At 32.4% G+C, this 115,343-nt stretch carries 93 protein-coding genes and 5 tRNA genes (2 of these 98 running past the window's edge); 62 read left to right on the top strand and 36 right to left on the bottom strand.

The window, feature by feature from the left end; genetic code table 11:
• The 8 genes from AAON49_RS04245 to AAON49_RS04210 all read right to left on the bottom strand — a co-directional run.
• Window positions 1–305, bottom strand: partial view of a LytTR family transcriptional regulator DNA-binding domain-containing protein gene (locus AAON49_RS04245; protein WP_349552876.1) — the 5' portion only. It extends 328 nt beyond the left edge of the window; only the first 305 of its 633 coding nucleotides appear in the window; the start codon lies at window positions 303–305; the stop codon falls past the left edge of the window.
• 148 nt (window positions 306–453) lie between these two features.
• A complete protein-coding gene (locus AAON49_RS04240) occupies window positions 454–1,419 on the bottom strand; it encodes a M20/M25/M40 family metallo-hydrolase (protein ID WP_349552875.1) in 966 nt (321 codons plus the stop codon).
• Between the two features lie 132 nt (window positions 1,420–1,551).
• The gene (locus tag AAON49_RS04235; RefSeq protein ID WP_349552874.1) at window positions 1,552–3,354 is read right to left on the bottom strand and encodes an acyl-CoA dehydrogenase FadE; all 1,803 of its coding nucleotides are present in this window, start codon (window positions 3,352–3,354) and stop codon (window positions 1,552–1,554) included.
• A 39-nt stretch (window positions 3,355–3,393) separates the two neighbouring features.
• Window positions 3,394–3,744: a four helix bundle protein gene (locus AAON49_RS04230; protein WP_349552872.1), complete on the bottom strand. Its 351-nt coding sequence runs from the start codon at window positions 3,742–3,744 to the stop codon at window positions 3,394–3,396.
• Between the two features lie 34 nt (window positions 3,745–3,778).
• Window positions 3,779–4,969: an acetyl-CoA C-acyltransferase gene (locus AAON49_RS04225; RefSeq protein WP_349552871.1), complete on the bottom strand. Its 1,191-nt coding sequence runs from the start codon at window positions 4,967–4,969 to the stop codon at window positions 3,779–3,781.
• Between the two features lie 74 nt (window positions 4,970–5,043).
• Window positions 5,044–7,449 carry a 3-hydroxyacyl-CoA dehydrogenase/enoyl-CoA hydratase family protein gene (locus tag AAON49_RS04220; protein WP_349552869.1) on the bottom strand — a complete coding sequence of 802 codons (2,406 nt, stop codon included), beginning with the start codon at window positions 7,447–7,449 and terminating at the stop codon, window positions 5,044–5,046.
• Between the two features lie 16 nt (window positions 7,450–7,465).
• Window positions 7,466–7,930 carry a MarR family winged helix-turn-helix transcriptional regulator gene (locus AAON49_RS04215; RefSeq protein WP_349552867.1) on the bottom strand — a complete coding sequence of 155 codons (465 nt, stop codon included), beginning with the start codon at window positions 7,928–7,930 and terminating at the stop codon, window positions 7,466–7,468.
• Between the two features lie 107 nt (window positions 7,931–8,037).
• Window positions 8,038–8,934: a T9SS type A sorting domain-containing protein gene (locus AAON49_RS04210; RefSeq protein WP_349552866.1), complete on the bottom strand. Its 897-nt coding sequence runs from the start codon at window positions 8,932–8,934 to the stop codon at window positions 8,038–8,040.
• A gap of 127 nt (window positions 8,935–9,061) precedes the next feature.
• On the opposite strand from AAON49_RS04210, the gene AAON49_RS04205 reads away from it, so the two are divergent.
• The 6 genes from AAON49_RS04205 (at window position 9,062) to AAON49_RS04180 (ending at window position 13,937) form a co-directional block, all read left to right on the top strand.
• The gene (locus AAON49_RS04205) at window positions 9,062–9,991 is read left to right on the top strand and encodes an ABC transporter ATP-binding protein (protein WP_349552865.1); all 930 of its coding nucleotides are present in this window, start codon (window positions 9,062–9,064) and stop codon (window positions 9,989–9,991) included.
• Between the two features lie 4 nt (window positions 9,992–9,995).
• Window positions 9,996–11,318 (top strand): ABC transporter permease, encoded by a 1,323-nt coding sequence (locus AAON49_RS04200; protein WP_349552864.1) that lies wholly within the window; start codon window positions 9,996–9,998, stop codon window positions 11,316–11,318.
• A gap of 21 nt (window positions 11,319–11,339) precedes the next feature.
• A complete protein-coding gene (locus AAON49_RS04195; protein ID WP_349552862.1) occupies window positions 11,340–12,503 on the top strand; it encodes a sigma-54-dependent transcriptional regulator in 1,164 nt (387 codons plus the stop codon).
• A 154-nt stretch (window positions 12,504–12,657) separates the two neighbouring features.
• On the top strand, window positions 12,658–13,299 hold the full coding sequence (locus tag AAON49_RS04190; protein ID WP_349552861.1) for a peroxiredoxin: 642 nt from the start codon (window positions 12,658–12,660) through the stop codon (window positions 13,297–13,299).
• Between the two features lie 68 nt (window positions 13,300–13,367).
• Entirely contained in the window at window positions 13,368–13,673 is a 306-nt protein-coding gene (locus tag AAON49_RS04185; protein ID WP_349552860.1) for a thioredoxin family protein, read from the top strand.
• 6 nt (window positions 13,674–13,679) lie between these two features.
• Window positions 13,680–13,937 carry a DUF6952 family protein gene (locus AAON49_RS04180; RefSeq protein WP_349552859.1) on the top strand — a complete coding sequence of 86 codons (258 nt, stop codon included), beginning with the start codon at window positions 13,680–13,682 and terminating at the stop codon, window positions 13,935–13,937.
• A gap of 46 nt (window positions 13,938–13,983) precedes the next feature.
• Here AAON49_RS04180 and AAON49_RS04175 read toward each other — a convergent pair whose 3' ends face one another.
• Window positions 13,984–14,346, bottom strand: a complete 363-nt coding sequence (locus AAON49_RS04175) for a hypothetical protein (RefSeq protein WP_349552858.1) — start codon at window positions 14,344–14,346, stop codon at window positions 13,984–13,986.
• A 15-nt stretch (window positions 14,347–14,361) separates the two neighbouring features.
• Complete coding sequence (locus AAON49_RS04170; RefSeq protein ID WP_349552857.1) at window positions 14,362–14,859, bottom strand: cupin domain-containing protein; 498 nt, start codon at window positions 14,857–14,859, stop codon at window positions 14,362–14,364.
• Window positions 14,860–15,207: 348 nt separating this feature from the next.
• On the opposite strand from AAON49_RS04170, the gene AAON49_RS04165 reads away from it, so the two are divergent.
• From AAON49_RS04165 to AAON49_RS04110, 12 genes are all read left to right on the top strand, one after another.
• Window positions 15,208–15,447, top strand: coding sequence for a hypothetical protein (locus tag AAON49_RS04165; protein ID WP_349552856.1), 240 nt, complete (start codon window positions 15,208–15,210; stop codon window positions 15,445–15,447).
• 31 nt (window positions 15,448–15,478) lie between these two features.
• Window positions 15,479–16,720, top strand: coding sequence for an NHLP bacteriocin system secretion protein (locus tag AAON49_RS04160; RefSeq protein ID WP_349552855.1), 1,242 nt, complete (start codon window positions 15,479–15,481; stop codon window positions 16,718–16,720).
• 33 nt (window positions 16,721–16,753) lie between these two features.
• Complete coding sequence (locus AAON49_RS04155; protein ID WP_349552854.1) at window positions 16,754–18,901, top strand: ABC transporter transmembrane domain-containing protein; 2,148 nt, start codon at window positions 16,754–16,756, stop codon at window positions 18,899–18,901.
• Window positions 18,902–18,916: 15 nt separating this feature from the next.
• Window positions 18,917–21,163: an NHLP bacteriocin export ABC transporter permease/ATPase subunit gene (locus AAON49_RS04150; protein ID WP_349552853.1), complete on the top strand. Its 2,247-nt coding sequence runs from the start codon at window positions 18,917–18,919 to the stop codon at window positions 21,161–21,163.
• Window positions 21,164–21,173: 10 nt separating this feature from the next.
• A complete protein-coding gene (locus AAON49_RS04145; protein ID WP_349552851.1) occupies window positions 21,174–22,664 on the top strand; it encodes a TolC family protein in 1,491 nt (496 codons plus the stop codon).
• A 126-nt stretch (window positions 22,665–22,790) separates the two neighbouring features.
• On the top strand, window positions 22,791–27,779 hold the full coding sequence (locus AAON49_RS04140; protein WP_349552850.1) for a non-ribosomal peptide synthetase: 4,989 nt from the start codon (window positions 22,791–22,793) through the stop codon (window positions 27,777–27,779).
• Window positions 27,757–33,264, top strand: a complete 5,508-nt coding sequence (locus tag AAON49_RS04135) for an SDR family NAD(P)-dependent oxidoreductase (protein ID WP_349552849.1) — start codon at window positions 27,757–27,759, stop codon at window positions 33,262–33,264. Before AAON49_RS04140 ends, AAON49_RS04135 begins: the two co-directional genes overlap by 23 nt.
• Window positions 33,265–33,267: 3 nt before the next feature.
• Complete coding sequence (locus AAON49_RS04130) at window positions 33,268–34,383, top strand: zinc-binding dehydrogenase (protein ID WP_349552848.1); 1,116 nt, start codon at window positions 33,268–33,270, stop codon at window positions 34,381–34,383.
• A gap of 16 nt (window positions 34,384–34,399) precedes the next feature.
• Complete coding sequence (locus AAON49_RS04125) at window positions 34,400–38,395, top strand: non-ribosomal peptide synthetase (RefSeq protein WP_349552847.1); 3,996 nt, start codon at window positions 34,400–34,402, stop codon at window positions 38,393–38,395.
• Between the two features lie 3 nt (window positions 38,396–38,398).
• Entirely contained in the window at window positions 38,399–39,097 is a 699-nt protein-coding gene (locus tag AAON49_RS04120; protein WP_349552845.1) for a 4'-phosphopantetheinyl transferase family protein, read from the top strand.
• Between the two features lie 25 nt (window positions 39,098–39,122).
• Complete coding sequence (locus AAON49_RS04115; protein WP_349552844.1) at window positions 39,123–39,722, top strand: VC0807 family protein; 600 nt, start codon at window positions 39,123–39,125, stop codon at window positions 39,720–39,722.
• A 44-nt stretch (window positions 39,723–39,766) separates the two neighbouring features.
• On the top strand, window positions 39,767–40,759 hold the full coding sequence (locus tag AAON49_RS04110; RefSeq protein ID WP_349552843.1) for a methyltransferase: 993 nt from the start codon (window positions 39,767–39,769) through the stop codon (window positions 40,757–40,759).
• On the opposite strand, the gene AAON49_RS04105 is transcribed toward AAON49_RS04110, so the two are convergent.
• Entirely contained in the window at window positions 40,754–41,260 is a 507-nt protein-coding gene (locus AAON49_RS04105; protein WP_349552841.1) for a flavodoxin family protein, read from the bottom strand. The two genes, AAON49_RS04110 and AAON49_RS04105, sit on opposite strands and share 6 nt — an antisense overlap.
• Before the next feature lie 158 nt (window positions 41,261–41,418).
• Between AAON49_RS04105 and AAON49_RS04100 the strand changes: the two genes are divergently transcribed.
• From AAON49_RS04100 to AAON49_RS04085, 4 genes are read left to right on the top strand one after another with little or no spacing between them, the layout of a single operon-like run.
• Window positions 41,419–42,246 carry an exonuclease domain-containing protein gene (locus AAON49_RS04100; RefSeq protein WP_349552840.1) on the top strand — a complete coding sequence of 276 codons (828 nt, stop codon included), beginning with the start codon at window positions 41,419–41,421 and terminating at the stop codon, window positions 42,244–42,246.
• On the top strand, window positions 42,247–43,131 hold the full coding sequence (locus AAON49_RS04095) for a carboxypeptidase-like regulatory domain-containing protein (RefSeq protein ID WP_349552839.1): 885 nt from the start codon (window positions 42,247–42,249) through the stop codon (window positions 43,129–43,131).
• 15 nt (window positions 43,132–43,146) lie between these two features.
• On the top strand, window positions 43,147–43,632 hold the full coding sequence (locus AAON49_RS04090; RefSeq protein WP_349552838.1) for an ABC transporter ATPase: 486 nt from the start codon (window positions 43,147–43,149) through the stop codon (window positions 43,630–43,632).
• A 21-nt stretch (window positions 43,633–43,653) separates the two neighbouring features.
• Window positions 43,654–46,575, top strand: a complete 2,922-nt coding sequence (locus AAON49_RS04085) for a serine hydrolase domain-containing protein (RefSeq protein ID WP_349552837.1) — start codon at window positions 43,654–43,656, stop codon at window positions 46,573–46,575.
• Here AAON49_RS04085 and AAON49_RS04080 read toward each other — a convergent pair.
• Window positions 46,547–47,599, bottom strand: a complete 1,053-nt coding sequence (locus AAON49_RS04080; RefSeq protein WP_349552836.1) for a lysophospholipid acyltransferase family protein — start codon at window positions 47,597–47,599, stop codon at window positions 46,547–46,549. The two genes, AAON49_RS04085 and AAON49_RS04080, sit on opposite strands and share 29 nt — an antisense overlap.
• Window positions 47,600–47,613: 14 nt before the next feature.
• Window positions 47,614–48,303 (bottom strand): Crp/Fnr family transcriptional regulator, encoded by a 690-nt coding sequence (locus AAON49_RS04075; protein ID WP_349552835.1) that lies wholly within the window; start codon window positions 48,301–48,303, stop codon window positions 47,614–47,616.
• 106 nt (window positions 48,304–48,409) lie between these two features.
• Between AAON49_RS04075 and AAON49_RS04070 the strand changes: the two genes are divergently transcribed.
• The 10 genes from AAON49_RS04070 (at window position 48,410) to AAON49_RS04025 (ending at window position 58,994) form a co-directional block, all read left to right on the top strand.
• Window positions 48,410–50,785: a heavy metal translocating P-type ATPase gene (locus tag AAON49_RS04070; protein ID WP_349552834.1), complete on the top strand. Its 2,376-nt coding sequence runs from the start codon at window positions 48,410–48,412 to the stop codon at window positions 50,783–50,785.
• Entirely contained in the window at window positions 50,782–51,450 is a 669-nt protein-coding gene (gene deoC / locus AAON49_RS04065) for a deoxyribose-phosphate aldolase (RefSeq protein WP_349552832.1), read from the top strand. Before AAON49_RS04070 ends, deoC begins: the two co-directional genes overlap by 4 nt.
• A 6-nt stretch (window positions 51,451–51,456) precedes the next feature.
• Window positions 51,457–52,809 carry an oxygen-independent coproporphyrinogen III oxidase gene (gene hemN / locus AAON49_RS04060; RefSeq protein WP_349552830.1) on the top strand — a complete coding sequence of 451 codons (1,353 nt, stop codon included), beginning with the start codon at window positions 51,457–51,459 and terminating at the stop codon, window positions 52,807–52,809.
• Between the two features lie 80 nt (window positions 52,810–52,889).
• A complete protein-coding gene (gene ccoS, locus AAON49_RS04055; protein WP_349552829.1) occupies window positions 52,890–53,087 on the top strand; it encodes a cbb3-type cytochrome oxidase assembly protein CcoS in 198 nt (65 codons plus the stop codon).
• Window positions 53,088–53,118: 31 nt separating this feature from the next.
• Entirely contained in the window at window positions 53,119–55,326 is a 2,208-nt protein-coding gene (gene ccoN / locus AAON49_RS04050) for a cytochrome-c oxidase, cbb3-type subunit I (RefSeq protein ID WP_349552828.1), read from the top strand.
• Between the two features lie 4 nt (window positions 55,327–55,330).
• Window positions 55,331–55,510, top strand: a complete 180-nt coding sequence (locus tag AAON49_RS04045; protein WP_349552827.1) for a CcoQ/FixQ family Cbb3-type cytochrome c oxidase assembly chaperone — start codon at window positions 55,331–55,333, stop codon at window positions 55,508–55,510.
• Between the two features lie 3 nt (window positions 55,511–55,513).
• A complete protein-coding gene (locus AAON49_RS04040; protein WP_349552826.1) occupies window positions 55,514–56,377 on the top strand; it encodes a cbb3-type cytochrome c oxidase N-terminal domain-containing protein in 864 nt (287 codons plus the stop codon).
• A 38-nt stretch (window positions 56,378–56,415) separates the two neighbouring features.
• Entirely contained in the window at window positions 56,416–57,837 is a 1,422-nt protein-coding gene (gene ccoG, locus AAON49_RS04035; RefSeq protein ID WP_349552825.1) for a cytochrome c oxidase accessory protein CcoG, read from the top strand.
• Window positions 57,838–57,849: 12 nt separating this feature from the next.
• On the top strand, window positions 57,850–58,296 hold the full coding sequence (locus AAON49_RS04030) for a FixH family protein (protein ID WP_349552824.1): 447 nt from the start codon (window positions 57,850–57,852) through the stop codon (window positions 58,294–58,296).
• Window positions 58,296–58,994: a sulfite exporter TauE/SafE family protein gene (locus AAON49_RS04025; protein WP_349552823.1), complete on the top strand. Its 699-nt coding sequence runs from the start codon at window positions 58,296–58,298 to the stop codon at window positions 58,992–58,994. The genes AAON49_RS04030 and AAON49_RS04025 overlap by 1 nt, the downstream gene beginning before the upstream one ends.
• A gap of 22 nt (window positions 58,995–59,016) precedes the next feature.
• Here AAON49_RS04025 and AAON49_RS04020 read toward each other — a convergent pair whose 3' ends face one another.
• From AAON49_RS04020 to AAON49_RS03995, 6 genes are read right to left on the bottom strand one after another with little or no spacing between them, the layout of a single operon-like run.
• Window positions 59,017–59,397 carry a hypothetical protein gene (locus tag AAON49_RS04020; RefSeq protein WP_349552821.1) on the bottom strand — a complete coding sequence of 127 codons (381 nt, stop codon included), beginning with the start codon at window positions 59,395–59,397 and terminating at the stop codon, window positions 59,017–59,019.
• 7 nt (window positions 59,398–59,404) lie between these two features.
• Window positions 59,405–60,319: a bile acid:sodium symporter family protein gene (locus AAON49_RS04015; RefSeq protein WP_349552820.1), complete on the bottom strand. Its 915-nt coding sequence runs from the start codon at window positions 60,317–60,319 to the stop codon at window positions 59,405–59,407.
• Window positions 60,303–60,944: a DUF4159 domain-containing protein gene (locus tag AAON49_RS04010; protein ID WP_349552989.1), complete on the bottom strand. Its 642-nt coding sequence runs from the start codon at window positions 60,942–60,944 to the stop codon at window positions 60,303–60,305. Before AAON49_RS04010 ends, AAON49_RS04015 begins: the two co-directional genes overlap by 17 nt.
• 41 nt (window positions 60,945–60,985) lie before the next feature.
• The gene (locus tag AAON49_RS04005; protein WP_349552819.1) at window positions 60,986–61,693 is read right to left on the bottom strand and encodes a 16S rRNA (uracil(1498)-N(3))-methyltransferase; all 708 of its coding nucleotides are present in this window, start codon (window positions 61,691–61,693) and stop codon (window positions 60,986–60,988) included.
• On the bottom strand, window positions 61,693–62,811 hold the full coding sequence (locus AAON49_RS04000; protein ID WP_349552818.1) for a GTP cyclohydrolase: 1,119 nt from the start codon (window positions 62,809–62,811) through the stop codon (window positions 61,693–61,695). The genes AAON49_RS04005 and AAON49_RS04000 overlap by 1 nt, the downstream gene beginning before the upstream one ends.
• A 17-nt stretch (window positions 62,812–62,828) precedes the next feature.
• Window positions 62,829–64,175 carry a transporter gene (locus AAON49_RS03995; RefSeq protein ID WP_349552817.1) on the bottom strand — a complete coding sequence of 449 codons (1,347 nt, stop codon included), beginning with the start codon at window positions 64,173–64,175 and terminating at the stop codon, window positions 62,829–62,831.
• A gap of 190 nt (window positions 64,176–64,365) precedes the next feature.
• Here AAON49_RS03995 and AAON49_RS03990 point away from each other — a divergent pair, with 190 nt between their 5' ends.
• The 6 genes from AAON49_RS03990 to AAON49_RS03965 all read left to right on the top strand — a co-directional run bounded on the left by AAON49_RS03990 (window position 64,366) and on the right by AAON49_RS03965 (window position 72,199).
• Window positions 64,366–64,623 carry a DUF4834 family protein gene (locus AAON49_RS03990; protein WP_349552815.1) on the top strand — a complete coding sequence of 86 codons (258 nt, stop codon included), beginning with the start codon at window positions 64,366–64,368 and terminating at the stop codon, window positions 64,621–64,623.
• A gap of 1 nt (window position 64,624) precedes the next feature.
• Window positions 64,625–67,036, top strand: a complete 2,412-nt coding sequence (locus AAON49_RS03985; RefSeq protein WP_349552814.1) for a YfhO family protein — start codon at window positions 64,625–64,627, stop codon at window positions 67,034–67,036.
• Window positions 67,037–67,188: 152 nt separating this feature from the next.
• Entirely contained in the window at window positions 67,189–68,379 is a 1,191-nt protein-coding gene (locus AAON49_RS03980; protein WP_349552813.1) for a glycosyltransferase family 4 protein, read from the top strand.
• Window positions 68,376–69,653, top strand: a complete 1,278-nt coding sequence (locus tag AAON49_RS03975; protein WP_349552812.1) for a glycosyltransferase family protein — start codon at window positions 68,376–68,378, stop codon at window positions 69,651–69,653. The genes AAON49_RS03980 and AAON49_RS03975 overlap by 4 nt, the downstream gene beginning before the upstream one ends.
• Entirely contained in the window at window positions 69,650–70,732 is a 1,083-nt protein-coding gene (gene wecB / locus AAON49_RS03970) for a non-hydrolyzing UDP-N-acetylglucosamine 2-epimerase (RefSeq protein WP_349552811.1), read from the top strand. Before AAON49_RS03975 ends, wecB begins: the two co-directional genes overlap by 4 nt.
• Before the next feature lie 3 nt (window positions 70,733–70,735).
• Window positions 70,736–72,199, top strand: a complete 1,464-nt coding sequence (locus tag AAON49_RS03965; RefSeq protein ID WP_349552809.1) for a lipopolysaccharide biosynthesis protein — start codon at window positions 70,736–70,738, stop codon at window positions 72,197–72,199.
• Here the strand turns inward: AAON49_RS03965 and AAON49_RS03960 are convergent.
• The 11 genes from AAON49_RS03960 to AAON49_RS03910 all read right to left on the bottom strand — a co-directional run bounded on the left by AAON49_RS03960 (window position 72,196) and on the right by AAON49_RS03910 (window position 81,647).
• Window positions 72,196–72,507, bottom strand: a complete 312-nt coding sequence (locus tag AAON49_RS03960) for a DUF6122 family protein (protein WP_349552808.1) — start codon at window positions 72,505–72,507, stop codon at window positions 72,196–72,198. The genes AAON49_RS03965 and AAON49_RS03960 overlap by 4 nt on opposite strands.
• Before the next feature lie 131 nt (window positions 72,508–72,638).
• Window positions 72,639–73,223: a Crp/Fnr family transcriptional regulator gene (locus tag AAON49_RS03955; RefSeq protein WP_349552806.1), complete on the bottom strand. Its 585-nt coding sequence runs from the start codon at window positions 73,221–73,223 to the stop codon at window positions 72,639–72,641.
• Window positions 73,224–73,429: 206 nt separating this feature from the next.
• On the bottom strand, window positions 73,430–74,005 hold the full coding sequence (locus AAON49_RS03950) for a Crp/Fnr family transcriptional regulator (RefSeq protein ID WP_349552805.1): 576 nt from the start codon (window positions 74,003–74,005) through the stop codon (window positions 73,430–73,432).
• Window positions 74,006–74,036: 31 nt separating this feature from the next.
• Window positions 74,037–74,654, bottom strand: coding sequence for a WbqC family protein (locus AAON49_RS03945; protein WP_349552803.1), 618 nt, complete (start codon window positions 74,652–74,654; stop codon window positions 74,037–74,039).
• 4 nt (window positions 74,655–74,658) lie between these two features.
• Window positions 74,659–76,242 (bottom strand): signal peptidase I, encoded by a 1,584-nt coding sequence (gene lepB, locus AAON49_RS03940; protein ID WP_349552801.1) that lies wholly within the window; start codon window positions 76,240–76,242, stop codon window positions 74,659–74,661.
• A gap of 56 nt (window positions 76,243–76,298) precedes the next feature.
• On the bottom strand, window positions 76,299–77,009 hold the full coding sequence (gene dapB, locus AAON49_RS03935) for a 4-hydroxy-tetrahydrodipicolinate reductase (RefSeq protein WP_349552799.1): 711 nt from the start codon (window positions 77,007–77,009) through the stop codon (window positions 76,299–76,301).
• Window positions 77,010–77,081: 72 nt separating this feature from the next.
• Window positions 77,082–77,585, bottom strand: coding sequence for a DUF5683 domain-containing protein (locus AAON49_RS03930; protein ID WP_349552798.1), 504 nt, complete (start codon window positions 77,583–77,585; stop codon window positions 77,082–77,084).
• Between the two features lie 75 nt (window positions 77,586–77,660).
• Window positions 77,661–78,542, bottom strand: coding sequence for a ParB/RepB/Spo0J family partition protein (locus AAON49_RS03925; protein WP_349552796.1), 882 nt, complete (start codon window positions 78,540–78,542; stop codon window positions 77,661–77,663).
• Entirely contained in the window at window positions 78,526–79,308 is a 783-nt protein-coding gene (locus tag AAON49_RS03920) for a ParA family protein (protein ID WP_349552794.1), read from the bottom strand. The genes AAON49_RS03925 and AAON49_RS03920 overlap by 17 nt, the downstream gene beginning before the upstream one ends.
• Before the next feature lie 186 nt (window positions 79,309–79,494).
• Entirely contained in the window at window positions 79,495–80,961 is a 1,467-nt protein-coding gene (locus AAON49_RS03915) for an aminoacyl-histidine dipeptidase (protein ID WP_349552793.1), read from the bottom strand.
• A 53-nt stretch (window positions 80,962–81,014) separates the two neighbouring features.
• A complete protein-coding gene (locus tag AAON49_RS03910) occupies window positions 81,015–81,647 on the bottom strand; it encodes an NAD(P)H-dependent oxidoreductase (RefSeq protein ID WP_349552791.1) in 633 nt (210 codons plus the stop codon).
• A 130-nt stretch (window positions 81,648–81,777) separates the two neighbouring features.
• On the opposite strand from AAON49_RS03910, the gene AAON49_RS03905 reads away from it, so the two are divergent.
• Window positions 81,778–83,049, top strand: coding sequence for a DUF2851 family protein (locus tag AAON49_RS03905; RefSeq protein ID WP_349552789.1), 1,272 nt, complete (start codon window positions 81,778–81,780; stop codon window positions 83,047–83,049).
• 1 nt (window position 83,050) lies between these two features.
• On the opposite strand, the gene AAON49_RS03900 is transcribed toward AAON49_RS03905, so the two are convergent.
• The 6 genes from AAON49_RS03900 to uvrA all read right to left on the bottom strand — a co-directional run bounded on the left by AAON49_RS03900 (window position 83,051) and on the right by uvrA (window position 95,890).
• A complete protein-coding gene (locus AAON49_RS03900; protein ID WP_349552788.1) occupies window positions 83,051–85,516 on the bottom strand; it encodes a zinc-dependent metalloprotease in 2,466 nt (821 codons plus the stop codon).
• Between the two features lie 101 nt (window positions 85,517–85,617).
• The gene (locus AAON49_RS03895; RefSeq protein WP_349552787.1) at window positions 85,618–88,071 is read right to left on the bottom strand and encodes an alpha-ketoacid dehydrogenase subunit alpha/beta; all 2,454 of its coding nucleotides are present in this window, start codon (window positions 88,069–88,071) and stop codon (window positions 85,618–85,620) included.
• Between the two features lie 116 nt (window positions 88,072–88,187).
• Window positions 88,188–91,004 carry a gluzincin family metallopeptidase gene (locus tag AAON49_RS03890; protein ID WP_349552786.1) on the bottom strand — a complete coding sequence of 939 codons (2,817 nt, stop codon included), beginning with the start codon at window positions 91,002–91,004 and terminating at the stop codon, window positions 88,188–88,190.
• On the bottom strand, window positions 91,005–92,330 hold the full coding sequence (locus tag AAON49_RS03885; protein ID WP_349552784.1) for a T9SS type A sorting domain-containing protein: 1,326 nt from the start codon (window positions 92,328–92,330) through the stop codon (window positions 91,005–91,007). It abuts the gene before it with no gap.
• Between the two features lie 3 nt (window positions 92,331–92,333).
• Entirely contained in the window at window positions 92,334–93,041 is a 708-nt protein-coding gene (locus AAON49_RS03880; RefSeq protein WP_349552783.1) for an LOG family protein, read from the bottom strand.
• A 26-nt stretch (window positions 93,042–93,067) separates the two neighbouring features.
• Window positions 93,068–95,890, bottom strand: coding sequence for an excinuclease ABC subunit UvrA (gene uvrA / locus AAON49_RS03875; protein ID WP_349552782.1), 2,823 nt, complete (start codon window positions 95,888–95,890; stop codon window positions 93,068–93,070).
• Window positions 95,891–96,045: 155 nt separating this feature from the next.
• Here uvrA and AAON49_RS03870 point away from each other — a divergent pair, with 155 nt between their 5' ends.
• The 23 genes from AAON49_RS03870 to rpoC all read left to right on the top strand — a co-directional run.
• Window positions 96,046–96,273: a PspC domain-containing protein gene (locus AAON49_RS03870; RefSeq protein WP_349552780.1), complete on the top strand. Its 228-nt coding sequence runs from the start codon at window positions 96,046–96,048 to the stop codon at window positions 96,271–96,273.
• A complete protein-coding gene (locus AAON49_RS03865) occupies window positions 96,270–97,271 on the top strand; it encodes a potassium channel family protein (protein WP_349552778.1) in 1,002 nt (333 codons plus the stop codon). The genes AAON49_RS03870 and AAON49_RS03865 overlap by 4 nt, the downstream gene beginning before the upstream one ends.
• On the top strand, window positions 97,271–98,167 hold the full coding sequence (locus tag AAON49_RS03860) for an SDR family oxidoreductase (RefSeq protein ID WP_349552777.1): 897 nt from the start codon (window positions 97,271–97,273) through the stop codon (window positions 98,165–98,167). Before AAON49_RS03865 ends, AAON49_RS03860 begins: the two co-directional genes overlap by 1 nt.
• Window positions 98,168–98,252: 85 nt before the next feature.
• Complete coding sequence (locus AAON49_RS03855) at window positions 98,253–99,851, top strand: alanine/glycine:cation symporter family protein (RefSeq protein ID WP_349552775.1); 1,599 nt, start codon at window positions 98,253–98,255, stop codon at window positions 99,849–99,851.
• A 51-nt stretch (window positions 99,852–99,902) separates the two neighbouring features.
• On the top strand, window positions 99,903–100,787 hold the full coding sequence (locus tag AAON49_RS03850) for a ComEA family DNA-binding protein (protein WP_349552773.1): 885 nt from the start codon (window positions 99,903–99,905) through the stop codon (window positions 100,785–100,787).
• Window positions 100,788–100,808: 21 nt separating this feature from the next.
• Window positions 100,809–101,975 (top strand): acyl-CoA dehydrogenase family protein, encoded by a 1,167-nt coding sequence (locus AAON49_RS03845; protein ID WP_349552771.1) that lies wholly within the window; start codon window positions 100,809–100,811, stop codon window positions 101,973–101,975.
• 92 nt (window positions 101,976–102,067) lie between these two features.
• Window positions 102,068–102,265, top strand: a complete 198-nt coding sequence (gene rpsU, locus AAON49_RS03840) for a 30S ribosomal protein S21 (protein ID WP_349552769.1) — start codon at window positions 102,068–102,070, stop codon at window positions 102,263–102,265.
• A 92-nt stretch (window positions 102,266–102,357) separates the two neighbouring features.
• Window positions 102,358–103,248, top strand: coding sequence for a tyrosine-type recombinase/integrase (locus tag AAON49_RS03835; RefSeq protein ID WP_349552767.1), 891 nt, complete (start codon window positions 102,358–102,360; stop codon window positions 103,246–103,248).
• Window positions 103,249–103,253: 5 nt separating this feature from the next.
• A complete protein-coding gene (locus tag AAON49_RS03830; RefSeq protein ID WP_349552765.1) occupies window positions 103,254–103,562 on the top strand; it encodes an HPF/RaiA family ribosome-associated protein in 309 nt (102 codons plus the stop codon).
• A gap of 96 nt (window positions 103,563–103,658) precedes the next feature.
• Window positions 103,659–103,732, top strand: a tRNA-Thr gene (locus AAON49_RS03825).
• A gap of 27 nt (window positions 103,733–103,759) precedes the next feature.
• Window positions 103,760–103,842: transfer RNA gene (locus tag AAON49_RS03820), tRNA-Tyr, on the top strand.
• Between the two features lie 47 nt (window positions 103,843–103,889).
• A tRNA-Gly gene (locus AAON49_RS03815) sits at window positions 103,890–103,962 on the top strand.
• A 19-nt stretch (window positions 103,963–103,981) separates the two neighbouring features.
• Window positions 103,982–104,054, top strand: a tRNA-Thr gene (locus tag AAON49_RS03810).
• A gap of 66 nt (window positions 104,055–104,120) precedes the next feature.
• A complete protein-coding gene (tuf, locus tag AAON49_RS03805; RefSeq protein ID WP_349552763.1) occupies window positions 104,121–105,308 on the top strand; it encodes an elongation factor Tu in 1,188 nt (395 codons plus the stop codon).
• Between the two features lie 76 nt (window positions 105,309–105,384).
• Window positions 105,385–105,457 (top strand) — tRNA-Trp (locus AAON49_RS03800).
• 14 nt (window positions 105,458–105,471) lie between these two features.
• The gene (gene secE / locus AAON49_RS03795; protein ID WP_349552761.1) at window positions 105,472–105,660 is read left to right on the top strand and encodes a preprotein translocase subunit SecE; all 189 of its coding nucleotides are present in this window, start codon (window positions 105,472–105,474) and stop codon (window positions 105,658–105,660) included.
• Window positions 105,661–105,669: 9 nt separating this feature from the next.
• Window positions 105,670–106,218, top strand: coding sequence for a transcription termination/antitermination protein NusG (gene nusG, locus AAON49_RS03790; protein WP_349552759.1), 549 nt, complete (start codon window positions 105,670–105,672; stop codon window positions 106,216–106,218).
• Window positions 106,219–106,292: 74 nt separating this feature from the next.
• Complete coding sequence (gene rplK, locus AAON49_RS03785; protein ID WP_349552757.1) at window positions 106,293–106,730, top strand: 50S ribosomal protein L11; 438 nt, start codon at window positions 106,293–106,295, stop codon at window positions 106,728–106,730.
• A gap of 20 nt (window positions 106,731–106,750) precedes the next feature.
• Window positions 106,751–107,440, top strand: coding sequence for a 50S ribosomal protein L1 (gene rplA, locus AAON49_RS03780; RefSeq protein WP_349552756.1), 690 nt, complete (start codon window positions 106,751–106,753; stop codon window positions 107,438–107,440).
• A gap of 21 nt (window positions 107,441–107,461) precedes the next feature.
• Window positions 107,462–107,977, top strand: coding sequence for a 50S ribosomal protein L10 (rplJ, locus tag AAON49_RS03775; protein ID WP_349552755.1), 516 nt, complete (start codon window positions 107,462–107,464; stop codon window positions 107,975–107,977).
• 50 nt (window positions 107,978–108,027) lie between these two features.
• Window positions 108,028–108,405 (top strand): 50S ribosomal protein L7/L12, encoded by a 378-nt coding sequence (gene rplL / locus AAON49_RS03770; RefSeq protein WP_349552753.1) that lies wholly within the window; start codon window positions 108,028–108,030, stop codon window positions 108,403–108,405.
• A gap of 125 nt (window positions 108,406–108,530) precedes the next feature.
• Window positions 108,531–112,346 carry a DNA-directed RNA polymerase subunit beta gene (gene rpoB, locus AAON49_RS03765; RefSeq protein ID WP_349552752.1) on the top strand — a complete coding sequence of 1,272 codons (3,816 nt, stop codon included), beginning with the start codon at window positions 108,531–108,533 and terminating at the stop codon, window positions 112,344–112,346.
• A 98-nt stretch (window positions 112,347–112,444) separates the two neighbouring features.
• Window positions 112,445–115,343: the 5' portion of a DNA-directed RNA polymerase subunit beta' gene (gene rpoC, locus AAON49_RS03760; protein WP_349552751.1), read on the top strand. It continues 1,379 nt past the right edge of the window; only the first 2,899 of its 4,278 coding nucleotides appear in the window; its start codon is at window positions 112,445–112,447; its stop codon lies beyond the right edge, outside the window.

Genomic DNA, 115,343 nt, shown 5'->3' with positions numbered 1-115,343 from the left:
AGTTTAATTACATATCTTCTAGCTAGAAAAATGATAGGGCTAATAATAAGAGCGATGTTAAGAATTATTTTAGTCACAAACTCCGGAAGATCATAAAAACCACGAATAATAGAGCCTTTATAATAAGTATAAGTAATTGCTGTATATATGATGTAAAAGAGTAAATATGTACTTATTTCTAAAAGAATATTCCACTTCGCAATTTTTTGGTACAGAATTTTTTGATAAACACTAATTAGAGAATAGGAAATAAAAGTAGCCAAGCTAAATCCAATACTTACCCGAATCCAAACAAGCAAATCCATTGTGCCATGTTCAAAAGGGCGTATAAAAAAACCAAAGAGAAAACTCCATAAACATAAGAGTACTCCAATTATAATATGATGTTTTAAAGATGGATTAAGTTGCATTGTAAAAATAAGTTACCAGAACGACTTAAAAGCTAAAATAATGTTACAGTGAGTTGTCACAATTCTCAATCACTTGAATGATAAGTTTTACTGCTTCAACATAAAATTCTTGATTGATGTTTTCAAATGTATCTGTGTGTTTATGATAATCTTTATGATCTTCAACACCAAAATAAATAAAAGGAATTTTACGCTTATGAAAAACGCCGTGATCAGAAGAGAATGTCCAATCATCCTCATCTTTATTATTAGGGTCATCATGACCAAATAACAAATTGATGGGGGTTTTGATATTCTCTAGTTGAGGTTTTAATTGCGGATTGTGATACAAACCAGAGGCAAATAATCTCAGGGAATCGTTATGAGAGATCATATCCATATTAATATTCAAAACAATATTTTCTTGAGCATTTTCATAGTTTTTTACAAAATATTCTGCCCCAACCAAACCAATCTCTTCTGCATCTACGGCAGCAAAAATTAATGTGTGTTTCGGAGTTTTTTGTTTAAAATATTCTGCCATTGTAATTAATGCAGCAGTTCCAGAAGCATCATCATCAGCACCATTATATATTTTACCATCACGAATTCCTAAATGATCTAAATGTGCAGTTATCACAATCGTTTTATCAGTTTCTCCTTTAATCATTCCAATCACATTACCGCCCACCACTGTTGTATCAGGAACATTTGAAAAGTCTTTAGTAGCATTTTCTATAGGAAACATACGTTGTCTCCATTTACCTTTAAAAGTATGGTTGAACTTTTGAACATAATTATCTCCTTCATATACCTCTAAACCTATAGATTTAAACTTATCCGAAATAAACTGTTGCGCTTTATAATTACCTGGTTTTGAAAATCCTCGCCCTTCATAAGCATCGCTTGATATCTCTTTTAAGTTTGCTAATAAAGTATCTTTATTGATGGATATTTTTTCTTGTTTTTCACAAGACGTTAAACTGCAAAAAGTAAGTAGGGTAAAGGCTGCTAAAAATCTAAACTTCATAAAAAATGTGTTTGGGCAATAAAAATACAGTTTAAAATTGAACGATAAAAAAAACCGTCGCATTTGCGACGGTTTTAAACAAACAACTAAATTCTAAAACCTATTTTAAGTTGAAGAATGTTTTAAATATTTTTAAAAGCAATATCCGTTTTCGGTTTTTACTTTTTCTGCGATTAAGTTTCTTAAAGCAACAACATTAGGTTGGTTTACATATTTTGTAAAACGCTTAAGTCCCATTAACATCATACGTTGCTCATCACCTTCGGTAAAAGAAACAATTCCTTCTTTTCCATTTTTTATAATAATATCAATTGCATTGTATAAATATAATTTTGCCATTGCTATTTGACCAGCTTGGGCTTCTTCACCAAAACGTTTAGCATTTTTCTCTGCTCTTAAGATGGTAGACTCAGCCATATAAATTTCAATTAAGATATTTGAAGCTGCCATCAACAACTGTTGATGATCTTCTAGTTCGGCTCCTAATTTTTGTACTGCTGATCCAGCAACCATCAAGAAGACTTTTTTCAACTTCACAATCATGTCTTTTTCTTCAGAAAACAATTCTGAATAGTCAGGTTTGTCAAAAGAAGGAATCCCCATCAACTCATCTGCCACTTTCATGGCCGGGTTTAATAAATCTACATGTCCTTTCATGGCTTTTTTCAGCAACATTCCAACAGAAAGAATTCTATTGATTTCGTTGGTTCCTTCATAGATTCTTGCAATACGAGCATCTCTCCATGCAGATTCCATAGGTGTTTCTTCAGAAAATCCCATTCCACCAAAAATTTGAATTCCTTCATCAGCACAATTTTGAACATCTTCAGAAACAGCAACTTTTAAAATAGAACATTCTATTGCATACTCTTCAACACCTTTTAACTCAGCTTCTTGATGTGTGTTTCCGCTAGCCATTCTCAAGGCAATTCTATCTTCAATATTTTTTGCAGCTCTATAACTTGCAGATTCTCCCGCATAACAACTAGTTGCCATTTCTGCAATTTTATATTTGATAGCTCCAAAATCGGATAAAGGAGTTTTAAACTGCTTACGTTCATTAGCGTAATTTACAGCATAGTTTAATACACGTCTTTGAGAATCTAAACAAGCTCCAGCTAACTTGATTCTTCCAACATTTAAAGCATTCATTGCTATTTTAAAACCGCCTCCTCTTACAGAGAGCATGTTTTCTACAGGAACAACAGTGTCACTAAAGAATACCTGGCGAGTAGAAGAAGCACGAATACCCAATTTATGCTCTTCTTCTCCCATAGTAATTCCATTATTTGGATCATTTTCTACAATAAAACCAGTAATGTTTTTATCATCTTCAATTCTAGCGAAAACAATCATAATATTGCAGAACCCTGCATTAGAGATCCACATTTTTTGTCCATTAATCTTATATGCTTTTCCATCTTCGGTTAATGTAGCCGTTGTTTTTCCTGAATTTGCATCTGAACCAGCAGTAGGTTCTGTTAAACAATAAGCTCCCATCCATTCACCTGTAGCTAACTTTGGAACATATTTTTTCTTTTGTTCTTCAGTACCATATAAGGTAATTGGCATCGTACCAATTCCTGTATGAGCTCCAAAAGCAGTACTAAAAGAACCAGTACCACTAGAAATGTATTCGCAAACCAACATTGTTGAAACAAATCCCATTCCTAAACCTCCATATTCTTCAGGAACAGCTACACCTAAGAAACCTAGGTCACCAGCTTTTTTCATTAACTCTTCAGTAAGAGCGTAGTCTTTTTTTTCGAAGCGTTCTTTATGAGGAATAATCTCACGATCATTAAACTCTTTTACAGCTTCTTTCATCATTAGTTGTTCTTCAGAAAAATCCTCAGGTGTAAAGATGTCTTCACAATTGGTTTCCTTAACTAAGAATTGTCCCCCGCGTAAAATGTCTTTATTTAAAGTGTCCATATTTTTTAAATTTTTTAATTCTCAATTCTAAACTTTGAGTTATTTCTTTTCTTGAGTTGTTTTTACAATTTTGGTGAGAATTTTTACTAAGTTCTCAACTTCTATTAAATGGTTTTGTACATTAATTTTCGTTAATTCCGATTTATCTATCAATTGAAGCCAATATCTTGTTTCTCTAGCTTCTTTGGATGAGATCGACATCTTATGAACGAAATCTTTTCTTGAAAAAGCAGCTGTTGCTTCTTGCACATTTGCCCCAATACTTGTTCCGCTTCTTAATAACTGTTTAGAGATTACATGCTCACTTTCATTTTTTAGTTTTTTATATAAATCTATAATTGTGAGTGCAAAATCAAAACTCTTATCCAGAATTATATTCTCTCTTTTCATAGCAATTCATAATTTAAAATTTCAAGTTTATAATTTAATTCAGGAATTCAAAAATACCTGCAGCTCCTTGTCCTGTTCCTACACACATAGTTACCATACCATATTTGTTCTGCATATTTCTTTGGCGCATTTCATCAAAAAGTTGTACAGATAATTTGGCTCCAGTACAACCCAGAGGATGTCCTAATGCAATAGCCCCTCCATTTACATTAATAATCTCTTGATTTAGTCCTAGTTCTCTTATAACTGCTAAAGATTGAGAAGCAAAAGCTTCGTTTAACTCAATTAGGTCAATATTATTTTGCTGTAAACCAGCTTGTTTTAATGCTTTCGGAATTGCAGCTACAGGACCAATTCCCATAATACGAGGTTCTACTCCAGCAGCTGAGTAACTTACCAATCTAGCAATAGGTTCTAGGTTTAGTTCTTTCACCATATCTTCACTCATCACCATGACAAAAGCAGCACCATCACTCATTTGTGATGAATTTCCTGCAGTTACACTACCGCCAGCAGCAAATACTGGTCGTAACTTATTTAGAATAGCAGTGCTTGTTCCAGCTCTTGGTCCTTCGTCTTTGGTTACAGTATAACTTTTTGTTGCTTTTTTGCCGTTGGTATCCAAATATGTTTGGTTTACAGTAATTGGTGCAATCTGAGCTTTAAATCTATCTTCAGCTTGAGCTTTTAAGGCTTTCATATGAGAATTGTAGGCAAATTCATCTTGATCTTCTCTTGAAACTTTAAATTGATTTGCCACAGCTTCAGCTGTATTTCCCATTCCCCAATAGTAATCTTCATGACCTGAGTTTACCAAATCGTAATTTAATTCTGTCTTGTATCCAGTCATAGGCACTGAACTCATACTTTCTGCGCCTCCCGCAATGATACATTCTGCCATTCCTGCTTGAATTTTTGCTGCTGCCATTGCAATAGTTTCTAATCCAGAGGAGCAAAATCTATTTACAGTCACGCCAGGAACGTCAACACTATTTAACCCCATTAAAGAGATTAATCTAGCCATATTTAATCCTTGCGAACCCTCTGGCATAGCATTCCCAACAATAACATCATCAATACGTTTTACATCCAACTCAGGAAGTTCTTTCATCATATGCTGAATTGTTTCAGCTGCTAACTCATCTGTTCTTTTGAATCTAAACAATCCTTTAGGAGCTTTTCCTACGGCTGTTCTATATCCTTTTACTATATATGCTGTTTTCATTTTTTTAAGATTTTTAGAGTTAAGAATCAAGAGACCAGACTAGTAGTCTTTATTCTTTCATCTTGGTTCTTTTTCTAATTACGCAATGGTTTACCAGTTTTTAACATGTGTTGAATTCTTTCTAAAGTCTTACGTTCTGTTGATAAACTCAAGAATGCTTCACGTTCTATATCCAGTAGATACTGTTCGGTAACTCTGGTAGGTTCTGATAAATCTCCTCCTGCCATTACATAGGCAAGTTTATTGGCAATTTTTTTATCGTGCTCAGAAATATAATGTGCAGCTTCCATAGAGTCTGTTCCAACTAAGAACATTCCTAAAGCCTGCTTTCCAAGTACTTTAATATCTTTTCTTTTTGGAGGTTGTGTATAACCAGCTTCAGCTAATAATAAAGCATGTTTCTTAGCTTCAGCAATTTGACGATCTTTATTAACTACAACAACGTCTTTTCCTTTTTGGAAAATTCCTAAATCGAAAGCTTCATATGCAGAAGTTGCCACTTTAGCCATTCCAATTGTTAAGAAGTATTCTTGTAGTACATTTAATTCTACATCTCCTTTTTTGAAAGAATCAGCAGCGCGCATCGCAAACTCTTTTGATCCACCACCGCCTGGAATTACTCCAACTCCAAACTCAACTAATCCTATATATGTTTCTGCAGCTGCTACTGCTTTGTCTGCATGCATAGATAATTCGCAACCACCTCCTAAAGCCATTCCATGAGGAGCAGCAATAGTTGGGATAGAAGAATAGCGTAAACGCATCATGCTATCTTGGAAATATTTGATAGCCATATTTAGTTCGTCATACTCTTGTTCAACAGCCATCATAAATATCATACCGATGTTAGCTCCTACAGAAAAATTGGCAGCTTGATTACCAATGACAAGTCCTTGGTAATCTTTTTCTGCCATATCAATGGCTTTATTCAAGCCATCCAATACATCTCCCCCGATTGTATTCATTTTGGATTGGAATTCTACATTTAAAATCCCATCTCCTAAGTCTTCTACAACAACACCAGAATTTTTAAATACAGCTTTTGACTCTCTGATATTGTCTAATATGATAAAGGCATCTTGCCCTGGTTTTTTTGTTTGTTTTTTAGCAGGAATGTCATAGTAATAGGTGGCACCATCTTTTACTGTGTAAAATGAAGTCTCTCCTTTGCTAATCATTTCAGTTACCCAAGCAGCAGGTTCTTTACCTTCTGATTTCATCAATTCAATTCCTTTTTCAATTCCAATGGAATCCCAAATTTCGAAAGGCCCATTTTCCCAACCGAATCCTGCTTTCATTGCATCATCAATTCTGTATAACTCATCAGAGATTTCTGGGATACGATTTTGTACATAGGCAAACATAGCAGCGAAATTCTTTCTGTAAAACTCACCTGCTTTATCTTTACCTCCAATCAATACTTTAAACCTGTCAATAGGTTTGTCTATAGATTTTGTAAGTTCAAGTGTTGCAAATTTCGCTCGTTGTTTTGAGCGATATTCTAATGTATTCAAGTCTAAAGAAAGAATTTCTTTCTTTCCTTCTGCATTTACAGTTTTTTTGTAGAAACCTTGTTTGGTTTTACTTCCTAACCATTTATTCTCCATCATTGTTTGAATAAAGTCTGGAAGTTTAAACAACTCGTGAGCTTCGTCTTCAAGACAATTTTCATACAAGCCATTAGCCACATGAACCAGAGTGTCTAGACCAACAACATCTACTGTTCTAAAAGTAGCTGATTTGGGTCTACCTATGACTGGTCCAGTTAGTTTATCAACTTCTTCAATAGTTAAGCCTAACTCTTTTACTTGATGAAAAAGACTTTGGATTCCAAATATTCCTATTCTGTTTCCAATAAATGCAGGAGTATCTTTCGCTAATACTGATGTTTTACCCAAGAATTTTTCACCATACATCATTAAGAAATCGGTTACCTCTTGTTTACATTGAGGGCCAGGTACTACTTCAAAAAGCCTTAAATACCTTGGAGGGTTAAAGAAGTGAGTTACTGCAAAATGTTTTTGGAAATCTTCACTTCTACCTTCATTCATGAATTTGATAGGAATTCCAGAAGTGTTAGATGAAACTATTGTTCCTGGAGTTCTATACTTTTCTACTTGTTCAAAAACTTTTTGTTTGATATCTAGCCTTTCTACAACTACTTCCATTACCCAATCTACATCTTTGATTTTATGTAAATCGTCTTCAAGATTTCCAGTAGTTATTCTATCAGCAAACTTTGGGTTATATATAGGTGAAGGTTTTGATTTTAATGAAGCTGTTAAAGCATCGTTTACCAATCTGTTTCGAACTACTTTATCTTCTAAAGTTAATCCTTTTGCTTTTTCTTTGTCTGTAAGTTCTCTTGGAACGATATCCAATAAAAGAACTTCAACACCAATATTGGCAAAGTGACAAGCAATACCGCTTCCCATAATTCCGGAACCGATGACGGCAACTTTCTTGATTCTTCTAATCATTTGTTTTAAAATTGATTTAAACAGCTGGTTCTTTGATACTACCTTCTTGGTAAATCATTTTTTCAGCTATAAGTTTATTAATTGTAGATGTTACTTTAAAAAAAGCTTCAAGCTCTTCTTCAGAAACAAACTCTCTTATTTTATTATTGAAAATGATTACAGATTCTTTTGAGACTTCTCTCATTTTTTTTCCATAATCAGTTAATTTGATAATAACACTTCTTCCATCGTCAGGGTTCTTTTCACGGATGATAGCCCCTTTTTCTTCCATAGTTTTTAAAATTCTTGAAAGACTTGTTGGTTCCATACCCATCAAAGGTCCTAGTGCAGTAGAAGGAGTTCCTTTTTCATAGTCGATGTTAAGTAATACAAAGGCTGTTGCCATTGTGCTATCATGTTTAGCTGCACGCTCGTTATACAACTTTGCAACCGCTTGCCATGTGGCTCTTAACTGATGATCTATTGATTTGCTTTTATCCATTGTGTCAAAGATATAAAAATTTATTATGCATGCATAATAAATAGGTAAAAATTATGCGTGCATAGTATTTTTTATGTAACAAATGTTGAAAAAAGAGAGTTGAGAAATTAGTTTTTAATAACCTTAACCACTCGTTTTGAGTTTTGAGTTCCTCGAATTTCTAGGAAATAAATTCCTTGTTGTAAATGAGAAATATCCATTTCTTGATTTTCTTGTGAGAATTGAAAAGACATTTCCTTTCCTAAAACAGAATAGAGTTTAAAAGTATTGTTCTCTAGATTGGAGAATGATATTTTGCCAGCAGTTGGATTGGGATAAACTTTAATTTGAGAAAGTCGGTAGTCTTCTATACTCAAAACTGGAGTACAGCCATTTTGATTACTATTATTTCCCCAGCAAATTAATCTATGTGTAGGACCTCCTATAATATTATGATCGCTGTTAAACACCACTGTTTCCGTACCTATACCTTCTATGTATTCATAGACTGCACCGCCCACAATTACAACTTTCCGACCTTCTGAATTGACTTCAACATTGATTACATTCATAGATGCCCCCCATGCATGGTATGAGTTTTCTATTTCATCTCCTGTTTCTACATTAAAATCGTACAAGGTATACTCTTTAAAATCATTAGGATTTTCAAAGTCATGCGTCCATATATATACTTTTTTATTTGCAATGTCTTCACGTAAATAAAACTCCGCATAGGAAAAATCGTTGCTATATATTTCATAAGGAGGGATAATACAGTTATCAGGCCAATCAGGATTTGGGTCTCCATGAAATGGAAGAATCTTTACTTTCTTATATTGTATGTTATTGATTAAGGTGTCTGAATCAATTAAATATCTTCGTTCATTATAATGACAAAACCCTGCGGCATCGTCTGTATCCACATCCCAAAAAGAACCAGGTTTCAACATAGGTTCATAATCTTGACCATAGTTAGTCACGCTAAAAAATAACGATAAAATGAATATTAGGAAAAACTTTTTCATAGTAGCAAAATGTTGATAATTTGAAAGTTACAAAAAAATTGTAACACATTATGAATACTTTCTACTAATCACTATGAAATCAGTAGATTTGTACTACTCGATTTAAAATAAAAATCAACTAATCAAAATGAGTAATTTATTAGAAATAAATAATGTTGTAAAGACCTATGGAGATTATACAGCATTAAATGATGTGTCTATTCATGTTCCTAAAGGAAGTGTTTTTGGTCTTCTAGGACCAAATGGAGCTGGAAAAACATCCTTGATTCGAATTATCAATCAAATAACAATGCCCGATAGTGGATCTGTAATCTTAGACGGCGAGAAACTTCATCCTAAACATATTGAACATATTGGTTACTTGCCCGAAGAAAGAGGTTTGTATAAAAGTATGAAAGTAGGAGAGCAAGCAATGTACTTAGCTCAGTTGAAAGGATTGAGTAAAAAGGAAGCCAAAGAACGCTTGAAATATTGGTTTGAGAAGTTTGATGTGTATTCTTGGTGGAACAAAAAAATTGAAGAGCTTTCTAAAGGAATGGCACAGAAAGTACAGTTTATAGTTACGGTTATGCATCGTCCTAAATTGTTGATTTTTGATGAGCCTTTCTCTGGATTTGATCCTATCAATGCCCAATTAATTGCTAAAGAAATTTTACAGTTAAGAGATGAAGGAGCCACAATTATATTTTCTACGCATAGAATGGAATCAGTAGAGGAGATGTGTGACTATATCGCTTTGATTGATAAATCTAATAAAATTTTGGAAGGAAAATTAGATGATATCAAACGAGAATTTCGTTCTAATACTTTTCAAGTTGGTTTAGAGACAAAAAACGTTAGTGAAGTTGAAGCGAAGTTGAAGGAGAATTTTGAAGTTTCATCAGCGGATTTTAAATTGTTAAATGAGGGTTTACGATTGAATGTAAAACTAAAAAATGGTAGTAGTCCAAACGATTTACTATCATTTTTAACAAGTCAAGGGCAAGTACAACATTTTGTAGAATTGGTACCTGATGCCAATGATATTTTTATTCAAGCGGTAAACAAAAATAGTTAAGGAGATGAGCAAGTTAAAACTAATTATACAAAGAGAATTTAGAGCAAAGGTTAAAAACAAATCCTTTATAGTGATGACTTTTTTAAGCCCTCTATTGATGGTAGGAATAGGGTTTTTAATCTTCTTTTTAAGTAAAAAGAATAGTGAGAAAATAAAAACCATTGCCTATGTAAATCAATCTCAACTATTCGAGAAAACAGATTTTAAAGATAGAAAAACAGTTAAGTATGAAGATTATTCTAACTTAACATTAGAGGAAGCAAAAGATAAAGTAAAGAATGGAGATTTTTATGGGTTGATTTATATCCCTAAACAAGATAGCCTAGAACTGCTTGCTTCTTCTATAGAGTTTTATTCTAATTCATCACCAAGTGTAGGAACAATTGAATCTATTGAGAGAAAGGTAGAAAGAAAACTGAGAGATACGCGACTTAACAGTTTACATATAGATAGGGAAGCCTTAAAATCTTCTGAGTTCAATGCCAATATTAAACTCAATAATTTCTCTGGAGAGAAATCTTCTAAAATGGGAAGCTGGATTAAGATTGGAGCTGGAGCTATTTCTGGTTATTTCCTAATGATGTTTGTCATAATTTACGGAACATCAGTAATGCGAAGTGTTATCGAAGAAAAAACAAGTAGAATTATAGAGGTCATTGTTTCTTCAGTAAAACCTTTCCAATTGATGTTAGGAAAGATCATTGGAAATGCTTCAGCAGGATTATTGCAATTCTTTATTTGGGGAGTAATTATGATGATTTTAAGTATTGTGGCATCATCAATTTTTGGAGTAGATATGATGGAAGCACAGACTTCTGGTATGACACCTGAACAGTTGGAAGTAATTAAGCAAGAATCGGCGAGTGGAGGAGAACAATTGTTTAGAGAATTGCAAAAATTACCACTCCTTAAAATGTTCTTTTTATTTATTTTTTACTTCTTAGGAGGTTATTTCTTATATAGCTCTGTTTTTGCAGCAGTAGGAGCTGCAGTAGATAATGAGACAGACACTCAGCAATTTATGCTTCCTATTATGTTGCCATTAATCTTAGGAGTTTATATTGGGTTTGCAACTGTAATTGATGATCCAAACGGACCTATTTCTACCATATTCTCAATCATACCATTAACCTCTCCAATAGTTATGTTGATGAGAGTTCCTTTTGGTGTACCATGGTATGAAATTTTGATTTCTATGGCATTGTTATTGATTACTTTTGTATTCATGGTTTGGTTTGCGGCCAAAATTTACCGAGTAGGAATCTTGATGTATGGTAAAAAACCAACCTATAAAGACCTGTATAAGTGGTTGAAGTATAAAGGGTAACTAATCAAAATTAAACAAAGTATGAGTAAGATTCTCATCATAGAAGACGAAGCTGCAATTCGCAGAGTGTTAACAAAAATTATTTCTGAAGAAAATGATGCCTACAAAGTTGAAGAAGCTGAAGATGGGTTAACAGGAATAGAGATGATCAAAGACAAGGACTATGATTTGGTTTTGTGTGATATTAAAATGCCAAAAATGGATGGCGTTGAGGTATTAGAAAAAGCGAAAAAAATTAAACCAGAAATTCCTTTTGTGATGATTTCAGGTCATGGAGATCTTGATACTGCTGTGAATACAATGCGCTTAGGAGCTTTTGATTATATCTCAAAACCTCCAGATTTAAATAGATTGCTAAATACTGTACGAAATGCTTTGGATAGAAAAGTATTAGTGGTAGAGAATAAGCGACTTAAGAAAAAAGTGAGCAAAAATTATCAAATGATTGGAGAGAGTAAGGCCATCACCCATATTAAAGAGATAATTGAAAAAGTTGCAGCTACAGATGCTAGAGTTTTAATTACTGGACCTAATGGTACAGGAAAAGAATTGGTTGCGCACTGGTTGCATGAAAAGTCAGAACGATCTAAACTTCCAATGATTGAAGTAAACTGTGCGGCAATTCCTTCTGAATTGATAGAAAGTGAATTGTTTGGACATGTAAAAGGAAGTTTTACTGGAGCAAATAAAGATAGAGCTGGAAAGTTTGAGGCTGCCAATGGTGGAACAATTTTCTTAGATGAAATTGGAGACATGAGTTTATCTGCGCAAGCAAAAGTATTGCGTGCCTTACAAGAAAATAGAATACAACGAGTTGGTAGCGACAAAGACATTAAAGTAAATGTGAGAGTGGTTGCTGCTACTAATAAAGATTTAAAGAAAGAAATTGCCGAAGGACGTTTTAGAGAAGATCTGTATCATAGATTAGCAGTTATATTAATTAAGGTTCCTGCATTAAATGATAGAAGAGAAGATATTCCATTGTTGGTAGACTTTTTTACCAACAAGATTTCCCAAGAACAAGGAACGGCTAAAAAAGAGTTTTCTAAAGGAGCAATTAAGTTATTACAAAGTTATGATTGGACAGGTAACATACGTGAATTACGCAATGTTGTTGAGCGTTTGATAATTTTAGGAGAACAAGAAGTTTCTGAAGACGATGTAAAACTATTCGCTAGCAAATAAGATAAATCTATTTTAAAAGATTTAAACTATAAATAAAGTTGATGCAAAAATAAAAAATTTGCATCAACTTTTCTGTTTTTGAGACAATCAATAAATATCTTTGTAATCGTTAAAAAAATCAAGTAAGAATATTAATCAATAAAAATTTATAGAAATGGCTACAGCAGTAGGTAAAAAATTCCCAAACATTACAGTAGATGCAATGAATGAAATGGGAGATACATTTAAAATCAATGTATTAGAAGAAGCAAAAAATAACGGAAAGAAAGTATTGCTTTTTTGGTATCCAAAAGATTTCACATTTGTTTGTCCTACAGAATTGCATGCTTTTCAAGCTGCTTTAGGAGAATTTGAAAAAAGAAATACAATTGTTATTGGAGCATCTTGTGATACACCAGAAGTTCACTTTGCATGGTTAAGCACTTCTAAAGATAATGGAGGTATTGAAGGAGTAACATACCCAATCTTAGCTGATAGTAATAGAAACTTATCTAGCATCTTAGGAATTTTAGATATTACGGATGAAAGATATGACGAAGAAACAGATACCGTTCAAGTAGTAGGAGATAATGTAACTTACAGAGCTACTTACTTAATTGATGAAGAAGGAACAGTATTCCACGAAGGAATCAATCATATGCCAGTAGGAAGGAATGTAAACGAATTTTTACGTTTAATCGACGCGTATTCTCACGTACAATCTCATGGTGAAGTTTGTCCAGCTAACTGGGAAGAAGGAAAAGATGCAATGGCTCCTAATGCAAAAGGAACTGCTGAATATCTATCATCTCACTAAACAATTACAGATTATAAATTGCAAACTCGTAGGATTTGTAATTCATAATTTAAAATTCATAATTAATTATGGTACAGGAATTAAACCAAGATAATTTAGCACAAATAGTTGCAGATAACTCAAAAGTTGTTGTTCAATTTTCGGCAACTTGGTGTGGAAACTGCCGAATTATGAAGCCTAAATTTAAAAAATTAGCTTCCGAAAACGAAGATGCTGTTTTTGTGATTGCTGATGCTGAGAAATTTCCTGAAAGTAGAAAACTTGCTACGGTAAATAATTTGCCAACATTTGCAACCTTTACCAACGGAAGTTTTAAAAATCAGGTGCAAACAAACAAGTTTGAAGTATTAAAAGAATTAGTAGACGAAGTATAATAGATCATGAAATTACCAGTTATAAAACATCTTACAAACTTCATAGAAGAGAACGATCAGGATTATGTGTTAGAAGCCATTGAAACCTTGGAAGCCTTAACAGAAGTACCATCGTTAAAAGATGAAGAATTGGATGTAATCGGAGAATTGATATCCAATATGTATGGAGCAATTGAGGTAGACAAAATGGTAAAAGAAGGAACTCCTAAGAAAGAAGCATTAAATTCTTTTATGAAAAGAGTTTTGGGATCTATAGATTCGTAAATACAATTTATTGAATATATAAAACCGAGCTAGTAGCTCGGTTTTTTTATTTCCCAATATTATCAATACTGTCAAGGTCATTCTTATTTGTTTTCCCTTGTTCTTCACGAACTAATTTTCTTGTAAGTAAGAAAAAACCTACAAAAAAAGAAATGTAACCAACTGCACCCATAGTCATAGTTAAATACTGAAAGAAACTGTTTTCAAAAAGAAAGTATTTTCTAACTACCAAAGGCTCAAGTACAAAAAGCTCTAACCAAGTTAGTAGAATAAGTACAGAACCTAAAGTAATTAACTTACTAGATGTATTTTTATGAAGTCTCATGTAGCGAAAAGCACCTACAAAAGCCAAAGTAGTTGGGATAATAAGAATTAGTAATTGTAAGATTAAATCTTCAAATTGAATCATAGATATTTTTAGATTTTACCGAGTTAGTTTCGTAATTATTTCTTTATGAGTTGGGAAAAGGTTAATCATTTCTTCTCTTTTTGGCAACACAAAATCTGCAAAATCAAAACCAGGAGCTACAGTGCAACCTACCAAAGTGTAAGCATCCTTTTGCAAAACTTCGGCAGCAAACCAATCGCCACCTTTCACAACATACTGAGGAACTTCACCATTTTCCAAATCATTACCAATCATTATAAAAGAATAATTTCCTTCTTTAGAAATGATATGCAATTTTAAAGGAGCCCCTTTATAAAAATGCCATGCTTCATCTTGATTAATTTTATGAAAAGCAGAAAATTTTTCAGAAGTTAATAAAAAATATATGGCGGTAGATTCATTTCTGTCACCTTTAAAGTTAGTACTTAAAACATTGTTTGGAATTACTCCAGAGCTTCTATATGTTTCTTTAAAATAACCACCCTCAGGATGCTCTTGAAGCTCTAACTTGTTAATAATATTTTGTGCTGTCAAATTCTTTTTATTTTACTTTTTTAAAAGTATCAATAATTAAAATACGAACTGTATTTTTTTTCATCAACTATCTGCTAACTAGAATAAGAGGACTTTTTAAGAAAAATATATATAGGTAAAAGTACCTGTTTATGAGTAGCTTTTGCATTCATTTTATACTAAAAACTTGGAATGTGATTATTAATTTGAAATAAAATTAATTAAATTAAGTTGTTGAAAATCAAATAATTAAATGTTTATTATTACTCTGTGCAAGAAAAAAAATTGAATAACTTTAATAGGTAATTTAGATTCTCATATATAATTTATTATCTTTAAAACTTATTAAATCTTAAATTTTAAACTCAAATGGGAAATTCAAATTTAACACCGCCAAGCATTAGTGCTGAAGCTTTGCAAGCATTAAAAAACCACCCTGCTGCGCAAAATGTAATTGAAAACTTCGTAAAGAACGGGCTTTCAAATCCAGCTGTTCAGCAAGCGATTAAAAATCACGACATTAGCCAATATAAAAATGCTAATGGTCAGGTAACTTGCCCTGTGTCTCAAGCAGATCGTGATGCACTTAAGAGTAAATTATCTCTGTAAGATGCAATTATTTTTAATCATTACCATTTTTATGGAAAAAACTAACGGTGCTACAAATAATAGTGACAACTTGTTGTTTAAAGCACTAGTAATAACGCGACCATTATATTCATATGTATTGGTCGCGTTTGTTATAGCAGCATTTGTTACTATCGTGTGGGGCATATTTGGCTCTATTCCTCAAAAAATTGAAGGTATAGGAGAAATAAGCACTCAAAAAGGCTTGCATAGAGTTAATGTTCTTTATGGAGGTGAAATTGAGAAAATAAAAGCGAAAGTTAACGACTCTGTTAATGTTGGTGATATAATTTTTACGGTAAAACAACCAGAGATGGAAAGTAAGATTATAGAAACCAAGGCAACTATCAAACAGTTAAAAGTTAAAAGAGATTTACTTCTATCTGGAAACAACAAGAATACATCTATAAAAAATAAGATTGATGATCTTGGAGAAAAAAGACTTCAAGAAAGATTAAAAGACAATCAAAAAACAGTTGCTTTTTTAGAAAATAAAGTTTCTCAAGAAAAGGAAATGTATGATAAAGGTCTAATCACTTTTTCTCAATATTTTTCTACTCAAAAAGATCTAACAGCTGTCAAGTCAGAAAGAACTGCACTACAAGAACAATTATACCTTATTTCGCTAAATACAGAAGAATGGAGTTTAGGTAAAGATATTTCTGAAAAAGATATCGAGAATCAAATTTTAATCTTAGAACAATATTTAGAAGATATTACAAAAGAGTTCAAGTTAAGAACAGAAATAAAAGCAAAAACTAATGGTATAATCAGGCAAATAAATGCCAAAGAAGGTGATGTAGTTTCACCAGAGTTAACTCTGGCTGTAATTAATGAAGACGAAGAAGCGCATAAAGACTATGTACTTAACTTATACATACCATTTAGTTCAAATGAAGTAATTACTAAAGGGATGCATGTAGATATTCAGCCTTTCAATGTTGATCATAATTTGTATGGATGGTTAAAAGGAAATGTATTAGAAGTTAGTCAGCTTGTTTCTTCAACCAATAGCTTGGTTAATGATTTGCAAAACCCAGATTTGGTTAGCTTAATAGAATCAAAAGGAGCAGTTTATAAAGTAATTGTCCAATTAAACATCGATTCAAACACAATTAGTGGTTTTGAATGGTCAAATAAAAAAGGACCTCCTTATAAAATATTCCCTGGTCAAATGACACGAGCTTTTGTGAATGTTAAAGAAAAAGCTCCAATTGACTATTTATTACCAATCTTTAAAGATTACTTTAAATAAAGTAAATAGGAGTAAACGTTATTTCAAACTATCATGAAAACTCCCATATTTTTACAATCCAATCAAGGAGAGTCAGGTGCCATCTGTTTAGCAATGCTTTTGGGACACTATGGTTCATTTCCAAAGTTGAATACTGTAAAAAGTGCTTGTGATGTTGGAAATGATGAAATTCCAGTTAAAAACTTACATGAAACTGCTATAAGATTTGGATTCAATGCAGAGCATTCAAAATCTGAAATTGAGAAAATATCTAGTTCAGCTCCATTTATTATTAAAACATTTTCTGGGAAATTTCTGCTAGTTGTAAAAAAAACGAAAGAGTATTATTTGATTCATAACCCAGAAAAAGGAAAAGAAAAACTCACCAAAAAGCAGCTCAAAGAAGTTTACGGAGGAGAGGCGCTTATTGCTGTTCCAGGAAACAAATTTACACTGCTAAAAGAAAGTTCTTCTTTTTATGATGAACTTAAAAAACGAATACAACCCAACATAAAAGGAATCGGATATGTACTAATAGCCGGATTTATTCTGCTAATACCTGCCATAATTATACCCGCTTTAAATAAACTATTCTTTGATGACATTATTTTATTATCACAGAATCAATGGTTTCACCCTTTGCTAACTGTTCTTAGCATTTTTCTAATTTTTGGATGTTTATTGGTTTATATACAACAGTGGATTCTTTTAAGAGTAGAATTAAAATCAAGCTTGGTAGAATCTGCAAAATTTGTAATGCATATTTTGAAGGTTCCGTATACCTATTTTCAAAACCATCCCACAGGAGAAACTGTCAAAAGAATTGGGCTCAATGATGCAATTGCAACCTTATTAACAAGAGGTTTTACCCAAATGATTTTAAGCCTGCTTACTGTGCTTTTTTACGGAATTGTAATGTTAAAATACAATTGGATTTTATCTCTTGTAGGTGTATTGATAATGGTAATTAATATTTTTGCATTGCGTTATTTTTCTGCGAAGAGAACGGCTCTTAACCAAGCATTATTTCAAAAACAACAAGCAACATTTAGTATTGCAACTACTGGAATAGAACAGATAGAAACCTTGAAAGCTTCAGGTGCAGAAAATGATTTTTTCTCTTTGTGGTCAAGTCATTTAATCTCAGCGATTAACGACAATCAAAAGTTAGGAGTAACTTCAAGAATACTTACTGTTTTACCTGATTTTATCTCTCAATTAAACAATGTAGTAATATTGCTATTAGGTGGACTTCTAATTATAAAAGGAGAATTAACTGTTGGAGTATTTATTGCTTTACAAAGCTTTTTTGCTAGCTTTTCAGATCCAGTAAAAAGTTTGGTTGATTTTACAGGAGATGTACAACTCAATAAAGGGAATATAAATAACTTAATAGATTCGCTTGATGAACCAGTTGATGCTTTTTGTAATGATGGTACCAAAGAATCTATAAGTGCTATAACTCCTTCAAATGCCAAACTTACTGGGAAATTAGAAGTAAAAAACCTTTCTTTCAGCTACAATAAATTCGGAAAACCCTTAATCGAAAACTTTTCTCTGAAAGCACACCCAGGCAAAAGAATTGCTTTTGTTGGAGGTTCAGGTTCTGGAAAATCTACACTTCTGAAGGTTATTTCAGGTTTATATCCTGCATTATCAGGAGAAATTTTATATGATGAAAAACCTATAAATACGATTAATAAAGATGTTTTTAGAAACTCTTTATCAACAGTAGATCAAGAAACATTTTTCTTTACAGGATCAATTTCTGATAATATTACCATGTGGAATAGAGCAATTAGTAATTCTGAAATTATTACATCTGCTAAAGATGCAGAAATACATGAAGTTGTTTCTGAAAGAGATGGAGGTTATCAGGCAAAAGTTGCGCCAGATGGGAGAAATTTTAGTGGAGGGCAAAGACAACGTTTAGAGATTGCAAGAGCATTAATTACCAATCCTTCAATTTTATTTTTAGATGAAGCAACATCTGCACTAGATACTGAAACAGAAAAATTAGTGATGAACAATTTCCGCAAACGAAATTGTACTATAATAACTATTGCCCACAGGCTAACAACTATCAAGGATTTTGATGAAATTATTGTTTTAGAAAAAGGAAAAGTAATTCAAAGAGGTAATCACGAAGAGTTAATGAAAGATTCAGAAGGATTGTATTACAAATTAGTGAAAAACTCTTAGGATAGAAGTAGGTAAATGAAAAAAGATTCATCAGATAACAATTCTAAAGACCCTTTATATAAAGGATATATAAAGCAGGTGAAAACTTCCTATTTTTTTAGGAAGAAATCACACGATGGAGCTTATGAAAAATTAAACACAGTACTTTTTCCTAAAAAGAACAAAAAAGAGAACTTTACATATAACGCTAATGAATCATATGATTCATTACTTTTAAAAACCTGCAAACTTATTGGTAATGTTGAAAAAATAGAATTTGTTGCTGGATTTGATAATGCTCTTCAAGTTTGGAGTCCGTTGAAGAAAATTCTAAGAGCATCAAATATTAGATCAAGAAAAATTCTTTTACAAGACAATTGGTGGAAACATGATCATGGCCCATTATTAGCATTTTTAAAAGAAGATAAAACACCTGTAGCACTTGTTAGAAAAGGAAAGAAATATATTCTTAAGAATATTAAAATAGGAAAAGATAGAGTAGTTGACGAGGTTATTGCCGCAGATATCGAAAACACAGTACACTCATTTTTTACACCTTTACCAAAAGGAAAAATTAATCGATTAGATTTATTAAAATTCACTTTAGCTTTTACAAAGAAAGACGTTGTTTTCTTTTTTGTACTTGGAGTTATTGGAGCGTTGTTATCACTTTTCATACCAATAATGTCAGGATATATTTTTAATGTAATTATTCCAGGAGGCGAACAAGGAAGCCTATACGAAATAGGATATGTGCTGCTAACCTTAGTTGCTATTTTAGGAATTATAAACCTAGCAAAATCAATAGCTGTACTTAGATTTGAAGGAAAAGCGAGTTATAAGCTGCAATCTGCTGTATGGGATAGAATTTTGTCATTAAAAGTTCCTTTCTTTAGTAAATACGATGCTGGAAATTTAGCTGAAAGAAGCTTAGGTATAGAAAAAATAAGAACCATTTTGTCTGCTAATGTTATGAGTGCATTAGTGGCAGCAATTTTTTCTATTTTCTATCTAGCGTTAATGTTTTACTATGATGTTAAACTAACCATTTTAGCACTTCTTTTAGGAGTTGTTGTTGCTGCCTTCACATTAACAATAAGTAGGCTTGCCTACAAACATGTAGCAGGCACAATGAGAATGCAAGCAATCATTTCTGGTTTTATGATGATGATGATGGGAGGAATTAAGAAAGTAAGAATGACTGCATCTGAAGATAAAGTATTTGATATTTGGGCTGATAAATTTTCTAAACAAAAACAACATTATGCTAATAAGCAAAAGCTAATCATCATTGCTTCTGTATTTACATATGGTTTTCCAATTTTAGCCACTTTGTTAATCTATATTAGAATATTCGACTTATTAACCTTACCCAATGCTTCGTTTAGTATTGGAGATTTTATCGCTTTTAATTCGGCATACTTAAGTTTTCAAGGAGCACTCATAAGTGCATTTATGGTAACAGTTCCATTAATGAGTATAAAACCAACATTAGAATTGTTAAGGCCTCTGTTAGAAGCAGAAACTGAAGATTATGATGATAAAAAAGATGTAGGGAAATTAACAGGAGAGATAGAAATATCTAATCTAAACTTCAAATATCAAGGAACAGAGAATTTGATTCTTAAAAATGTAAGTCTTAAAATAAACCCTGGTCAGTTTGTAGCTATTGTTGGAGGATCAGGATCAGGTAAGTCAACTCTTTTTAGAGTATTGCTTGGGTTTGAAGATTATGAAGTTGGAACCATTTTGTTTAATGGAATGGATATGAGAGAAGTAGATATCAGAACTATAAGAGATCAAACAGGTGTAGTTTTACAAGACGGTAAAATAATGCAAGGAACTGTTCTTTACAATATAATAGGTACCTCAAATTATACGGAAGAAGAAGCTTGGCAAGCGGCAAGAATGGCTGGTTGTGATAAAGATATTGAGGCCTTAGAAGATAAAATGAACACATATCTTCCAGCTGGAGGAGGTACGCTTTCGGGTGGTCAACAACAAAGAATCGTCATAGCAAGAGCTATGATAAAAAGACCAAAGCTAGTGCTATTTGATGAAGCAACGAGCGCTTTAGATAATGATACTCAAAAAACGGTTACAGATAATTTAGATGAATTAAATGCTACAAAAATTGTAATAGCACATAGACTAAGTACCATCAAAGATGCTGATGTAATTGTTGTTTTAGAGAAAGGAGAAATTATGGAAAAAGGGAACTATGATGAATTAGTTAAAAAGAAAGGATTTTTCTATCAACTTGTAAAAAACCAAATGAGTTAAAATAGAAGTAATGAAAATTGGAGCTAGATTTTTTATCGTACTAATTTTAATACTTGTAACTGTTCAGTTAGAAGCACAAACTAAAACTATTTCTTTTGAAGAAATCCTTAAAGAAGGTTTTAAAAATAATTATGAGATAAAGTTAGAAAAGCTGAATGTAACTAAATCCAATTACTCACTATTAAGAGCAAATGGTTTTTTAAACCCTTATATAGATTCAGAAGTTGTTTACGGTTCTGGAATAGATCCAACCATTACAAACAATGGAACCCAGTATTTTCAAAGCAATTTAGTGATTCCTACTAAATTTGGAATTGATTTTTATTCAGGTGCTAGATTAGAAAGGACAGACTTAATACAAGAGAGTATTATATTAAACAGTTCTGGAGCTTGGGTGGGAGCCACAATTCCACTATTACGAGGTCTGGGAAAAAACAGTCAAGTAAATGCATTTATAGAGACTTCTAAAATAAATCAAAAAGCTTTAGACGAACAATTCTCAAATCAAGTTTTAACTTACTTTAATGATTTGCTTTTGTCATATTTAACGCTCAAGGAGAACAAAAAGCTGTATGCTATAGAACAGATGACTCTTCAAGAAGCAAAAAAGTATAAAAAGGATATTTATGAACTAGCTAAAAACGATGTAATTCCTTTGGTGGAAAAAAATAGAGCTGACGCTTTGGTAGAACAGAAACTACAACAGCTGACACTGGCTAAACTTGAAACTTTTGGAGCTTATTATCAAACAAAAATCCTTTTAGGAAATGACAATAAAACAACGCAAGATTCTATTCCTGACCTAGCTGATGAAATTCCAGATCCAGATAAAGAATGGTTAATCCGATATATTACAACTAGAAAATCTGAACTAACAACTCTTTTAAAGAATACACCTCAATATAAAAGTATAGCCCTAAGAGTTGAAGAAAATGAAATATTACTTAAGAACGCTAAGAATCAAAAAAGAAATCAATTGGATCTTGATATTAAAGTAGCTCGCTTTGGACTAACACAAAACGGAAGCTTTAATTTAGGAAATACCTTGAGAAGTACTTATCCAGGTTATAGCGTTTTAGTTTCCTTAACTCATAATTTTCCAATTAGAAATCAAAAGCAAAAAGGAGCATATTTAGAGCAATTAGTAGAAACAGATAGAACCAAAACATTTTTAGAGCAATTTCTTTTCGAGAGTACCATAAATGCTAAGCTAAACATGACTCTGTTGGAACAAAAAATTAATTTGTACGAACAAACAAAGTTGATTGTTGAGTTAATGAAACGAAACTATCAAGATGAGAAAGAAAAATTTAAATTAGGTAACGCAACTCAAATCGATGTTACCATTTCTTTTGATAATTATTTTAAGGCACTAAAATCACTTAACAACTTAAAATATGAAATATGGAAAAACTTTGTAAATCTTAAATTCATATTAGGAGAATTACCCAACAATCAACAAGAGTTAAATGAATTCACATTGCTTAATTTTTTTAAGTAAAAAAAGCAAATATAAAATTAGGTATTTCTACTCATTTATAATCTTGCATATTACCGTAAGTTAGAGTATATTTTTAGTATATAATTCCTATTAAAAAATAATAGTAAAAAGATAAAAGAAATTAACTTGAAAAATAGGTTCCCCCCAATACACTATAGCATATGTAATCATGCTCAGCTCAATCCTTTAAAGGAAGCAGTTGTCTGCGGCAATACAAAAGTTTCATATCAAGAATTAAAGAAAAAAGTTAATGCGTTAGCATTTAATCTTCAACAAAATGAAATAAAAAAAGGAGACGTAATTGCTGTCTTACTAGAACCAAGTATAGAATTTATTATAAGCATACTAGGTGCTTTTAAAGCAGGAGCGGCATATATACCTTTGTCAACTTCCTTTCCTACAGAGAGAATAGAAAGTATCTTAAAAACATCGGGAAGTAGATTGATTATTTCTGATAAAAAGAATCAAAAACTATTAGAAAATACTTCTTGTAAGCATTTAATTTATGAAACATTAGACTTTAAAGAGCAAGAATATAAAGTTGATGTTGATATTAGTGGAGAAGATTTAGCTTATATACTTTTTACCTCCGGATCAACAGGCGTTCCGAAGGGAGTTGAAATAAAACATAAAAATCTTTCATATTATACTTCTTGGACTACTAGTTTTTTTAAGAATTCGTTAAAAAATAAATTACCACTAAGTTCAGATATTAATTTTGCTGCAGCTGTATCGCAAATTTTCTCTTGTTTATCAGCAGGCGAGACCCTGCACATTGTTCCAAATCTTCTAAAAGATCCAGAACATCTGTTTAAGTGGTATTCAGAAAACCCAGAATACGGATTATACTGTGTGCCTTCAGTTTGGTCTTTAGCTATAGAATGGTTTAAGAAAAATAAAAATAAACAAAGCTTACAATCACCCAAGGCTTTATTCTTATCAGGAGAAGATGTTTCTCAAAGTCTTATTCATCAGACGCAAAAGCTTTTTCCTAAAATTCCTATTTGGAATTTATACGGGCCAACTGAAGCTGTAGCTAATTTGAGCTTTAAAAAAGTTACTGGAGAGAATGATATTTCTATAGGTAATCCTTTACCAGGAACAAATTTTTATGTCATAAAAGAAGACGGAAGTGAAGCAAAAGTTGGAGAACAAGGATTCTTATATGCTTCAGGACCTGGTATTTCTAGTGGTTATTTACACAATAAAGAATTAACTCAAAAAACGTTCTTTAAATATGAATCTCAGAAGAACGGAGTTGTAGATGTATACAATACAGGTGATTTTGTTTCAAGAATTGAAGAAGATGAATACAGATTCTCTGGAAGAAAAGACCAGCAAATTAAAATTAACGGACAAAGAATAGAATTAGGAGAGATAGAGAATACATTGGCAAATCATCCTTTGGTTTCAAAAAATGTGATTCTTTTTCTAGAAAAAAGCATTATTGCTTATATAAAACCTGAAGAGAAAAAACCTAGCATTCAAGAATTAAGAAATTATTTGTTGAATTTTTTGCCTAGCGCAGCTGTTCCAGAAAAATGGTCTTTTATTGATGAATTTCCAGTATTAGCAAATGGTAAAATAAATAGAAAGTTACTTCCCGAAATAGAATATATAAGGCCAGAATTAGATAATAATTATATTCCTCCATCAAACAAAGAAGAAGAAAAAATTATATGCTTATATGAAGGAATCCTTAATGTGGAGAAAGTGGGAATGCACGATAGCTTTTTCGACTTAGGAGGAAATTCTCTAAAAGCAATTTCATTACTAATTGAAGTAGAAGAAACTTTCTCTCAAAAAATTAGTTTTCAGCATTTTTTCGAGAACCCATCACCGGCTGCATTGTTAAAATCATTTTCAAAAGAACAGTATTTAAAACCTATTTTTCAAGATTTTAAAACAAAAAGATCAGAAAAAATGCAATTGAGTATTCCTCAAAGATCATTGTTTTTCTTTCTGCAAGCAAATCCTCTTAATACATCATATAATATTGCATATTCAATTAAGTTAAATGGCAGTCTAGATGTAGACAGATTAGAAGAAGCAATTAGAGTTATTATTAAGAAAAATGAACTCCTATCTTCTAAATTAATTATTGATGATGGACAACCATACTTTATTCAAGAAGAGAAAGACTTTAGTTTAAATCTTGAGACTTTAGAAGATATAGTACCTTCAGAACAACAATCGTTTATTGATACTAGTATCTCTAATATAGCTTCCATACCTTTTAGCTTTGATGACCATTTGTTCAAGTTTAAACTGTACAAGATTAGTTCAAACAAATACGTGTTAGGCTTTGTGATCAGTCATCTTATTTTTGACGGAGAGTCTTTACCAAATTTTATTACTCAATTAACTCACTATTATAGTTCTAATAAATCAAATGAACCTAGTTTTTCTTCAATTTCATTCTCTGAAATTTCCTTCTTAAGAAATGAATATGAAAAAACAGAAAACTATAAAGAAAGTCTTGGTTTCTGGAAACGTTATTTAAAAGGAGTAAAGGCAATTAATGGTTTGCCTAAGATTTATGAAGACAAAACCACTAACTCTTTCGAATCTGAAACAGTACTTGCCAATATAGATCCAAATTTCAGAAAGAAACTAGCCCAAATATCAGCTCAAAAAGACATTACACTTAACATGCTGTTCTTAAGCGCTTTCGCTTCTACTTTGTATAGAATTGGAAATCAAGAAGAGTATTTGATAGCGATGCCTTTTTCAAATAGATTATCCAAAGCAGAGCAAAATAGTATAGGATACCTTTCTAATACTTTGTATCTAAGAACAAAATGCAATGCAGAAAAATCATTTGACAAATTAGCAAATGAAATAAAAGCAGATACGATTAGAATATTAGATCACCAGCAAGTACCACTTGATGAGTTGGTTAAAATTCTCAGAAAAGAAGGAGTAAACCTAGCCTTAAGCGCATTTAAACAGTTATTTGCTTATCATCAAACAGATACATATTCGAGTCAAACAGATGAATTGCAAATAGAATCGAAAGAAGTAACAAATGGTAATGCAAAATGTGATTTACAATTCGAGTGTTTTGATAATTCAGAGTCTATTACACTTAAAGTCACCTATGATAAAGCAGTAATAGATGAAGCTTTCGCATTACAATTTGTAAGACTTTTGAAACAAATTTTACAAAATGTTTTAGAAGATTTTGATTCCAAGATTGGTGAAATTCCTAAAATGTGGACTTCAGAAAAAGAAGAAGTACTAAGAAAAAGCTTAGGAACTCAAATAAACTTTGACTCAGAGTTAACTTTATTCAACTTATTTGAAGCAGCCTGCGAAAAGCATAAAGATTTACCTGCGGTTAATTATTATGATAAAGTGCTAACTTATAAACAAGTAATGGATAAAATTGCTCTTACTGTTGAGCATCTTAAAACTTTGAATCTAAACAAGGAACATCCAGTAGCTATTTATATGGATCATACACCAGAGATGATAGTTGCGATGTTAGCCATGGCAGCAAGTGGAGTTCCGTATATTCCAATAGATCCAACCTATCCAAAAGCACGTAAAGAATATATAATACAACATGCCGGAACCAATTGTGTACTTACTACTTCAGACCAATCTACAAGTTTTTTAAATGATGATATAAGAATTGTTTTTATTGATGAAACTCTTAAAGAGGAAGTTCAAGTAAATAATATAAAGTCTACTGTAGATAAGAACGATTTACTCTATTTAATATATACTTCTGGGTCTACTGGAAACCCTAAAGGAGTAATGGTTCCTAACAAAGGAGTTGCCAACTACTTATTGTGGATGCAAAAAACTTTTGATGTTACAACAGAATCTATAATATTAGGAAAAACGTCCATTAGTTTTGATATTTCAGTATGGGAATTATTTCTTCCATTAATCTCAGGAGGAACACTAGTCCTTAAAAAAAGAGCAGATATCGAATCTCCAGAACAAATAGCATCAACCATTAATTCTAAAGAGGTTACCATTGCTCAATTTGTGCCTTCTGGATTAAGGTTATTTAACAATGCTAAAATGTTTTCATCAGTACCTACATTAAAAAAGGTGTTTTGTGGTGGAGAAAAAATGCCTATTGATCTTAAAAAAGAAGTTACAAAAGAGTTTTCAGGTACGCTACATAATCTTTATGGACCAACAGAGGCCAGCATTTTCATGTCTCATTATCAATGCGTAGAAAATCCAAAATACAATAGTGTTCCTATTGGGAAACCTATTTTGAATAGTAGCATGTATATTTTGGATGACGAGAAAAAATTAGTGCCAAGAGGCATTCCAGGACATATTTACATTGGAGGTGAAATCCTAGCAGAAGGATATTGGAAAGATATAGAAAAAACAGAAAAAGTTTTTGTAAAACCTTCTGATGATATTTCCGATAAAGTTATTTATAAGACAGGAGATATTGGTAGAATGATGATGGATGGAAATTTTGAATTCCACGGAAGGAATGATCATCAAATAAAGATTAGAGGATATCGAGTTGAATTAGGTGAAATTGAAGCGGCAATCCTTAAATATTCTGGAATAAGAGAAGTGGTTGCATACAAACATCAACAAGATATTGATGATGAAAGACTCAATGCTTTGATTATAGCTGAAACATTTATAAATACAGATGATCTAAAAAGAACATTAAGTCTACTCTTACCAAAATACATGATTCCGTCATTTATCTATCAAGTAGACACAATTCCAAAGTTGCCCAATGGAAAGATAAACTTTAAAGCTTTGGAAGAAAACAAGCAGAAAAAAACAATGAACAATACACAAAATAAGAACTCAAATGAAAACGATGTTGAGGCCACTATTTATAAAGTTTGGACTGAAGTAATTGGCCATGACGACTTTTCAATGACTGATAATTTCTTTGACGCTGGAGGTCATTCAATTCTATTCTTAAAAATAAAAGACAAGCTAGAAAAAGTATTGTCTATGGATTTTTCAATTATAGAATTATATCAATATCCAAACATTAAATCGCTAGCCGAAGAATATCGAAAAAGATACGCAAACTTAGCTTCTGATAAAGCAAAAGCTATTAGAAGTAGAATTCAACTTAAAAAACAATCTTATGGAAGATCAAGGAGAAAATAAGGACAAAATTGCTATTGTAGGTTTAGACTGTCGTTTACCTGGAGCAAATAACACACAAGAATTTTGGGAAAACTTAGTAAAAGAAAGAGAGTCTTTAGTAGAATTTACTGACGAAGAGTTAGAAGCTGCTGGAGTATCTCCTAAAAAATACAAAGATCCAAATTATGTAAGAAGGAGAGGAATTGTTAGAGACGCTGATATGTTTGATGCAGAGTTTTTTAATTTTACTCCCAGAGAAGCAGAATTGTTAGATCCACAGCACCGTCTTTTTATAGAATGTGCTTGGCATGCACTAGAAGATAGCGGTATAGATCCGTTTAACACTGATAAAAAGATTGCCGTTTTTGGAGGAACAGGTTCACCGTATCATCTTATGGATACTATAGAAAATGAATCTGTATTGAAATACGCCAATGGTACCTCAATTATTACCAGTAACGATAAAGATTATGTAACAACTCGTGTATCCTATAAATTGAATTTAAAAGGACCTAGTATTAATGTACAAAGTGCCTGTTCTACTTCAATGGTAGGTGTTGTAATGGGAATAGATAGTTTGCTTAGTTTCCAATCAGATGTTGTTTTAGCTGGTGGAGCTACAGTAGAACTTCCTGCTACTAAAGGATATATGTATCAAGCAGGTAGTTTAGAATCTCCAGACGGAAAATGTAGAACCTTTGATAAGGATGCTCAAGGAACTGTATTTAGTAGAGGAGGAGGAGTAGTTGCCTTAAAGAGGTTAGAAGATGCAATTGAAGATAAAGATCATATTTATGCAGTTATTTTAGGAGGAGCTATCAACAATGATGGAAATAGAAAAGCTGGTTATACAGCTCCTAGTGTTCAAGGTCAAGTAGAAGTAATTACTGAAGCTTTAGAATTTTCAGGAATAAGCCCAAGATCTATTTCTATGGTTGAAGCTCATGGTACAGCAACACCAGTTGGAGATCCTATTGAAGTTTCATCATTAACAGAAGCCTTTTCTCAATATACAGATGATAAACAATATTGTGCATTAGGTTCAGTAAAAACAAATATTGGTCATACAGATGTTGCTTCTGGAATTGCTAGTCTTATAAAAACATCATTAAGTTTAAAACACGGAATAATTCCAGCATCTTTAAACTATAACGAATCAAATCCAGCAATTAACTTTAACGAAAGTCCATTCTTTGTGAATACAAAAACTAAAGAGTGGCAAAGAAATGGAACACCAAGAAGAGCCCTTATAAACTCTTTTGGAGTGGGAGGTACCAATGCATGTGTTATTCTTGAAGAGCCACCAAAGCCTAAGAAAGAAGAAACAAAAAAACAGTACGATACTTTGTTCCTTTCAGCACATCACAAAGATTCGTTTGAAAATTATTGTAAAGAATTAAAAGATTTCATCGAAACCCAACCAGATGTTAATTTAAATCAGTTAGCACATACATCAAGGGTAGCTAGAAAAGCAATGAAATACAAAGGAGTATTTCCATTTAAAGACCGTGAAGATCTTTTAAAAAGCTTAGAAAAATCATCACCAGTCAAACAAATTACAACTGACAGTAAGGAACTTGTATTTATGTTTCCTGGACAAGGAAATCAATTCATAAATATGGGAAGAGAATTATATCAAAACATTCCAGATTTCAAGGAGTGTGTTGATCATTGTTCTACAATTCTTAAATCGATTATCAATATCGATATCAGAAAAGTTATTTTCCCTTCTGATGAAGATTTTGAAAAATCAAAAAAAGAAATAGACGATACGTATATAACTCAGCCTGCTATTTTTATGATTAGTTATGCTTTGGCTAATACATTACAGAATTATGGTATCAAGCCAGATAAACTAATTGGTCATAGTGTAGGAGAGTATGTAGCGGCTGCGGTTTCAGGTATCATGTCGTTAGAAGATGCTTTAAAAGCAGTAGCTGTTAGAGGTAAACTTGTTTTTGATCTTCCTCAAGGATCTATGTTAGCTGTATTGATGAGTGAAAAAGAATTGTTAAAAATTCTTCCAAAAGAATTGTGCGTTGCCGTTATTAATAGTCCAGAGTTAGTAGTGGTTTCAGGAGAAACAGAACACATAGAATCTTTTGCCAAGAAGTTAAAAGAAGATAGAGTATTCAATAAATTGTTGCCTACTTCTCATGCTTTTCATTCTACAATGATGGAACCTTGTTTAGAAGAATTTAGTGAGTTCTTTAAGTCTGTAACATTAAATATTCCTAAAATTCCTGTGATTAGTACGGTAACAGGTAAATTAATGACAGACGAGCAAGCTCAAGACAGAGACTATTGGATTAACCATGTTATAGATCCTGTTAGATTTGGAGATGCCGCAGATCAGATATTGGTAAACGAATCAGCAGTGTTTTTCGAATGTGGACCAGGACAATCTTTAGAATCGGCAATTAAGAGAAGGCTGAATAAAGAAATGAAACATGCGGTAATTTCAACATTAAATGAAAAATCTGATGCCGTAATTTCTATGGATAATGCAATAGGAAAATTGTGGATGGAGGATATTCCTGTAGACTTTGAAGCAAGATTTAATTCTTCAGAGTATGAAAAAATGCCGTTTCCATTACTTCCTTTTAACCGTAAATCATATTTGGTAGATTTCTCTTCAAATACTTCCAATGTTTCAACAGGAGAAAACGAAAAAACTCCTATTGTAGAAGATTGGTATTATACAGCTACATGGAAAAAAACCAGTGCAATAGACTTTCTTCCAAAAATAGAAAAAGAAGAAGTTACTACTTCTGAAAAATGGATTGTTTTTGTACAAGGAGAACTTTCTAAATCTATCGTAAAAAACCTTCAAGAACAAGGCAAGGATTATTATACAGTTCACCAAGGTAAAGCCTACGATCAAGATGGTAGTACCTTTGTAATTGATGTAACAAACAAGGAAGATTATGAAAGAGTTTTTGAAGCTGTTAAAGAAGAGGATACTACCTTAAAAGTAATATACTCTTGGTCTTTTGATGATGATGAGAAAAACGAACTCTCTTTAGAAAATGCACAAGAGAATTTAAATAGTAATTTTTACAATCTCTTGTATTTGCAAAAAGGAATTTTATCCAATAATATTACTGAAAACGTACGACTAGTTTCATTAATTAATGACGGTTTTGATGTTATAGGAAGCGGAATTGCAAAACCAGAAAAAACGTTAGTTGTAGGTCCTACGAAAGTATTATACAAAGAACACTTAGGAATTTCAACTCAATTAATAAATATTACTTCAGTAAAATCGAATTTGGAGCCAAAATTGGCTACACAAATTATAAAAGAAGTAAATGCTGAAACTGATGAGAATATTATTTCATATTCAGGATTGCATAGATGGACTCAGACTTTTGAGCAAATAAAGATTCCAAATGACCCTTCTAAACTCATAAAAGACAATGGTGTATATATCATTACTGGAGGATCTGGAGGTATTGGTAGAGTTTTATCTGAATTAATTGCAAAAAGAGTCAAAGGAGCTACTATTGTTTGGACAGGAAGAAAAGAATTTCCAGACAGAAACGATTGGGCAAAACTCTTGGAAGACAAAAATACAGATGCAGTCTTAAAAGATAAGATTACAACAATTCAAAAAGTTGAAGAACTAGGATCTAAAGTAGCTTACTATAGTGTTGGTGTTTTAGATTTTGATAAGATGAAACAAACCTTTGATGATGTAGAAGAAAAGTATGGTGCCATTAATGGAGTTGTACACTCTGCAGGAGTTGCTGGAGGAGGTGTGGTTGCTTCTATTGAAAATGAAAAAATTACACCAGTTATCAATCCTAAAGTACAAGGAACTTTAATTATTAAAGAACTTTTGAAAGATAGAGAAGTAGATTTTATTCATTTGTATTCTTCAATTACAGCTATTTTAGGAGAAACAGGAAGAGTAGATTATATCTCTGCAAATTCATTTATGGATGCCTGTGCAAATGCACCAGGATGGTTGCACAAATCTGCCGTGGTAAGTTCAATCAACTGGGGTCAGTGGGGTCTTATAGGAATGGCTGCCGATTGGAGGTTAGGAACAAAAAAGAAAAAGAATCAACCACAACACAAAACAATTGGGCACTCAGCTGAGAATCATCCAATTGCTGTGTCATTCTCACATAAAAATGAGAACGAATCTTGTTATAAAGTAAACTTGAATGCTGATAAAAACTGGATTTTCACAGAGCACTTACTAACCAGTATTCCAACAATGGTAGGAACTTCTTATGTAGATACGTTAATGAAATGGAAAGAAGAAGAAGGAATATCGGGTACATTATCGCTTAGAAACACAGAATTCTTATCGCCTTTAATGATGTTAAAAGGAATGCAGAAAGATCTATATCTGTTCTGCGACAAGAAATCCAATGGCGATTATGCATTTGTGTTCAAAAGCATTGCCGAAGGATCTGAAGCAACAACAAAAGAAGGATGGCAAGATCATTTTAGTGGTGAGCTAACATTCAAAGAAAATGCGAAACCTGAAAAGGTGAATACAGCTAAGTTGTTAGAAGAGATGCCTAATTATGATGATGCTAGACATACTTTGGTGCTTACAGATGGAAATAATAAACCAACACTACAGTATAGTAAACGTTGGGATTGTAAAGACAAAACCCATATAGGAGAAAATGAATGGATTACAAAACTTTCATTACACGACGAGTTTAAAGATGATTTCTCTCACTTCTTCTTGCACCCATCTATGTTAGATGTAGCTACTTCTGCACATTTTGCATACATGCAATTAACCAGTAGTTATTTACCATTCTCTTATGGTGAAGTGAATTTATATGCACCTTTTGAACAAGAATTGTATGCATATACCAAAGTTTCTTCAGCAGATCCTATAGAAAATCAACTTGCTTTTGATTTTTATATTGTTAATGCAGAAGGAGATACCATAGCTGAAATATTAAATTACTCTTTTACCAAACTTGCAGATTTATCTAACGATAGCTCAAGTAAAAAAGAAGAAGAAGAACTTGTTGCTGACGCATTAGAAGATGATATTTTACCAGAAGAAGGTGAACAAGTAATAGATACGATGTTGAGTACAGACATATCTCAAGTAATTGTCTATACAATGGACTTACAAAGAGATATTGATGATTCTACACGATCTGTATTAATTCAGAAAAGAAAAGATAAAATATCTAACGTTAAAAAAGTTGAAGACATAGATGATAGACCAGATATTGATGAAGCTTATGTAGCGCCAGAAAATGAAATAGAAATTAACATCGCTATGATTTGGACAGCTATTTTAGGAATCAATAAAATTGGATCAAATGATTCTTTTAATAACTTAGGAGGAAATTCATTGCTAGCTATACAAGTAGTTTCTGGAATTAATGATGAGTTTGAAGTAGCAATCACAACAGACGAATTTGTAAATAACCCAACTATAGCTAAGTTAGCTGAATTAGTACTTGAAAAAATATTAGGAGAACATTCAACAGAAGATCTTGAAAAACTTTTAAACGAATAATTCATGAGTGATTTTTTAAAGAAATTAAAAAGTTTACCGCCAGAAAAACAAGCAGAACTACTGGCGAAACTCACTAAATCAAAGAAAAAATCAGGAAAAAGCGAAATAGATTTTTCTAAAAACTTTCAATATAGTTTTAAGTCAGATATGGCTTTTGATTTTGCTATAGAACAAACCGAAATCTCAGATCCTGGTGATGATCATGTTCAAATTAGAGCTAAAGCTTCAAGTTTGAATTTTAGAGATGTTATGATTGCATCTAAGCAATATCCAAGTTCTCCTGGAGTACCATCAAATATGGGGTCAGATTATGCAGGAATTGTTGAAAAAGTTGGAAAGAATGTTACACATGTAAAACCAGGCGATGAAGTAATATCCTTACATATAGGGCATACCAGACATGATGGCGTAGTAAGAGAAAATTGTCATTTTATTAAAACATTCAATGCTCATAAAGGCGTTGTTTGTCTAAAACCTAAAAACTTATCTTTTGTAGAAGCGTGTTGTGTGCCAACAGTATTCTTAACTGCATACATAGGTTTAATTAAGTTAGGAGGTTTAAGCAAATCTCAGAATGCATTAATTCATACCGCATCAGGAGGAGTTGGATTGTCTGCTATTCAGATAGCTAAATGGAAAGAAGCTAATATTTTTGCTACTGCAGGAACCGAAGAAAAAAGAGAACATTTAAGAAACAATGGTATTAAAAATGTGTACGATTCAAGATCTATAGACTTTGCTAAGATTTTAAAATCTGAAAATACCGAAATGGACATTGTTTTAAATACTCTAGCAGGAGAAGCAATGTTTGAAAGTGTAAAACTGTTAAAATCATTTGGAAAGTTTATTCATATCGATAAAAAAGATATCGCTAATGATACCGCTTTTGGAATGAAGTTGTTTAGAAACGGAATTGTATTTCAGTTTTTAGATATCTCATTATTGTTTTTTAACCCAAAAGAGATTTATGAAGCTCTTGAAGAAATAGTAGAATTATTTGAAGAAGATGCTTTTAAAGCTATTTATCATACAGTATACCCTATACAAGACTTAAAAAAAGCTATTACAGCAATGTCTAGAGGAACTCATATTGGTAAACTGGTTGTGAAGTATGATTAAAAAACAAAAAGACTAAATGCAAGATTCTTTAAAAGATAAATTAAAAGGGTTAAGCCCAGATCAAATACGGAAATTACTTGCATCCAGAAATAAATCAGGAGAAAAGAAAGTTAAAAAAGAGTTTGAGAAAATGCCCCGTACTTCTAATGAGAAGTACCCATTGTCTAAAGCTCAAGAAAGAATTTGGTTTTTATCTTATTTGTTTAAAAATACATCTCTTTATAATATACCCATAGCGGTTAAATTACAAAGAGATGTCTCTATAGAAAATTTGAAAACAGCTTTACAACAAGTTGTTGTACAAAATGAAATTCTCAGAACAACATTTCATGAAGAAAATGGGATGGTTTTTCAAAAAATACATTCCTCATACTCACCTAAGTTAAATTATGAAGACATTAGTGAACATAAGGGTGATAAAACAAAATTGATTGACGAAATTGCCCTAGAGCATTCTTCCATTCAATTCGATTTAACACAGCTTCCATTATTTTCTGCCAAGCTAGTAAAAGTAGACGATAAGGAATTTGTAATGCTTCTAAACTTGCAGCATATTATTTCTGATGGATGGACGAATACACTCTTGTCGAACGATTTAAATATTGATTATAGCAACATAACTGTTGGTACTCAAAAAGAGTACTCTTATGTAGACTTTGTAAAATGGGAACAAGATTGGCTGCAATCGGAAAAGTATAACGAACAGATTGATTTTTGGAAAGATAAATTAATAAACCCGCCACCATCAGCTAGATTTCCTAAAGATTTTTATAACAATGAAGAATCTTATGAAGGAGGTTTATTAGTGCATCACTTTCCTGAAGAAACATTTCAAAAAATCAATGCATTTTGCCAGAAAAACAACTATACAGCCTTTCAGTTTTATCTGGTATGCTTTACCATTCTTTCTAGTGTTTACACACAAGAGAAAGATTTGGTTATTGGTACACCAGTAGCAAATAGGAATTCTCATTATTTTCATAAAACATACGGGCTCTTCTTTAACTCACTTCCAATGCGATTGATGGTAAATGAGAACATGTCATTTTATGAACTCATGAAAGAATCCATTCAAAACATAAATCAGTATATGAGGAGACAAGAAGTTCCTTTTACTGAAATAATTAAAGCCATCAACCCAAAGAGGAACTTAGATGAAAATGTACTCTTTAACATGCATTTTGCATATCAACACTTTCCTAAAAGAAATAAAAATGAGGAGTATGGGTTACTTCCTATAGATTATAAAACTTCAAAGTTTGATATCAATTTATGGGTAGAAGTTGCTGGAGATGATTCTAAAATATCATTGACATATAAGAATCAACGAATTTCTAAAACAAAGGTTGAACGATTTCTGAAGCATTATCAGAACTTGATAGATGTTGTTATAGAAAATCCAGAAATTCCCATTAAAGAGCAAGTGGTTTTTCCCAAAAATGAACTTTCAATTATCTCTGGAAAAAATATAAAATATCCAGAAAATTCATGGTTGGAATTGTTTGAAAAAGCACTAGAAAACTCTCCTGAAGCTATTGCAGTTGTTGATTCTGAAGGAGAAATTACTTATTCTGAATTAAACGAGAAAGCCAATTCTTTAGCCCAGTTATTTATTGAAAAAGGAGCTGTAAAAAACGATGTAATCATCTTAAATACAGGAAGAAATGTTTCTTTTGTGATTGGAATGTTAGCTTGTTTTAAAGCAACCTGTACTTATTTGCCAGTAGCATCAAATATTCCAGAAGAAAGATTGCAGTTTATCATCCAAGACAGTAAAGCAAAACTACTTTTTTCGGATAAAAAACAAGACAATATTACGTGTGTCTCACCTAATGATTTGAATGATATATCTTTAAATGCAATTAAAGAAAGCAACCAACTCAAATCTTCAGACGCCGCTTACATTATTTATACTTCAGGAACCACAGGAAAACCCAAAGGAGTTGTTATTTCTCATGGAGCCTTATTAAACTATACGAAAGGATTAGAAAATGTAGTAAATGATAAAAGTTTAAAAACATATGCTCACGTATCTGCTATTGAAGCTGATTTAGGAAATACATCTATTTTTCTATCTCTAGGTTACGGAGCAACACTCTTACTACCATCACAAGAGACTTTATTGGATCCGCACTTAATGAGTACCTTTTTAAGAGAAAATCCAGCTGATGTAATGAAAATTGTTCCTTCTCATTTAGAAGCTTTCTCAGAGATAATTACAGATATTCTTCCTAAAAAAGTATTGTTGTGTGGAGGGGAAGCAATGTCGGATACATTACTTTCATTAATCCAAGAAAACAAATCCAAAGAATTAAGAGGAATCAATCATTACGGGCCAACAGAGACTACAATTGGTGTGATGACGTATGAGTTAGATTTTGATACATTGTCTGATAAAGTTCCAGTAGGAAACCCTATCAATAATACTGGAGTTTATATTGTAGATTCAATATTAAATCCAGTTCCCAAAGGAGTTGAAGGAGAAATTTGTATTAAGGGAAACAATTTAGCAAACGGTTATTTAAATGACGAGAACCTAACTCAAGACAAATTTGTAAAGATTGACGGAGAAGTATTTTATAAAACAGGAGATAAAGGAATTGTAAACGAGTTAAACGAAGTTATCTTTTTAGGAAGATCAGATTCTCAAGTAAAGATCAATGGATTTAGAATCGAGTTAAGCGAAATAGAATCGGTTTTAAAGAACTATGAAGAAATAGACAATGCCGTAGTATATCTTTTAGAAGATTCTAACCAGTCTAAAAAAATAGGAGCAGCAATTCAAAGCTCAAAAAATATTCAAGCTGGTAAACTAACTTCTTATGTGAAAAAATATTTACCTGAAGTTTTTGTTCCAGCCTATACATTTGTAGAGAAAATTCCATTAACATCTAATGGAAAAATAGATTATAAAGCTTTAAAAGAAATACGTGTTTCTAATGAAACTGAAGAAGTAAAAGCACTACCTAGAGATCTGTTTGAAATCAAACTATTAGAGTTTTATAAAGAGTTGTTCTCTAATAATGAGATTACAATAGAAGATAGTTTTTTTGATATAGGAGGTCATTCTCTTTTAGCAATCAAACTCATCTCGAAAATCAATAAAGAATTTAATAGTCAACTTGCCATAGCAAATCTTTTCAGCCATAGCTCTGTTAGAGAGTTAGCGGGTATGCTAAGAAGAAATGCAAGTCAAAATTCCACGGTAGATAATCCAATAGCCTTGGTAGAAAAGCAAAACTCTCAAAAGAGTATATGGATACATCCAGCTGGAGGAAATATAATGTGTTATTATCCGGTAGGAATGGCACTTTCTTCAACAATGGACACTTTTTCATTTGAATACACAAGTCCAAAAGAAGAAAACAACTCCCTTACTATAGAGAAATTAGCTAATCATTATTTTAATACATTACAACAGAAAGAATTTACATCTAACCTAATTCTTGCTGGTTGGTCTATGGGATCTTTAGTAGCTCACCAAATGGCATGTATATTAGCGGAGAAAAACATAAAAACTCCAGTAGTTTTATTAGATCAACCTGCAATAAGTCATAGTAAAAAAGAAGATGTTACATATAAGGATAGATTGTATACTTATCTGCGAAAAGTGCATGTTTTTACTAGTGGAAAATTTGATAAGAAGATTATTGAAAACGATATTGTAGATTATGAAGGGATTTTAAATGAATTTATCAAAGTTCAATTAACACCAGAAGAAACAACAATAGAAAACTTTAAAGAGTTTTTAGACATTCTTGTTAAACACAATGAGATTGTAACTGAGTTTGAACCCACAATGTATGACGGACCAGTTCTACTGTTAAAAGCAGAAGAAAACTTAATTATAGAAGAAAATTCAGTTGCACATTCAGACGATCTAGGATGGGGCAAGTATTGTTCTAATCTAACAATTATTGAAGTTCCAGGAAATCACATTACAATGATAAACCTTGAAAACTCAAAAGTAATTGCTGATGTAATTCAACAATGGTTAACCAGTATTAGATAAAGAATGAAAACGAAAGAAACATATTTTGTGAACTTTACTGAGAATGAGAAAAAACTACGGTTTATCTTATCTAAGGGAGAATATGATTCTACTATACAAGATTTCTATTCTCATCTTTCTTCAGAAGAAAAACAAATCGTTGAAAACTTTAAAGCCAGTAGTCGCAAAAACGAATTCATTGCAGGAAGAATCCTTGCAAAAGAGAATATAAGATTACTGCAAAAAGAACTCACTGAAACTGGAATTAATATTGAAACCGGAGTATGGGGTTTCCCTTTAATTCAAACTAAGGGTATTAGTAATATGCAAATTTCTATTGCGCATACAAAACATCATGCCGCTGCATTCTTGGCGGAAGACAATACTTATCCTATTGGAGTTGATGTTGAGGAAATTTTAGCCGAGAATGAAGAATCTTTAGATTTTTATTTATCTAGATACAACAAAGACTTCTCATTACAAGAAAAGTATATTTACTGGGCGTCAAAAGAAGCTGTGTCTAAAGCTCTGAGAACAGGATTTACAATACCTGAAGGTGTTTTTGAAGTCAAAGAAATTAAAGCTATAGGAACATTTTATGAAGTAAGTTTTAAGCATTTAACTAGGCTAAAAGCTATTGCTTGGATTCAACAAAACACTGTAATAAGTATGGCTTTTCCAACGGAATTAAAATTTGATTCCATAAAAAGCGTAACTTTTTAGAAGTTAACAACTAAACACTAGAACCATGGCAAAAAGAATTTTTTTAGATGCATTTTTCTACTTAGCAGTTCCCTTATTATTATGGAACCTTTTTAGAGAAAACTTAGGAGATTATTACGCTATACTTTACGGAATGCTACCCGCAGTAATTTATACGGTAGCAATGGCTGTAATAAAAAAAGAATGGAATGTAACAGGAATCTTCTTTTTATCATTGATCTCACTGAATTTTATTTTCAATTTAATTTCAAAAACAGCTGAACAAGAATTGTGGAATGGTGTATATATGAGCATTATATCAATTGTCTTTTACGTATTAACCATACTCATTAGAAAACCAATTGGAATGTACTTTTTCATTGATTATGCATACGCCAAAGGAATACCTAGAAAAGATTCAGCAACGCTATATCGTTCGCCTGAAAATTACGGTTATTTTGTTTGGTTTACTCTATTTCTTGTACTTAGAGAAGTAGTTACAGGTGGTATAAAATCATTTTTGATTTTCAATAAAGGAATAGAATCATTCAATACAATACAGATAACAAGTTCTGTGATAGGTTATGTGTTTACTGGGCTTACAGTTTTCTATGTAATCTATATCATCAAAAAAACAAAGAAATAGTTGAAAGCATAAATAAAGAAAATCTAAGGCAAAATATAGAAGCCATGTTTAAATTAATCTATGGTAATTGGATGCAGCAATGCACCTATACTTTTGCCGAATTGGCTTTTGCGGATGTTCTTCAAAAAGCGCCCAAAACTCATACAGAATTAACTGAAGAATTAAATCTCGATGGTATTTACTTAAAGCAATTTTTACGATGTATAACCGAACTTGGATTTGTTAATTTTAATACCAGTACTAAAGCGTATGAGTTAACAGAGTTTGGAGCATTGCTTAGTAGCAACCATCCTTATTCTAAAAGAGCAGAAGCAAGATTGAATGGTGCAGAATACCGTTACATGCCTTGGGGACATTTAACCTCTATTTTAAAAAATGGAAACGGACCAAAGTATTCACCAACAATAGAAACCGGAACTCTAGATTATTTACAAGACAAGCCAGAATTACTTGAAGTTTTTCATGAAGCCATGTTTAAAATATGGAAAACTGAGGATGATAAAATTGTTGAAGCTTTTGATTTCAGTCCCTTTAAAAAAGTGATGGATATAGGTGGAGGTAAAGGATCTTTTTTAATGAAAATGCTTGAAAAGAATAACCAATTGGAAGGAGTTGTCTTTGACCTCGATACCACCTTTGAAGACACTGTGCTTGGAAAAGATAATATGATAAGTGGCGATTTTTTTAAAGAAGTTCCAGATGTTGCAGATCTCTATACAATGAAGAATGTCATTCATAATTGGCCAGAAGACAGAACAAAGAATATCTTAACAAATGTGAGAAAAGCTATGGATTCTTCTGATGGAATTGATACTCCCAAAGATCAAAAAAGACTACTAATCATTGAAAATATTCTTCCAGATGATGGTTCTGGTGATATTTCTAACTGGATGAGTTTAAACTTTATGATCTTGGTGAATGGACAAGAAAGGAATAAAGAAGAGTATAGAATTTTAGGAAAAGAATGTGGATTCCATCTAGAAAAAATCTATTCTACAGAAACAAATAGAGAAATTATAGAGTACTCTCTATTATAATATCTTCTCACTAAACAAGTCAATATTCTTTTTAGCTTCTTGAGCAATATCATCACCTGTAAACCAAGAATGTGTGTCACCTAAATAGTGCATTCCTAAATAGTTGGCACTTTCAAGAAAAGGCATAGAAAACCCTTTTTTTAAATCGTTTTCACCTGAGTTGCTAAACATGGCCATTTTTTTCCCTCTTAATTGTCTACCCAATTCCTTTCTGTAATGTAGTAGGTCAGAAAGACGATCAAAGAAAATTTTCATAGTACCACTCATATTATACCAATACACCGGCGTAGCAAAGACAATAGTGTCGTATTGAGAGATAACTTTCTCCATAAGAGGTAAAAAATCATCATTACTATTTTTAAATTCATAGTCAAAAGGCCCTATTGTATAATCCAACAAGTCAATTACATCAAAATCATTATCCTTATTTAAATAATCAATTATTTTTTGTGTATTTCCTTTTCTCTTAGAACTTCCCTTAATAATTACTGTTGATCCCATACTTTAAACTTTAGAGGTTTAAAAGTCCTAAAAACATCTAAAAGACATGATAAATTATCATTGTTATTACTTATAAATAGAAAGAGAAAATTGATGCTGTACATAAAAGGTTTTTTATATTTATACATTATTATAACCTTTTGAAATAAGTATACTATATGGAATTGAAATTGACAAAACCCCTTGTGTTTTTTGACTTAGAAACAACTGGAGTAAATATTGGTACAGATAGAATTGTAGAAATTTCTATTTTAAAAATATTCCCAAACGGAAACAAAGAAAGCAAAACATGGTTGGTCAATCCAGAAATTGAAATTCCAGCAGAAGCAACAGCAATTCACGGAATAACAAATGAAAAAGTAGTTACAGAACCAACATTTAAAGAATTGGCAAGTACTGTAAATGAAATGATTTCTGATGCAGACCTTGCTGGATTTAATTCCAATCGTTTTGACATTCCATTACTTGCTGAAGAATTATTAAGAGCAGGAATTGATTTTGATATGAATACTAGAAAAGCCATCGATGTACAAGTTATTTTCCACAAAAAAGAACAAAGAACCTTAAGTGCAGGATATAAATTCTATTGCGGAAAAGATTTAGATGATGCTCATTCAGCTGAAGCAGATACCAATGCTACCTATGAAATATTAAAAGCACAATTAGATCGTTATGATGATATAGAGAATTCAGTAGACGCTTTAAGCGAATACTCTTCGCATACAAAAAGAGCAGATTTTGCTGGATTTATTTTGTTTAACGATAAAGACCAAGAGATTTTTTCCTTTGGAAAATATAAAAACAGAACTGTAGAGGAAGTTTTAAAAGAAAACCCAGGATACAATGCTTGGATACAGAATGCAGACTTTCCCTTATACACAAAGAAAGTTTTAAGAGAAATCAAACAACGTATGTCAGCTCCTAAAAGCACAATGACTGACGAAGAAAAATTAAAAGCATTGCAGCAAAAATTTAATCTAAGATAAATGAAGCAAATATTCTTAGCCTTCTTATTTATTACCTGTTCTTTAAATGCACAAAGAATCACTTTTGAAGGGAAACTGTTAGATGCTATAACAAAAGAACCTGTAGTCTATGCAAACCTTAGCTTTTTAAATACAGAAAAAGGAATTTCATCTAATGAAGATGGAAGTTTTTCTATGTACTTAGACCAAAAATATTTGCAAGGAAAGATTCATATTTCTTGCTTAAACTATAAAGACACTATTATAAGTGCTAACGCATTACAAAAAGGAGTTGTGTATTTGCAACCTAAAACAGAAATTTTAAATGAAATTATTCTCTCTAGAAAACTTGAAAAACATGTAATCTTAGACCCTGTCAAAAAAGACATTACACGAATGCATAGCAGAGGTTTAAGAATGGTTGCCAAGTATTTTCCGAATACGAAAAAGAATGATTGCTGCTCTTATCTAACAAAAATCACCATCGAATTTCCAAGAAGAGGAAACAAGAAGTCAAAGTTTCGTTTTCGAATTTTTGACAGAGATCCTGAAACAGGAAAACCAAAATCAGATCTTTTGCTAGAAAATATTCCCGTAAATGTTACCGAAGATCAAACTCGTGTAGAACTAGATGTTACAGATCACAATATTAAGATGCCCAAAGATGGTTTCTTTGTTGCTTTTGAAAAGTTGTTTATTCCGTATAACAAATATGGTAAGAATAAGAACAATCCTTTGGAAGAAGGATTCTATTCACCTGTAATTGGGGTAACCAAATCCAAAGCTTTCAAAAAATACAGTAGAAATTATATTTATGTGAAAGGAGAATGGCTTGAATTACCCGTAACCAAAAGAGGTAGATTTAAAGGTCATGTTCCTGCAATTTCCGTAACTTTATCAAATTAAAAGTAGCGTAAGATTATGTTTGTAGAATATCAAAATTTACCTAGTAATTCAAGAGTTTGGATTTATCAATCCGATAGAGAATTTACACAAAATGAAATAACATATATTTCTGAAAGAGCTAAAGACTTTGTAGAACAATGGACAAAACACGGATCGGATTTAAAAGGATCTTTCACCATCAAATACAATCAATTTTTAGTATTAGCAGTTGATGAAGGTTTTAATGGAGTGTCTGGATGTTCAATTGATGCATCTGTTCACTTTGTACAGCAACTAGAAAAAGCATTGCAAATAGATTTAATGGATAAAATGAATATTTCATTTAAGAGCGGAGAACACATCAATGTTGTTAAAATGAATGATTTCAGGCAATACGCCAAAGAGAAAAAGATAACCAAAGAAACCACGGTTTTTAATAATATGGTAACTACAAAAAATGAATTAGAAAATAAATGGGAAGTTCCTGCTGAGCAAAGTTGGCACAAACGATTTTTGGTGTAATTTTTGAAGACTATTATTGCAATGAAAAAAATTCTATTTCTTTTAGTTCTACTTGTCTTTACAAAATCATTTTCTCAAAATTTAGATCCTTTGAGAACTGATGATTATTATGCTCAGTTAAAATGGGTAGACAGTATTATGAATCAAATGACAGTTGATGAAAAAATTGGTCAATTGTTTATGATTCAAGCCTATTCTAATAAAGATTCTGTTCATGAGAATTTTATTAAGGAAATGCTTACAGAATATCATGTAGGGAATTTGATTTTCATGCAAGGTACACCGCAAAAGCAAGCAGAACTTACCAATAAATATCAATCTTTAGCCAAAGTTCCTTTGCTAATTGCTATAGACGGAGAATGGGGGTTAGACATGAGGCTAAAAGAAACCTATAGATTTCCTTGGAACATGACTTTAGGAGCTGTTCAAGACAATCAACTCATATCCCAATTTGGAGAACATTTAGGAAAACACTGTAGGAGATTAGGAATTCATGTAAATTTTGCACCTGTGGTAGATATCAATACCAATCCAGAGAATCCAATTATTGGAAATCGTTCATTTGGTGAAGATAAAAATAATGTTACCCAAAAAGCCATTGCTTTTAGTCAAGGAATGTCGAGTCAAAATGTAATTGGTACGGCAAAACATTTTCCAGGCCATGGAGATACATCTACAGACTCGCATATTGGACTTCCGGTTTTAAATTTTGATAAAGAACGGTTAGAATCTATAGAGTTATATCCGTACAAAAGAATTTTTGATGGAGGTGTTGCTGGAGTGATGACCGCACATTTGAGTATTCCAGTCTTAGAATCTAATCCTAAACTTCCTACTTCCTTATCGAAAAAAGTAGTAACAGATTTACTTAAAGAAGAACTAGGCTTCTTAGGATTGATATTTACCGATGGCTTAAATATGAAAGGAGCCGCAAACTATTCCACATCGGCAGAGATAGATCTTGCAGCCATTCAAGCAGGAAATGATATTCTATTGATACCACAAGATGTTCCCGCAACTATAGATTTGGTAAAGAAGTCTTTAAACAATGGAGAATTGACTATCAATAGAATTGATGAATCAGTTCGAAAAATTTTATTGGCAAAATACAAAGTTGGCTTGCATCAATATCAACCAATCGATACATTAAATCTTATCAAAGAACTCAATACTGTTGAAGATGAGATTTTACATAGAAAATTGGTAAAGGCATCAATGACTATAATTAAGAATAAGAAAAGTATTTTACCTGTAAAAGATTTAAAAAAGAACGAAAAAATAGCCTATGTTTCTTTAGGAGATGATTCAGGAAATCATTTTTTAAACATCTTAAAAAAGTATACAGGTGTAACAAAAGTTTCTGGAGATAAATTAGATCAGGTTATAAATACTCTTGATGATTTTGATTTGGTAATTGTAGGCTACCATAAATCAAATAAACATCCATGGAAACCATTTAAGTTTTCAAATCAAGAGCTTGTTTGGCTTCATGAAATAGCCAGAAAAAACAAAACTATTCTATCAGTTTTTGCAAGTCCCTACAGTCTGTTAGACATAAAGTCATATACAAATATAGAAGCGATTTTAGTTGCTTATCAGAATAGCAAAAATGCACAAGAGATTGCCGCTCAAACTATTTTCGGAGCAATCTCTGCAAACGGAAAACTACCTGTATCAATCAAAAAAGAATTTCCTGCTGGAACAGGGATCGCTACCCAGAGTTTACAAAGATTACAATATACAATTCCAGAAGCAGTTGGAATGTCGTCAGAAAAATTGGCTAAAATAGATTCTGTTGCACAAGTAGTTTTAAAAGAAAAAATGTCCCCGGGATTACAAGTTTTAGTGGCACGACATGGTCATGTGATTTATGAAAAAAGCTTTGGATTTCACACAGATAAAAAGAAAGATTCGGTCAAAAATTCTGATTTGTATGATGTAGCTTCTCTAACTAAGATTTTAGCTTCATTACCAATGCTCATGAAAGCTGAGGAAGACAAAAAAATCCCATTAGGAGCAAGTTTACGTGAGATACTTCCAAAATTTAAAAAGTCAAATAAAGATACCGTTACAGTAAAAGAAATATTGTCTCATTACGGACGGTTACAGGCTTGGATACCCTTTTACACGTTAACTCAAGATAGTATCACAAAGAAAAATTTAAATACATTTTACAGCAGGAAAAGAACTAAGAAATTTAGCATTCAAGTTGCAGAGAATCTGTATTTGCATAAGTCTTATAAAGATTCTATTTACAAGTATATCAAAGAAGCCGATCAAAGAGAGAATATAGGTTATAAATACAGTGATTTAGGATATTATCTTTTCAAAGAAGCCATAGAAAAAAAGTATAGAAAGGGTTTAGATGCATTGGTGCAAAAAGAATTTTACCAATCATTGGGTGCTAATCGAATGACATATCTTCCTCTAAAAAAGTTTGATAAAAAAGAAATTATTCCAACAGAAAAAGACACTTATTTCAGAAATCAATTATTGCATGGTTATGTACACGATATGGGAGCTGCTATGCAAGGTGGAGTAGGAGGTCATGCAGGATTATTTGCCAATGCTAATGATATTGCAAAGATGATGCAATTATATCTTCAAAAAGGATATTACGGAGGAAAGAGATATTTTAAATCGGCAACATTTGATATGTTCAATCAAAGATATTTTGAAGAAGATAAAGTTCGAAGAGGTTTAGGTTTTGATAAGCCACAGTTAAATCCAGATATAAAAGCAACTTGTGGTTGCGTTTCTGAAGACAGTTTCGGACATAGTGGATTTACTGGAACTTATACATGGGCAGATCCACAAAGCGGAATTGTTTATGTATTTCTTTCGAATAGAGTATATCCTAATATGGAAAATCGAGGTTTGGTTAAAGAAGATATAAGAACTGAAGTACAACGACTTATTCAGGAATCGATTCTGCAGAACTAGTATGAAATTTACTAAACAAAAGAACAGCTACTAAAGAACTTACAAAATAGATAGCTGCTGTTTTCCAATCAAAAAACACAAATACTAAATAAGTTTGTATTAGATAAAACAAGCCAAACGTAATAGTGTTAATTCCAAACCTAAACGTATCTACAAACTCAATTTCATCGTTCTTACCATCAATATATTTCCAAAGCAACCAAGGAAGCAAAGAGTTAAGAATAATAATAGGTTTTAGGAAACCAAAAAGATGAGCTTTTTTCTTTCTCTTAGTAATGTTTCCAATCTCAATCATGTTATTTATAACTTGTACCTGAGTGAAATCTACATTTGCTTTGTTGAGTTTATTCAATACATCATGATAATTCTCATCATCAGGAATATGAACAGATAATTGTTGAAGTTGTTTAGTAATTACTTCTTTTAATTTCTTGGTTTCAGTTACTTGATCCTCTGGAAAATAATAATCATTTGCTAAGATAGGTTTTCCGTACTGAAGACTTATGTGAGTTGGATATGTAGAAGAATTTTGATAGGTAATTCCCACAGGTACTATTTGAATTTGTAAGTCAGGATCTTGCTCAAGAGCACCAAAGACAATTCTTGTAAATCCCTTACTTAAGGGCCTAATGGTTCTTTTTCTATTATGGCTTCCTTCAGGGAAAATCATTAGAGCTTTTTGCTTCTTAAGAATAGAAAAACACTGCTGAAAGATTTCTTGATTCTTACCTAATTGCTTTACACCATCTCTAATTCTATAAATAGGCATTAAATTAAGAGTGGCAAGGAATTTCTTTACCAAAGGTTTTTTAAATACAGCTGCTCTTACCAAAAAATGTTGAACCCTAGGGTTGTTAACAGCAACAATTAATGGATCTATTAAACCATTAGGGTGATTCACCATAAATAATACAGCACCTCTTTTAGGAATGTTTTCTTTTCCAGTTACTTTAATTCTTTTTGAATAAAAGAACAATGAAGACTTTACAAGAGCTTTTACAAAATAATACCAGAGAGTTTTCAAAAATCGATAATAAATTAAAATCCTTCTGCAATTCTTTGCAGTTTTTTAGGATTCAAAATGTAAATTTCTTTTCCTTTTAGATTGATTAGTTTTTCTTTTTTGAATGAAGACAACAAACGAATAGCAGATTCTGTGGCAGTACCTATAATACTAGCTATGTCCTCTCTAGAAAGTTGAATGTCTAGAGGACCATCATCAGAAACAGCAAAATTTTCTCTAAGATGCAACAAGGTCTCTGCTAATCTTTGCTTTACTGTTTTTTGAGCCATATCTACAATAACATTATCTGCTTCTTTTAAAGATGAAGCAAGCTCTTTAAGTATGCTCATTGTAAAATTACTATTCTGTTTTAAGTCTTTTACTATCTCTTCTTTAGGAATAAAGCAAACCTCTAAATTATTTACTGCAGTAGCTTTAAGGTTTGAAGGTTCATCACTAATGAGGCTTCTTTCGCCAATCAAATCGCCTTTTTTAATAAGTTTTACAATTTGATCCCTTCCATTACTACTCATTTTAGTAACCTTACAAACACCATCTTTAATACAAAAAACACCATTGATGTATTTGCCCTCTTCAAAAAGAGTTTCACCTTTTTTAACGAATTGTGAAGTTTTACAGGCAGAAATACGAATCAATTCATCTTTACTCAATTCATTTAAAGAGTTGAGTTGACGTACTATGCATTGTTCACATTTACTGCTCATTTTTTGGAATTTGATACTCTAAATTTAGCAAAAAAAAAGCTGATAAATGTCATATTTTTAATGAAAAAGATACCAGAATTTTGTACCAGGCAAAGAGTAAATAATTATGGCATCACAACCTTGTTTTCATTGTGGTACAACCTGCGATAATCAATTGATTACCAGCAAGGACAAAGTATTTTGTTGTTTTGGATGTAAAACGGTCTATGAAATCTTGTCTGAAAATCAAATGACATGTTATTATGACCTTCAAAATAACCCCGGAGCAATTCCCAACGAAATTAAAGGAAAGTATGATTACTTAACTAATGAAAGCATTATTTCTAAATTGCTTGAGTTCGAAGAAGATAATATACATATAGTTACACTGTATATTCCTCATATCCATTGTAGTTCTTGTATCTGGGTATTAGAAAACTTGCAAAGATTAAATCCAAACATTGTTTCTTCTCAAGTTAATTTTCCGAAAAAAACAATTCGCTTACATTATAATAGTAAGAAGACCTCTCTAAAAGAAGTTGTTGTGTTATTGGCCTCCATTGGTTATGAACCATACATTAGCTTAGACGATGCACAACATAAAACAAAAACGGTAAATAGATCTATTTACTATAAACTTGGAGTAGCTGGTTTTGCTTTTGGAAACATTATGTTCCTATCTTTTCCAGAATATTTTGAAGTATCTGAGTTCTGGTTAGAAAAATACAAATACGTTTTTCGATGGTTGATGTTGCTCTTCTCTCTTCCTGTTGTTTTTTATGCGGCAAACGATTATTTTATTTCTGCATATAAAGGACTCAAATCAAAAATTCTTAATATAGATGTTCCTATAGCATTAGGAATTTCAGTTTTGTTTATCAGAAGTACTGTTGAAGTTGTTTTCGATTTTGGAACTGGTTTTTTTGACAGTTTATCAGGATTGGTTTTCTTTTTATTGCTTGGGAAATTTTTTCAACAAAAAACATACAACTTCTTATCGTTCGAACGTGACTACAAATCATATTTTCCAATAGCAGTTACTAGAATAAAAGAACAAAAAGAAGAAAATATTGGTATCTATGAAGTAAAAAAAGGAGACCGATTACTGATTAGAAATCAGGAACTTATTCCTGTAGATGGAATCTTGATGAGTAATCAAACTCACATCGACTACAGTTTTGTAACTGGAGAATCTAAACCAGTTCAAAAAGTATCTGGAGATAAAATTTTTGCCGGTGGAAAACAATTAGAAGGAGCTGTTGAAATGGAAGTACTATCTTCTGTTTCGCAAAGCTATCTTACTCAATTATGGACTAACGATGTATTTAATAAAGAGAATAATTCTTCTTTTCAGTCCTTAACAGATAGCATTAGCAAATATTTTACAATAGCGGTGATAACTATTGCTGTCTCAGCTACACTATTCTGGTTATTGTATGATACGAGTAAAGCTTTGTCGGTTTTCACAGCAGTTTTAATTATTGCATGTCCTTGTGCAATTGCTTTAGCAGCTCCTTTTACGTTAGGAAATATGCTGCGAATCTTTGGAAAGCATAAATTCTATGTAAAGAATACTCAAGTTTTAGAACAGTTAGCTAAAATAGATATGGCAGTTTTTGATAAGACAGGTACCATTACTAGCAATTCTCAAAATGAGATTGCCTATCAAGGTGAAGAATTAACCTCAGAGCAAGAATCTATTTTAAAGAGTGTATTAAGAAACTCAAACCATCCTTTAAGTAGAAAAATTTATGATACGTTGGAAACTTCTTTACATTCAGATCTAAAGAGTTTTAAAGAAGTTGTAGGAAAAGGAATTCAAGCAGAATTTTATAACAATTCAATTAAAGTAGGTTCTGCATCATTTGTAAATGCAAAGGAAAATGTATTAAGTTATGATACCTCTGTTCATGTAAGCTTTAATGACCGCTATACAGGAAAGTACACAATTAAAAATTCATACAGAGAAGGAGTGAAAAAAGTTTTTGATACTCTAGATAAGCAATATGAGCTGGCAATTTTATCAGGAGATAATGAAGGTGAAAAGAACTATTTGAAATCTATTTTGCCAGAGAAAACGGAAATGCACTTTAATCAGAAACCTGAACATAAATTAGATTACATACAAAAGCATCAAGAAAAAAACAAACACGTGATGATGGTTGGAGATGGATTAAACGACTCTGGAGCTTTAGCACAAAGCAATATTGGAATATCTATTTCAGAAGACATTAATGTGTTTTCGCCAGCGTGTGATGGAATTCTTTCAGCAGAGAAATTTAAAAAGATTCCATTGTTTTTAAACTTAACAAAAAGATCGATAAAGGTTATAAAACATGCATTCTTATTATCTTTAGTGTATAACGTTATAGGACTCTATTTTGCTGTGACTGGTCAGTTATCTCCAGTAGTAGCGGCAATACTAATGCCTTTAAGCTCTATAAGTATTGTAGTTTTCACAACGTTAGCAACCAATATTATAAGCCAAAAATTAAAAAAATGAACATTTCAAAATATATAGATCATACTTTACTCAAAGCAACTACAACCAAAGAACAAATACTTCAATTATGCAAAGAAGCTGTTGAGTATAATTTTTATGCTGTATGTGTTAACGGTTGTTACGTGAGTCTTGCAAAAGAATATTTGAAAGAGAGTAATGTGAAAGTGGCTGCAGTTGTTGGTTTTCCTTTAGGAGCTATGGATGTCAAATCAAAAGTAGCTGAAGCTCTAAACTGTATGGCTAATGGTGCTGATGAAATTGATATGGTTTTAAACATTGGATTGTTAAAATCGGGTGATTACGAAGCTGCCTATGAAGAACTAAAAATCATGAAAGAAACTATAGGCAATAAAGTGTTAAAAGTCATTTTAGAAACCTGTTACCTTACCAAAGAAGAAATCATTACAGCTTCAAATTTAGCCCTTAAAGCCAATGCAGATTTCATAAAAACTTCTTCAGGTTTTGGAACGGGCGGAGCAGAATTAGAAGATGTAAAACTTATGAAAGAGATCGTAGGAGAAAAAGCACAAGTGAAAGCTTCAGGAGGAATTAAAGATTATACGATAGCGCTAAAGTTTATTGAAGCTGGAGCTACTAGATTAGGAACATCCTCTGGAGTTAAAATTATAAAGAGAAATAAGGATGGAAATTTTATGGATTATTAGTAACGAATGGAAAATTTAATTCAGAAATACAACGTTCCAGGACCTAGATACACGAGTTATCCAACAGTTCCTTTTTGGAATGATAAAGAGTTTACTAAGAATGCATGGATTCGTTCTTTTCAGAAAACATTTCAAACAACTAATCATAGCGAAGGAATTAGTCTATATATTCACTTACCTTTTTGTGAAAGTTTATGTACATTTTGCGCTTGCCATAAACACATTACTAAGCGTCATGAGATGGAAGATCCGTATATACAAACTGTCCTGAAAGAATGGGAGTTATATACAAATCTAATGAATGAAATACCTGTTGTTAAAGAGGTTCATTTAGGTGGAGGAACACCAACTTTTTTTTCGCCTAAAAATTTGCAAGAATTGATGAATGGTATTTTATCAAAATCTATCAAACATCCTGACTATGAATTTAGTTTTGAGGGACATCCAAATAATACCACTAGAGAGCATTTGCAAGCCTTGTATGACTTAGGTTTTACAAGAGTAAGTTTTGGTGTACAAGATTACAATGAAAAAGTACAGAAGGCTATTCATCGGGTGCAACCTTTTAAACAAGTTGAGAAAGTAACTACGTTAGCTAGGGAGATTGGATACACGTCTATTAGCCATGACTTGGTTTTTGGCTTACCATTTCAAACAAAGGAATGTATGATAGAGACAATTCAAAAAACAAAATCGCTATACCCCGATAGAATTTCATTCTATAGTTATGCTCATGTGCCTTGGATAAAAGGAGTAGGTCAAAGAGGTTTTCAAGAAATAGATTTGCCTAGAGATGAAGAAAAACGAGAATTGTATGAAGTAGGAAAAGATTTGCTTTCAGAATTAGGATATATAGAGATTGGGATGGATCATTTTTCTTTACCAACAGATCATCTATATACATCTACTAAAGCAAAGAAACTACATAGAAACTTTATGGGATATACAGCTCAAAAAACATCTTTAATGATTGGTTTGGGGATGTCTTCAATTTCTGATTCTTGGACAGGGTTTGCACAAAACGTTAAAACTATAAAAGAATACCAAACTTTAGTGAACAAAGGCGAAATTCCTGTTTTTAGAGGGCATATATTATCTGAAAAAGATAGAATAGTTCGTACACATATTCTAAATCTCATGTGTCAATTTGAAACCTCATGGGATTCTACACTTCAAGAGCTAAATATCAACAATTCATTACTCAAAGAATTAGAAGAAGATCAATTGATCATCATAACTCCCCAAAAGCTAAAAGTTTTAGAGAAAGGACAGCCGTTTATTCGTAATGTTTGTATGGCTTTTGATGCTTATTTAAACGAAAATCAGACAACTAAAGAACGTTTTTCTTTAACCGTTTAAAAAGAATCTAAAACATGACAAATATCATGTTTTAAGAAGGTGTCCAGATGTAATTTTACATAGATTTTATCAGGCACCTTATGAGCGTAATTTATTTACTACTAGCACTAAGTATACTTGTTGCTTTAATTTTTTTCATAGCATTTATTGTATCAATAAAGAAGGGTCAATACGATGATTCATACACACCATCTGTAAGGATGTTGTTTGATGATGAAATTGTCAAAGAAACCCCTTCTCAAACCATGAGGTCTACTGAAGTTAAAATAGAAAAATAACTAACTAAATATATTTTTTAAATACTAAACTATGGAAGTACAACAATTTTATTACGACAATAAAATCGTAAAAAAATTCATCTACGCTACTTTACTTTGGGGAATTGTAGGATTCTCTATCGGATTGTTACTAGCGTTTATGTTCTTATTTCCCAATATAACAGACGGAATCTCGTGGCTGAGTTTTGGTCGTTTAAGACCATTACATACAAACGCGGTTATTTTTGCTTTTGTTGGGAATGCTATTTTTGCTGGAGTATATTACTCTCTTCAGCGATTACTAAAAGCCAGAATGGCTAGCGATTTTTTAAGCAAATTTAATTTCTGGGGATGGCAATTAATTATTGTTGCTGCTGCTATTACACTGCCTTTAGGATATACTACTTCTAAAGAATACGCAGAGTTAGAGTGGCCAATTGATATTGCAATTGCTTTGGTTTGGGTTGCCTTTGGAGCCAATATGATTTGGACCATTTTAAAGAGGCGCCAAAGACATTTATACGTAGCGGTATGGTTCTACTTAGGAACTTTTGTTACAGTTGCAGTACTCCATATTTTTAATAGTTTAGAACTCCCAGTTAGCTTCTTGAAAAGTTACTCTGTTTATGCAGGTGTGCAAGATGCTTTAGTACAATGGTGGTATGGGCATAATGCTGTAGCCTTTTTCTTAACAACTCCGTTCTTAGGATTGATGTACTACTTTGTACCCAAAGCGGCTAATAGACCCGTGTATTCATATAGATTATCAATTGTACACTTTTGGTCTTTGATCTTTATTTATATCTGGGCAGGACCACACCACTTGTTATATTCATCATTGCCAGATTGGGCTCAGAATTTAGGAGTTGCCTTTTCTGTAATGTTAATCGCTCCATCTTGGGGAGGTATGATTAACGGATTGCTAACATTGCGTGGCGCTTGGGATAAAGTAAGAACAGACCCAGTTTTAAAATTTATGGTAGTTGCTATTACTGGATACGGTATGGCAACCTTTGAAGGGCCAATGCTATCCTTAAAAAATGTAAATGCTATAGCACACTTTAGCGATTGGGTTATTGCTCACGTACACGTGGGAGCTTTAGCTTGGAACGGATTCTTAACCTTTGGTATGCTGTATTGGCTAATTCCAAGAATGTTTAAAACAAAACTGTTCTCTAAAGGGCTGGCAAACTTCCATTTTTGGATAGGAACTTTAGGAATTGTTATTTATGCATTGCCAATGTATGTTGCTGGATTTGTACAAGCATCTATGTGGAAACAATTTAATCCAGATGGAACATTAACTTATGGAAACTTCCTAGAAACAGTTAATGAAATCGTACCCATGTATTGGATGAGAGCCATTGGAGGTAGTTTGTTTATCCTAGGAGCTATTGTTATGCTATACAATGTTGTGATGACAGTTCGTTCTGGATCAAAAGTAACGGACGAATTAGCAGAAGCTCCAGCTCTTACAAAAGTTTCAAAACATCGATTAAAAGGAGAAGGTTACCACACTTGGTTAGAGAGAAAACCAGTTAAATTAACCATCTATGCTACAATAGCAATTCTTATAGGAGGTATTGTACAAATAATTCCTACACTCTTGGTAGATTCTAATATTCCAACTATTACAAGTGTAAAACCTTATACGCCATTAGAACTAGAAGGTAGAGATATATACATAAGAGAAGGATGTGTAGGATGTCACTCACAAATGATTAGACCTTTTAGAAGTGAGGTTGAACGTTATGACTGGACTACCAACAAGCAATATTCTATGGCTGGTGAGTATGTTTATGATCACCCATTCTTATGGGGAAGTAAACGAACTGGACCCGATTTAATGAGAATTGGAGGGAAGTATGCAGATAGTTGGCATTTCAACCACATGTATGATCCGCAAAGTACTTCATCAGGTTCTATAATGCCAGCATATCAGTGGATTATTAAGAACAAGCATGATTTGTCTGATGCAGAAGCGAAGATGAAAGCAATGGTAAGTCTTGGTGTTCCCTATACTGAAGAAGATATTGCAAATGCTAGAGAGCATATGAACGCGCAAGCAGAACGTATTGTAGAGAATTTATTTCAAGATCCCGATATCAAAAGTTCTTTCGAACAAGAAAAGAAAGATTTAGGAGATCAGTATGTTCCGTTAAAAGAAAGAGAAATCATTGCTCTAATTGCTTATCTGCAACGTTTAGGAACAGATATTAAAGTAACTAATACTCAAGAAGAATTAACCGCAAAAGAATAGTGTCATGTTGAAATTTGTAAAGAATCATTTAGAAACCATAACAGGAATTGAGATATATCCATTGATATCACTAGTTATCTTCTTTAGCTTTTTTGTAGCACTATTTTGGTGGGTTTTTACAGCAAAGAAAGATTATATCAATAGAGTGAGTAGAATTCCTTTAGACGAAAATATAAAATTTTAAATCATGAAAAAGTACATACAATCAGTTTTTTACATAGCTTTTTTAATCGTCACTTTTATTGGACTAACAACTGCATTTGTTGCATATGAGAACCCATTTGATATTTATGAAAATCCACTTGTTTGGATTGCATTAATCTCTTTTGCTTTAGTTGTAATCTTAAAAGAAGTTTTAAACGTAGTAGCTCTAAAAAGAGCTGAAGATTTAGAGCTAGAAAAACAAGGAATAAATCCTGCTTCAATAGATAAATATGCTTGGTTTAAAAAAATAATCAAGCAATGGACAAAATCAAAAGCTATAGATGAGGAAGAGGAAATCATTTTAGATCATAATTATGACGGGATTAAAGAGTTAGACAACTCATTACCACCATGGTGGATTTATATGTTTTATGCAACCATATTATTTGGGGTGATTTACCTAGTAAAATACCATGTGTTGGATGGAGATGATCAGGCTACAGAATATCAAAAAGAATTAGCTGAAGCCAAACAACTTATAGACAAGTTTAAAAGCAATCCTAATACTAAGATTATTGATGCTACCACGGCACAAATACTTACAGATGAATCTTCATTAAAAAGAGGAAAAGCTATTTTTAATTTAAACTGTGTAAGCTGCCATGCTGTAGATGGAGGCGGAGGAATAGGACCTAATCTAACTGATGAGAATTGGATTTTAGGAGGAGGTATTAGCAATGTGTTTACTACAATTTCTGAAGGAGGAAGATCCGGAAAAGGAATGATAGCATGGAAAGCTACTTTAAAATCTGCCGATATAGAAAAAGTAGCAAGTTACATATTGTCTTTACAAGGTACTACACCTGCCAAACCCAAAAAGCCAGAAGGAGAAATCTGGAAGGAATAGATACAATAGAAATTTAAAATTAGTTTTAGTAGTTAGATATGGAGGCACCCAAGAACGAAAAATTTAGAGATAGTATAGGTACTATTGATGAAAGTGGTAAAAGGTCTTGGGTGTTTCCTAAAAAACCAAAAGGAAGGTTTTTTAAATACCGTACTTGGGTTAGTTATTTTCTACTAGGATTTTTATTCTCAGCTCCTTTTATAAAGATAAACGGCAATCAGTTTTTACTGTTTAATGTGCTAGACAGAAGGTTTAATATTTTCGGATTTCCATTCTGGCCTCAAGACTTTCATCTGTTTGTTATTTCAATGATCATCGGTGTTATTTTTGTAACACTTTTCACGGTAGTCTTTGGTCGAATTTTCTGTGGATGGATCTGTCCTCAAACCATTTTCATGGAAATGGTCTTCAGAAAAATAGAATATTGGATTGAAGGAGATCGAGGTAAACAGATAAGACTTAGCAAACAAGCTTGGAATGCAGAAAAAATAAGAAAGAGAGTTCTCAAATGGATAATTTTCTTTGTTATCTCCTTTCTTATAGCCAATGTGTTTTTAGCTTATTTAATTGGAAGCGATAAACTAATTAGTTATGTGTTTTCATCTCCTTTAGATCATTTAAGTACACTTATATCTTTGCTCATATTTACAGGTGTTTTTTACTTTGTTTTTGCTTGGTTTCGAGAACAAGTATGTATCATCGCTTGTCCTTATGGTAGATTACAAGGTGTTTTATTAGACAATCAATCTATCGTTGTTGCTTACGATTATAAACGAGGAGAAAAAGAAAAAGGGAGAGCAAAATTTAAGAAGAATGAAGATAGAGTTACTAGTGGAAAAGGAGACTGTATAGATTGCAAACAATGCGTGCATGTTTGTCCAACAGGAATAGATATTAGAAACGGAACACAATTAGAATGTGTGAATTGTACAGCTTGTATAGATGAATGCGATGATATGATGGAAAAAGTAGGATTGCCCACAGGTCTAATTCGTTATGCAAGTATTGATAATATTGAGAAAAAGGCTTCTTTCAAGTTTACAGCGCGAATGAAAGGATACACAGCTGTTTTAGGAATTCTAACTTTTGTTTTAATAGGGATGTTGTTCTTAAGGAATGATGTTGAGGCTACTATTTTAAGATTGCCAGGTCAGTTGTATCAAAAGAAAGAAAATAACATTATAAGCAATGTATATACCTATAAAGTAATTAATAAAACAACAAGAGATATTAATAATGTTAGCTATAAACTCTTGTCACATGAAGGAGAAATCAAAATAGTAACACATCATACGTTTCAAATTCCTAAACAAGGATTGTCTGAAGGCACATTATTTATAGAATTGCCAACATCTGCATTGAAAAAAGATAAAGTAAGGGTAAGAATAGGAGTTTTTAGCGGGAATCAATTAATAGAAACAACAACAACAAATTTCTTGGGACCAAGAAGTTATAGATAAAAACCTAGTATTATGAAGATGAATTGGGGAAAAAGTATTGTAATCGCTATCGTGTTATTTGTAGGATTCATCATGTACTTTGTAGTTACGATGATGACAGATAATCAGTACAATCACGATTTAGTTACCGAAAATTATTATGAAAAAGAACTTACTTATCAAGACAAAATTGATGCTTCAAAAAATGCACTTGATCTAGGTGAAAATATTACTGTAGAAAAAACAGCTGATGGACTTTTCGTAAGGTTTCCAAAGGCGTTTCAAAAAGAAAAGATTGAAGGAAAAATGTTCCTATACAGACCATCTGATAAGAAATTGGATTTTGAAATTCCATTTTCAATTACCAATAATTATTTGCTCGTGCCTGACAATAACTTATCGGGTGGTCGCTGGAACATTTCAATTGAAGTCAAACATAAGAATAAAAAATACTTCTTTTCAAAAGAAATTCTTTATTAATGATTTATACGGCATTACTTTTTGGTTTGTTAGGAAGCTTTCATTGTATGGGAATGTGTGGCCCTATCGCCTTTATGTTGCCTATTAATAGAGTGAATAAAACCAAAGGGATACTGCAAACAAGCTTGTATCATCTAGGCCGCATTTTTTCCTACTCACTTATAGGAATGCTGTTTGGATTGTTAGGAAAAGGATTTTACTTTTTTGGATTACAACAGCAACTTTCTATTGCAGTAGGACTCATTATGATAGGAAGCATTGTTCTTCCCAAAGCATTCTCTAAACTTTCTATAGCGAGACCTCTCATTAGATTTACAAACAATATCAAGAATCAATTAGGAAGTTCATTAAAAAAGAAAGAGAGCTCAACATTTTTTACTATTGGGTTTTTAAACGGATTATTGCCATGCGGATTGGTATATATGGCTATGATAGCTTCTTTAACCTCAGAAACTTTTGTGCAAGGAATGCTATACATGGCATTGTTTGGATTAGGAACGGTTCCTTTGATGAGTGCTGTAGTTCTGTTAGGAAATATTACCAATGCCATAAATCGTCAGAGAATTCAAAAACTGATTCCTGTTTTTGTAGTGGTTATTGGTGCTTTTTTTGTGTTAAGAGGATTAGGATTGGGAATTCCGTATGTATCTCCAAAACCTATTCATGATTTAGTAGATGCTACTCAGACTTGTTACTAATTTAAAAATCGAAGCTAATCATTTACTTTTTAGAAAATAACTCAACCTTTGATGATTTGCCTTTATTATCAAATTCAATTTTTAAAAATATAAGTTCCACAGGATCTATATCCCATTCATATCTATCATACACAGAAAAGTATTTTATAGGATTTGCTTCTGGAATGCCTAATCTATAATTAGAATTTTCTCCAATTTGTTGTATAATTTCATTTTCGCTCTTTCCCAATAAAAGTCTACTGCTGATTAAATCATTAACCATTTTTAGTCTTTCATCAGACAAGAAAATTTTAGTAGATTCTTTCCACTTTTTACTGTCAAACTTTTCATTTCTAGTGCAGGAGAAAAATAAAACAACAATTAAAATGATGAAGCTAAGTTTTATATTTAGTTTAAAATTCATATTAAAACTATTTTTTCCTTCCCCAGTAAGCGGCCAACGCCATTCCAGAAAAGATATCCCAAATACCCCAAAAGGCAGCAAGCAATGCCATTCCGCCTAAACCTTCAAAAAAACCAAAGATGAGCAATAATCCTAGACCTCCATTTTGAATTCCAGTTTCAATAGAAATGGTCTTCACATCTTTTTGCTCCAATCCAAACCCCTTTGCAGTATAATAACCAATAATATAAGCACCAATATTGTGAAAGATTACCAGTGCAGCAACTAAATAAATATAGTCTAAGAATATATCGATGTTCTCATAAAAAGCAATTACAATTAAGGCAAGAAAAACGATCATTGAAAAAGGTTTTAAAACTTTTTCAATCTTTTTAGCTGCATCAGGATACTTATGGTTTACAATCATTCCTGCTAGCAATGGAATACCTAAAATAAGCAGTACGAGTTTAAAAAGTTCAAAAGGATCTAACTCTACGGTTTTTAAAATAGCATCAGTAGGCGCATACAAACCTCCCCAAAACTGTAAGTTAAAAGGAGTCATTACTAAACACACTAAAGTTGCAAAAGCAGTTAAACTAACAGACAAAGCTGCGTTTCCTTTTGCCATTTTACTAAAGAAATTAGATACATTTCCTCCTGGGCAAGCAGCAATCATCATCATACCCAAAGCAAAGCTTGGATGAGGTTTGATAATTATAATCGCAATAAACGTTAGTGCCGGTAGTAAGATAAATTGTGAAAAGATTCCAACCAATAATATTTTCGGATTTCTAAGTAATCTCTTGAAATCTTCCATAGTAATTCCTAAAGCAACACCAAACATGATAATAGCAATGGCTATGTTAAGAATCCAGAGAGACTCTGTATCAAAATTAATTCGAATCTCGTCAATGTTAAGGTTAGAGTCAGTTTTTAAAAGCATATTCTATAATATTGGCTCCCATTTTTAAGGCTTTCAATCGAGCTTCTTGAGGATTATTGTGAATAGAAGCATCTTCCCAACCATCACTTAAATCAGATTCATAATCATAAAAACAAACCAATCTTCCTTGGTAGAACAGGCCAAAACCTTGAGGGGCTTTTTTGTCATGTTCATGAATCTTTGGCAAACCATCTTTAAAGGTAAATGTCTGATTGTAAATGGCATGATCTTTAGGAATCTCCTGAAAAGTAAGTTTTGGAAATACCTTTTTCATTTCTCTTCGAATATACTTATCTAATCCATAGTTGTCTGAAATATGTAAAAAACCACCAGATGTCAAATAATTTCTTAAGTTGGTAGCTTCATCTTTGGAGAAGAACACATTACCATGACCTGTCATGAAAACAATTGGAAAATTAAAAAGATCTGAGTTTCCTACAGCTACAGAAGTAGGATCTTTAGTAATCTTTGTGTTTGAGTTTTCGTTCGTATAATCAATCAAATTAGGCAATGCAGTTGGATTCGAATACCAATCGCCGCCACCATTGTATTTTAAAATAGCAACTTCTTGAGCAGAAATTTGCAACAAAGTAGAAAATACAAAAAGAAAAAATAGGCTTTTAATTTTCAATTCGATTGAATTTATAGCAAGATAAGAATTCTTTTTTATTGGTTGATAAAAGCTACATTTTGAACAGAGACCAAAGCGGCAGTTTCTGTTCTTAAACGTGCTTCACCTAAGGAAATAGGAATATAGCTGGCTGCAACACTCTTTGAAACTTCTTCTAAAGAAAAATCGCCTTCAGGACCAATTAGAATTGTTATGTTTTGCTTCGATTTTACAATATTTTTCATCAACTCTTTTTCTCCATCATAACAATGAGCAATGTATATGTTTTCTTTAGAATTTGTTTGTAAGAAATCGTTAAAAGTTGAAACTGCATTAAGTTTTGGAAGGTGATATTTTAAAGATTGTTTTGCAGCAGATAGAATAATTTTTTCGAGTCTTTCTGCCTTGATGACTTTTCTTTCTGAATTTTGACAAATGATGGGAGTAATTTCATCAATACCTATTTCAGTAGCTTTTTCTAAAAACCATTCCAATCGTTCGTTATTCTTCGTGGGGGCAATAGCAATATGTAAATAATAATCACGTTGCTTAGCTTTTTCCTCTTTGGCTATAATATTTGCAATACATTTTTTATCACTTGCAAGGATAATTTCTGAAGTAAATAACCATCCTTTACCGTTACTGATGGTAATACGATCACCTTCTTTTTTTCGCAAAACTTTTACAATGTGTCTACTCTCAACTTTATCAAAAGTAATTTGCTCTGTACTTTGGTTAATATGTTGATTATAAAATAACTGCATTATAAGTCTAATCGATAAGTTCTTCTTCTTTTGTGAGTTACGGGATCAAAGTTTTTCCAAATTTGGTGAATGGCAGTATTGTCTTCTAATTCGGGAGTTCTCACCATAGTTTCTACTCCTTTTTCAGTACAAGTTTTCTTATATTCATTAAAAATGATTGCTGTAACTCCTTTATTTTGATATTGCTCATCTACGCCAATTAAATAGGAGGTAACCACTTTAGGATTCTTTCTTGCCTTTAAAAGATTGAACATTCCAAACGGAAATAAAGAGCCATTTGCTTTCTGTAATGCTTTAGAAAAAGAAGGCATAATAATAGCAAAAGCAACTAATTTTCCATTCTCATCAATAACAAATTTGATAAATTCTGGATTGATGAAACCAATGTATCGTTCTTTAAAATATTTAATTTGCGTGTCTGAAATGGGTACATATGAAGAAAGCTTAGAATATGTTTTTCCAAATAATTCAAACATCTCATCAACATAAGGCATGATGTCTTTTGTTTTTGTGAAGTTTAAAGCTTTCAAATTAAAACGACGAGAAATAATTTTGGCAATTCTATCGTAATAAACTGGATCTACATTTTTTATTTGAAACTTATTTTCTAAGTATTCTTTTTCTTTTACAAAACCTAGTTGTTCTAAATGATCTTTGTAATGAGGTTGCGAATACCAGGTAATCATTGTTCCTATATGATCAAAACCTTCAATTAAAACACCTACTTTATCTAGGTTAGAAAACCCAACGGGCCCTTCTATATATTCCAATTGATTTTGGTAACCGATTTCTTTTACTTTTTCAATAAGTATCTTAGATACATTGATGTCATCAACAACATCATACCAACCAAAACGCATTTTTTTAATTTGCTGCTCATTAACTTCGTACCAATTAATGATAGCAGCAAGTCTTCCAACTATTTTCCCATCTTTAAGAGCTACAAAAAAGCGAGCTTCAGCATTTTCAAAAGCAGGATTTTTTTCTTTGTCAAGAGTTTGTAACTCATCTTTGATAATAGGAGGAACCCAATAAGGGTTGTCTTTATAAATCGAAAAAGGAAATTTCACAAACTGTTTCATTTCCTTTTTTGTAATCATTTCTTGTACCGTAATCATGCTACTAAAATAAAAATTTAACCATTCTCATCTTCCTTTTTTCCACTATTCTTATTTTTTTTCTTTTCCTCTTTCTTCTTTTTGGCTTCTTGTTTTTTCTTCTCCTTTTCTAATCTCTTTTTTTCTTTCTCAGCTTGTTTGTCTTTTTTAGCTTTTTCTTTTTCTTCAGCTGTTTTACCTTTTAAGAAACCAAACAACCCTTTTTTAGTCTTGTCTTTTACAGGCTTAATTTTTGAAGGTCTTACTCTCACACGCTTAGGCCTTGTTCTAATAGGTTTTGGTGTAGCTTTTTGAATCGTATCGTTGTTAAGGTTTATTTCATCCTTATTTGTGTTTTTTCTAATAGACTCAATAGTTTTATCTTTTAGTTCTACATTATTAGCTGCTTTTTTCTTCTTGCTTTTAAAGATGCCAGTAACTTTTCCAAACAAGCGACCAAAGAATCCTTTTTTCTTTACAGTTTCCACTTCTTCTTCAATAGGATTTCCATATTCATCTACCTCAATAACTTCATCTTTGTGTTTGTCTAATCTGTATGATGCTCCAAATGAAGTGTAAAAACCTTTCGCTTTTCCTTCAGCAATTAAACGCAACGAACTATTAATTTGAAGATTTCTATTGAATAAGAAAGCAATTCCAGAACCTAGGTTGGTGCTAGTTCGAGTTTTAGTAAAGATGGTTTGATTTTCAAAAAAAGTAGACCATCTGTCATTAAAACTATAGGTAGCTGTTACGATATAGGAAAACTCTGGTAAAGGGGTTGTAATCTTATCGTAAAACAAGTTGGTAACAACATTCAAGTCTCTTGTAAGATCGTTTTGAAGTAAAACACCTGCCTTAGGTGAAAAACCTCCAGTACTAAAAATATCACTCTCAATTCCAGGATTTATCCCAGCATAAACGGCAACAGAAGGGATTAACCTGCTCCAATCAAATCGATGACGTTCAACCCAACTTCTTACTTCTTTTGATTTGTCTTTGTATTTATGTTCATATAGGAGATATTTTCCAGCGATAGTTAAGTTGCTAATTCCTCCTTTAAAATAACTTGAAGTAAAGATGTTTTGAAAAGCTATTTGATCTCTCTGATATCTGAAATTTAAATTCAACTCAAGACGTTCTTTAAAAAAGCTAGTTCTAAAGAGAAAATCAATACCATTGGATTGAGGTCTAGAAAATGTAGGGACGATTTGAGTTTTTCTATAAAATATACTGGTTTCTAATTGATAGATACCAGTACCAACACTATATGGGCTTTCAGAAAAACCAGGCCTATTAGAGTTAATCACTCCAGTATATTGGGCAGAAACCATACTGATGGTTAAAAACATCAGCAAAAACCACAATTTTTGGAGTAGATTCATAAAGTTAGTTAGTTGCAAAAACCTAAAAATAGTTTTGGTTTTACACAAACATACTGTAAAAATAGGACTCATCAAATGCAATAAATACTTTTTTAGAACTTTAAAGTTTTGTAATCTATTAACGTATCAATTATCTTCAAATTGTTACTTTTGAAGTTAATTTAAAAAACTCATACAGGAAGCAGGATTCATGGGCTTACTTAGAACACTCTTAATTATACTATTAGTATACTACGCTTTTCGCTTTTTAGCTAGATTATTTGCACCCGTTTTAATGAAGAGAATGGTTAGCAAAATGCAAGAAAAAGCGCAACAACAATATAACCAACAAAGACAAAACTCTACTACAGCCAGAGATGGAGAAACTGTAATTGATAGAAAGCCAGGAGCAACTAAACAAGGAAACGATACAGTAGGAGAGTATGTAGATTTTGAGGAAATCGACTAATATGAACTTCAAGAAATTTTTACCACACCTAATATCTTTAGCAGTGTTTGTTATTGCTGCATTGCTATATTTTCACCCAGTTTTAAAGGGACAAAAAATGTCCCAATCCGATATTACACAACATATTGGAATGGCAAAAGAAGTCAACGACTTTAGAAAAGCTACAGGAGAAGAACCTTATTGGGCTGAAAGCGCTTTTAGTGGTATGCCTACTTATCAAATTGGGACTTATTTCCCCAATGATTATGTGAATAAACTTGATGGTTTTTTACGATTTTTACCGAGACCTGCAGATTATCTGTTTTTATATTTTCTTGGTTTTTATCTTTTACTAATTGCTTTAAAAATAGATTGGAAACTCTCAATACTTGGAGCCTTAGCCTTTGGTTTTTCAACCTATTTGATTATTATTTTTGGAGCAGGACATAATGCTAAAGCACATGCTATTGCTTACATGCCAATGGTATTGGCAGGAGTATTGTGGGTTTTTCAAAAAAGATATTTGATAGGTTTTTCGGTTACTTCTTTAGCAATGGCTTTAGAGATAAAAGCTAGTCACCCACAAATGACTTACTACCTCTTGTTTGTGATTTTAATTTTAGGAATTGTAGAACTGATAGATGCTATTAAGAAGAAGAAGATTCCTTTATTTGTGACTCAATCAGCAACTCTTATTATAGCGATGATTGTTGCTGTTGGTGTGAATGCCACAAGATTAATGGCAACCAAAGAATATGCAGATTATAGTACACGTGGTAAAACGGAGCTAACTATCAATCCTGATGGAACGCCAAAAGAAATAACAAACGGATTGTCTAGAGATTATATTACACAATATAGCTATGGCATTGATGAGACTTTCAACTTGTTAGTGCCCAGGTATATGGGAGGGGGAACCTATGAAACACTTGGGGAAGATTCATATACATATGAGTTTGTAGAGTCTATTGCAGGTCCTCAACAGGCAAAAGGTTTTGTTGAAAGAATATTAACATATTGGGGAGACCAACCCTATGTAGAAGCACCAGCATATATAGGAGCCGTTATTTTCTTTTTTTTCTTTTTAGGTGTATTTTTAGTGCGAGGGAAACTTAAGTACTGGTTAGTATCTGCTACAATATTTTCAATAGCTATGAGTTGGGGAAAGAATTTCTTCCTAACCGATTTATTTATTGATTACATGCCTTTGTATAACAAGTTTAGGGCAGTTTCTTCCTTTCAAGTAGTTGCAGAACTATGTGTTCCTCTCCTTGGAATTTTGGCAATTAAAGAGTTTTTCTTTTCAAAGGTTGATAATTCTCAAAAAATTGAAGCCCTCAAAAAAGCATTGTATGTTACCGGCGGTCTTGTAATTGTTGGATTGTTATATGCTTTAGGTTTTTCTACTTTTGAAGGAATAAGAGATGCTAACTACGCCCAGTATGAAGGACTAATAGATGCTGTAATTGCCGATAGAAAATCATTATTATATTCAGATAGTTTTAGAACCATAGTATTAATAGGAATAAGTTTTGGATTGTGCTGGTTATATATAAAAAAGAAAATAGATTATACTAAAACAATTATTGCCTTAGTTGCATTGACTGTTTTTGATTTGGTTCAGGTCAACTTACGATATGTAAATGCTGAGGATTTTACATTAGCTAGAAAAGTAGATAAACCTTTCGTGAAATCTCCGGCAGATATAGAAATAGAAAAAGACAAAACTCATTATAGAGTAGCTAATTTTACTACAGATCCTTTTCAGGATGGAAGAACTTCTTATTATCATAAATCAATTGGAGGATATCATGCTGCAAAAATGGGAAGATATCAAGATTTGATAGAGTTTCAGATGGCTAAGAACAATAGAGAGGTACTAAACATGTTAAATATAAAGTACTTTATTTTTCCCGCTCAAGGAGGAAAAGAACAAGTTCAAATTAATCCTGAAGCAAATGGAAATGCATGGTTCGTAGATTCTATAAAAACAGTAAATTCTGCTGATGAAGAAATTATAGCTTTAGATAGTTTAAAAACCAAAACTGAAGCTACAATAGATATAAATGGCTTGAAGGAAAAGTTTGATTTTAAAATTAAAACAGATTCGATAGCTTCTATAAAGATTACGGAATACGCATTGAATCATTTGAAGTATGAATCTAATACGACTTCAGATCAGTTTGCTGTATTCTCAGAAATCTATTATAAAGATGGTTGGAATGCATATATAGATGGTGAATTAGAATCACACTATAGAGTGAACTATGTTTTGCGTGGATTAAAAGTTCCTGCAGGAGAACATACCATAGAGTTTAAATTTGAACCTAAAGTAATTCAAACAGGAAGCACAATTTCATTAGTATCTTATTTCTTATTGTTATTAATTCCATTAGGATGGTTCTTTATTGATAAAAGAAAAACTAAGAATTAGATATATTTGCTTTGAATTACTGAGCAAAGTTTTAAAAAGAGAACTCTAAGAGCTCTCTTTTTGTTTTATATAATTACATTTGTGTAGATTCATAATTAACTTTATTCTTTGTTTATCATTTCATTTTTAATAATGTATTTAGATTTATAGGTATGAAAATAGGAATGATCCTCGATAAAATATTTCCTCCTGATCCTAGAGTAGAAAATGAAGCTATTACTCTAATAAAGGGAGGACACGAAGTGTTTTTATTTTGTCTTACTTATGGAAATCAGAAAGCAAAAGAAGTTATCAATGGAATTAAGGTCGTAAGATATAAATCTAATAAGTTAGAGTATAAACTTTCTGCTCTTTCTTATGATCTTCCTTTTTATAGGATTTTGATGAAAAAGAAAATTCATCATTTTATCAAAGATACACGAGTAGAGGTTTTACATGTTCATGATATCAGAATTGCGGAAGCAGTATTCAGCGCAAATAAATTTCACAAACTTAAAATTATATTAGACTTACATGATAATTTCCCTGAAAACATGAAGTCTTATCCACATCTAAAAAAGTTTCCTGGAAAATATATTATCTCTCCAAAAAGATGGAAGAAAAATGAAGAAAAGATTATCAAGAAATCTGAAAAAGTAATTACTGTATCTCCAGGTTTTGTTTCTGATGTATTAACAAGGACCAACATCAATAAGGAAGATGTAATCCTTGTTCCAAATACAGTTAGAGAGTCTTTTTACAAAGAAGCTATTATAGATAATGAAATAGAAGACAAATACAAAAAGAACTTTGTTGTGTTATATTTAGGGGATACGCATATTAGAAGAGGGTTGTTAACTGCAATTAAATCAACAAGTAAACTAAGTAAAAAAATTAAAGGATTTAAATTGGTTATTGTAGGGAAGAATACAACAGATCCTATCTTGAAAGAGGAGGTAAGAAAATTAAAATTGCAAGATTATGTTGAGTTTGAAGGTTGGCAAGATGTTTCTTTATTTCCTTCTTATATAGTTGCTAGTGATTTGTGTATTTCACCTCTTTACAGAAGTATACAGCATGATGTTGCTTATGCGAATAAAATTTTTCAATATATGAGTTTTGGAAAACCATTATTAGTTAGTAATGCAACAGCTCAAAAAGAAATTGTAGAATCATCTAAATCTGGACTAATACATAAAGAAAAAGATGTAGAAGATTTTACTAAAAAAGTAATGGAATTATATAACGATAAAGAGAAGTGTGAAGAATTAGGAAGTAACGGAAAAGAATTTATAGAGAAAGAATTCTCTTGGGAACGTACTTCCAAAGAACTTCTTAAATTGTATGATAATTTAAAAGCTTGAAAGTACTAATTATAACATATTATTGGCCTCCTGCTGGAGGTTCTGGAGTACAACGATGGTTGAAATTTGTAAAATATTTACAAGATTTTGATATTACTCCTGTTATATATACTGTTGAGAATTCTAGTTATGCAATTCAAGATGATATACTGGAAAAAGAGATTCCAAAAAATGTAGAAGTCATTCGTAGAAAAATCTTTGAGCCTAACAATTTTGGTGCATTCTTAGGAACTAAGAACAAAAAAAGTAGCGCTGGTTTTTTAAATCCAAAACCAGGAATATTAGGAAAAGCATTACGTTATATAAGAGCTAATTATTTTATTCCTGATGCAAGGAAATTTTGGATAAAACCTTCAATAAAGTTTCTGAAAAAACACATACCCAATCAAGGTATTGATTTGATAATTACAACAGGTCCACCACATAGCTTACATCTTATAGGTTTACAACTTAAAAAAGAATTAAATATGAAGTGGATTTCGGATTTTAGAGATCCTTGGACAGAAATCGATTACTTTCATCATTTACCATTAACAAAAGCGTCACTAAACAAACATCAAGATTTTGAAAAAGAGGTAGCGCAATATTCTGATCAAATTATAGTTATAGGAAATGCTATGAAGGATTACTTTTCCTCTTTAAATAAAAATACGGTAGTTATTACCAATGGGTATGATAATGAGATCAAAAAAGATACACCTTTTTTAGACGATTCTTTTACAATTACCCACGTTGGAATGATGAATTCAGACAGGAACCCAAAAGTTCTTTGGAATGTTTTGAAGGAATTATGTGATGAGCATAAAGATTTTAAATCTGATCTTATAGTACGTTTGATAGGGAAAGTGTCTATCGAAGTAGAAAAAAGTATTCTAGACCTAGAAAACAATGTGGATAATTTAGGATATTTAAACCATCATGAAATTCAGAAATATCAAAACTCTACACAATTACTTTTACTATGTATAAATAATGTACCAAAAGCAAAGGGAATTATAACAGGTAAAATATTTGAATATTTACAAGCAAAACGCCCTATCTTAGCAATTGGGCCTGAAGATGGTGATGCTGCAGATATCTTAAATCAAACAGATTCAGGTAAAATATTCGGATTTGAAAACAAACGTGAGTTAAAGAAGCATATTTTAGAGCTTTACAAATTATTTAAGAAGAATAAATTGGTTGTAAATTCTAAAGACATTCAGAAATATCACAGAAAAGAACTAACAAGAAAACTAGCCAAAGTTATTCACCAAACAATCGAGAAGAATTGAAGAAAATCGTTACTGTTTTAGGGGCAAGACCCCAATTTGTAAAAGCAGCTGTTTTAAGTAGAGTGATTAAAAAGTACAATGCTATACAAGAGGTAATTGTACATACGGGTCAACACTTCGATATGAATATGAGTGATGTCTTTTTCGACGAAATGATGATTCCAAAACCTAAATACAACTTAGATATTAATAGCATGAGTCATGGAGCCATGACTGGAAAAATGTTAGAAGGAATAGAATCTATTTTGCTAAAAGAAAAACCAGATGCAGTTGTTATCTATGGAGACACAAATTCTACTATAGCAGGAGCTTTGGCCGCAAAAAAAATGGATATTAAGGTAGTTCATATTGAAGCAGGATTACGATCGTTTAATATGAAAATGCCCGAAGAGGTGAATAGAATTTTAACAGATAGAATTTCAGATTTGTTAAGCTGTCCAACACAAATTGCCATTAATAACTTAGAAAGAGAAGGTTATAAAAATCTGCCTATTCAAATAGAAAAACATGGAGATATTATGAAGGATGCTGCCGAATATTACAGCCAGTTTTCTTCTGAAAAATCATCCATAATTGAAGACTTAGCTCTTACAAAAGAAAAATTTGTTTTAGCTACAATCCACAGGCAAGAAAATACTGACGATATAGAAAAACTAAAATCTATTTTTTCTGCCTTAGAAGAAATTCATAAGCAACACCCTGTTGTTTTACCATTGCATCCAAGAACAAAGAGTATTTTAGAAGAAAATAGCATTGCACCAAAAATCACATTAATAGATCCTGTTGGGTATTACTCGATGTTAGAACTATTAAAGAATTGTTTAATGGTTGTTACCGACAGTGGTGGATTACAAAAAGAAGCTTTCTTTAATAAAAAACACTGTGTAATTGCTAGAGATGAAACAGAATGGTTAGAATTGGTAGAAAATGGTTTTGCAGAGGTTGTAGGAAGCAACAAAAACTTACTTTTAGAAGTTTATAAAAAATATACAAATTCTAATAAAGACTTCTCTCTAGAACTTTATGGGAATAATGTTGGTGAGAAGATATATCAATCCATTTACAAATTAATACAATAAGTATTGGGAATTATATTTAAACAATCATTTAAAAACTCATTAATTATCTATTTAGGATTTTTAATTGGGGGGATCAACACCATAATTTTTTACCCTAGGTTCCTTGATTCTGATTATTATGGTTTAGTAAGTTTTCTATTATCTGCATCTAATTTATTTATGCCTTTAATAGCCTTAGGAATTCATTTTACTATTATCAAGTTTTTTTCAGCATACAAAGAGAAAGAAGAGAGAGATAAGTTTATGTCAATTATCTTGTTTTTTCCTCTTTTTGTAGCTATTCCTACGGGGTTTTTATGGGATTCTTTTCACGATTGGATCATGAGTTTTTGTCCAGAAGAGAATAAAATTTTTGCAAAAGATTATACACCCGTTATTTATATTGTAGCATTGTCTTGTGCCTATTTTGAAGTGTTTTACGCTTGGGCAAAAGTACAGTTGCAATCCGTTTTTGGAAACGTTTTAAAAGAATTCTGGAATAGAGCTGTTGTAATGATCTTACTAATTTCTGTATTTTTTGGTTGGATTACAAAGCCAGAATTTATTTACATCCTTACAGGAGCTTATATCCTAAGAACACTTGTAATGATGATTTATGCTTTTAAATTATATCTTCCAAAGTTCAGTTTTCAAGTACCAGAAAACTTTTCTGAAGTTGTTAAATATTCAGCATACATTATATTGGCGGGAAGTGCAGGAGCCATCATATTAGATATTGATAAAGTAATGATTCCTGGAAAAGAAACATTTGAGCAAGCCGCTTACTATTCTGTGGCTGTTTTTATAGGAAGCTTTATTGAAGCACCTAGTAGAGCTATGCGTCAAATTTTACAGCCATTAACATCGAAAACACTTAATGAAAATGATGAAAAGGAAGTAAATTCTCTTTACAAGAGAAGTTCTATAAATCTTTTGTTTATTGGAGGCTTATTCTTTTTACTAATTAACTGTGGAGTTCATGAACTTTTTAAATTGATGCCTGAAGGGTATTCTGGAGGTGAATTGGTAGTGCTACTTATTTCATTAGTAAAGCTATACCATATGCTTTTAGGAAATAATGGAGATATTATTAATAATTCTAAATTTTACCGAATTATATTACCCTTAAGTGTTGGAATGGCACTTTCTGTTTACTTCTTAAACAAACTCTTTTATTTTAGATTGGATTATGGTACAGAAGGATTAGCAATAGCTACCTTTTTAACGATTTACTTTTTTAATAGCATAAAACTATGGTTTGTGTATTACAAATTTAAAATGGTGCCATTTACTAATAAGACATTGATAATGTTATTTATTATTGCTGCTTTATTTGGAGCTTTTTATTTTTGGAACTTTAATTTTCACCCACTAATTAATATCGCTCTTAAATCTATACTAATAACAATTGTGTATTTAGTGATTTCAATAAGATTAAAGATATCACCAGAAATCAACAGATTGGTTTCAAGATTTATAAAGATTTAAAGAAAACAATCTATTCCATCTGCTATCATATGCATTAGCAACCCAATTGCAACAACCCTAGTTTTTTTAAAAAACAGTAAAAATAAATACAAAGCTATTGCGTAATAGGAATGTAATGGATGAAAGTTTATACTACATCTATTTGGATTATAAATCGGGTTAGCTATTAAGTGATCTAAGTCAACAAGCATAGTAAGTAAGAAAATAAGATATACTTGTTTCCATTTAGATTTAAACAGAAGAATAGCTAATCCTAGTGGAACTAAGAAATGTAAGCTATAATGTATAATAAACTTAACTTCTAGCATTTTAAAACTTTATGCATAAAAAAAACTTGCCTTAAAAAAAGCAAGTTTTCTAAATATGGGTAAAAATAATAATTTCTTGGGGGAAATATTACGATATAAAAGTAGTAAAAGTTTTAATGATTATTATTAACTTATGTTAATATTTTTTTATATAAGTCTTTTCTAATTCTACTCAACTGAACAGGTGTGATATTTAAGTAAGAAGCTATATGATATTGAGGGATTAAGTTTTCTATATCAGGAATATGCTTTTTAAGTTTAAGGTATCGTTGTTTAGCATTTAATATAGATAATTCAAATATTCTTTTTTCCATTCTAATAAAAATGCGCTCCAAAACTTTATTGTAAAGAGTTGCGATCTCTAAGTTTTCAGCTGCAAGTTTTTTAAACTGTTGAAAATCTCCCACTAAAACTTTACAGTCTGTTAGGCATTCATAAATAATTTCTGTAGGTTTTTGTTGTATTAAAGCAGTAAATGCTCCAATAGCTCGAGTAGGAATATATAGGGAACGAATAAATTCTTTTCCCTTCTCATCAGTCACATAAGATCTAACAATACCTGAAGTTAAAATAAAAAATTTAGTTGGGATTTCTCCTAGATTGGCTATTTTGTCCTTCTTTTTTAACTCCTTGATTTCTAGGAGTTCTGCGTATTGTCTTTTACTCTGTTCTGACAAATGAGAAAACTCCGATATTGCATCAATTAGTTTTTTCATACTTAATTCTGACTAGGAGGTAGAATCTAAGACGTCATAAGGTAACTCTTTTTTTTCTAAAAGAAATCTTAAAAATAAAAAAAAGGCTTGTTCAATTAAATGACAAGCCTTTTAGTCGGGGGACTAATGAAGTTTCAGGGGGTTAAAACTCAACTACAAAATTAATAACTTAAGTAGGAATAATAATAAACCTATGTTTAGACCGATTATTTAGAGAAAATTTTTTTACGAATTCTACTCAACTGAATAGAAGTTATATTTAAGTAAGAGGCAATATGATTAAGTTGGATCATATTTTCAATATCTGGAATTCTTTCTTTTAGATGTAAATATCTTTCGGTTGCATTTAATGTAGACAGAATAGTTGCTTTGTCTTCCATATTTATAAAAGCTTCCTCTAAGCATCTGTTGTAAAGAATGCTAATATCATGATGCTTTTTTGTAAGTTCAATAAAATTTAAGAAGTTCCCTTCAAAGAGGGTTACATCTGTAAGGCAATTAAATTCTGCTACAGATGGTTCTGCATTTAGACTAGAAATTAAAGAGGTAAATATTGCAGGGGATTTGAAAATTGACCGTGTTTTTTCTTTTCCATTCTTATCAATTAAGACAGATCTAGCAAATCCATCTACCATGATGAAAAACTTGCTTGAGGCTTCACCAGTCCTGTACAAGACATCATTTTTTTTGAAGTTCTTTTTGGTAAATAATTTTTCGAACTTTCTTAATGATGTTGGTGATAAAGGATGGTAAATTGAGACAAAGTCCTTAATTGTTCCCACGATTCAATTTTATACCTAATTAAGAAAGGGGCTATTCCAAAGTTACGTTAACTTTTTCTAAAAAACTAATTGTATTAGGTCCTTCCATAAATAGTAGATCTAAAATAGATAGGTTTTGTAGAAACCCAAATTTGTCATCAAATACTTGAATATAGGATGCGCAGTTAGTCTTCGGATGCTTTTTTACACTTGCTAAATTCCTAAAATCTTTTGAAGCATTATCAACGTATTCTTCTGTTAAAGAGTGTTGTTTTAAAAGCTCTAAAGCATCATTGATAAATAAGAAGCTATCAATATTTACATCTAATAAATACTTATAATTTGCAGAAAAGATCTTCATTAGATCATCTTCGTAGAATTCAAAAAAAGGAGAACTATTGTAAGCTGTTTTTAGGGATTTATAATGTTGCTTTTGCCAATTAGAGCCTTCTTCAATAAGGATATCTTTTGTTTTTTGTTTCAGCTCAGATTTAGAATGTGTGATAGGGATATTCAATAGTTGCTTTCCATTGGCACCATATATATAGCATCTGTTTCTATAGGTTTGCTTTTGAAAATTGTCTTCTACTTCAAACTCAAGATGATCAGATTGAAAAATCATTCCGTATTGAGAAATAGGAGAGAAGTATGTGGGAATGAAAAGAGCCATGATATTACTTCTTGGCTTTCTTAAGTTTTCCTTTTAAGAAAAAGCTATAGAGTAGATATAATCCTAAAGCAATAAGAACATATTTTAAGTATGAAACAGGTTCTCCATCTCCTCCAACGGTTGAAAACATTCTATCCCAACGAATCTCACCTGTTTTAGTATCTCTGCTAAACCAAATAAGTACAGGTTTTCCTACTACATGATCAAAAGGAACATACCCCCATCGTCTTGCATCAACAGAATTCTGACGATTATCTCCCATCATCCAATAGTAGTCTTGCTTAAATGTATAGGAATCTACCTTTTCTCCATTGATAAAGTAATTATTGCCAATAATATCCAATTGATTTCCTTCGTACTCAGAAATAACTCTTTTGTAAAAAGGCATTGAGTATTCGTCTAATTTAACTGTTGTACCTTGTTTAGGAATAAAGATTGGACCAAAATTATCTGAATTCCAACCCAAGCTAGGTACATGAGGAAATATTTCTGAATCTGACTCTCCTTTTGGTTTTATTGTTTTGGTTACAGAAGTTACTTTAGAATGTTTTCTAAGTTTTTCAGCTTCTTTGTCAGTAAGAGTTAGAAAGTAATTTCCATTTCTCATTTGTCCACCTTCTCTGACTCCATATCTATCAATTAAATCATTTGCATTAATTGTCTGACCTTTAGTATCAACAATAAAATTATATTGTGGTTTGGCTCTGTCTGGCAAAACGGTTTTCTTTCCATTAATGTAAATGTACCCATCTCGTATTTCTAATGAATCGCCAGGGATTCCGACACAGCGTTTTACTAGATTTGTTTTTTTGTCTATAGGTTTGTAGTAATTTCTGTCGGGTGTAAACTCATTCATGTCCAACAATGTATCTGCTGGCTGATTGAATACTACAATCTCATTCCTTTTGATTTTTTGAAAACCAGGAACTCTCATATAAGGGAGTTGCAGCTTGTTTTTTAAAGCTGTTTCTCTCTTTTCATAATTGTCGCTAAACAAATAAGATTTCTTTTTTGTGAGCGGAATTGTATCGTGAATCATAGGTGCTGCTACAGTAGTCATAGGAACTCTTGCACCATAATGAAATTTACTTACAAACAAATAATCTCCAACCAATAACGTTTTTTCTAAAGAAGAAGAAGGAATTACGTAAGGTTGCATAAAATAAGTATGCACCATAGTGGCAGCAATAATAGCAAAAGCAATTGCACTAACCCATTCGCCAAGCGACGTTCTAGGTTTTAAACTTCGGTCTGTTTTATAAGCAGCATCGGTAGCATAATTAATATAAAATATATACAGTCCTAAGGTAAGTACAACCAAAATCGTATCCTTTCTCTGGTTGAAACCAAAACTACGAGCAGTTTCTATCCAAAAAACAGGAAACATTAGTTGATTTACAATTGGGAAAAACAATAAAATTACCCACCATTTAGGCCTTTTGATAATTCCTGCTAATACAATTGCATTGTATATAGGAATTGCAGCTTCCCAAGCTTTTCTTCCAGCTCTAACATATAATTTCCATGTTCCTGCAAAATGTATCAATTGAATGACAAGGAAAAAAAGAAACCATTCAGTAAAATTCATATTCTATATTTTTTGCTTTAGCTATTCGTTACAAATAAAAGAAAATGTTACGGTATTTAACCTATGTTTAACACATCTTTCATAGTATGTACTCCAGTATTGTTAATAATCCATTCAGCAGCAATAACAGCTCCTAAGGCAAAACCTTTTCTATTATGTGCAGTATGCTTAATCTCTATTGAATCTACTTCAGAACTATAATCGATGCTATGGGTTCCAGGAACTTCAGGTATTCTCTTGGCTACAATCGGAATCGATTTTAGATTGTTGCTAATATTATTTTCTTCTAAATTCCAATCTTGTTTGTTTGAGTTTTCTATAATTCCTTCAGCAAGTGTGATAGCAGTTCCGCTAGGAGCATCTAACTTTTTTGTATGATGTATTTCTTCCATAGAAATAGAATATTCGCTAAGAGATCCCATCATTTTAGCGAGTTGTTTATTCAACTCAAAAAAGATATTCACACCCACACTAAAGTTAGAAGCATAAATAAAACTTCCATTGTTTTCTTCACAAATTTTTACAGCATCTTCGTACTTTTCAAGCCAACCTGTGGTTCCAGAAATTACTGGAACATTATTTCGAAAACAATTGGTAATATTTTGAAAAGCAGCCGAAGGAATACTAAAATCTATTGCTACATCTGCTATACTAATGTCATATTCTTCTTCTTCAGATATTTTCAACACTATTTCGTGACCTCTTTGTAAAGCAATCTTTTCGATTTCTTTACCCATTCTACCGTAGCCTAATAATGCAATTTTCATGCGTTGTTTTTTATTGTTTTCTTGATATATCGAACCTATAATGTAAAATAATTTTAATCATAAAGGTCTCAATTAAAAAGAGTATTTAAGTCTTAACCCAAAAGTTGGAGCTTCCACTCTTATTGGGTCTGGAATCATAATTGGTTTTACAGACAAGTTATCACCTGTGTCAAATTGTAATAAATGAGCATTTACACTCGCTTCAACAATTTGCAATACATAAATTAATACTGTTGAAAGTAATGATAAGTCTCTGTTATTTCGTAAAGTTCTTTGAGCACTTATCAAACCATCTCTTGAAATAATTACATTTCCGTTATCAAGAGTGAATTCGTCTTGTAATCCTGCCTCTCTTTGTTTAAAAGCTCTTCTATATCTTTTGTATTGACTATTGTTGTCTAGATATAAATATGTACTAGTTCCTAAAGCTGCCCAAACAATAGGAGCTTTCCAATACTTTTTATTATAAATCTGTCCCATTCCAGGAAAGATAGCTGAGTAAAAAGCTGCTTTAGATGGAGATAAAGGATTGTATGAATCGGTCAGCGAGATTTTTTTGTTACTTTTTACGTTCACAGAATCTTTCTGTGCAAAACTGTAAAAGGAAACAAGAAATATAAATAGTGTTGATATGATTGATCTTTGAAGCACTTACTTTAATAGGTTTTTGATTCTTTCAAAATCCTCTTGAGAATGAAAAGGAATAGAAATCTTTCCTTTTCCTTTAGAATTCACGCTCACATCTATTTTATGGCCAATATATCCGCTTATTTGAGAAACTCCTTCTTTGATGTACTTAGGAAGGGCTTTCTTTTTTGGTTTAGCAATTGTACCAGATTTTAAGCTCTTAACTAAATCTTCTGTTTGTCGTACAGACAGTTTTTCTCTTAAAATCTTTTCGTAGATATTTAATTGATCTTCAGAATTCTCAACATTGATTAAGGCTCTTCCATGACCCATTGAAATAAAACCATCTCTCATTCCGGTTTGTAATATAGGGTCTAGTTTTAGTAACCTCAAATAATTAGTTACAGTAGATCTTTTTTTACCAACTCTGATACTTAACTCTTCTTGAGTTAACTGAATTTCTTCTATTAGTCTTTGGTAAGAAAGTGCTACCTCGATTGGATCCAAATTTTTACGCTGGATGTTTTCTACCAATGCCATTTCTAGCATTTCCTGATCGTTAGCAATTCTTATATAAGCAGGAATAGTTTTGTTGCCTACTAACTTAGAAGCTCTAAATCTTCGTTCACCAGAAACCAGCTGAAAAGCATTGCCTACTTTTCTAACGGTAATGGGCTGTATAACTCCTAGTTCTCTTATAGAACTTGCAAGTTCTCGTAATGCTTCTTCATCAAAATAAGTCCTAGGTTGGTAAGGATTTACTTCTATAGAATCTAATTCTATTTCTATAATATTACCAACAACCTTATCTGCATTCTTATCTGAAACAGAATTAATATCAGTTGAATCTTTTAATAAGGCTGAAAGTCCTCTACCTAACGCTTGCTTCTTATGAGCCTTTGCCATAATACTGATTCTTTTTTAAGAGTTCGTTTGCCAAATTTAAATAATTTACGGCACCTTTACTTGTTGCATCGTAAGCAATAATACTTTCTCCATAACTAGGTGCTTCTCCTAAACGTGTATTTCTTCGAATAATTGTATCAAAAACCATTGTACTAAAGTGTTTTTGAACTTCATCAACTACTTGATTAGAAAGACGTAAGCGCGAATCGAACATGGTTAGTAAAAGTCCTTCAATGTCTAATTTTGGATTGTGAATTTTTTGAACACTTTTAATAGTGTTTAGAAGCTTTCCTAATCCTTCTAGAGCAAAATATTCACACTGAATAGGAATAATTACAGAGTCTGCTGCTACCAGAGAGTTCAAAGTAATTAATCCTAAAGACGGTGCACAATCAATGATAATATAATCATAATCGTGTTTTATTTCATCTAAAGAGTCTTTCAACATGTATTCTCTTCGCTCTTTGTCTACCAATTCAATTTCTATAGCAACTAAATCGATATGAGCAGCAATAATATCTAGGTTAGGTGATTCGGTTTTTTGAATGGCTTGTTTAGCCGATACAGTATGTTCTAATACTTGATAGGTGCCAGCGGTAACAGATTCTACATCCATGCCTAAACCCGATGAAGCATTAGCCTGAGGATCAGCATCTATTAAGAGTACTTTCTTTTCTAAGACCCCTAAAGATGCAGCTAAATTAACGGATGTTGTTGTTTTTCCAACTCCGCCTTTTTGATTTGCAATAGCAATAATTTTACCCATGAAAGATTATTGGTTTCAACAAGTAAATTTACGATTAAATACGATTTTTAGAAAGCAAAGATGTTAACAAAAAGATAAAACTTTAAGCCTTTGTTTTACTTAATGTTAAGGCTTGTTTCTTAAAGTTATCAAACAAATCTATTTGAATTGTTTTTCTTGTTTAGCTACAAATTAATCGTAAAAGATTTAACTTGTTTTTTCTGGAATATTCTCTAATATTTTTAATAAGAATTTCCAAAACTTTTGCACTGATGCAATATTTACTTTTTCATCTGGTGAATGAGCTCCAGTAATAGTAGGTCCAAAAGAGATCATATCCATATTGGGGTAATTCTGACCTAAAATTCCACATTCTAAACCTGCATGACAGGCCACAACATTTGGTTTTTCTTGAAATAAGTGTTCATATAAGTGGGTAAGAACTTTCAGAATTTCTGAATCTACATTGGGTTCCCATCCAGGGTATGAACCAGAGTAGCTTACTTCAAAACCAGCCAATTCAAATGTTGAACGTAAAGAATTTGCTAAGTCATATTTTGAAGATTCTGATGATGATCTGGTAAGGCAATCGATTTGTATTGTTCCTTCTTTTACAACTACTTTGGCTATGTTGTTTGAAGTTTCTACCAAATCTTCCATATCAGCACTCATCTTGTATACTCCATTCAAAGCACCATAAATAGATTTAATAAAACCTTCTTGCGCTTGTAGACCCATTACATTGTTGGGAATATCTGCAGAAGATACTTCTATTGAGAGATTGGGTTCAGTTGTTTTGTATTCTTTTTTGATGGTTTCAATTAAAGCATCAATTTCAAATAAGAAAGGTTCTTTAGATATTTCATCAATTATAAAAGTTGCAAAACTTTCTCTTGGAATAGCATTTCTTAGGCTTCCTCCATTTACTTGTGAAATTCTCAGTCCAAAATGTTCAAAGCCACTGTATAAAAGGCGATTCATTATTTTGTTGGCATTTCCTAAACCTTTATGAATATCCATTCCTGAATGACCTCCTTGTAATCCAGTAATTGCTATGTTGAAGGCAATTGTTTTATCTGGAATATTTTCTTCTTTATAAGTTTTTTTTGCTGTAACATCTACTCCTCCAGCACATCCCATATCAATTTCATCATCTTCTTCAGTGTCGAGATTTAAAAGAATCTCTCCTTCTAAGAGACCTCCTTTTAGTCCCATAGCACCCGTCATTCCTGTTTCTTCGTCTATAGTAAATAGAGCTTCAATTTCAGGATGAGAAATAGTAGTTGAAGAAAGTACAGCCATAATAGCTGCAACTCCTAATCCATTGTCTGCACCTAAGGTAGTGCCATCTGCAGTAACCCAACCATCTTCAATAAGCATTTTAATTCCTTGATTATCAAAATCAAATACTGTATCAGAATTTTTCTGATGAACCATGTCTAAGTGACTTTGCATCACGATGGCCTTCTTGTTTTCAAACCCTTTAGTGGCTTGTTTTTTGATGATTACATTTCCAACAGAATCAACAATAGTTTCTAGATTTAGTTTGTTCCCGAAATCAACCATAAATTGGATAACACGCTCTTCTTTTTTTGAAGGTCTAGGAACAGCATTTAGGTCAGAAAAATGATTCCAAAGTGCAGTAGGTTCTAATTGTCTGATATCAGAATTCATATGGAGGATTTTAAGTTAAGTTGATATCAAATGTATAAAAATGGATTTGAGAATCAAGAGATTTCTACAACTATTTCTGCTAATTTTTTACGCACTTTTTTCTGGTCTTTCATGTAGTCATCATTAGCTCTAATACCTACAGGTAAAACCAAAACAGAGCTTAAGTTTTTTGATTTTAAATCTAAAACTTCGTCATATTTTTCTGGAATAAAACCTTCCATCGGGCAAGAATCTATTTTTTCATTTGCGCAAACTGTAAGTAAGTTTCCTAGTGCTAAATATGCTTGATTTTTTGCCCATGAGATTAAATCTTGATTGCTCCTCTCAGAAATAACTTGTTTTAAATAATCTCGAAAAGGGTTGATGATTTCATCAGGAGTGTTTCTAATTTCTTGCACTCTTTCAAAGTATTTTTCTACATCATTTTCATTCAAGTTGGTGTCTACACATAAGATTAATACATGAGAAGCTTGAGCAACTTGTTGTTGATTCCAGCTATGCTCTACTAAACTTTTTTGAATTTTTTTATTTTGAAGTATTACCAGTTTTATTGGTTGCAATCCATAAGAGGTAGCCGTTAAATTAAAAGCTTCTTTTAATGCATTGATGTGTTCTTGTGATAAATATTTATTGTCGTCAAATTTTTTAACAGCATAGCGCCATTTTAAACTTTTGATACTATCCATTTGTTTTTGTTTGTGGCAAAAATACAATGGAAATTTCACCTGTTTTCTTTTTTAGTATTAATTAAATCGATAATTCTATAGAAAACCTCTTTTTAGATTTTTTGTATCTTGGGAATCAAAGAATTAAGCTATGAAGGAAGATTTTCTACACTATGTGTGGAACTATCAGTTATTGGATAGTTCTCGTCTCAAAACAACTTGCCAACAATCTTTATCTGTAATTCATACTGGTATATATAATTCTGATTCGGGTCCAGATTTTTCATGTGGACGAATACGAATTGAAAATCAATTATGGATTGGGAATATTGAAATTCATTTGAAATCTTCAGATTGGTATTTTCACAATCATGAAACAGATGATAATTATGATTCTGTAATATTACATGTAGTATGGAGCCATGATGTAGATGTTTTTATGAAGAATAACAAACCATTACCAACATTAGAATTGAAGTCTATTGTAACTCCTTCTGTTTTGAAAAATTATCAGCAGTTACAAGGTAGAAACGTATCTTGGATTCCTTGTGAAAAACAGCTTAAAGATATAGATGAATTTACTCTTAGTCATTGGTTGGAATGTTTGTATATAGAAAGATTAGAAAAAAAATCTACTAACATTCTCAAACTATTGAAACAAACAAAGAATGATTGGGAAGCAGTACTATTTGTTTTAATTGCTAAGAGTTTTGGATTGAACAAAAATGGAGATGCTTTTATGCAAATGGCAAGTTCTATTCCTTTTTCAATTGTTAGGAAGGAAGCATATGATCAAACAAGATTTGAAGCTTTGCTTTTTGGTCAAGCTGGTTTTTTAGAGAAAGAGTTTAATGAATCTTATGGTAGAAAATTGAAAGAGGAGTATCAGTATATAAAACACAAATATAATTTGAATCCAATGCCTGAGAATCAGTTTCTGTTTTTTCGAATGCGACCTTCAAATTTTCCTACCATCCGAATAGCCCAACTTTCTGTTTTGTATACTAAGAATAGAGACCTGTTTTCAAAAATTATGAATTGTAAAAGTATTAAAGAGGTTTATAATTTATTTGAAATTGAAGTTGATGAGTTCTGGAAAAACCACTATACTTTTTCAAAAGAATCTAAAAGATCTTTAAAACGATTAACAAAAAATTTTATTGATCTCATAATTATCAATACAATTATTCCTTTAAAGTTTTGCTATTTAAAATCTATTCAACAACTCAATGAAGAGGAACTTATTGCGATGGTTAGGTTATTGAAGCCAGAGAAGAATGGTATTATAGAGAAGTTTAGTGAGCTTAAGATTGAAGCAAAAAATGCGTTTGAAACACAGGCTTTGCTTGAACTTAAAAATAACTATTGCGCAAAGAAACGATGTTTACAATGCGCAATAGGAAATAAGTTGGTAAGGAATTAACTTACTTTTTAGGGTTTAAAACATCATCAATCCTAGAAATGCAATCTCTATAATGATATTTCGTAATTCTATTTACTCCTCTATTACTAGCAGTTCTTAACTGACTTTTTAAGGTAGTTAATTCTCCTCTAATTATTGAAAACAAATCGGAATTTTGAGCATTGTTTGTAGTCATTAATGTTCTCATCCTTTCTATAAATGATTTCTGTAAATTTCTTCTAAAAACATCTACATTTCTTTGTGCATTTGTTTCAGAAAAAATGCCTCTTCGTAAATCTCTAATCATATCAGTAGGAGAGTAGAACTCTTTTTGAGTTACTTCTGAATTGGCCATTCTTTGCATTCTGTTTACGTTTAATAAACTATACAATTGTCTATTTTGCAATCCTAAAATTCTTTCTGCATATCCAGTTGGGTTTATATTCTTTAAAATATCGGTTGGCATAATCCAGTCTTGTGTCGCAAAAACATTTTTCAACAACCAATTGATTGCCTCTTTTTGTTTTGCTTTGGAAACAGTTACATATACATTACCAGATTGTGAAGGTTTTTTGTTGTACTCAGCAACACCTCCGACTACACCAGTAACATGACCAGAATATCTACTGTAAACCCCTAAAAGCTCACCGTAAAGTTCAGCTAAGTCATCATAATTGTTTGTTTGATCTGAGGTCCAACTTTGTAAATTTTTAGCAACTATTTTTAAATTTTTCACTCCGTATGTACTAGCTTTTACTTGATCATTACCAATTCCTTCAGTTTGAGATTCGGGATCAAAAGCTCTGCTTCCTCCACGTTGAATTCCAAATTTATAAACAGGATCGTTTCCTTTTTCTGCAATCCATTGATCAAGTGTTTTTACTTCGTCTTCTGGACTATTAACATTTGGGATTATTCGATATCCCCAATTGATAGAATAGTGATCATAAGGTCCTAATTGACGAATAAAGCGAATGTTTTTATCACCTGGTTGTGCTACGTAATTATATCGTGCATAATCCATAATAGTTGCAGCTATTCCATTTTTTTGAGTAAATGATCCAGAACGTAAAGAGTCTACTGGATAAGCATAACTTGCAGCCATGTTGTGAGGCAATCCTAGTGCATGACCAATTTCATGAGCAATTACCATTCGCATCATATCACCAATTTCTTCATCTGGCGTATCTAATGATCTAGCAGATGGATTTGCAGCTCCTGTTTCAAGTAAATAACGATTTCTGTAAGAACGTAAATGGTTGTGATACCATATAATATCACTTTCTATAATCTCGCCAGAACGTGGATCAGAAACACTTGGGCCTACTGCATTTCGAGTTGTGCTTGCAACGTATCTTATGGACGAATAGCGAATGTCTTCCATGCTAAACTCAGGATCTTCTTCTTTGGTAGGAGGCATTTTGGCCATAATAGCGTTTTTAAATCCTGCGGATTCAAATACTTTTTGCCAATCATCAACTCCTTGTTTGATATACTTCCTTAATTTTTTAGGCGTTGCGGGATCTAAGTAGTAGACAATAGGTTTTTTTGGTTCTACCAATTCACCACGTGCATAAGCAGCTGGGTCTTTAGGTTCTAGTCTCCAACGTCTAATGTATTGTTTTGCATCAGCCTTTAAAGCTTCAGAGCTATAGTCAACATTTCGTACCGTAAAATATCCAACTCGTTTATCGAAAATTCTAGGCATCATAGGTTTTTCTGGCAGAATAATCATAGATTGATTTACTCTTATGGTAATTGTGTTTGTACTTTGATTGCTAGGAGGATTGTCTGCATCAAATGTAAAATCTTGAATAACTTCTATGTTTTTAGGGTAACTCCTAATTGCGTTAATAAAACTTCTACTTGCATCTAATCTTCGTACCCTGTACATTCTTCTAAATCGCGCTGGTAAACCTGAGATAGCTTTTATATCTGTAGAGAAAAACTTGGTAACATCCACCAATGTGGCTGTAGAATCAGGATTTGTGGTTTTGATATCAAAAGCATAAATAATAGGTTCTAGATTATTTGCTTTTACCGATTTATATATGGGTAAGCTATCTTCAGCTACAGCACTAAAAGATCGTACTTTGAGTAAAAGTTTCTTTTTAAACTTTTCCCAAACTACTACTTGCGTGTTTATTTTGCTTCCTGCATTTACATAGCCTCCACCTAATCCAGAAGGGATGTCTTTCAGGCGTGTAACTAATAGCATTTCTTTTCCTAAAAGTTCGTTAGGAACCTCGTAATAAAATTTACCTTTTGTCTCATGAACGTCAAATAACCCTTTGTCTGTCTTCGTAGATTTATTGACAAAGTCATTGTATTTAATTGTCTTCTTTTTAGGCTTAGGTTTTTGAGTTGCTATTTCTTTGGACTTATTTTTTCTATCCTTACGTTTTTTTTTAACTCTTGCGCTTTGCGCGATACTTGAAGTTGGGACAGCAATACATAAGATGATTGCAAGAAGTAATATTCGTTTCATTGTATGAATGATATAGGTTGTTTAGACCTCTAAAATAAGAAATCCAACCTTTATCTAAATGTTAAAAAAAATCTCAAACAGAAATGTTTGAGATGTTATTTTTAATACAGTGGTTTAAATCGATTTGGATCTGCTTCATGCATTATCTCGTAAATCTTTTCAAAAATATCTTCTGTTGATGGTTTTGAGAAATAATCTCCATCAGTTCCATAAGCTGGTCTATGAGCTTTTGCAGTTAAAGTTGCAGGTTTGCTATCTAAATATTGATATGCATCTTGATTCTCTACGATCTCTTGTAATAAATAAGCTGAAGCACCACCTGGGACATCTTCGTCAACTACTAACAATCTATTGGTTTTAGCAACAGATTTTACAGTGTCGTGATTTATATCAAAAGGAAGTAAACTTTGAGCATCAACAATTTCAATATTGATTCCTACTTGAGCTAATTCTTTTCCAGCTTCCTCTACTAATCGCAATGTAGATCCGTAAGAAACAACTGTAATATCTGTTCCTTCTTTGATTGTTTCAACTACACCGATAGGAGTGGTATATTCGCCTAAGTTTGATGGTAATTGTTCTTTTAAACGATACCCGTTTAAACATTCTACAATCAAAGCAGGATCATCTCCTTGTAGTAATGTATTATAAAAACCTGCAGCTTTTGTCATGTTTCTTGGAACTAACACATGGATTCCTCTTACATTATGAATGATACCACCCATTGGAGAGCCAGAATGCCAAATTCCTTCTAATCTGTGTCCTCTAGTTCTAATAATTAACGGAGCCTTTTGCTTTCCGTAACTTCTATAACGTAAGGTAGCCAAATCATCACTCATTATTTGTAGTGCATATAGAAGATAATCTAGATACTGTATTTCTGCAATTGGTCTTAAACCTCTCATTGCCATTCCAATACCTTGTCCTAAAATTGTAGCTTCACGAATACCAGTATCTGAAACTCTTAATTCACCGTGTTTCTCTTGTAATCCTTCTAATCCTTGATTTACATCTCCAATTTTACCTGCATCTTCTCCAAAAACCAAGACTTCAGGATGTTTTGTTAGCAATGCATCAAAATTATCACGCATAATTACTCTAGCATCAACTGCTTCGGAGTTTTCTCCATAAACAGGACTTACTTCTGGAATATTTAAAGCAGAATCTTCAGTTTCACTTATAAGATGTGAAGAATATTTATCATAAGCATCATGAATAGATGATTTGATAAAGTTTTGTAATTCAATCTTCTCATTAAGATTTTCATCTTTTACATATCGTAATGCTTTTCTGGCTGTAGATAAAACATCTTTTCTAATGGGTTCTGCAATTGAAATTAAATCGTTTTTTAACTTGGTAATAAAAGTTCCGTTAGAACTTTTTGCAGCTATTTTATCTAAGATAGATGCAGCTTCTGTAACTTCATTTTTAATCTCACCAATAAAGGCATTCCAAGCATTTCTTTTTGCAGCACTTACTTCTTTTTTTGCGTTTTTGTCTATGGCAATTAATTCTTCTTCAGATTCTACAAATTTTAAGGTTTCTCCATTGGCACCTTCTAATTCAAAACCTAAAATCCATTCACGCATTTTTGCAATACAATCGAAATCTTGTTCCCATTGTAAACGTTCTTTACTTTTATATCTTTCATGAGATCCAGATGTAGAGTGACCTTGAGGTTGTGTTAATTCTTTTACGTGAATTAATACTGGAATGTGTTTTTCTCTAGCTATTTGAGAAGCTTTATTGTAAGTATCAACTAGTTGAACATAATCCCAACCATTAACAACAAAGATTTCATAACCATTTGTGTCGTTCTCTTTTTGAAATCCTTTTAATATTTCTGAGATGCTTTCTTTTGTAGTTTGATATTTTGCGTGTACTGATATTCCATATTCATCATCCCAAACACTCATCACCATGGGAACTTGCATTACCCCAGCAGCATTAATAGTTTCAAAGAAAATTCCTTCACTTGTACTTGCATTTCCAATTGTTCCCCATGCTACCTCTTTACCTTGATTAGAAAACTTAGTGTGTTTTTCTAATCCTTTTACATTTTTATAGATTTTAGAAGCTTGTGCTAATCCTAACAATCTAGGCATTTGTCCTGCAGTAGGAGAGATGTCTGCACTAGAATTTTTTTGTTGCATTAGGTTTTTCCAACTTCCATCTTCATTAATGCTGTGTGTGGCAAAATGACCTCCCATTTGTCTTCCAGCTGACATCGGTTCAATAGTGATATCGGTATGGGCATATAACCCAGCAAAGAATTGCTGAGCATCTAACTCACCAATTGCCATCATGAAAGTTTGATCTCTATAGTATCCAGAACGGAAATCTCCATTTTGGAATGCTTTGGCTAATGCTAGCTGAGGAACTTCTTTTCCGTCTCCAAATATTCCAAATTTAGCTTTTCCTGTAAGAACCTCACGTCTACCTAATAAACTACACTCTCTACTAATACGAGCAATTTTGTAATCATTTAAAACCTCGTTCTTAAAATCGTTAAATGATATTTGCTTTGTATTTGTTTGTGTAGAAGTGTTCGTCATGATCAAGGTTTTTTATGTTTTGCAAAGGTAGTTTTTTTAGATGAAATTTAAAAATTCATCTTATAATTGCGTTTTTCGTAAAAAAACATCTCATAAATAGTGGTTTTTTAAGAATATTATAAAAAACCTCTTCTAAAAAAATTAAAAATAGCTCTTGGATTTAATTGTAGTACAAAACGGATCTTTTCTGCGTAAGCACTTTGATTAATTTCCCAACCGTTATTTGAGTAGAGAGGAAAATAGAATTCAAAAATATTATTGATAAAATTAAATCGGATTCCGTTTTCATAACCAAAGAAAACTTTCCTGTCTCGATTTTTGAGAAAAGCTACATCATTATATAACTCTAACCATCGCCATAAACCGATACTTGAATTGAATGATACCATAAATTGGTTGGCAAAACGTTCTTCTAATTTCGATTTAAAACCTCCTTCTGCGAGTAAAAATTGTTGACTAAAAAGACCTGAACTCTCAGAACGTCCAATATAATTTAATTCAAATAAATAGTCATTAGCTCTGTCTAAACCAAAACTAAAGAAATCAGAATCTGTTTTATTTGTTAAAAAAGCACCTGCATATATTCTAAAATCTAGTTGCCTGTTTTTAGCGGTTAACTTACGATAGCGAACTTCTCCTATAGCTTTTGAATATTCACTTCCAATCTCGGTTCCTATTGAATATTGAAAACCTTTGATAATGTCTGGCTTATTGTAAAAATAGCGAAGCTTAAAAATGCTGTATTTGTCTGAATCTGTTCTGGTTGAACCTTCTTCGAGTTCTCTGTTGATGTTTAGAAGTCTAGCTTGCAAAAAACTTGATCCAACATCTCGTAAACTTTTCCTTCTAAATTGTACAGTTACACTTTGGTTAAAGGTGTTATACGATAAATCTTCTGTATAATGCAAATTGCTTCCAGATAGAGAATAAATAATTCTATTGATTTTAGAATCTTCAAAATATTGAACATATCTAGTAACAAAGGTTCCATTTAAAGAAGTACTTTTTGTTCCGTATAAAGGGGTAATCGTAAATTGAAAGTTTCTATTTAGAATAGGTTTGTTGTGTGTTTTTAATCCGATTAAAACACCGTCATAGAAGTTGTATTTAATTTGCGGCTGTATGTATATTTGGTGGTAATAAGGGTCATCTATATCTTTAAAAAGTTTAAAACGAACAGGTTTGTTTAACAAGTTCTTTCCAATTTTTTTCCAATTGTCCATGGAGTTAAATTCTGGATAAGAGTTTTCATAATTTAAAGAGACGCGATCAAAATCTCCTTTTGGAATTGCTACTGTTTTTACGCTGTCAATCCCTTCTAGCCATTGTTTGAATTTTACTTTCTTTTTTTTAACTCCATATAAAGCAACTGGAGCTGTAATGTTTCGTTTGTTTTTTATGGTAACATAAACAGAATCATTCTTTTCTATGGCTTTTTTAATGGTGTAGTCTATCTTCTTACTTGTATTAAGGTAATTCCCAAAGAACCATTCAATATTTTTGTCTGTTTTAGAGTTTACAATCTTTGCAAATTCTTTACTATTACTGTACTTCAAATTGTTTTTAAGATAGAATTCTTGAAAGGATTCTTTGATAATGGTGTCTCCAATATAATCTGCTAAATATCGTAAACCCAGTCCTGCTTTGTACTTATTTACAATCTTTCGATTAAAATTTGACAAAGAATCTGATCTTGTTGTTAAAGATTGATCTAAGAATTGTCTCGCGCTAAATTGATAGACAAAAGGGTATTTATCATTAAAGGAAAGTTTAGAAAAGTTAAAGCTTCTAAATCCCCATATCTTGGCAACATTACCTGCTAGCTTTATTTCTGGATAGTGTTTAGAAACATATTCCATCATCAAATAGGATTGCAAACCATCTGTAAGCCAATAGTCTTTTCTTCTGTCTAAAAGCATTGTGCTTTCGATGTATTTTTTTGATAGGGCTTTTAACATGGTTAAATCCCACTCAAAGACATCTGGAAACGGTCTGATAAACCGTGGTAATTGATTTAAACCGTATATAGGATTCTTACTTTGAGTAATTCTATCGATAAAAATTTCTTTATGAGGATATTTTCCAAGGTATTGCTTGATAAACAGTAATTGTCTATTAAGTATGTCAGTACTCAGTTTTGGGTCAATAGTTTTTAAATGAAGATCAGTAACAATATTAATGTCTTTGGTTTTAAAAGATTTAAAATTGTCGAAGATGTCTATACTTAGAACTGCTTCTGTTTTTTTATTCCCAACCAGTAAGTATTCGTTATAATCACCTTTTGGTGTCTTGTATTCGTAAAGGTTAGAGTTAAGATTGAAGTGTTTTGGAAGCACTAACTTTATGTTGTAATTGCTTACGTTACTTAACAAGTCGTTCATGTTAAGATTGTTCATAATCTTCCATTTACCATCTTTATACACTGCTGGAACTAAATACCAGTAGCGCAAGAGGTAACCAGTTTTTGTTTTTCCATAACCTGTGAAACTTGCGTTAGGAATTTTTATATCATAAGTAATATTAATTTCAATAGACTTTCCTGGTGGAAGAGGTTTTTTGAGAGCTACTTTTACAACATCTGACTGATTATCGTCTAAATCTTGAAACGAATTATTCTCAAAATCAATTGTAAGATTTTTTATATCTGTATAACCTCGGTTTTCTTCTTTAGCAAAATATAATGATTTGTCGTAATCTTCTATAAGTCTTCTTGCCAAAGGTGATTTTTTGTTTTTATAACCATTGGCCCAATTGTGTAAGAAAATTTCTGTAAAAGTAGAATCGGAATCGTTAACAAAAATTATCTTTTGTTGAACTTTTAGAATATCTTTTTTGTCATCTAATTGTGCTTCTATAGAAATAGTATGTTCTTGCCCATGAGTATGAGCAAAAAAAAGAAGTAGAAAAAGTTGTATGGGTATTAGTTTCCTCAATTAAATCTTTACAAACTTTATTGGTTTGTTCAAGTTTTGTGCCGAAAGATAATAAATCCCTTTAGAAAGATGTTGAACATCAATTGTTAATGTATTTTCAGGAACATTTTTAAGTTTGACAGACTTTATCAATTGCCCATTGGTATTGTATATGTTTAAATCTTTAATCTTTAAATTGTTGCTAAACTTAAGGTCTAAAGAATTTTCAACAATATTTGAATTCTGAAATTGTACTATTTGTGAATAGCTTTCAGTTGATAATGTGTTTTGAGGAGTCTCTATTTCCATTACCACAGGTAAGTGATCACTAACTTGTAATAAGGCATCTCGTAAACTTTGCGAATAAGTTCCGCTGCAATTTGAGTTATCGATACTTAAATTATAACAATTGCTATTATTGCCTATGGATTGGTAACTGTTATTTACATAAAATAAATCTGAACTCGTATTGAAATTCTCTGACATCATGATAAAATCAAATCGATCGTCTAATCCACCTAAAGCTCCGCTAGTATCTATTAAACCAGTATTGGAAGTTCTAGTAGATTGAGTATGAATGTCTGCATACGAGCTATTTCTCCAAAAATAGGTGGAACTAGAACTGTAAAAGGTAAAAGGATCTGTTACACTTGGGTTATTTGGAAAGGGAGTTGCGGGTCTATTAATGGGATCTATCATAACAACTCTATTGCCTCCGTCAATTAACCTTTGGTAACCTTCTTCGTTACTAGAATAAAAATTAAAGTCTCCAGCAAAAAGAACATAACTAGTTTCTGGAATGTCATTTAAAGAAACCACAAAATCTTCAACAGAGGCTAATCTTCTTTGTCTATTGCTACTTCCAGTAGAAGCTTTTAAATGACTAACAAAAACTTCCAGTCTTATAGGGTTGGTAGCAACATTCTCTGTATTTATTTTAAATGTGTAATGATTGATATCTCTTGTATCAGCAACAATAACTCTGCTAGTCTCTAAAACAAGTTTTTTGGAGTTGTAATAAACCATTTGTTGAAGGTTAGCTCCAGAAGATTGATTGATTTGAAAAGTAGCTTTTTCAAAATCTGAATTATGAGGCACAATAGCATTGTTAAACATATAGTTTGAACCAGCTTCGTTTACTAATTCACAAACCATGAAAAGATCAGGATGGATTTCATCCAATACAGTTTTTAAAAAAGGAGTTTTATTCTGACTTACAGTAGAGTTAGAGTAATTTAATAAATTATACATCATTGCTTTGATACGAGTTTGTCCAAAACTCTGAAAACCAAGCAGCAATAATGTAAAGAACAATAATGCTCTTTTAAAACTTGTTAATAAAGTCATTATTTAGAAGTTTGGTTTGAGACTATACTTCGCGTAGAATTTATTCAAATGCTCAATTGCTTCATCTGCTGTGTCAACAACTCTAAAAAGTTTTAAATCACCTTCACTAATATTTCCTTGCGCAAGTAAAGTGTCTTTAACCCAATCTAATAAGCCGCTCCAAAAAGAAGACCCAACTAGAACAATTGGGAATCTTCCAATTTTCTTAGTTTGAATTAAAGTGATGGCTTCAAAAAGCTCGTCTAAGGTTCCAAAACCTCCAGGCATTACAATAAAACCTTGCGAGTATTTTACAAACATTACTTTTCTAACAAAGAAATAATCAAACTCAAGATTTTTATCGCTATCAATCCAAGGGTTATCATGTTGTTCAAAAGGAAGTTCTATATTTAAACCTACAGAAACACCTTTTCCTCTGTGTGCACCTTTGTTACCTGCTTCCATGATACCTGGACCACCTCCAGTGATAACACCGTAACCATTTTGAGTAAGTTTAAAAGCAACTTCTTCTGCTAATTCATAATACTCATCTCCAGGTTTTGTTCTTGCAGAACCGAAAATAGAAACACAAGGTCCTATTTTACTTAACTTTTCATACCCATCAACAAACTCTGACATGATCTTAAAGATCGCCCAAGAGTCGTTGGTTTTTATTTCGTTCCAAGTTTTTTGTTGTAGTTTTTCTCTAATTTTTCTGTCGTCATTCGTCATAATCTGTATAGTTTAGATAAGCAAAGTTAATGTAATTCTCTCTCCAAAAACTTAGCTGTATAACTTTTTTTGTTTTTAATAATTTGTTCTGGTGTTCCAGTACACAATACTTGACCACCTTTTTTTCCACCTTCCATTCCTATATCAATAATATGATCTGCTAATTTAATTACATCCATGTTGTGTTCAATAATAAGTACTGTGTTTCCTTTGTTAGCAAGTTCGTTTAGTACTTCCATTAGTACTCTGATGTCTTCAAAATGCAACCCTGTGGTAGGTTCGTCTAAAATATAAAATGTATTTCCAGTATCCCTTTTTGATAATTCAGAAGCAAGCTTGATACGTTGTGCCTCACCTCCAGAAAGTGTGGTAGATTGTTGACCTAGCGTTATGTAGCCTAGGCCAACGTTTTTAATGGTTTTAAGTTTGTTGTGTATTTTAGGAATATGTTCGAAGAATTCAACAGCTTGATTGATGGTCATTTGAAGTACGTCAGAAATAGATTTTCCTTTGTAACGAATTTCTAAAGTTTCTCTGTTGAATCTTTTCCCTTGACACGTTTCGCATTCTACATGAACATCGGGTAAAAAGTTCATTTCAATAACTCGTACACCACCACCTTGACACGTTTCACATCTTCCTCCTTTAACATTGAAAGAAAAACGCCCAGGTTTATAACCTCGGATAGATGCTTCTGGTGTTTTAGAGAATAAACTTCTAATCTCGCTAAAAACACCAGTGTATGTTGCTGGGTTAGATCTTGGTGTTCTTCCTATTGGAGATTGATCAATGTCTATTACTTTATCTACATTTTCAATCCCAGTAACTTTTTTATACGGCATTGGCTTTTTTACAGCTCTGTAGATGTGTTTATTGAGAATAGGGTAGAGTGTTTCGTTGATTAATGTTGATTTACCGCTTCCAGAAACTCCAGTAACACAAATCATTTTCCCAAGAGGGAATTCAGCCGATACATTTTTTAAATTATTACCAGTTGCTCCACTTATTTTTATGGATTTGCCATTTCCTTTTCTTCGCTTTTTTGGGACTTCAATTTGTTTTCTTTCAGCTAAATAATCAGCAGTAAGTGTATTATGTTTTTTAAGATCTTCAAAAGTTCCTTCACTAACAATTTCGCCACCATGTCTTCCTGCTCCAGGTCCAATATCTAAGACAAAATCAGCATGCTCTATCATGTCTTTGTCGTGTTCTACAACTAGGACAGAATTTCCGATATCTCTCAATTTTACAAGAGAATCTATTAACTTTTGATTGTCACGTTGATGTAAACCTATACTTGGTTCATCTAAGATGTAGAGTACTCCTACAAGTTGAGAACCAATTTGAGTTGCCAGTCGTATTCTTTGAGCTTCACCACCTGATAGCGATTTGGAAGTTCGGTCTAGAGTTAGATAATCCAATCCAACATCTAGTAAGAATTGTATTCTAGCTCTGATCTCTTTTAAGATTTCAGTAGCAATGACCAACTGTTTTTCACTCAATCTAGATTCTATGTTAATAAACCATTCAGCTAATTCATTAATGTCTTGCTTTGCAAGATCGCTAATGTTTTTTTGATCTATCTTAAAGTGTAGACTTTCTTTCTTTAAGCGTTTTCCTTCACATGAAGAGCAAGTGACTTCATCCATAAAGCCTTTAGCCCAGCGTTTGATAGATGTGCTCTCGCTATTTTTGTATTGATTTTCAATAAATGATACAATCCCTTCAAAGTCTATTTCATAATTTCGAGTAATTCCCATGGCTTTAGATGCTACAGAGAATTTCTCATTTCCTCCATTTAGGATAATTTCCAAAGCTTCTTTAGGGATTGATTTTATAGGGTCACTTAGCTTAAAGTCATAACGTTCAGCAATAAGTTGCAATTGCTTAAAAATCCAACTGCTTTTTTGTTCTCCTAAAGGAATAATTCCTCCATTTTTAATAGAAATTGTATTATCTGGAATTACTTTATCAAAGTTTATTTCATTAGTTATCCCTAATCCATTACAATTTGAACAAGCACCTTTAGGGGAATTAAAAGAAAAAGTATTAGGCTCAGGATTTGGATATGCAATTCCAGTTGTGGGGCACATCAGTTCTCTACTAAAGTAACGAGGTTTTTCATCATCAACATCAATAATCATTAAGATGTTGTTTCCAGTATATAAAGCTGTTTTAATAGTTTCTTCTAATCGTTTTTCAATATCAGAACTAACTACTAAACGGTCTATTACAACTTCAATATCATGAGTTTTGTATCTATCTAAGCGCATTCCTTTTTCAATCTCAATAATCTCGCCATCAACTCTAGCTCTTACAAAACCTTGCTTAGATATTTGTTCAAATAGTTCTCTATAATGACCTTTTCTTGATTTAATTAGTGGAGACAGAATAGCAACTCTTTTTCCTTCAAATTCAGAAAGGATAAGTTTTTTAATCTGCTCATCGCTATAGCTTACCATTTTTTCACCAGTATTGTATGAGTAAGCATCAGAAGCTCTAGAGAATAAAAGTCGGAGAAAATCGTAAATTTCTGTAATGGTTCCTACAGTTGATCTTGGGCTTTTATTTGTAGTCTTTTGCTCAATAGAAATTACTGGAGATAATCCATCTATTTTATCAACATCAGGTCTTTCTAAACCACCTAAAAATTGCCTTGCATAAGCAGAGAAGGTTTCTATATATCTTCTTTGTCCTTCAGCATAAATAGTATCAAAAGCCAGTGAAGATTTACCGCTGCCACTTAACCCTGTGACTACAACTAATTTTTCACGTGGAATCTTAACATCTATATTTTTAAGATTGTGAGCTCTTGCTCCAAAAACTTCAATGTATTCTTGGTCTTTCAACGTAGGTAAAATTCAGAAAAACGCAAAGTTACAGAATACTAAGAGAGTAGCAAAGCAAGGGAGTCTCAAAGTTTAATAGTAATAAGATATAAACTTTCAACCTTTGTTGCTTTGCGGCTTTTAACTTTTGAGTATCTTGCATTAAAATTTAACAAATGAGCTTTGTACATTCTGTTCGACATTTTTTTGAGAGACATGGGTATCATGTGTCTTCTCGTTTGGCAGATCGATTAGGAATGAGGGCTTTGAATGTCAGGCTGTTTTTCATTTACATTTCCTTTGTAACTGTGGGATTGTCTTTTGGGTTTTATCTCACACTTGCTTTTTTATTACGATTAAAGGATATGGTGTATACAAAAAGAAGCTCTGTATTTGACTTATGAAGCATGTTTTTAAATCTAAATTAAGGAACGCTTTAGGATTACTGTTGTTAGTTTTAACAATTGGAGTAGTTGGCTATATGTTGATGTCTGATTATACATTTGTTGATGCGTTGTATATGACGGTAATAACGGTGTCTACCGTAGGTTTTGGAGAAATAGAGCCTTTAAATGAGCAGGAAAAACTATTTACAATATTCTTAATTACTACTAGTATTATTAGTTTTGGATATACAGTTTCAGCTTTTACAGAGTATATTGTAAGTGGACAATTATTTCAACAATTAAAATTGAAGAAAGTGCAAAAAAAGATTGAACAGTTAGAAGGCCATACTATTATTTGTGGTTTTGGTAGAAACGGAAAGCAAGCAATGATCAAATTGAACAACTATAAGAAACAATTTGTTATTGTTGAAAAAAACGAAGAAGTAATAAAGAGGGCAGAAGAGAAAGGAATTTATAATGTTCAAGGAGATGCCACTACTGATGAAGTATTAAAACGAGCTGGAATTGAAAAAGCAGCAAACTTAATTACTGCATTACCTTCAGATGCTGATAATTTATTTGTTGTATTAACCGCTAGACAATTAAATTCAAATTGTAAAATTATAAGTAGAGCCTCTAACGAAAGTTCATATGACAAATTAAAAATCGCTGGTGCTAATAACGTGATCATGCCTGATAAATTGGGAGGTGATCATATGGCTTCTTTAGTTGTAACTCCTGATGTGATAGAATTTGTAGGAAGATTAACGATAGAGGGTGAAACTACAGCGAATTTAGAAGAAATATCGGTTAATGATCTCCCAGAAAAATATCTAGATAAAACAATTTTGGACTTAGATTTAAGAAAAAAAACTGGATGTACCGTTATAGGGTTTAAAGCACCAGAGGGAAGTTATTTGATCAACCCAGAAGCATCAATAGAATTGGTTAAAGATTCACATTTGATTGTATTAGGAAGACCAGAACAAATCACAAAACTTAGAGAACTTTTTTAATGAAGATTGCAATTACTGGAAGTAATGGATTGCTAGGGCAAACCTTGGTAAATTTACTCTTAAAAGAATCTGAAAAATATCAAGTCATAGGACTTTCTAGAGGTAAGAATAGAAGTGGTAGAGATGATTTTGAGTATGTTAATATTGATGTCACGAATGAAGATGAATTAAAAAAATGTTTATTTAGAATACAGCCAGATTTTATAGTGAATACCGCAGCAATGACTAATGTTGATGCATGTGAAGATGAGAAGGAAAATTGCGACTTATTAAATGTAGAAGCCGTAAGGTTTTTGACGCAAATTAGCAAAGAATTAAAAGCGCATTTAATTCATATTTCTACAGATTTTATTTTTGATGGAACACAAGGCTACTACAAAGAAACAGATAAGCCTAATCCTTTAAGTTATTATGGATTGTCTAAGTTAAAATCTGAAACTGTCTTAACAAATTCTACTATTGATTATACTATTTTGAGAACAATTTTAGTTTATGGAATTGTTCACGATTTAGGAAGAAATAATATCGTTTTGTGGGTAAGAGATATGTTAAAAGAGAATAAAGAAATAACAATAGTTAATGATCAATTTCGCATGCCTACTTATGTTGAAGACTTAGCAATAGCATGTAAAATGTCTATAGATAAAAGAGCAAAAGGAATATTTAATATTTCTAGCAATAAACTGTTAAGTATCTACGAAATTGCAAGACAGATTGCGGATGCATTTGATTTGAATAAAGATTTGATAATGCCTATATCAACATCAACATTAAACCAAAAAGCTGCAAGACCTGCTAAAACAGGTTTTGATTTATCTAAAACTAATAAAGAATTAGGTTTTTATCCGAAGTCTTTTGAAGAAGACTTGGTGAGATTCAAAGAAACCTTACCTTAAAAAATACTTTTAACGCCCAAAAGTTGTTAGAAGCTCATTTTTTTATGATATTGCGAACTACAAAAATTAAAAACAACTATTTCTCATGAAGAAAAGACTTCTCTCGTTACTACTATTAGTGGTACCAATGTTAACATTCGCACAAGAAAAAGGATTAGATCAGAAGATTGATGAAGCTTTTAAGCCAGTTTCAGATTTCTTTAGTAATGTGATATTTTTTGAGGTTTTCGGAACACCTTTTGTGTTAGTTTTATTAGTTGCGAGTGCAGCTTTTTTTACACTTTACTTTAAGTTTCCAAACTTTAGACACTTTTTTACAGCTATTAATGTTGTAAGAGGAAAATATGATGATCTTGAACATGCAACTGTAAACCCAGAATTGGCAATTGATGGAGATATCAAGGATACTATTAAAGACGAAAGTGAAGAAGGAGAAGTATCACACTTCCAAGCATTAGCAACAGCTGTTTCAGGAACTGTTGGTAACGGAAATATTGCTGGGGTAGCCTTAGCAATTGCTTTAGGTGGACCAGGAGCAACTTTCTGGATGATTGTCTGCGGATTGTTAGGAATGTCTACAAAGTTTGTAGAATGTACTTTAGGAGTGCAATATAGAGATGTTGGAGAAGACGGGACTGTTTATGGAGGTCCTATGTATTATATTAGTAAAGGACTCAAAGAAAGAGGATTTGAAATACTTGGTAAAATAGCTGCAGTATTATTCGCAATCTTTTGTATTGGAGGATCTTTTGGTGGAGGAAATGCAGCGCAATCAAACCAAGCTACTGTTGTCTTAAAAGAATTAATGGGGTTAGAAAGTACCGCAGCTGGATTTTGGATTGGAGTTGTATTAGCTATTGCAGTTGGAGTTATTATTATTGGAGGAATTAAAAGAATTGCTTCAGTAACAGAAAAAGTAGTTCCTTTTATGGCTGTACTATATATTCTTGCATGTTTATATATATTAGGTGCTAACTTCTCTTTAGTTGATGATGCAATCTCTTTAATTGTAACTGAAGCATTTAATCCAACAGCTATTGGAGTTGGAGGTATTATTGGAGTTCTTTTAGTAGGATTTAAAAGAGCTGCCTTCTCAAATGAAGCAGGAGCTGGTTCTGCGTCAATTGCACACTCAGCGGTTAAAACAAAATATTCCGCTTCAGAAGGGCTAGTAGCATTGTTAGAACCTTTTATTGACACAGTAGTGATTTGTACAATGACTGCTTTGGTAATTATCATCTTTAACTTTGGTGGACATTTTGAGTATGGAGCTGATGTTAGTGCAGATGGTAGTGGGGCTGTTATGATTGCTGGAGAAGTTGTGCAAGGAGCTGGAATTACTTCTAAAGCTTTTGCTCAATATATTCCTTATTCTAATATATTCTTAACTGTTGCAGTAGTATTGTTTGCTGTATCTACAATGATTTCATGGTCTTATTATGGATTACAATCATGGAAGTTCTTGTTTGGAAGAGGTAAAAAAGCAGATTTAGCTTATAAAGTATTATTCTTAATATTTGTTGTTATTGGTGCTGCTGCTAGTATGGGATCTATTTGGTCTTTCTCAGACGCAATGATTTTTGCAATGGTTTTTCCTAATATGATTGGATTATACTTCTTGTTCCCAGTAGTTAAGAAACAATTAAGAAGATATATGGATGCAATAAAGACCAGTAAAGCTTGATAGCTAGGTCTCTACTGTAGGAAATTTTATTGGCGCTAAGAAAAAGAAAAAATGAAAAAATTGAAATCCCATTTCTGGTATACAAAAAACCAACGAAATGGGATTTTGTTTTTGGTAGTTATCATCTTGTTAACTCAGTTTTTATATCATTCAATTAGTTTTGAATCAGAAAGTCACTACAATTTCAAGAGTTCAAATGTTATTGCTTTTCAAAACCAGATCGATAGCTTAAAATTGTTAGAGCTAGAAAAAAGGAAACCTAAGATATATCCTTTTAATCCAAATTTTATTTCAGATTACAAAGGATATCAATTAGGAATGTCTCCAGAAGAGATAGATAGACTGCATTTGTATAGAACTAAAGGAAAGTATGTGAATTCTAAAAAAGAGTTTCAAACAGTAACTAAAGTTTCTGACAGCTTGCTAAATGCCATTTCTCCTTATTTTAAGTTTCCTGATTGGACAAAGAAGAAGAAAATAAAAAGTAATAAAAGTAACTTCAATTTTTCATCAGCAAAAGACAAAAGCAAAATTTCAACAAAAGACTTGAATCTAGCTACTCAAAATGATTTCTTGGTCATAAATGAGGTAGATGATGTTATTTCAGAAAGAATTATAAAATACAGAACAAAGCTTCAGGGTTTTTCATACCCCGATCAGTTATTTGAAGTTTGGGGTTTAAAAAGAAAAGTAGGAAAAAAAATACTTGAAACATTTTCTATAATTACAAAACCTACAATTAAAAAAGTAAATGTAAATACTGCCAGTTTTAAAGAAGTTTTAGCAATTCCATATATAGATTATGAATTGTGTGTAAAGATATTTGAATTCCGTGATGAAGTTGCTGAACTACAATCTATTTCAGAATTGAAGAATATAGAGGGTTTTCCACTAGAAAAATACGAGAGAATAGTCTTATATTTGTTGGCTGAATAGACAAACAACAAAAACCGCTTAATGGCAAATATGTATTTTACTGAAGAACACGAAGTTTTCAGAGAAAGTTTTCGAGATTTTTTGCAAAAAGAAGTTGTTCCTCACATTGATAAATGGGAAGAAACAGGAACAATAGAAAGATTCATTTGGACCAAATTTGGAGAAATGGGATACTTTGGATTGAGTTACCCAGAAGAATATGGAGGTTTAGATTTAGACATTTTCTATATGGTAATTTTCCTAGAAGAACTTCAGAAAATAAACTCTGGTGGTTTTGCCGCTGCAATGTGGGCACATGTTTACCTAGCAATGACTCATATTAATAAAGAAGGAGATGATCGTATTAAAAGAGAATACTTAACGCCAAGTATTAATGGTGAAAAAATAGGTTGTTTATGTATCACAGAGCCTTTTGGAGGGTCTGATGTTGCAGGAATGAGAACAACTGCTGTTAAGGAAGGAGACCATTATATAATCAATGGTTCTAAGACATTTATTACAAATGGAGTTTATTCAGACTATCTTGTAGTAGCTGCCAAAACGGACCAAGATTCAAAACATGCAGGAATGTCAATTTTTGTAATTGACCGCGATACTCCAGGAATTTTTTCTACTAAATTAGATAAGCTAGGATGGAGAGCTTCTGATACAGGTGAAATTGCTTTTGATAATGTAAAGATTCCTGCTGAAAATTTAATGGGAGAAGAAGGGAAAGGGTTTCCTTATATCATGCAGCACTTTGCTTTGGAAAGATTAGTTATGGGGATTAATGCACATGCTAGAGCAGAATACGCTGTAGAATATGCAATCAATTATATGTCAGAAAGACAAGCTTTTGGAAAAACTTTAGATAAATTTCAAGCATTAAGACATAAAGTTGCTGAAATGGCTAGTCAGGTTGAAATGTGTAAAGAGTTTAATTATACTATTGCTAAGAGACTAAATGAAGGAGATTATGTAGTAAAAGAAGCAAGCATGTCTAAGTTGCTTTCTACAAAAATAGCTGATGAAGTAATTTATGAAGCTTTACAATTATTAGGAGGTTATGGTTATATGGAAGAGTATCCAATGGCTAGATTATTAAGAGACAGTAGATTAGGTCCTATTGGAGGAGGTACATCTGAAATTCTTAAAGAAGTAATCGCCAAAATGATAATTGATAAAAAAGAGTACAAACCCGCGACATAAAAAATTAATAAGTTATTAATTGTCAATTAAAAAAACCTCGTATCTTTGCAGTCCAAAATTTAAAAGACACAGATGAAAGGAGGTGCCAACATATGTTAATTATTCCAGTAAAAGAAGGAGAAAATATCGATAGAGCATTAAAGCGTTTCAAAAGAAAATTTGATCGTACAAAGACAATGAAGAACTTACGTGAGAGAAAGCATTTTACGAAGCCATCAGTTGCCAAAAGAGCTCAAAAGATTAAGGCGTCTTACATTCAAAGACTAAGAACGCAAGAAGAAGTTGGATAAACTTTTTCAAAAGAAATATATAAGCCCATATCAAAAATGATATGGGCTTTTTTATTATTTATAATTTGTAAATTTGATTTATCTAGAACTATATGAATCAAATAGAGGCTTTTTTAGATTACCTTTCCTTAGAGAGAAAATATTCTCGTCATACGATAACAGCCTATAAAAATGATTTGAATTCATTTAAAGATTTCTGCTCGATACATTATAATCAAGAAGCAATAGGTAAAGTAAACTATTCTCAGGTAAGATCTTGGATTGTAGATCTTGTAGATAGTAATGTGTCAAATAGATCTATAAACAGAAAGATAAGTTCTTTAAAATCATTTTATAAATTCTTGCAAAAAACCAAACAAATAACAAAGAACCCTTTAGCAAACCATAAAGCTTTAAAAATGTCTAAAGAAATTCAAGTGCCATTTTCTGTTAAAGAAGTTGATGCGGCAATTTCAGAAATACAGGCAGAAGACACTTTTGAAGCAATAAGAAATAAGTTAATAGTTGAAATGTTTTATTCAACTGGGATGAGAAGGATAGAATTGATAAATCTTAAGTTGAATTCAATTGATTTTTCTTCAAAACTAGTAAAAGTTTTAGGGAAAAGAAATAAAGAAAGACTAGTGCCATTATTATCAACAACTGGCAAGAGTTTAGAAAAGTATTTAAAAAAGAGAGAAGAGTTGCTTCCAAAAAATGACTATCTCTTTATTACTTCAAAGGGTAATAAAATTTATGAAACACTTGTTTATAGAGTAATAAATAACTATTTTAGTAACGTTTCTTCTAAAGTAAAAAAGAGTCCTCACATACTAAGGCACTCTTTTGCAACACATCTACTAAATGAAGGAGCTGATTTAAATTCGGTTAAAGAATTACTAGGGCATTCAAGTTTAGCCTCAACCCAAGTTTATACCCACAATAGCTTGGAACAAATAAAAAAAGTGTATAACCAAGCTCACCCTAGGAGCGATAAAAAATAGGATTTATGAAAGTATATACGCAATCAATCAATTTTAATGCTTCTAATACATTACTAAGCTTTACACAAAAGAAAGTTGAGTCCTTGGCAAAGTTTCATGATAAGATTGTAGACGCTGAAGTTTTTTTTAAGCTAGAAAACTCTAGTGCGAAGGAAAACAAGATCACTGAGATAAAGATTAATGTTCCTGGAAATGAATTGGTCGTTAAAAAGCAGTTTAAAACCTTTGAAGAAGGAGTAAGTACAGCTGTAGAATCCTTAAAAAGAAGACTTAAGAAAACCAAAGAAAAATTAAGGGATTCTTTAGTGTCATAAAAAGATAAAAAAAGAATATAAAAAGTTTTAGAAATAAAAAAAACTTTATACATTTGCAGTCCGTTAGAAATAACGGATTGTTTTTTTATAAAAACAGCCGATATAGCTCAGCTGGCTAGAGCAGCTGATTTGTAATCAGCAGGTCGTGGGTTCGAGTCCCTCTATCGGCTCAAGTTCATTAAAATAGTAAAGTTTTTGGGGAGATTCCAGAGCGGCCAAATGGGACGGACTGTAACTCCGTTGTCTTTCGACTTCGCAGGTTCGAATCCTGCTCTCCCCACAAAAACTTTAATTTATAATTTCGAATTTATGATTCGAAATTAAATTGCGGGAGTAGCTCAGTTGGTAGAGCGTCAGCCTTCCAAGCTGAATGTCGCCGGTTCGAACCCGGTCTCCCGCTCTAATAAAATCCAACAACAGCCGGTGTAGCTCAGTTGGTAGAGCGCATCCTTGGTAGGGATGAGGTCACGGGTTCAAATCCCGTCATTGGCTCTGTTTTATTAAGAGTAAAATTTTATACACTAAATATATTTAAAGAAGAATTAAAATTAAACAATCATGGCAAAGGAAACTTTTGATCGTTCGAAACCACACTTAAACATTGGTACTATCGGACACGTAGATCACGGTAAAACTACTTTAACTGCTGCTATCACAAAAGTTTTAGCAGAAAAAGGTCTTTCTGAAGTAAAGGACTTCGATCAAATCGATAACGCTCCAGAAGAAAAAGAAAGAGGGATCACAATTAATACTTCTCACGTAGAGTATCAAACTGCTAACCGTCACTATGCACACGTTGACTGTCCAGGTCACGCGGATTACGTAAAAAACATGGTAACTGGTGCTGCTCAAATGGATGGAGCTATCTTAGTAGTTGCTGCTACAGATGGTCCAATGCCACAAACTCGTGAGCACATCTTATTAGGTCGTCAGGTTGGTATTCCACGTATCGTTGTTTTCTTAAACAAAGTTGATATGGTTGATGATGAAGAATTATTAGAGCTTGTTGATATGGAAGTAAGAGAATTACTTTCTTTCTATGAGTATGATGGAGATAACGGACCTGTAATTTCTGGTTCAGCTTTAGGAGCTTTAAACGGAGAAGAAAAATGGGTTGATACTGTAATGGAATTAATGGATGCAGTTGATTCTTGGATTGAAGAGCCATTAAGAGAGGTTGATAAAGATTTCTTAATGCCAATCGAAGATGTATTCTCTATTACTGGTCGTGGTACTGTAGCAACAGGACGTATCGAGACAGGTGTAGCTAATACTGGAGATGGTGTAGATATTATCGGTATGGGAGCTGAAAAATTAACTTCTACAATTACTGGAGTTGAGATGTTCCGTAAGATTTTAGATAGAGGTGAAGCTGGAGATAACGTAGGTATCTTATTAAGAGGTATTGAGAAGACTGACATTAAAAGAGGTATGGTAATCTGTAAGCCAGGTTCTGTAACTCCACACGCTAAATTCAAAGCTGAGGTTTATATCCTTAAGAAAGAAGAAGGTGGTCGTCACACTCCATTCCACAACAACTACCGTCCACAGTTCTACGTGCGTACAACTGACGTAACAGGTAACATTAACTTACCTGATGGAGTTGAAATGGTAATGCCTGGTGATAACTTGACTATCACAGTAGACTTAATCCAACCAATCGCGTTAAACTTAGGTTTACGTTTCGCTATCCGTGAAGGAGGTAGAACAGTTGGAGCTGGTCAGGTAACTGAAATTTTAGACTAATTTTTTAGTCAATAAAAATAAGTTTAATTATTAAGGTGTCCCGATTTTTTCGGGACGCCTTTATGAATAAATAGAGACGGGTTTAGCTCAGTTGGTAGAGCACTGGTCTCCAAAACCAGGTGTCGGGAGTTCGAGCCTCTCAACCCGTGCAAATAAAAAACAAATGAACTTTATACAATATATCAAAGACTCTTTTGAAGAATTAAATAATCACATGACGTGGATCTCTAGAGAGAATGCGCAAAAAACTACAGTAACTGTAGCAATTTTCACAATTTTGTTCGCATTAGGTGTTGCTGGAGTTGATTATGTTTTTCAAGAAGGGTTAGATAACTTTTTCAAATTATTTTAAATAAGAACTATGGCTGATTCTGTAATGAAATGGTATGTTGTGAGAGCAATCGGAGGACAAGAGAATAAAGTAAAGTCTTATATAGAGACTGAAATAGCTCGTGTAGGTCTTTCTGATTATGTGAGTCAGGTGTTGGTTCCAAAAGAAAAAGTAATCCAAATTAGAAATGGGAAAAAAATAAACAAAGAAAGAGTTTATTTCCCAGGATATATTATGGTAGAAGCTAACTTATCTGGAGAAGTTCCTCACGTAATTAAATCAATTACAGGAGTAATTGGTTTCTTAGGTGAAACAAAAGGAGGTGATCCAGTACCAATGCGTAAGTCTGAAGTTAACAGAATGCTTGGTAAAGTTGATGAATTAGCTGTACAAGATGAAAATGTTGCAATTCCTTATACAGTAGGAGAAACTGTAAAAGTTGTAGATGGACCTTTTAATGGTTTTGATGGAACTATCGAAAAGGTAAATGAAGAAAAGAGAAAATTAGAAGTCATGGTTAAGATTTTTGGACGTAAAACTCCATTAGAGCTTAGTTACATGCAAGTAGAAAAAATATAATTGTTACACAAATATATGACCGATGTGTTTTTAGCTTCCAATTTAAAACACATCAATTTTAAACATTTAGTAAAATGGCAAAAGAGTTAAGTAAAGTAGTTAAATTACAAGTTAGGGGAGGTGCTGCGAATCCGTCGCCACCGGTTGGACCCGCTCTAGGTGCTGCTGGTGTTAACATTATGGAGTTCTGTAAGCAGTTTAATGCAAGAACTCAAGACAAGCAAGGTAAAGTATTACCAGTTGTTATTAATGTATACAAAGACAAATCATTTGACTTTGTAGTTAAAACTCCACCTGCTGCAGTACAATTAATGGAAGCGGCAAAAATCAAGAAGGGTTCAGGTGAACCTAACAGAAAGAAAGTAGCATCTGTTACTTGGGATCAAATTAAAGTAATTGCTGAAGATAAAATGGTAGACTTAAATGCGTTTACTGTTGAGTCTGCAATGAAAATGATCGCTGGAACAGCTCGCTCTATGGGATTAACAGTTAAAGGTAATGCACCTGCATAAACTTTATAAAAAATAGTAAAATGGCAAGATTAACAAAAAAGCAAAAAGAAGCTTACGCAAAGTTAGATAGCTCTAAATCGTATGATATTAGCGCTGCTTCTGCTTTAATCAAAGAAATTACTAATGTAAAGTTTGACGCATCTGTAGATATCGCTGTTCGTTTAGGTGTAGATCCACGTAAAGCTAACCAAATGGTTAGAGGCGTAGTGACATTACCTCACGGTACAGGGAAAGATGTAAAGGTACTTGCATTAGTTACCCCAGACAAAGAAGCTGAAGCTAAAGAAGCTGGAGCTGATTATGTTGGTTTAGACGAATTCCTTCAAAAAATAAAAGGAGGATGGACAGATGTTGATGTGATTATTACAATGCCTAGTGTTATGGGTAAATTAGGTCCTTTAGGAAGAATTTTAGGTCCTAGAGGTTTAATGCCAAACCCTAAGACTGGTACTGTAACAATGGATGTTGCAAAAGCAGTAAAAGATGTAAAAGCTGGTAAAATCGACTTTAAAGTTGATAAGACAGGAATCGTTCATGCAGCGATTGGAAAGGCATCTTTTGAAGCAGACAAAATTGCAGAAAATGCAAACGAATTGGTACAAACTTTAATCAAGTTAAAGCCAACTGCAGCTAAAGGAACATACATTAAAAGTATTTTCATGTCTAGCACAATGAGCCCAAGTGTAGAAGTAGATGTAAAATCTGTTTAATAGCAGTTAAAAACGTATATCATGACTAGAGAAGAAAAATCACAAGTAATACAAGATTTAACAGCACAATTAGCAGATACTAACACAATATATCTAGCAGATATTTCTGGACTAGATGCATTGACTACCTCTAACTTACGTAGAGCTTGTTTTAAAGCAAACGTAAAATTGGCTGTTGTAAAAAACACATTGCTTTCAAAAGCAATGGAAGCTTCTGATAAGGAGTTTGGAGAGTTACAAGATATTTTAAAAGGTAATACTTCCTTAATGATTTCTGAAGCAGGAAATGCTCCAGCTAAAGTAATCAAGGAATTCAGAAAAAAATCAGACAAGCCTCTTTTAAAAGGTGCTTATGTTGAAGAAGCAATCTACGTTGGTGATGATCAATTAGATGCTCTTGTAAACATCAAGTCTAGAGAAGAATTAATTGGAGATATTATCACATTATTACAATCACCTGCTAAGAATGTTGTTTCAGCATTACAATCAGGAGGAGGTAAATTATCTGGTATCTTAAAAACATTATCAGAAAAATAAATTAGCGCACTAATAAACTATATAATAAAAAATTTTTAAAAACAATTGAAATGGCAGATTTAAAAGATTTCGCAGAACAATTAGTTAACTTAACAGTAAAAGAGGTTAACGAATTAGCTGATATTTTAAAAGAAGAATACGGAATTGAGCCTGCAGCAGCAGCTGTAGCAGTTGCTGGACCAGCAGCTGGAGGAGCAGATGGTGGAGCAGAAGAAAAAACTGAATTCGACGTAATCTTAAAAGCACCAGGTGGGTCTAAATTAGCAGTTGTAAAATTAGTTAAGGAATTAACTGGTTTAGGACTTAAAGAAGCTAAAGGTATCGTAGATAGCGCACCTGCACCAATTAAAGAAGGTGTATCTAAAGATGAAGCAGAAGGGCTTCAAAAATCTTTAGAAGAAGCTGGAGCTGAGGTTGAGCTTAAATAAGCTTTAACCTAGCTAACAACCTAAGGTTTAGGCACTAGGAGTATTGATCTCCTAGGCCTAAACCATTTTGTGTATATATTCGTTCTTTTATAATTCAGGTTTTTTAATTAAAAAAATATTCTCTTTTGGCAACGATAAACACTACTGAAAGAATCAATTTCGCATCTTCAAAACTAGGAACAGATTATCCTGATTTCCTAGATATTCAGGTTAAGTCTTTCCAAGACTTTTTCCAACTTCAAACAAAAGCTGAAGAGCGAGGTGAAGAAGGTTTGTACAAGACCTTTATGGACAATTTTCCAATTACAGATACTCGTAACAACTTTGTACTAGAATTTTTAGATTACTTTGTAGATCCACCTAGATATAGCATTCAAGAATGTATCGAAAGAGGACTAACATATAGTGTGCCTTTAAAGGCTCGTCTTAAATTATACTGTACAGATCCAGAACACGAAGATTTTGAAACAATCGTACAAGATGTGTATTTAGGAACTATTCCTTATATGACAAACTCTGGTACCTTCGTAATTAATGGGGCAGAAAGAGTTGTTGTATCTCAGTTGCACCGTTCTCCTGGTGTATTCTTTGGACAATCTTTCCATGCAAACGGTACAAAATTATATTCAGCAAGAGTAATTCCTTTTAAAGGTTCTTGGATTGAATTCGCTACCGATATCAATAGCGTGATGTACGCGTATATCGATAGAAAGAAAAAATTACCAGTAACAACTTTATTTAGAGCCATTGGTTTTGAAAGAGATAAAGATATTTTAGAAATCTTCGATTTAGCAGAAGAAATAAAAGTATCAAAAGCTGGTCTTAAAAAAGTATTAGGTAGAAAGTTAGCTGCAAGAGTATTAAAAACGTGGTTTGAAGACTTCGTAGATGAAGATACTGGAGAAGTTGTATCCATTGAACGTAACGAAATTATTTTCGATCGTGATACAATCATCGAAAAAGAACATATAGAAGAAATCATTGAGTCTGGCGCTAAGACTGTATTACTTCATAAAGAAGACAATCAGCAAGCAGACTACGCGATTATTCATAATACATTACAAAAAGATCCAACAAACTCTGAAAAAGAGGCTGTTGAACATATCTATAGACAATTACGTAACGCTGAACCGCCAGATGAGGAAACAGCAAGAGGAATTATTGATAAATTATTCTTCTCTGAGCAACGATACAACTTAGGTGAAGTAGGACGTTTTAGAATGAATACAAAACTTGGTTTAGATGTTGATATCGATCAAAAAGTATTAACCAAGTTAGATATTATCACTATCATCAAGTATTTAATTGAGTTAATCAATTCAAAAGCTGAGGTGGATGATATCGATCACTTATCTAACCGTCGTGTTAGAACTGTAGGTGAGCAATTAGCTGGTCAGTTTGGAGTTGGTCTTGCTCGTATGGCAAGAACTATTCGTGAGCGTATGAACGTACGTGATAACGAGGTATTTACTCCTATTGATTTGATTAACGCAAAAACGTTATCTTCAGTAATTAACTCATTCTTTGGAACTAACCAGTTATCTCAGTTTATGGATCAAACAAATCCGTTAGCTGAAATTACTCACAAACGTAGATTATCTGCATTAGGACCTGGAGGTTTATCAAGAGAAAGAGCAGGTTTCGAGGTTCGTGACGTTCACTATACACACTATGGTCGTTTATGTCCGATTGAAACACCTGAAGGACCAAATATTGGTCTAATCTCTTCACTTTCTGTATTTGCGAAAGTAAATAACTTAGGGTTTATTGAAACTCCTTATAGAGAAGTAAAAGAGGGTTCTGTAGATGTAAAACAAGATCCTATCTATTTAAGTGCTGAAGAAGAAGAAGGTAAGAAAATTGCCCAATCTAATTTAGAATTAAACGAAGATGGTAGCTTTGTTAGTGATAGAGTGATTGCAAGAGAAGAAGGAGATTTCCCTGTGGTAACTCCAAATGTAATCGATTATATGGACGTTGCTCCAAATCAAATTGCTTCAATCTCTGCATCTTTAATTCCATTCTTAGAGCATGATGATGCTAACCGTGCTTTAATGGGATCTAACATGATGCGTCAAGCAGTACCATTATTACGTCCAGAATCTCCAATTGTAGGAACAGGATTAGAAAGACGTGTTGCAAAAGATTCTAGAATCTTAATCAATGCAGAAGGAAATGGAGAAGTAATCTATGTAGATGCAAATAAGATTACAATTAAGTATGATAGAACTGATGAAGAAAAACTAGTAAGTTTTGATTCTGACGAGAAGACATATGATCTTATCAAGTTTAGAAAAACAAATCAAGGAACGTGTATCAACCTAAAACCTATTGTAAGTACTGGCGATAGAGTAGCAGAAGGTCAGGTTCTTTGTGAAGGATATGCAACTCAAAAAGGAGAGCTTGCTTTAGGAAGAAATATGAAAGTTGCTTTCATGCCTTGGAAAGGTTACAATTTCGAGGATGCAATTGTGATTTCTGAAAAAGTAGTTCGTGAAGATATCTTTACTTCTATTCATATCGATGAATATTCTTTAGATGTACGTGATACTAAATTAGGTACTGAAGAATTAACGAATGATATTCCTAACGTTTCTGAAGAGGCTACTAAAGACTTAGATGAAAACGGAATGATTCGCGTTGGTGCAGAAGTAAAACCTGGTGATATTTTAATTGGTAAGATTACTCCAAAAGGAGAATCAGATCCAACACCAGAAGAAAAATTATTACGTGCCATCTTTGGAGACAAAGCTGGAGATGTAAAAGATGCTTCGTTAAAAGCCTCTCCATCTTTAAGAGGAGTAGTAATTGATAAGAAATTATTTAGAAGAGCAGTAAAAGATAAGAACAAGAGAGCAAGAGATAAAGAAGCTGTAACAGCTTTAGAAGCTTCATTTGTATCTAAGTTTGATGCTCTTAAAGAAACATTAGTAGAGAAATTATTCCAATTAATTAGTGGAAAAACTTCTCAAGGAGTGTTTAATGATCTTGGAGAAGAAGTATTACCAAAAGGTAAAAAGTATACACTTAAAATGTTAAACGCGGTTGAAGACTATGTGCATTTAACAAGTGGAACTTGGACTACTGACAAAGAGATCAATAAATTAGTAAGTGAATTAATTCACAACTATAAGATTAAAGTAAACGATTTACAAGGAGTTTTACGTCGTGAGAAATTTACGATTTCTGTTGGAGATGAATTACCAGCAGGTATCTTAAAACTTGCTAAGATTTACATTGCTAAGAAACGTAAATTAAAAGTAGGAGATAAGATGGCAGGACGTCACGGTAACAAAGGTATTGTTGCTCGTATCGTTCGTCAAGAAGATATGCCTTTCTTAGAAGACGGAACACCAGTAGATATTGTACTAAATCCATTAGGGGTACCATCGCGTATGAATATTGGTCAGATTTATGAAACAGTTCTTGGATGGGCTGGTCAGAAATTAGACAAGAAGTACGCTACTCCAATTTTTGATGGAGCATCATTAGATGAGATCAATGGTTACACAGACGATGCTGGAGTACCAAGATTTGGTCACACATATTTATATGATGGAGGTACAGGAAAACGTTTTGATCAACCAGCAACAGTAGGTGTAATTTATATGATTAAGTTAGGTCACATGATTGAAGATAAAATGCACGCGCGTTCTATTGGACCTTACTCATTAATTACGCAACAACCTTTAGGAGGTAAAGCTCAGTTTGGAGGTCAACGTTTCGGAGAGATGGAGGTTTGGGCATTAGAGGCTTATGGAGCTTCTAGTATCTTACGTGAGATCTTAACGGTAAAATCTGATGATGTAATGGGTAGAGCTAAAACATACGAAAGTATTGTAAAAGGTGAAACCATGCCAGAACCAGGGTTACCAGAATCGTTCAACGTATTAATGCACGAACTTAAAGGTTTAGGTTTAGACCTAAAACTAGAAGAATAAATTTACAGAATGCCTTCTGAACAGAAATATTTTTGTTCAGAAGGATTTACTAATATCATAAGGGTCTTAGATCCAAACTTTAATTCGATACCATTACCATGGCAAGAAAAAACGAGAAATACACTGTAAAAAAGTTTAATAAAATCTCAATTGGTTTAGCATCACCAGAGTCTATTCTTGAGGCTTCAAAAGGAGAGGTGTTAAAACCAGAAACTATCAACTACCGTACACACAAACCTGAAAGAGACGGATTGTTCTGTGAGCGTATTTTTGGTCCAGTAAAAGACTACGAATGTGCTTGTGGTAAATACAAGAGAATTCGTTATAAAGGAATTGTTTGTGACCGATGTGGTGTTGAGGTAACTGAAAAGAAAGTACGTAGAGATAGAGTAGGACATATCAATTTGGTTGTTCCTGTTGCTCACATCTGGTACTTCAGATCTTTACCTAATAAAATGGGATACCTTTTAGGATTACCATCTAAGAAGTTAGATATGATTATCTACTACGAAAGATATGTTGTAATTCAACCAGGTATTGCTAAAAATGCAGAAGGAGAACCATTACAAAAAATGGACTTCTTAACGGAAGAAGAGTATTTAGATATTTTAGATACACTTCCTCAAGAAAACATGTACTTAGAAGATTCAGATCCTAATAAATTCATCGCGAAAATGGGAGCTGAGTGTTTAATCGAGTTATTAGCTCGTATTGATCTTGATGAGTTATCTTACCAATTAAGACACAAAGCAAATACTGAAACATCTAAGCAACGTAAAGCGGAAGCGTTAAAAAGACTAAATGTTGTTGAAGCATTTAGAGATGCAAATAAAAATAGAGAAAACAAGCCAGAGTGGATGATCATGAAAGTGGTTCCAGTAATTCCACCAGAATTACGTCCATTAGTTCCATTAGATGGAGGTCGTTTTGCTACTTCTGACTTGAATGACCTATATCGTAGAGTTATCATCCGTAACAACCGTTTGAAAAGATTAATGGAGATCAAAGCTCCAGAAGTAATCTTACGTAATGAAAAACGTATGTTACAAGAATCTGTAGATTCATTATTTGATAACACTCGTAAATCTTCAGCAGTAAAAACAGAATCTAACAGACCATTAAAATCATTATCAGATTCTTTAAAAGGTAAGCAAGGACGTTTCCGTCAGAACTTACTTGGAAAACGTGTTGATTATTCTGCTCGTTCTGTAATTGTTGTTGGACCAGAATTAAAATTATACGAATGTGGATTGCCAAAAGATATGGCAGCTGAATTGTACAAGCCTTTTATCATCCGTAAGTTGATTGAAAGAGGAATTGTAAAAACAGTAAAATCTGCAAAGAAAATTATAGATAGAAAAGAGCCTGTTGTTTGGGATATCTTAGAAAACGTAATTAAAGGACACCCAGTATTACTGAACCGTGCTCCAACATTACACCGTTTAGGTATTCAAGCATTCCAGCCAAAATTAATTGAAGGAAAAGCAATTCAATTACACCCATTAGTGTGTACGGCATTTAACGCCGATTTTGATGGAGATCAGATGGCGGTTCACTTACCTTTAGGGCCAGAAGCTATTTTAGAAGCACAATTATTAATGTTAGCTTCTCATAATATCTTAAATCCTGCTAATGGTGCTCCAATTACGGTACCTTCTCAGGATATGGTATTAGGTCTATATTATATGACCAAAGAACGTAAGTCTACAAAAGAAGTTCCTGTAAAAGGAGAAGGATTAACATTCTACTCTCCTGAAGAGGTAACTATTGCTTTCAATGAAGAGAAAGTAGACTTGAATGCAGGAATTAAAGTTAGAACTCAAGATTTAGATGAAGAAGGTAATTCGGTAACTAAGTTGATTGAAACTACTGTAGGTAGAGTATTATTCAACGAGGTTGTACCTAATGAAGCAGGATATATCAATGAGGTGCTAACGAAGAAATCCTTAAGAGGAATTATTGGTGGAATTTTAAAAGCGACTGATATTCCTTCTACAGGTAAGTTCTTAGATGAAATCAAAAACATGGGATATAAATTTGCCTTCCAAGGTGGTTTATCTTTCAGTTTAGGAGACATTATTATTCCAGAAGAAAAACACACGATGATTGCAGAAGCAAACAAAGAAGTGGATGGAATTGTAATGAACTATAATATGGGTATGTTAACGCAGAAAGAGCGTTACAATCAGGTAATTGATGTTTGGGGATCAACCAACAACAGATTAACTGAGTTATCTATGAAGCGTTTGCGTGAAGACCAACAAGGATTTAACTCAGTATATATGATGTTAGATTCTGGTGCAAGGGGATCTAAAGAGCAAATTCGTCAGTTAACAGGTATGCGTGGATTAATGGCAAAGCCTAAAAAATCTACTGCTGGTGGTGGAGAAATTATTGAGAATCCAATTCTTTCTAACTTTAAAGAAGGATTATCAATTTTAGAATACTTTATCTCTACGCACGGTGCTCGTAAAGGTCTTGCCGATACAGCATTAAAAACTGCCGATGCAGGATACTTAACTCGTCGTTTGGTAGATGTATCTCAGGATGTAATTATCAACGAAGAAGATTGTGGTACTTTAAGAGGATTAGAAGTAACTCCATTAAAGAAAAACGATGAAATTGTTGAATCCTTAAGTGATCGTATCGAAGGACGTGTTGCATTACATGATGTATATGCCCCTAACAGCGAAGAAGTTTTAGCAAATGCAGGTGAAATCATTACACCTCAAGTAGCGAAACAAATAGAAGATTCAGGATTAGATAGAGTAGAAGTAAGATCCGCTCTTACTTGTGAGTCTCAAAGAGGAATTTGTGCTAAGTGTTACGGTCAGAGTTTATCTACTCGTAAGAAAGTTCAAATTGGTGAAGCTGTAGGTGTTATTGCTGCTCAATCAATTGGAGAGCCTGGTACTCAGTTAACATTAAGAACATTCCACGTTGGTGGGGTTGCAGGAAATATCTCTGAAGAGAATAAGTTAATCGCGAAGTTTGATG

The sequence above is a fragment of the Pseudotenacibaculum sp. MALMAid0570 genome (assembly GCF_040151415.1).
Lineage (GTDB): Bacteria > Bacteroidota > Bacteroidia > Flavobacteriales > Flavobacteriaceae > Polaribacter.
This window is presented reverse-complemented; position numbering and strand designations above follow the sequence as displayed.

Excerpts from the sequence above, each read along its gene's own strand:
- AAON49_RS04100 (WP_349552840.1), top strand. The coding sequence starts at position 41,419 with ATGGAATTGAAATTGACAAAACCCCTTGTGTTTTTTGACTTAGAAACA.
- AAON49_RS04220 (WP_349552869.1), bottom strand. The coding sequence starts at position 7,449 with ATGATTAGAAGAATCAAGAAAGTTGCCGTCATCGGTTCCGGAATTATG.
- AAON49_RS04225 (WP_349552871.1), bottom strand. The coding sequence starts at position 4,969 with ATGAAAACAGCATATATAGTAAAAGGATATAGAACAGCCGTAGGAAAA.
- AAON49_RS03845 (WP_349552771.1), top strand. The coding sequence starts at position 100,809 with ATGGCAAATATGTATTTTACTGAAGAACACGAAGTTTTCAGAGAAAGT.
- rplA (WP_349552756.1), top strand. The coding sequence starts at position 106,751 with ATGGCAAGATTAACAAAAAAGCAAAAAGAAGCTTACGCAAAGTTAGAT.
- AAON49_RS04030 (WP_349552824.1), top strand. The coding sequence starts at position 57,850 with ATGAAGATGAATTGGGGAAAAAGTATTGTAATCGCTATCGTGTTATTT.
- AAON49_RS03870 (WP_349552780.1), top strand. The coding sequence starts at position 96,046 with ATGAGCTTTGTACATTCTGTTCGACATTTTTTTGAGAGACATGGGTAT.
- AAON49_RS04190 (WP_349552861.1), top strand. The coding sequence starts at position 12,658 with ATGGCTACAGCAGTAGGTAAAAAATTCCCAAACATTACAGTAGATGCA.
- AAON49_RS04230 (WP_349552872.1), bottom strand. The coding sequence starts at position 3,744 with ATGAAAAGAGAGAATATAATTCTGGATAAGAGTTTTGATTTTGCACTC.
- AAON49_RS04005 (WP_349552819.1), bottom strand. The coding sequence starts at position 61,693 with ATGCAGTTATTTTATAATCAACATATTAACCAAAGTACAGAGCAAATT.
- AAON49_RS04210 (WP_349552866.1), bottom strand. The coding sequence starts at position 8,934 with ATGAAAAAGTTTTTCCTAATATTCATTTTATCGTTATTTTTTAGCGTG.
- AAON49_RS03995 (WP_349552817.1), bottom strand. The coding sequence starts at position 64,175 with ATGAATCTACTCCAAAAATTGTGGTTTTTGCTGATGTTTTTAACCATC.
- lepB (WP_349552801.1), bottom strand. The coding sequence starts at position 76,242 with ATGAATTTTACTGAATGGTTTCTTTTTTTCCTTGTCATTCAATTGATA.
- AAON49_RS03920 (WP_349552794.1), bottom strand. The coding sequence starts at position 79,308 with ATGGGTAAAATTATTGCTATTGCAAATCAAAAAGGCGGAGTTGGAAAA.
- hemN (WP_349552830.1), top strand. The coding sequence starts at position 51,457 with ATGGAAAATTTAATTCAGAAATACAACGTTCCAGGACCTAGATACACG.
- AAON49_RS03865 (WP_349552778.1), top strand. The coding sequence starts at position 96,270 with ATGAAGCATGTTTTTAAATCTAAATTAAGGAACGCTTTAGGATTACTG.
- AAON49_RS04020 (WP_349552821.1), bottom strand. The coding sequence starts at position 59,397 with ATGAATTTTAAACTAAATATAAAACTTAGCTTCATCATTTTAATTGTT.
- AAON49_RS03985 (WP_349552814.1), top strand. The coding sequence starts at position 64,625 with ATGAACTTCAAGAAATTTTTACCACACCTAATATCTTTAGCAGTGTTT.
- AAON49_RS04075 (WP_349552835.1), bottom strand. The coding sequence starts at position 48,303 with ATGAGCAGTAAATGTGAACAATGCATAGTACGTCAACTCAACTCTTTA.
- AAON49_RS03860 (WP_349552777.1), top strand. The coding sequence starts at position 97,271 with ATGAAGATTGCAATTACTGGAAGTAATGGATTGCTAGGGCAAACCTTG.
- nusG (WP_349552759.1), top strand. The coding sequence starts at position 105,670 with ATGGCTGATTCTGTAATGAAATGGTATGTTGTGAGAGCAATCGGAGGA.
- AAON49_RS04130 (WP_349552848.1), top strand. The coding sequence starts at position 33,268 with ATGAGTGATTTTTTAAAGAAATTAAAAAGTTTACCGCCAGAAAAACAA.
- dapB (WP_349552799.1), bottom strand. The coding sequence starts at position 77,009 with ATGAAAATTGCATTATTAGGCTACGGTAGAATGGGTAAAGAAATCGAA.
- tuf (WP_349552763.1), top strand. The coding sequence starts at position 104,121 with ATGGCAAAGGAAACTTTTGATCGTTCGAAACCACACTTAAACATTGGT.
- AAON49_RS03980 (WP_349552813.1), top strand. The coding sequence starts at position 67,189 with ATGAAAATAGGAATGATCCTCGATAAAATATTTCCTCCTGATCCTAGA.
- AAON49_RS04045 (WP_349552827.1), top strand. The coding sequence starts at position 55,331 with ATGTTGAAATTTGTAAAGAATCATTTAGAAACCATAACAGGAATTGAG.
- rpsU (WP_349552769.1), top strand. The coding sequence starts at position 102,068 with ATGTTAATTATTCCAGTAAAAGAAGGAGAAAATATCGATAGAGCATTA.
- rplL (WP_349552753.1), top strand. The coding sequence starts at position 108,028 with ATGGCAGATTTAAAAGATTTCGCAGAACAATTAGTTAACTTAACAGTA.
- AAON49_RS04125 (WP_349552847.1), top strand. The coding sequence starts at position 34,400 with ATGCAAGATTCTTTAAAAGATAAATTAAAAGGGTTAAGCCCAGATCAA.
- AAON49_RS03990 (WP_349552815.1), top strand. The coding sequence starts at position 64,366 with ATGGGCTTACTTAGAACACTCTTAATTATACTATTAGTATACTACGCT.
- deoC (WP_349552832.1), top strand. The coding sequence starts at position 50,782 with ATGAACATTTCAAAATATATAGATCATACTTTACTCAAAGCAACTACA.
- AAON49_RS04215 (WP_349552867.1), bottom strand. The coding sequence starts at position 7,930 with ATGGATAAAAGCAAATCAATAGATCATCAGTTAAGAGCCACATGGCAA.
- AAON49_RS03885 (WP_349552784.1), bottom strand. The coding sequence starts at position 92,330 with ATGACTTTATTAACAAGTTTTAAAAGAGCATTATTGTTCTTTACATTA.
- AAON49_RS04070 (WP_349552834.1), top strand. The coding sequence starts at position 48,410 with ATGGCATCACAACCTTGTTTTCATTGTGGTACAACCTGCGATAATCAA.
- AAON49_RS04160 (WP_349552855.1), top strand. The coding sequence starts at position 15,479 with ATGGAAAAAACTAACGGTGCTACAAATAATAGTGACAACTTGTTGTTT.
- AAON49_RS04040 (WP_349552826.1), top strand. The coding sequence starts at position 55,514 with ATGAAAAAGTACATACAATCAGTTTTTTACATAGCTTTTTTAATCGTC.
- AAON49_RS04145 (WP_349552851.1), top strand. The coding sequence starts at position 21,174 with ATGAAAATTGGAGCTAGATTTTTTATCGTACTAATTTTAATACTTGTA.
- AAON49_RS04085 (WP_349552837.1), top strand. The coding sequence starts at position 43,654 with ATGAAAAAAATTCTATTTCTTTTAGTTCTACTTGTCTTTACAAAATCA.
- AAON49_RS04165 (WP_349552856.1), top strand. The coding sequence starts at position 15,208 with ATGGGAAATTCAAATTTAACACCGCCAAGCATTAGTGCTGAAGCTTTG.
- AAON49_RS03925 (WP_349552796.1), bottom strand. The coding sequence starts at position 78,542 with ATGGCAAAGGCTCATAAGAAGCAAGCGTTAGGTAGAGGACTTTCAGCC.
- AAON49_RS03945 (WP_349552803.1), bottom strand. The coding sequence starts at position 74,654 with ATGGCTCTTTTCATTCCCACATACTTCTCTCCTATTTCTCAATACGGA.
- rplJ (WP_349552755.1), top strand. The coding sequence starts at position 107,462 with ATGACTAGAGAAGAAAAATCACAAGTAATACAAGATTTAACAGCACAA.
- ccoN (WP_349552828.1), top strand. The coding sequence starts at position 53,119 with ATGGAAGTACAACAATTTTATTACGACAATAAAATCGTAAAAAAATTC.
- AAON49_RS04200 (WP_349552864.1), top strand. The coding sequence starts at position 9,996 with ATGAGCAAGTTAAAACTAATTATACAAAGAGAATTTAGAGCAAAGGTT.
- ccoG (WP_349552825.1), top strand. The coding sequence starts at position 56,416 with ATGGAGGCACCCAAGAACGAAAAATTTAGAGATAGTATAGGTACTATT.
- AAON49_RS03850 (WP_349552773.1), top strand. The coding sequence starts at position 99,903 with ATGAAAAAATTGAAATCCCATTTCTGGTATACAAAAAACCAACGAAAT.
- AAON49_RS04025 (WP_349552823.1), top strand. The coding sequence starts at position 58,296 with ATGATTTATACGGCATTACTTTTTGGTTTGTTAGGAAGCTTTCATTGT.
- AAON49_RS03955 (WP_349552806.1), bottom strand. The coding sequence starts at position 73,223 with ATGAAAAAACTAATTGATGCAATATCGGAGTTTTCTCATTTGTCAGAA.
- AAON49_RS03960 (WP_349552808.1), bottom strand. The coding sequence starts at position 72,507 with ATGCTAGAAGTTAAGTTTATTATACATTATAGCTTACATTTCTTAGTT.
- AAON49_RS04240 (WP_349552875.1), bottom strand. The coding sequence starts at position 1,419 with ATGAAGTTTAGATTTTTAGCAGCCTTTACCCTACTTACTTTTTGCAGT.
- AAON49_RS04135 (WP_349552849.1), top strand. The coding sequence starts at position 27,757 with ATGGAAGATCAAGGAGAAAATAAGGACAAAATTGCTATTGTAGGTTTA.
- AAON49_RS03855 (WP_349552775.1), top strand. The coding sequence starts at position 98,253 with ATGAAGAAAAGACTTCTCTCGTTACTACTATTAGTGGTACCAATGTTA.
- AAON49_RS04000 (WP_349552818.1), bottom strand. The coding sequence starts at position 62,811 with ATGATTACGGTACAAGAAATGATTACAAAAAAGGAAATGAAACAGTTT.
- rplK (WP_349552757.1), top strand. The coding sequence starts at position 106,293 with ATGGCAAAAGAGTTAAGTAAAGTAGTTAAATTACAAGTTAGGGGAGGT.
- AAON49_RS03905 (WP_349552789.1), top strand. The coding sequence starts at position 81,778 with ATGAAGGAAGATTTTCTACACTATGTGTGGAACTATCAGTTATTGGAT.
- AAON49_RS04205 (WP_349552865.1), top strand. The coding sequence starts at position 9,062 with ATGAGTAATTTATTAGAAATAAATAATGTTGTAAAGACCTATGGAGAT.
- AAON49_RS04110 (WP_349552843.1), top strand. The coding sequence starts at position 39,767 with ATGTTTAAATTAATCTATGGTAATTGGATGCAGCAATGCACCTATACT.
- AAON49_RS04090 (WP_349552838.1), top strand. The coding sequence starts at position 43,147 with ATGTTTGTAGAATATCAAAATTTACCTAGTAATTCAAGAGTTTGGATT.
- AAON49_RS04185 (WP_349552860.1), top strand. The coding sequence starts at position 13,368 with ATGGTACAGGAATTAAACCAAGATAATTTAGCACAAATAGTTGCAGAT.
- AAON49_RS04155 (WP_349552854.1), top strand. The coding sequence starts at position 16,754 with ATGAAAACTCCCATATTTTTACAATCCAATCAAGGAGAGTCAGGTGCC.
- AAON49_RS04195 (WP_349552862.1), top strand. The coding sequence starts at position 11,340 with ATGAGTAAGATTCTCATCATAGAAGACGAAGCTGCAATTCGCAGAGTG.
- AAON49_RS04180 (WP_349552859.1), top strand. The coding sequence starts at position 13,680 with ATGAAATTACCAGTTATAAAACATCTTACAAACTTCATAGAAGAGAAC.
- ccoS (WP_349552829.1), top strand. The coding sequence starts at position 52,890 with ATGAGCGTAATTTATTTACTACTAGCACTAAGTATACTTGTTGCTTTA.
- AAON49_RS03900 (WP_349552788.1), bottom strand. The coding sequence starts at position 85,516 with ATGAAACGAATATTACTTCTTGCAATCATCTTATGTATTGCTGTCCCA.
- AAON49_RS04105 (WP_349552841.1), bottom strand. The coding sequence starts at position 41,260 with ATGGGATCAACAGTAATTATTAAGGGAAGTTCTAAGAGAAAAGGAAAT.
- AAON49_RS03830 (WP_349552765.1), top strand. The coding sequence starts at position 103,254 with ATGAAAGTATATACGCAATCAATCAATTTTAATGCTTCTAATACATTA.
- AAON49_RS04120 (WP_349552845.1), top strand. The coding sequence starts at position 38,399 with ATGAAAACGAAAGAAACATATTTTGTGAACTTTACTGAGAATGAGAAA.
- AAON49_RS03910 (WP_349552791.1), bottom strand. The coding sequence starts at position 81,647 with ATGGATAGTATCAAAAGTTTAAAATGGCGCTATGCTGTTAAAAAATTT.
- AAON49_RS03915 (WP_349552793.1), bottom strand. The coding sequence starts at position 80,961 with ATGAATTCTGATATCAGACAATTAGAACCTACTGCACTTTGGAATCAT.
- AAON49_RS03895 (WP_349552787.1), bottom strand. The coding sequence starts at position 88,071 with ATGACGAACACTTCTACACAAACAAATACAAAGCAAATATCATTTAAC.
- AAON49_RS04150 (WP_349552853.1), top strand. The coding sequence starts at position 18,917 with ATGAAAAAAGATTCATCAGATAACAATTCTAAAGACCCTTTATATAAA.
- AAON49_RS04015 (WP_349552820.1), bottom strand. The coding sequence starts at position 60,319 with ATGCTTTTAAAAACTGACTCTAACCTTAACATTGACGAGATTCGAATT.
- secE (WP_349552761.1), top strand. The coding sequence starts at position 105,472 with ATGAACTTTATACAATATATCAAAGACTCTTTTGAAGAATTAAATAAT.
- AAON49_RS04095 (WP_349552839.1), top strand. The coding sequence starts at position 42,247 with ATGAAGCAAATATTCTTAGCCTTCTTATTTATTACCTGTTCTTTAAAT.
- AAON49_RS04235 (WP_349552874.1), bottom strand. The coding sequence starts at position 3,354 with ATGGACACTTTAAATAAAGACATTTTACGCGGGGGACAATTCTTAGTT.
- AAON49_RS04115 (WP_349552844.1), top strand. The coding sequence starts at position 39,123 with ATGGCAAAAAGAATTTTTTTAGATGCATTTTTCTACTTAGCAGTTCCC.
- AAON49_RS03835 (WP_349552767.1), top strand. The coding sequence starts at position 102,358 with ATGAATCAAATAGAGGCTTTTTTAGATTACCTTTCCTTAGAGAGAAAA.
- AAON49_RS04175 (WP_349552858.1), bottom strand. The coding sequence starts at position 14,346 with ATGATTCAATTTGAAGATTTAATCTTACAATTACTAATTCTTATTATC.
- AAON49_RS03880 (WP_349552783.1), bottom strand. The coding sequence starts at position 93,041 with ATGACGAATGACGACAGAAAAATTAGAGAAAAACTACAACAAAAAACT.